The organism is Salmonella sp. SAL04214 (genome assembly GCF_046550615.1).
GTDB lineage: Bacteria > Pseudomonadota > Gammaproteobacteria > Enterobacterales > Enterobacteriaceae > Salmonella > Salmonella enterica.
Genome location: NZ_JBGDXT010000003.1, coordinates 55,559 through 144,635 on the forward strand (window position 1 = coordinate 55,559; position 89,077 = coordinate 144,635).

Annotated in this window: 87 protein-coding genes, 1 tRNA gene, 1 other RNA gene, 1 pseudogene and 1 riboswitch (1 of these 91 only partly in view); of the genes and pseudogenes, 42 read left to right on the forward strand and 48 right to left on the reverse strand. The window is 52.6% G+C overall.

All coding sequences use genetic code 11. The features are described from left to right. A protein-coding gene (gene prc / locus ACLJQD_RS06015; RefSeq protein WP_001091237.1) for a carboxy terminal-processing peptidase crosses the window boundary here: on the forward strand, positions 1 to 328 show its 3' portion. It extends 1,721 nt beyond the left edge of the window; 328 of the gene's 2,049 nt are visible here — the last part of the coding sequence; its start codon lies off the left edge, out of view; the stop codon is at positions 326 to 328. A gap of 193 nt (positions 329 to 521) precedes the next feature. Continuing rightward, positions 522 to 1,403 (forward strand): protease HtpX, encoded by an 882-nt coding sequence (htpX, locus tag ACLJQD_RS06020; protein WP_017441969.1) that lies wholly within the window; start codon positions 522 to 524, stop codon positions 1,401 to 1,403. A 47-nt stretch (positions 1,404 to 1,450) separates the two neighbouring features. Here the strand turns inward: htpX and ACLJQD_RS06025 are convergent, their stop codons facing one another. Next, complete coding sequence (locus tag ACLJQD_RS06025; RefSeq protein ID WP_017441970.1) at positions 1,451 to 2,824, reverse strand: MFS transporter; 1,374 nt, start codon at positions 2,822 to 2,824, stop codon at positions 1,451 to 1,453. 175 nt (positions 2,825 to 2,999) lie between these two features. Here ACLJQD_RS06025 and kdgR point away from each other — a divergent pair, with 175 nt between their 5' ends. Continuing rightward, positions 3,000 to 3,791 carry a DNA-binding transcriptional regulator KdgR gene (gene kdgR, locus ACLJQD_RS06030; RefSeq protein ID WP_001262195.1) on the forward strand — a complete coding sequence of 264 codons (792 nt, stop codon included), beginning with the start codon at positions 3,000 to 3,002 and terminating at the stop codon, positions 3,789 to 3,791. A gap of 210 nt (positions 3,792 to 4,001) precedes the next feature. On the opposite strand, the gene yobH is transcribed toward kdgR, so the two are convergent. Continuing rightward, positions 4,002 to 4,241, reverse strand: coding sequence for an invasion protein YobH (gene yobH / locus ACLJQD_RS06035; RefSeq protein WP_001236777.1), 240 nt, complete (start codon positions 4,239 to 4,241; stop codon positions 4,002 to 4,004). A 157-nt stretch (positions 4,242 to 4,398) separates the two neighbouring features. Here yobH and mgrB point away from each other — a divergent pair, with 157 nt between their 5' ends. The 6 genes from mgrB to rlmA all read left to right on the forward strand — a co-directional run bounded on the left by mgrB (position 4,399) and on the right by rlmA (position 8,754). Beyond that, positions 4,399 to 4,542, forward strand: a complete 144-nt coding sequence (gene mgrB / locus ACLJQD_RS06040) for a PhoP/PhoQ regulator MgrB (protein WP_000714547.1) — start codon at positions 4,399 to 4,401, stop codon at positions 4,540 to 4,542. Positions 4,543 to 4,612: 70 nt separating this feature from the next. Continuing rightward, positions 4,613 to 4,900: a YebO family protein gene (locus tag ACLJQD_RS06045; RefSeq protein WP_001000660.1), complete on the forward strand. Its 288-nt coding sequence runs from the start codon at positions 4,613 to 4,615 to the stop codon at positions 4,898 to 4,900. A 648-nt stretch (positions 4,901 to 5,548) separates the two neighbouring features. Continuing rightward, positions 5,549 to 5,692 (forward strand): DUF2627 domain-containing protein, encoded by a 144-nt coding sequence (locus tag ACLJQD_RS06050; RefSeq protein ID WP_001537930.1) that lies wholly within the window; start codon positions 5,549 to 5,551, stop codon positions 5,690 to 5,692. A gap of 12 nt (positions 5,693 to 5,704) precedes the next feature. Continuing rightward, on the forward strand, positions 5,705 to 5,914 hold the full coding sequence (gene cspE / locus ACLJQD_RS06055) for a transcription antiterminator/RNA stability regulator CspE (protein WP_001062678.1): 210 nt from the start codon (positions 5,705 to 5,707) through the stop codon (positions 5,912 to 5,914). Between the two features lie 219 nt (positions 5,915 to 6,133). After that, positions 6,134 to 7,879: a peptidoglycan glycosyltransferase FtsI gene (gene ftsI / locus ACLJQD_RS06060; protein ID WP_000730317.1), complete on the forward strand. Its 1,746-nt coding sequence runs from the start codon at positions 6,134 to 6,136 to the stop codon at positions 7,877 to 7,879. A gap of 65 nt (positions 7,880 to 7,944) precedes the next feature. Beyond that, entirely contained in the window at positions 7,945 to 8,754 is an 810-nt protein-coding gene (rlmA, locus tag ACLJQD_RS06065; RefSeq protein WP_000010924.1) for a 23S rRNA (guanine(745)-N(1))-methyltransferase, read from the forward strand. Here rlmA and mntP read toward each other — a convergent pair. The 5 genes from mntP to manX all read right to left on the reverse strand — a co-directional run bounded on the left by mntP (position 8,751) and on the right by manX (position 12,929). Then, positions 8,751 to 9,317 (reverse strand): manganese efflux pump MntP, encoded by a 567-nt coding sequence (gene mntP / locus ACLJQD_RS06070; protein WP_001518359.1) that lies wholly within the window; start codon positions 9,315 to 9,317, stop codon positions 8,751 to 8,753. The genes rlmA and mntP overlap by 4 nt on opposite strands. Positions 9,318 to 9,428: 111 nt before the next feature. Beyond that, a riboswitch (yybP-ykoY riboswitch) is annotated at positions 9,429 to 9,530 on the reverse strand. A 196-nt stretch (positions 9,531 to 9,726) separates the two neighbouring features. Next, positions 9,727 to 10,185 (reverse strand): DUF986 family protein, encoded by a 459-nt coding sequence (locus ACLJQD_RS06075; protein ID WP_000156280.1) that lies wholly within the window; start codon positions 10,183 to 10,185, stop codon positions 9,727 to 9,729. Positions 10,186 to 10,243: 58 nt separating this feature from the next. Further along, the gene (locus tag ACLJQD_RS06080) at positions 10,244 to 11,095 is read right to left on the reverse strand and encodes a PTS mannose transporter subunit IID (protein ID WP_001518647.1); all 852 of its coding nucleotides are present in this window, start codon (positions 11,093 to 11,095) and stop codon (positions 10,244 to 10,246) included. A gap of 12 nt (positions 11,096 to 11,107) precedes the next feature. Then, positions 11,108 to 11,908 (reverse strand): PTS mannose transporter subunit IIC, encoded by an 801-nt coding sequence (manY, locus tag ACLJQD_RS06085; RefSeq protein WP_000406918.1) that lies wholly within the window; start codon positions 11,906 to 11,908, stop codon positions 11,108 to 11,110. A 52-nt stretch (positions 11,909 to 11,960) separates the two neighbouring features. Next, on the reverse strand, positions 11,961 to 12,929 hold the full coding sequence (gene manX / locus ACLJQD_RS06090; protein WP_017441971.1) for a PTS mannose transporter subunit IIAB: 969 nt from the start codon (positions 12,927 to 12,929) through the stop codon (positions 11,961 to 11,963). A gap of 317 nt (positions 12,930 to 13,246) precedes the next feature. Between manX and ACLJQD_RS06095 the strand changes: the two genes are divergently transcribed. Beyond that, positions 13,247 to 13,414, forward strand: a complete 168-nt coding sequence (locus tag ACLJQD_RS06095; protein WP_370739650.1) for a protein YoaL — start codon at positions 13,247 to 13,249, stop codon at positions 13,412 to 13,414. Next, complete coding sequence (gene yoaE / locus ACLJQD_RS06100; RefSeq protein WP_000421815.1) at positions 13,402 to 14,961, forward strand: CNNM family cation transport protein YoaE; 1,560 nt, start codon at positions 13,402 to 13,404, stop codon at positions 14,959 to 14,961. Before ACLJQD_RS06095 ends, yoaE begins: the two co-directional genes overlap by 13 nt. A gap of 21 nt (positions 14,962 to 14,982) precedes the next feature. Here the strand turns inward: yoaE and ACLJQD_RS06105 are convergent, their stop codons facing one another. The 4 genes from ACLJQD_RS06105 to pabB all read right to left on the reverse strand — a co-directional run bounded on the left by ACLJQD_RS06105 (position 14,983) and on the right by pabB (position 20,296). Further along, a complete protein-coding gene (locus ACLJQD_RS06105) occupies positions 14,983 to 16,584 on the reverse strand; it encodes an EAL domain-containing protein (RefSeq protein WP_017441972.1) in 1,602 nt (533 codons plus the stop codon). A gap of 137 nt (positions 16,585 to 16,721) precedes the next feature. Next, complete coding sequence (sdaA, locus tag ACLJQD_RS06110; protein ID WP_000624277.1) at positions 16,722 to 18,086, reverse strand: L-serine ammonia-lyase; 1,365 nt, start codon at positions 18,084 to 18,086, stop codon at positions 16,722 to 16,724. Positions 18,087 to 18,349: 263 nt separating this feature from the next. Further along, on the reverse strand, positions 18,350 to 18,928 hold the full coding sequence (locus ACLJQD_RS06115; protein ID WP_017441973.1) for a CoA pyrophosphatase: 579 nt from the start codon (positions 18,926 to 18,928) through the stop codon (positions 18,350 to 18,352). A 3-nt stretch (positions 18,929 to 18,931) separates the two neighbouring features. Next, on the reverse strand, positions 18,932 to 20,296 hold the full coding sequence (pabB, locus tag ACLJQD_RS06120; protein WP_017441974.1) for an aminodeoxychorismate synthase component 1: 1,365 nt from the start codon (positions 20,294 to 20,296) through the stop codon (positions 18,932 to 18,934). An 80-nt stretch (positions 20,297 to 20,376) separates the two neighbouring features. Between pabB and ACLJQD_RS06125 the strand changes: the two genes are divergently transcribed. Beyond that, a complete protein-coding gene (locus ACLJQD_RS06125) occupies positions 20,377 to 20,556 on the forward strand; it encodes a YoaH family protein (RefSeq protein WP_000457328.1) in 180 nt (59 codons plus the stop codon). Positions 20,557 to 20,561: 5 nt separating this feature from the next. Here the strand turns inward: ACLJQD_RS06125 and ACLJQD_RS06130 are convergent, their stop codons facing one another. After that, positions 20,562 to 20,906 carry a RidA family protein gene (locus tag ACLJQD_RS06130; protein WP_000029548.1) on the reverse strand — a complete coding sequence of 115 codons (345 nt, stop codon included), beginning with the start codon at positions 20,904 to 20,906 and terminating at the stop codon, positions 20,562 to 20,564. 131 nt (positions 20,907 to 21,037) lie between these two features. Here ACLJQD_RS06130 and ACLJQD_RS06135 point away from each other — a divergent pair, with 131 nt between their 5' ends. The 5 genes from ACLJQD_RS06135 to rnd all read left to right on the forward strand — a co-directional run bounded on the left by ACLJQD_RS06135 (position 21,038) and on the right by rnd (position 27,444). Beyond that, on the forward strand, positions 21,038 to 22,948 hold the full coding sequence (locus tag ACLJQD_RS06135) for an ATP-dependent DNA helicase (protein WP_000128807.1): 1,911 nt from the start codon (positions 21,038 to 21,040) through the stop codon (positions 22,946 to 22,948). Positions 22,949 to 23,005: 57 nt separating this feature from the next. Beyond that, the gene (gene tsaB, locus ACLJQD_RS06140; protein WP_001221008.1) at positions 23,006 to 23,701 is read left to right on the forward strand and encodes a tRNA (adenosine(37)-N6)-threonylcarbamoyltransferase complex dimerization subunit type 1 TsaB; all 696 of its coding nucleotides are present in this window, start codon (positions 23,006 to 23,008) and stop codon (positions 23,699 to 23,701) included. Positions 23,702 to 23,772: 71 nt separating this feature from the next. Further along, positions 23,773 to 24,354 (forward strand): Slp family lipoprotein, encoded by a 582-nt coding sequence (locus ACLJQD_RS06145; protein WP_000290594.1) that lies wholly within the window; start codon positions 23,773 to 23,775, stop codon positions 24,352 to 24,354. 204 nt (positions 24,355 to 24,558) lie between these two features. Beyond that, a complete protein-coding gene (fadD, locus tag ACLJQD_RS06150) occupies positions 24,559 to 26,244 on the forward strand; it encodes a long-chain-fatty-acid--CoA ligase FadD (protein WP_000758418.1) in 1,686 nt (561 codons plus the stop codon). A 72-nt stretch (positions 26,245 to 26,316) separates the two neighbouring features. Continuing rightward, a complete protein-coding gene (gene rnd / locus ACLJQD_RS06155) occupies positions 26,317 to 27,444 on the forward strand; it encodes a ribonuclease D (protein ID WP_017441975.1) in 1,128 nt (375 codons plus the stop codon). A gap of 121 nt (positions 27,445 to 27,565) precedes the next feature. Here rnd and minE read toward each other — a convergent pair whose 3' ends face one another. The 3 genes from minE to minC are packed head-to-tail and all read right to left on the reverse strand — an operon-like array spanning position 27,566 to position 29,379. Then, positions 27,566 to 27,832 (reverse strand): cell division topological specificity factor MinE, encoded by a 267-nt coding sequence (minE, locus tag ACLJQD_RS06160; RefSeq protein ID WP_001185666.1) that lies wholly within the window; start codon positions 27,830 to 27,832, stop codon positions 27,566 to 27,568. A gap of 3 nt (positions 27,833 to 27,835) precedes the next feature. Then, positions 27,836 to 28,648 (reverse strand): septum site-determining protein MinD, encoded by an 813-nt coding sequence (gene minD, locus ACLJQD_RS06165; protein WP_000101047.1) that lies wholly within the window; start codon positions 28,646 to 28,648, stop codon positions 27,836 to 27,838. Between the two features lie 23 nt (positions 28,649 to 28,671). Then, the gene (gene minC / locus ACLJQD_RS06170) at positions 28,672 to 29,379 is read right to left on the reverse strand and encodes a septum site-determining protein MinC (RefSeq protein WP_000072527.1); all 708 of its coding nucleotides are present in this window, start codon (positions 29,377 to 29,379) and stop codon (positions 28,672 to 28,674) included. 125 nt (positions 29,380 to 29,504) lie between these two features. Here minC and ACLJQD_RS06175 point away from each other — a divergent pair, with 125 nt between their 5' ends. From ACLJQD_RS06175 to ACLJQD_RS06195, 5 genes are all read left to right on the forward strand, one after another. Next, positions 29,505 to 29,798, forward strand: coding sequence for a YcgL domain-containing protein (locus ACLJQD_RS06175; protein WP_001525604.1), 294 nt, complete (start codon positions 29,505 to 29,507; stop codon positions 29,796 to 29,798). Between the two features lie 49 nt (positions 29,799 to 29,847). Next, entirely contained in the window at positions 29,848 to 30,507 is a 660-nt protein-coding gene (locus tag ACLJQD_RS06180) for a fumarylacetoacetate hydrolase family protein (protein ID WP_001519895.1), read from the forward strand. Positions 30,508 to 30,599: 92 nt separating this feature from the next. Next, positions 30,600 to 31,046, forward strand: coding sequence for a YcgN family cysteine cluster protein (locus tag ACLJQD_RS06185; protein ID WP_001285703.1), 447 nt, complete (start codon positions 30,600 to 30,602; stop codon positions 31,044 to 31,046). A 351-nt stretch (positions 31,047 to 31,397) separates the two neighbouring features. Then, a complete protein-coding gene (locus ACLJQD_RS06190) occupies positions 31,398 to 31,535 on the forward strand; it encodes a hypothetical protein (protein WP_001519337.1) in 138 nt (45 codons plus the stop codon). A 191-nt stretch (positions 31,536 to 31,726) separates the two neighbouring features. Then, the gene (locus ACLJQD_RS06195; protein ID WP_001083583.1) at positions 31,727 to 31,900 is read left to right on the forward strand and encodes a GnsA/GnsB family addiction module toxin; all 174 of its coding nucleotides are present in this window, start codon (positions 31,727 to 31,729) and stop codon (positions 31,898 to 31,900) included. 70 nt (positions 31,901 to 31,970) lie between these two features. Here ACLJQD_RS06195 and ACLJQD_RS06200 read toward each other — a convergent pair whose 3' ends face one another. From ACLJQD_RS06200 to nhaB, 3 genes are all read right to left on the reverse strand, one after another. After that, the gene (locus tag ACLJQD_RS06200) at positions 31,971 to 32,312 is read right to left on the reverse strand and encodes a DUF1971 domain-containing protein (protein ID WP_000018967.1); all 342 of its coding nucleotides are present in this window, start codon (positions 32,310 to 32,312) and stop codon (positions 31,971 to 31,973) included. A gap of 107 nt (positions 32,313 to 32,419) precedes the next feature. Continuing rightward, on the reverse strand, positions 32,420 to 32,950 hold the full coding sequence (gene dsbB, locus ACLJQD_RS06205; protein WP_000943475.1) for a disulfide bond formation protein DsbB: 531 nt from the start codon (positions 32,948 to 32,950) through the stop codon (positions 32,420 to 32,422). A 141-nt stretch (positions 32,951 to 33,091) separates the two neighbouring features. Beyond that, on the reverse strand, positions 33,092 to 34,636 hold the full coding sequence (gene nhaB, locus ACLJQD_RS06210) for a Na(+)/H(+) antiporter NhaB (RefSeq protein WP_017441976.1): 1,545 nt from the start codon (positions 34,634 to 34,636) through the stop codon (positions 33,092 to 33,094). 219 nt (positions 34,637 to 34,855) lie between these two features. On the opposite strand from nhaB, the gene fadR reads away from it, so the two are divergent. Next, the gene (gene fadR / locus ACLJQD_RS06215; RefSeq protein WP_000234826.1) at positions 34,856 to 35,575 is read left to right on the forward strand and encodes a fatty acid metabolism transcriptional regulator FadR; all 720 of its coding nucleotides are present in this window, start codon (positions 34,856 to 34,858) and stop codon (positions 35,573 to 35,575) included. 46 nt (positions 35,576 to 35,621) lie between these two features. Here the strand turns inward: fadR and ACLJQD_RS06220 are convergent, their stop codons facing one another. Next, positions 35,622 to 37,154, reverse strand: a complete 1,533-nt coding sequence (locus ACLJQD_RS06220; RefSeq protein WP_000190832.1) for a SpoVR family protein — start codon at positions 37,152 to 37,154, stop codon at positions 35,622 to 35,624. Between the two features lie 322 nt (positions 37,155 to 37,476). On the opposite strand from ACLJQD_RS06220, the gene ACLJQD_RS06225 reads away from it, so the two are divergent. Next, on the forward strand, positions 37,477 to 38,775 hold the full coding sequence (locus ACLJQD_RS06225) for a D-amino acid dehydrogenase (protein WP_017441977.1): 1,299 nt from the start codon (positions 37,477 to 37,479) through the stop codon (positions 38,773 to 38,775). Positions 38,776 to 38,788: 13 nt separating this feature from the next. Further along, positions 38,789 to 39,859, forward strand: a complete 1,071-nt coding sequence (dadX, locus tag ACLJQD_RS06230) for a catabolic alanine racemase DadX (protein ID WP_000197909.1) — start codon at positions 38,789 to 38,791, stop codon at positions 39,857 to 39,859. Positions 39,860 to 39,921: 62 nt separating this feature from the next. Here dadX and ACLJQD_RS06235 read toward each other — a convergent pair whose 3' ends face one another. Both ACLJQD_RS06235 and ldcA read right to left on the reverse strand, forming a co-directional pair. Beyond that, positions 39,922 to 41,655, reverse strand: a complete 1,734-nt coding sequence (locus ACLJQD_RS06235) for a potassium/proton antiporter (protein ID WP_000338376.1) — start codon at positions 41,653 to 41,655, stop codon at positions 39,922 to 39,924. 96 nt (positions 41,656 to 41,751) lie between these two features. Next, positions 41,752 to 42,666 carry a muramoyltetrapeptide carboxypeptidase gene (ldcA, locus tag ACLJQD_RS06240; protein ID WP_017441978.1) on the reverse strand — a complete coding sequence of 305 codons (915 nt, stop codon included), beginning with the start codon at positions 42,664 to 42,666 and terminating at the stop codon, positions 41,752 to 41,754. A gap of 170 nt (positions 42,667 to 42,836) precedes the next feature. Here ldcA and emtA point away from each other — a divergent pair, with 170 nt between their 5' ends. Next, entirely contained in the window at positions 42,837 to 43,448 is a 612-nt protein-coding gene (gene emtA, locus ACLJQD_RS06245; RefSeq protein ID WP_000776974.1) for a membrane-bound lytic murein transglycosylase EmtA, read from the forward strand. Positions 43,449 to 43,461: 13 nt separating this feature from the next. Here emtA and ycgR read toward each other — a convergent pair whose 3' ends face one another. Then, complete coding sequence (gene ycgR / locus ACLJQD_RS06250) at positions 43,462 to 44,196, reverse strand: flagellar brake protein YcgR (RefSeq protein WP_000017418.1); 735 nt, start codon at positions 44,194 to 44,196, stop codon at positions 43,462 to 43,464. Positions 44,197 to 44,364: 168 nt separating this feature from the next. On the opposite strand from ycgR, the gene ACLJQD_RS06255 reads away from it, so the two are divergent. Beyond that, positions 44,365 to 44,619 (forward strand): GlsB/YeaQ/YmgE family stress response membrane protein, encoded by a 255-nt coding sequence (locus tag ACLJQD_RS06255; RefSeq protein ID WP_000511320.1) that lies wholly within the window; start codon positions 44,365 to 44,367, stop codon positions 44,617 to 44,619. 62 nt (positions 44,620 to 44,681) lie between these two features. On the opposite strand, the gene ACLJQD_RS06260 is transcribed toward ACLJQD_RS06255, so the two are convergent. From ACLJQD_RS06260 to pth, 16 genes and pseudogenes are all read right to left on the reverse strand, one after another. Further along, entirely contained in the window at positions 44,682 to 46,394 is a 1,713-nt protein-coding gene (locus ACLJQD_RS06260; protein WP_017441979.1) for an alpha,alpha-trehalase, read from the reverse strand. Between the two features lie 213 nt (positions 46,395 to 46,607). After that, on the reverse strand, positions 46,608 to 47,882 hold the full coding sequence (locus ACLJQD_RS06265) for a Glu/Leu/Phe/Val family dehydrogenase (RefSeq protein ID WP_001526439.1): 1,275 nt from the start codon (positions 47,880 to 47,882) through the stop codon (positions 46,608 to 46,610). 394 nt (positions 47,883 to 48,276) lie between these two features. Further along, positions 48,277 to 48,366, reverse strand: coding sequence for a cytochrome bd-II oxidase subunit CbdX (cbdX, locus tag ACLJQD_RS06270; RefSeq protein WP_000270301.1), 90 nt, complete (start codon positions 48,364 to 48,366; stop codon positions 48,277 to 48,279). Positions 48,367 to 48,378: 12 nt separating this feature from the next. Beyond that, positions 48,379 to 49,515 (reverse strand): cytochrome d ubiquinol oxidase subunit II, encoded by a 1,137-nt coding sequence (gene appB / locus ACLJQD_RS06275; RefSeq protein ID WP_000888110.1) that lies wholly within the window; start codon positions 49,513 to 49,515, stop codon positions 48,379 to 48,381. A gap of 11 nt (positions 49,516 to 49,526) precedes the next feature. Beyond that, entirely contained in the window at positions 49,527 to 51,071 is a 1,545-nt protein-coding gene (appC, locus tag ACLJQD_RS06280; RefSeq protein ID WP_017441980.1) for a cytochrome bd-II oxidase subunit 1, read from the reverse strand. Between the two features lie 74 nt (positions 51,072 to 51,145). Further along, on the reverse strand, positions 51,146 to 51,994 hold the full coding sequence (locus tag ACLJQD_RS06285) for a hydrogenase expression/formation protein (protein WP_001604952.1): 849 nt from the start codon (positions 51,992 to 51,994) through the stop codon (positions 51,146 to 51,148). Beyond that, complete coding sequence (hyaE, locus tag ACLJQD_RS06290; RefSeq protein WP_001262570.1) at positions 51,991 to 52,395, reverse strand: hydrogenase-1 operon protein HyaE; 405 nt, start codon at positions 52,393 to 52,395, stop codon at positions 51,991 to 51,993. The genes ACLJQD_RS06285 and hyaE overlap by 4 nt, the downstream gene beginning before the upstream one ends. Next, positions 52,385 to 52,981, reverse strand: a complete 597-nt coding sequence (gene hyaD / locus ACLJQD_RS06295) for a hydrogenase 1 maturation protease (RefSeq protein ID WP_017441981.1) — start codon at positions 52,979 to 52,981, stop codon at positions 52,385 to 52,387. Before hyaD ends, hyaE begins: the two co-directional genes overlap by 11 nt. Next, entirely contained in the window at positions 52,978 to 53,709 is a 732-nt protein-coding gene (gene hyaC / locus ACLJQD_RS06300) for a Ni/Fe-hydrogenase b-type cytochrome subunit (protein ID WP_000147031.1), read from the reverse strand. The genes hyaD and hyaC overlap by 4 nt, the downstream gene beginning before the upstream one ends. Positions 53,710 to 53,727: 18 nt before the next feature. Then, the gene (hyaB, locus tag ACLJQD_RS06305; protein WP_000070982.1) at positions 53,728 to 55,521 is read right to left on the reverse strand and encodes a Ni/Fe-hydrogenase large subunit; all 1,794 of its coding nucleotides are present in this window, start codon (positions 55,519 to 55,521) and stop codon (positions 53,728 to 53,730) included. Beyond that, positions 55,518 to 56,636, reverse strand: coding sequence for a hydrogenase 1 small subunit (gene hyaA, locus ACLJQD_RS06310; protein WP_001058311.1), 1,119 nt, complete (start codon positions 56,634 to 56,636; stop codon positions 55,518 to 55,520). Before hyaA ends, hyaB begins: the two co-directional genes overlap by 4 nt. A 348-nt stretch (positions 56,637 to 56,984) precedes the next feature. Beyond that, positions 56,985 to 57,056, reverse strand: a pseudogene (locus ACLJQD_RS06315) (hypothetical protein); the annotation flags it as partial. A 494-nt stretch (positions 57,057 to 57,550) separates the two neighbouring features. Beyond that, complete coding sequence (locus ACLJQD_RS06320) at positions 57,551 to 58,006, reverse strand: hypothetical protein (protein WP_017441982.1); 456 nt, start codon at positions 58,004 to 58,006, stop codon at positions 57,551 to 57,553. A gap of 38 nt (positions 58,007 to 58,044) precedes the next feature. Then, the gene (locus ACLJQD_RS06325) at positions 58,045 to 58,665 is read right to left on the reverse strand and encodes a hypothetical protein (protein WP_024149296.1); all 621 of its coding nucleotides are present in this window, start codon (positions 58,663 to 58,665) and stop codon (positions 58,045 to 58,047) included. 749 nt (positions 58,666 to 59,414) lie between these two features. Beyond that, entirely contained in the window at positions 59,415 to 60,506 is a 1,092-nt protein-coding gene (gene ychF / locus ACLJQD_RS06330; protein WP_000505850.1) for a redox-regulated ATPase YchF, read from the reverse strand. A 116-nt stretch (positions 60,507 to 60,622) separates the two neighbouring features. Continuing rightward, positions 60,623 to 61,207, reverse strand: a complete 585-nt coding sequence (pth, locus tag ACLJQD_RS06335; protein ID WP_000985595.1) for an aminoacyl-tRNA hydrolase — start codon at positions 61,205 to 61,207, stop codon at positions 60,623 to 60,625. 275 nt (positions 61,208 to 61,482) lie between these two features. Between pth and ychH the strand changes: the two genes are divergently transcribed. Continuing rightward, positions 61,483 to 61,761 (forward strand): stress-induced protein YchH, encoded by a 279-nt coding sequence (gene ychH / locus ACLJQD_RS06340; protein ID WP_000823878.1) that lies wholly within the window; start codon positions 61,483 to 61,485, stop codon positions 61,759 to 61,761. Between the two features lie 44 nt (positions 61,762 to 61,805). Here ychH and dauA read toward each other — a convergent pair whose 3' ends face one another. From dauA to lolB, 4 genes are all read right to left on the reverse strand, one after another. Further along, positions 61,806 to 63,491 (reverse strand): C4-dicarboxylic acid transporter DauA, encoded by a 1,686-nt coding sequence (gene dauA / locus ACLJQD_RS06345; RefSeq protein ID WP_001037188.1) that lies wholly within the window; start codon positions 63,489 to 63,491, stop codon positions 61,806 to 61,808. Positions 63,492 to 63,615: 124 nt separating this feature from the next. Continuing rightward, positions 63,616 to 64,563, reverse strand: coding sequence for a ribose-phosphate diphosphokinase (prs, locus tag ACLJQD_RS06350; protein WP_001518537.1), 948 nt, complete (start codon positions 64,561 to 64,563; stop codon positions 63,616 to 63,618). Positions 64,564 to 64,828: 265 nt separating this feature from the next. After that, positions 64,829 to 65,680 carry a 4-(cytidine 5'-diphospho)-2-C-methyl-D-erythritol kinase gene (gene ispE / locus ACLJQD_RS06355; protein WP_000988253.1) on the reverse strand — a complete coding sequence of 284 codons (852 nt, stop codon included), beginning with the start codon at positions 65,678 to 65,680 and terminating at the stop codon, positions 64,829 to 64,831. Beyond that, complete coding sequence (gene lolB, locus ACLJQD_RS06360; protein ID WP_000174484.1) at positions 65,677 to 66,300, reverse strand: lipoprotein insertase outer membrane protein LolB; 624 nt, start codon at positions 66,298 to 66,300, stop codon at positions 65,677 to 65,679. The genes ispE and lolB overlap by 4 nt, the downstream gene beginning before the upstream one ends. A 313-nt stretch (positions 66,301 to 66,613) precedes the next feature. Between lolB and hemA the strand changes: the two genes are divergently transcribed. Genes hemA through kdsA form a run of 6 tightly spaced genes read left to right on the forward strand, consistent with a single transcriptional unit; the run spans position 66,614 to position 71,917 of the window. Further along, positions 66,614 to 67,870: a glutamyl-tRNA reductase gene (gene hemA / locus ACLJQD_RS06365; protein WP_000173208.1), complete on the forward strand. Its 1,257-nt coding sequence runs from the start codon at positions 66,614 to 66,616 to the stop codon at positions 67,868 to 67,870. 40 nt (positions 67,871 to 67,910) lie between these two features. Beyond that, positions 67,911 to 68,993 (forward strand): peptide chain release factor 1, encoded by a 1,083-nt coding sequence (prfA, locus tag ACLJQD_RS06370; protein WP_000804703.1) that lies wholly within the window; start codon positions 67,911 to 67,913, stop codon positions 68,991 to 68,993. Beyond that, on the forward strand, positions 68,993 to 69,826 hold the full coding sequence (gene prmC / locus ACLJQD_RS06375) for a peptide chain release factor N(5)-glutamine methyltransferase (protein ID WP_017441274.1): 834 nt from the start codon (positions 68,993 to 68,995) through the stop codon (positions 69,824 to 69,826). Before prfA ends, prmC begins: the two co-directional genes overlap by 1 nt. Next, entirely contained in the window at positions 69,823 to 70,212 is a 390-nt protein-coding gene (gene sirB2, locus ACLJQD_RS06380; RefSeq protein ID WP_000150667.1) for an invasion regulator SirB2, read from the forward strand. Before prmC ends, sirB2 begins: the two co-directional genes overlap by 4 nt. A 3-nt stretch (positions 70,213 to 70,215) precedes the next feature. Continuing rightward, a complete protein-coding gene (gene sirB1 / locus ACLJQD_RS06385; protein WP_001257065.1) occupies positions 70,216 to 71,025 on the forward strand; it encodes an invasion regulator SirB1 in 810 nt (269 codons plus the stop codon). A gap of 37 nt (positions 71,026 to 71,062) precedes the next feature. Next, complete coding sequence (gene kdsA / locus ACLJQD_RS06390) at positions 71,063 to 71,917, forward strand: 3-deoxy-8-phosphooctulonate synthase (RefSeq protein ID WP_000811046.1); 855 nt, start codon at positions 71,063 to 71,065, stop codon at positions 71,915 to 71,917. 53 nt (positions 71,918 to 71,970) lie between these two features. Here the strand turns inward: kdsA and chaA are convergent, their stop codons facing one another. Continuing rightward, positions 71,971 to 73,071 (reverse strand): sodium-potassium/proton antiporter ChaA, encoded by a 1,101-nt coding sequence (gene chaA, locus ACLJQD_RS06395; RefSeq protein ID WP_000148418.1) that lies wholly within the window; start codon positions 73,069 to 73,071, stop codon positions 71,971 to 71,973. A gap of 266 nt (positions 73,072 to 73,337) precedes the next feature. Between chaA and chaB the strand changes: the two genes are divergently transcribed. Further along, positions 73,338 to 73,568: a putative cation transport regulator ChaB gene (gene chaB / locus ACLJQD_RS06400; protein ID WP_001146392.1), complete on the forward strand. Its 231-nt coding sequence runs from the start codon at positions 73,338 to 73,340 to the stop codon at positions 73,566 to 73,568. A gap of 79 nt (positions 73,569 to 73,647) precedes the next feature. On the opposite strand, the gene ACLJQD_RS06405 is transcribed toward chaB, so the two are convergent. Then, positions 73,648 to 74,001 carry a DsrE/DsrF/TusD sulfur relay family protein gene (locus ACLJQD_RS06405; protein WP_001179794.1) on the reverse strand — a complete coding sequence of 118 codons (354 nt, stop codon included), beginning with the start codon at positions 73,999 to 74,001 and terminating at the stop codon, positions 73,648 to 73,650. Between the two features lie 176 nt (positions 74,002 to 74,177). Between ACLJQD_RS06405 and ACLJQD_RS06410 the strand changes: the two genes are divergently transcribed. After that, positions 74,178 to 75,602: a YchO/YchP family invasin gene (locus ACLJQD_RS06410; RefSeq protein WP_001116350.1), complete on the forward strand. Its 1,425-nt coding sequence runs from the start codon at positions 74,178 to 74,180 to the stop codon at positions 75,600 to 75,602. On the opposite strand, the gene narL is transcribed toward ACLJQD_RS06410, so the two are convergent. Together narL and narX are read right to left on the reverse strand one after the other, a co-directional pair. Next, the gene (gene narL, locus ACLJQD_RS06415) at positions 75,603 to 76,253 is read right to left on the reverse strand and encodes a two-component system response regulator NarL (RefSeq protein ID WP_001064598.1); all 651 of its coding nucleotides are present in this window, start codon (positions 76,251 to 76,253) and stop codon (positions 75,603 to 75,605) included. After that, positions 76,246 to 78,042 (reverse strand): nitrate/nitrite two-component system sensor histidine kinase NarX, encoded by a 1,797-nt coding sequence (gene narX / locus ACLJQD_RS06420; protein ID WP_000476244.1) that lies wholly within the window; start codon positions 78,040 to 78,042, stop codon positions 76,246 to 76,248. The genes narL and narX overlap by 8 nt, the downstream gene beginning before the upstream one ends. Positions 78,043 to 78,382: 340 nt before the next feature. On the opposite strand from narX, the gene narK reads away from it, so the two are divergent. The 6 genes from narK (at position 78,383) to ACLJQD_RS06450 (ending at position 88,597) form a co-directional block, all read left to right on the forward strand. Further along, positions 78,383 to 79,780: a nitrate transporter NarK gene (narK, locus tag ACLJQD_RS06425; RefSeq protein ID WP_000019848.1), complete on the forward strand. Its 1,398-nt coding sequence runs from the start codon at positions 78,383 to 78,385 to the stop codon at positions 79,778 to 79,780. Between the two features lie 386 nt (positions 79,781 to 80,166). Further along, positions 80,167 to 83,910 carry a nitrate reductase subunit alpha gene (locus ACLJQD_RS06430; protein WP_017441277.1) on the forward strand — a complete coding sequence of 1,248 codons (3,744 nt, stop codon included), beginning with the start codon at positions 80,167 to 80,169 and terminating at the stop codon, positions 83,908 to 83,910. Further along, the gene (gene narH, locus ACLJQD_RS06435; protein WP_000702629.1) at positions 83,907 to 85,442 is read left to right on the forward strand and encodes a nitrate reductase subunit beta; all 1,536 of its coding nucleotides are present in this window, start codon (positions 83,907 to 83,909) and stop codon (positions 85,440 to 85,442) included. The genes ACLJQD_RS06430 and narH overlap by 4 nt, the downstream gene beginning before the upstream one ends. Next, entirely contained in the window at positions 85,439 to 86,149 is a 711-nt protein-coding gene (gene narJ, locus ACLJQD_RS06440) for a nitrate reductase molybdenum cofactor assembly chaperone (protein WP_000571668.1), read from the forward strand. Before narH ends, narJ begins: the two co-directional genes overlap by 4 nt. Then, a complete protein-coding gene (gene narI / locus ACLJQD_RS06445; protein ID WP_000545594.1) occupies positions 86,149 to 86,826 on the forward strand; it encodes a respiratory nitrate reductase subunit gamma in 678 nt (225 codons plus the stop codon). The genes narJ and narI overlap by 1 nt, the downstream gene beginning before the upstream one ends. Positions 86,827 to 87,067: 241 nt before the next feature. Continuing rightward, positions 87,068 to 88,597 carry a tetratricopeptide repeat protein gene (locus tag ACLJQD_RS06450; RefSeq protein WP_017441278.1) on the forward strand — a complete coding sequence of 510 codons (1,530 nt, stop codon included), beginning with the start codon at positions 87,068 to 87,070 and terminating at the stop codon, positions 88,595 to 88,597. A gap of 102 nt (positions 88,598 to 88,699) precedes the next feature. Here the strand turns inward: ACLJQD_RS06450 and ACLJQD_RS06455 are convergent. Together ACLJQD_RS06455 and ACLJQD_RS06460 are read right to left on the reverse strand one after the other, a co-directional pair. Beyond that, positions 88,700 to 88,831, reverse strand: a non-coding RNA gene (locus tag ACLJQD_RS06455) — RtT sRNA. Between the two features lie 50 nt (positions 88,832 to 88,881). Then, positions 88,882 to 88,966, reverse strand: a tRNA-Tyr gene (locus ACLJQD_RS06460). Between the last annotated feature and the right edge of the window lie 111 nt (positions 88,967 to 89,077).

Here is an 89,077-nt window from a genome sequence, read left to right on the forward strand (position 1 = left end):
ACACAACGCGCGTATCGCCAAAGATCCTGAGTTTCAGTACATCATGAAGGATATCGCACGTTTCAATGCCATGAAGGATAAGCGCAACATCGTCTCTCTGAATTATGCGCAGCGTGAGAAAGAGAACAATGAAGAAGACGCTCTGCGTCTGGCGCGTATTAACGATCGGTTTAAACGTGAGGGTAAACCGTTGCTGAAGAAACTGGACGATCTGCCAAAGGATTACCAGGAGCCGGACCCGTACCTTGATGAAACGGTGAAGATTGCTCTGGACCTGGCGCATCTTGAAAAAGAAAAACCAGCGGAGCAGGCGGCAGCCAATAAGTAACGCTAAACAGGCACAAAAAATTGTGCCTGTTTTTTTTTAACAAGCGCAGAAGTCGTCAGGATAATGCTACAAAATGTAAAGTTGTGTTTTTCTCGTGACTTACCGCCTGGTGATGCTTGAAAATAGCCATAAGACCCATACGATGTGGGTAATCGCATAGTGCGCTTTGTTAAATTGAGGTTAAAAGAAAATTATGATGCGAATCGCGCTCTTCCTGCTGACGAACCTGGCCGTGATGGTCGTTTTCGGGCTGGTTCTGAGCCTGACAGGGATACAGTCGAGCAGCGTGCAAGGCTTGCTGATCATGGCGCTGCTGTTTGGTTTTGGCGGTTCTTTTATTTCATTGCTGATGTCCAAATGGATGGCGTTAAAATCCGTAGGAGGGGAAGTTATTGAACAGCCTCGCAATGAAAGAGAACGCTGGTTGATGAACACCGTAGCAACGCAAGCGCGCCAGTCCGGTATCGCCATGCCGCAGGTTGCTATCTACCATGCGCCGGACATTAACGCGTTTGCGACGGGCGCACGCCGTGACGCCTCACTGGTCGCTGTGAGCACCGGTTTGTTGCAAAACATGAGCCCTGACGAAGCGGAAGCCGTCATTGCGCATGAAATCAGCCATATTGCCAATGGCGATATGGTGACGATGACGTTGATTCAGGGGGTGGTTAACACCTTCGTTATCTTTATTTCGCGCATTATCGCGCAAATTGCCGCTGGTTTTCTGGGCGGCAACCGCGATGAAGGCGAAGGAAGTAACGGTAATCCGCTAATCTATTTCGCCGTTGCGACGGTGCTGGAACTGGTCTTCGGTATTCTGGCGAGCATCATCACCATGTGGTTCTCCCGTTACCGTGAGTTTCATGCCGATGCGGGATCGGCGAAGCTGGTTGGCCGTGAAAAAATGATTGCCGCGCTGCAGCGCCTGAAAACCAGCTACGAGCCGCAAGAAGCGACCAGCATGATGGCGTTTTGTATTAACGGTAAATCGAAATCGTTAAGCGAGCTGTTTATGACGCACCCACCGCTGGATAAACGCATTGAAGCGCTACGTAGCGGTGAGTACCTGAAATAATCAGCCCACTGGCAAGTATGAAAAGCGCGTCGAATGACGCGCTTTTTTTACTCCTGAACGCGTGGTTGCGTAATACGTAAACCGCTCACCACCGCCGCGAGAGTCGCCAGGATCGCCGCTGCGAGCAGAGAAAGATGCGTACCGCTATCGCCAAACTGGTTCAACATCAGCGCTACCAGCGCGGCGCCAGTACTTTGGCCTAACAGTCGCGCCGTGCCCAGCATCCCGCTGGCGCCACCGCTGCGCTCACGCGGCGCGGAAGTGATAATGGTGTGATTATTCGGCGACTGGAACAGGCCAAACCCTGCGCCGCAAAGGATCATCGGCCAGATAATATTCAGATCGGAGGGGGAGGCTGGCAACATGACCAGCGCAAACAACCCGGCTGCCATTATCACCATTCCCAGCGCCCCCAGCAAACCGGCATGAAGACGTTCTATCAGGTACCCCGCCAGCGGCGCCATCACCATCGTTGCCAGTGGCCAGGGCGTCAATAACAGGCCGGTTTCTACTTCGCTACGGCCCAGCACGGTTTGCAGATAAAAAGGTAGCGAGACCATGGCTAACATTTGCGCGCAGAACGAGCAAATTGACGTGCCGATCGAGAGTGAAAAAAGCGGAATGCGTAACAAGTCGATGGGTAACAAAGGGACGGGCAAAGAAAGCTGGCGGCGCACGAAGAAAAACCCGACCACGACCAGAACGAGCAGCTCTGCGCCAATCAACGTTAGCGACTGTCCCTGGGCAAAGCCGCTCAATGCGGTAATCAGCAGGCCAAATGTGAGCGCATTCATTACCGCGCTCGGTAAGTCAAAGCGCGGCTTAGTGTCATGGGCGATGTTTGCTGGTAAAAAGCGTATGGCCAGAATTAACGCGATGATACCTAACGGGACATTAATCAGAAACAGCCATTTCCATGATGAGATGGACAAAATCGCTGCGGCGATCGTCGGACCCGCGGCGGAAGAGACTGCGACGATAAAAGAGTTAATTCCCATGCCTCGTCCCAGATGACGCTGGGGGTAGATAAGACGAATCAGCGCCGTGTTTACGCTCATTAGCGCCGCGCCGCCAAATCCCTGCGCGATGCGCGCCAGCGTCAGCATCTGCAGCGAGTCTGAAAGCGCGCAAAACAATGATGAAAGCAGAAATACCACTAAACCACATTTGTAGATCCGGTGATAACCAAACATGTCGCCTAAAAAAGACAGGGAAAGTAGTGAGACGACAATGGCGATTTGGTACGCATTGACAATCCAGATAGAGCTGGCAGGGGAGGCATGTAAATCAGTCGCAATGGTTGGCAGCGCGACATTAGCGATTGCGCCATCCAGAACCGCCATCGAAATACCGATAATAATCGTCAGGATAGCGCCGTATCTCTGCGGGAGGGGCAGGCCATCGGCCCGTGTTTTTTCCATAAGTATTTTGTAATAAGGGGAATTATGAGCTGAATAATAATGTTAGCATTAATACTGAGTTGTTATGTCGCAGATTTGTAACGAAGTAAGCAAAGATGGATTGCGGGCGACCTGGCGTGAAATTATAATAAAAACTCGTTCTGAATTTTATAAAACGCTCGTAATGAGGTGATAAATGGCAAACGCAGATCTGGATAAGCAGCCTGATTCTGTATCTTCTGTGCTGAAAGTTTTCGGCATTCTGCAGGCGCTGGGTGAAGAGCGTGAAATAGGGATTACCGAGCTATCGCAGCGCGTCATGATGTCGAAAAGCACCGTTTATCGCTTTTTGCAAACCATGAAAACGCTGGGCTACGTGGCTCAGGAAGGGGAGTCTGAAAAATACTCTCTGACGCTAAAGCTGTTTGAGCTGGGCGCGCGAGCGTTGCAAAATGTTGATCTCATCCGCAGTGCGGACATTCAGATGCGCGAACTGTCTCGTCTGACAAAAGAAACTATCCATCTTGGCGCGCTGGATGAAGACAGCATTGTCTATATCCATAAAATTGACTCTATGTACAATCTGCGGATGTACTCACGTATTGGGCGTCGTAATCCGCTGTACAGTACGGCCATCGGTAAAGTGCTTCTGGCCTGGCGCGACCGTGATGAGGTTAAGCAGATTCTCGACGGCGTAGAGTATAAGCAAAGCACGGGACGCACGATTACCAGCACTGAAGCGTTGCTGCCGCTGTTGGATGAAGTGCGTGCGCAAGGCTACGGTGAAGATAACGAAGAACAGGAAGAAGGGTTACGTTGTATCGGCGTACCGGTATTTGACCGTTTTGGCGTAGTCATCGCAGGGTTAAGCATTTCGTTCCCGACGCTGCGTTTTTCAGAAGAACGCCTACAGGAATATGTGGCTATGTTACACGCCGCCGCGCGTAAAATTTCTGAACAAATGGGTTACAACGATTATCCCTTCTAAGCAACGTTATTTGCATGACGTTAAAAAAAGCAGCTACGAAAAATGTAGCTGCTTTTTTTATAACATCGGGTGGGATGAAATCGTAAAAGTAGATAATATCTGTCGGCTTATTTAACGGTTATTAAAATATTATTTAACAGTACTTATGAATAACAGCCAATATAGGGGAATTATTGGTGATAGTTTCACTGTGAAATTATTTATTGCCGCTTAGCCATTATCCACCACGGTGGCGATTTTTCTGAAAATGGGACAGTCGGAAAAGCCGATAATGCCGCTGTTGGTATGGAGATATTGCGCCGTGCTGGTGCCGCGTGCGGTCAGGTAATGGCACTGTAAACCCAGCCCCGCAGCGTTCACTTTACTTCCCACCAGGATGCCATAGCCGCTCATCAGCAGGCCTATCCACACCAGGGCAAACAATACAATTGCGCGAATGATCAAACGCATTACTACCTCTTTTCTTTTTTAGTTAGAATAAGAGTAGCGTGTACATTGATTGAAACAAGTGAATCATTCCTAAAAACATATAATGCCGCTACAGTTACTCCTGGTTTAAGTAACTCATGATAATTTAGCGACATAAGATGTAAGATCGGAGAGTGGAGTGAAAAAATTTCGATGGGTCGTTCTCGGCATCGTGGTGGTAGTATGCCTGTTGCTGTGGGCGCAGGTGTTTAATATCATGTGCGATCAGGATGTACAATTTTTCAGCGGTATTTGCGCCATCAATAAATTTATTCCCTGGTAAACGTTTTACACCAGAGATTTCCTTCCCGTGTAGCAGTGGTAGAATGACGTCTCTACATTGAGGTGGTGAAATGAACGACGTTTTAAACTCTGGTGCGTTTTCTCTTGCATCTTTAATAGTATCAATGGTGGTTCTGGTGGTGGGGCTGGCGCTCTGGTTCTTTGTCAACCGGGCAAGTTCCCGTGCCAACGAGCAGATAGAACTGCTCGAAGCGTTATTGGATCAACAGAAGCGGCAAAACGCGTTGTTACGTCGCCTTTGCGAAGCAAACGAACCAGAAAAAGAAGCGGAACCCGCAACAGCGGCAAGCGAACCAAAAGAGGATGAGGACATCATTCGTCTGGTTGCAGAACGATAATGCTTACCGGGGCGCAAATGGCGCCAGTGCCATACGCCCCATTTCCCCGTCGGATCTCTCCGCGTTGCCGTTTGCAACTGATACTACGGCATCAACGCCTTACATAATATATGGCTTTATATGCAACATAGTTTTATATGTATAACAAATGGACATATGGCATTTTTGTGATACTGCTCATTCTCTATTAAAAGCGAAACGTTTCTCTCTCTTTATGGATTGTCATTGTTTGTTCATTATTTTAAGGCATTCTGTAAAGACGCAGAACATCACAAAAAGCGGTGTCGAAAATCGCTTTTCTTTTCTATTATTTTGATTAAAAGGTGTTTTTTATCATTGTGACAATTTATGCATAACTCAGCATAAAAAGTGATATGAAAAATACAGCTTTTAAATGTGATTTGATGCACTGGAAGAAGCGAAGTTATTGAGCTATGGTAGAAAAATGGCTTTTCAGCAGTGACGTTGTCAGGAGTCCGTCAGCGCGTGAGGATATATCTTTCGCAATTTTGTTGCATAAACGTGCTGTCAATTTGTGAAGGTTCTCGTAATTTGTGCGACGGATCGAGACACGTTTAAAAATGGCTTGCCATAATTAACGTTGTATGTGATAACAGGCTTTGGGTTAAACGAGGTACAGTTCTGTTTATGTGTGGCATTTTCAGTAAAGAAGTCCTGAGTAAACACGTTGACGTTGAATACCGCTTCTCTGCCGAACCTTATATTAGTGCCTCAAGCAGTAATGTCTCAGTTTTATCTATGTTATGCCTACGGGCAAAGAAAACACTCTAAGGAATTTTGCAAATGGCAAAGATTAAAGGTCAAGTTAAGTGGTTCAACGAATCCAAAGGTTTTGGCTTCATTACTCCGGCTGACGGCAGCAAAGATGTGTTCGTACACTTCTCCGCTATCCAGGGCAATGGTTTCAAAACTCTGGCTGAAGGCCAGAACGTTGAGTTCGAAATTCAGGACGGCCAGAAAGGTCCGGCTGCTGTTAACGTAACAGCTATCTGATCGACACCACTGATTTGATGCGTTTGTCGCGTCAGCCTCAGATATAAAGCCTCGCTAAAAGCGGGGCTTTTTAATTCAATATCCTTCAAAATGTGTCTGGATGCGCTCTCGTTAGCGATTTGTTGCAAAGGCGCGAGGTTATTAGCATTGTTTTTTCTGGTTTTTCCGTCCGTTTCCCGTTAAATCAATCACCTGAAAAATGATTCGGCTGGAGATCAGGTGAAAAAGAAAAGCGACGGCGATACCCGTAATTTTACGCCCATACGTTTTGCACTACTTTGCACTGCCATTCTGCTCAGCATGGCATTGTTGTTAGGGCGGGTGGCATGGTTGCAAATTGTTACGCCGTCGAAACTGGTGAAACAAGAAGATATGCGCTCGCTTCGTGAAGTGACCACGGCCTCTCCACGCGGCATGATCACCGACAGAGAAGGGCGACCCTTAGCGGTGAGCGTTCCGGTTAATGCTGTCTGGGCCGATCCGAAGACTATCATAAGCAAAGGCGGCGTTGGCTACAATGAGCGCTGGCAGGCGCTGGCCAGCGCCTTACATCTGTCTCTCAGTACGCTTGCGGAACGGGTAAACAGTAACCCGGCAGGCCGTTTTATCTACCTTGCGCGCCAGGTTTCACCCCAGCAAGCCGAATGGATAGATAAACTGAATCTACCGGGTATTAACCTGCGGGAAGAGTCGCGCCGTTTTTACCCTGCCGGACACGTAGCGGCCAATTTGATCGGCTTTACCAATATCGACGGGCAGGGAATAGAAGGTATTGAAAAGAGCTTTAACGCGCAACTGACGGGAAAACCGGGCTCCCGACTGGTGCGTAAAGATAAATTTGGTCACGTTATTGAGAACATTACGGAAGTGAATCCGGTTCCTGCTCATGAACTTCAGCTTAGCATTGATGAACGTCTGCAAACGGTTACCGAAGATGCGCTGGATAACGCCGTCATCTGGAACAAAGCGGAATCCGGCGCTGCCGTATTGATTAACATCCCAACGGGTGAAATTCTCTCGATGGCGAGCTACCCGGATTTCAACCCGAACAACCGTGAAGGCGCGCAGTTGGACGATTTTCGTAACCGCGCGATTAGCGATACTTTCGAACCCGGTTCTACTGTGAAGCCGTTGGTCATTATGACTGCGTTACAGCAGGGTATCGTGCAACCGGACAGCGTTATCGATACTCATCCTTTTATTCTTGATGGACACCGTATCCGCGACGTCGGTTACTATCCGGAACTGACATTAACCGGCATTTTGCAAAAATCCAGCGATACCGGCGTTTCTCACCTTTCTCTGGCGATGCCGGTGCAGAAATTAATGGATACTTATAAAAGCTTTGGTTTCGGCGTGCCTACCGGACTGGGTCTCACCGGAGAGAGCAGCGGGTTATTACCGAAACGCCGTTACTGGAGTGATTTAGATCGCGCTACCTTCGCTTTTGGCTATGGATTAATGGTGACGCCGCTGCAACTGGCGCATGTTTATGCCACGATTGGCAGCTTTGGTATCTACCGTCCGTTATCGATCACCAAAGTTGATCCGCCCGTGATCGGCACGCGGGTAATGCCGGAAGAACTGGTGCACGAGGTGGAACATATGATGGAGAGCGTCGCGTTGCCTGGCGGCGGCGGAACAAAAGCCGCAGTAAGAGACTACCGTATTGCGGTCAAAACCGGGACGGCGAAAAAAATTGGCGATGATGGTAAATACGTCGATAAGTATGTGGCATATACCGCAGGCGTCGCGCCGGCAAGTAATCCCAGATTTGCGCTGGTGGTGGTGATTAATAATCCGCAAAATGGGGCTTATTATGGTGGCGCGGTATCTGCGCCCGTATTCAGCCAGATCATGGGCGATGTGCTGCGGCTGGAAAATGTTGAGCCAGACGGTATGCCAGCCGATTCAGATCACCTTCTGGTGATGCATGGCAGCCACGTTGCGGTTCCGGGCTCGTAAAGGATTTTCCCGGGGCGCAATTCGCGTTACACTTGCGCCCTTTAGCGCCCCAGTCCGGAGTTGTCATGTCGTTTACCTGTCCGCTTTGCCATCAGCCGCTTACGCAGATTAATAACAGCGTTATATGTCCACAGCGCCATCAGTTTGATGTGGCGAAAGAGGGCTACATCAATCTGCTGCCGGTACAGCATAAACGTTCGCGCGATCCGGGCGACAGCGCCGAAATGATGCAGGCGAGGAGAGCGTTTCTTGATGCGGGCCATTATCAGCCGCTGCGCGATGCCGTGATTAACCTGTTGCGCGAGCGGCTGGATCAGTCGGCCACGGCGATTCTGGATATCGGCTGCGGCGAGGGGTATTACACTCATGCTTTTGCCGAGGCGTTGCCGGGAGTCACCACGTTTGGACTGGACGTTGCTAAAACGGCGATCAAAGCGGCGGCGAAGCGCTATTCGCAGGTGAAGTTTTGTGTGGCGTCAAGCCATCGACTGCCCTTTGCCGATGCGTCAATGGATGCGGTGATCAGAATCTACGCCCCGTGTAAGGCGCAGGAATTAGCGCGCGTGGTGAAACCTGGTGGTTGGGTCGTTACCGCCACGCCGGGACCGCATCATCTGATGGAACTAAAAGGGCTCATTTATGATGAGGTGCGTTTACATGCGCCGTATACCGAGCAGCTCGACGGATTCACATTGCAGCAGAGTACCCGCCTTGCTTATCACATGCAGCTCACCGCCGAAGCGGCTGTAGCACTGTTGCAAATGACGCCATTTGCCTGGCGCGCCAGACCAGAAGTGTGGGAACAACTGGCTGCCAGCGCCGGACTTAGCTGCCAGACGGATTTCAACCTTCATCTCTGGCAGCGTAACCGTTAACCGTGAAAATGCGTCCAGAGGATCTGGACGCCAATTCCTATCAGTACGACCCCGCCGAGAATTTCAGCACGCTTACCCAGCATTGGACCGATAAAGCGACCGATCATCATTCCGAGGGTGGACATGATAAGCGTGGCGCAACCGATAGCTAATGCGGTAGCGATGATGTTTACCTGCAAAAACGCCAGACCGACGCCAACCGCCATCGCATCGAGGCTGGTCGCGATAGCCGTCGTGACTAATAGCCAAAAGCTGTGGCGACGTAACGGTGTTTCATCTTCATCACTACCGCCGCGGATACCTTCGATGATCATGCGTCCGCCCAGAAAGATCAGCAGAACAAAGGCTATCCAGTGGTTCCATTCCAGAACGAATTTACTCGCCAATATCCCCAGCCCCCAGCCGATTAACGGGGTCAGCGTTTCAACCGCGCCAAAGATAAGGCCGGTACGCAACGCTTCTGAGAATTTGGGTTTATGTAGGGTGGCGCCTTTGCCAATTGATGCCGCGAAAGCATCCATCGACATGCCGAAAGCGAGAAGAACAGTAGCAGTAAAGTGCATGACAACGTCCTGACCGGGGTATCCATTAAACACATCACTGCCCCCAGCAAACATGCATGTCGCCATTCTGTGACGAAATACACAGCAGTTGATGCGCCTATGGTCTCGCCTGACCAGCGGCGGCTGGTCCGTACGCGCCACGTTTTGCAACGAGTATGTTGACGCGTACATTTCCGGAGTCTGGAAATCGGCTACTCCCCAATTGACGGCGCAACATTAACATATTTTTAGAATATAAAACAACAGCGATAAAATATTATTTGTCTTCTAATTGAAAACGATTTTCATTTAGATTTATTCATCAATAAAACGTTAAATTAAATAACAATTGGTCAATAGAAAATATAGCCTTAGCTATATTATGATTCGAAATAAAATTCGAAAAACATAGTTGAGGCTATATCTTAGGTTATTGATTTTCAATAAGAAGCTTATATATTTTTTCCAGATCGTCGATATTGCGTACACGGATAAGCAAGCGTCGTTGTTCTAATTGCATCACCAGTACGCCGTCCTCCGATAAATTCATCTCTTTAATACGGTTATATTCTATCCAGACATTGGCGAAGAAAAAGCCACGTTGTTTAAAGATGATCCGTGGCGTGCGGATCCAGAATATATAAAACCCCATTAACGCCAGCGCACTTAATAACCATGTGGTCATCTGCGCTCCGTGGCTGGTTACGTTGTTATAAATAAGGATGGCGACCAGCCCAACGAAGATAACGCTGTCTACGCGACCACGGCGAAGCAGGGCTATAGAAAGCAGAGTGGGGCCATTGCGACGGGGCATGATGAACTGATCGTAGAGAGCGTAAGCCAATAATGCGGCAATAAAGAGAATCAGCACCAGGTCCGTGATAGTCATTTATCCTCCAGAGAAATAAAAAAACGGGGCCGTTTGGCCCCGGTAGTGTACAACAGCCTTATTGGCCCAGCAGTCCTACGGAGTAGCCGGCGATACCGATGACGAAGAAGCCCACGATAATCCACAGCGGGTTAACTTTCTTACGCAGCAGCCACATACAGGCAAAGGTCAACAGTAGCGGAACCAGCCCCGGCATCAGCTGGTCGAGAATGGTTTGCACGGTGGTAACGCGTGTCTGACCATCCTGACCGGTGATGGTGGAGACCACCAGCGGGATATTCACATGCGTCCACTTGTTAACCAATGCCCCCATGACAAACAGGCCGAGGATTGACGCCCCCTCAGTCAGTTTTTGCAGGAAGCCGCCGCCCATATCTTTAACGATATCGACGCCTTTGCGGTAGCCATAAGCCACGCCATAATAACGGGTCGCCAGACGCACCAGGTTAAACAGGATGAAAAACAGCAGCGGACCAAGCAGGCTGCCGCTCATCGCAATACCTGCGCCCAGCGCCGCGAATACCGGACGGACGGTACCCCAGAAGATAGGGTCGCCGACGCCTGCCAGCGGTCCCATCAGACCGACTTTGATACCGTTGATAGCGCCATCGTCAATCTCTGCGCCGTTCGCACGCTTTTCTTCCATTGCCAGGGTCACGCCCAGTACCGGCGCCGCAACGTAAGGATGAGTGTTAAAGAACTCCAGGTGACGTTTAATCGCCTGTTTACGCGCGTCATTATTCTCCGGATACAGGCGACGAATCGCCGGCACCATAGAGAAGCAGAAGCCCAGCGCTTGCATACGTTCGAAGTTCCATGACCCCTGGAACAGGTTAGAACGAAGAAATACGCCGCGAATATCGCTCGGAGTGAGTTTTTTCTCGGTGGTAGTTTTAGTCATATCAACCATTTCGCTCACCTGTTAGTCCAGTTCGTTGTCGAGATCGTTATTGCCAGCAGCCGCTGCAGGCGCGCCTGCTACACGGTTGTATTTCGGGCTCAGCTGGATGTAAAGAATAGCCATCACTGCGCCGATGACACCCAGTGCGACCAGGTTGAAGTTTGTGAAAGCCGCGGTGACGAAACCGAGGTAGAAGAACGGCATCAGGTAGCCTGCGCGCATCATGTTGATAACCATCGCATAACCAACCACGACGATCATGCCGCCAGCGATGTTCAGACCGCCTGTGACGACTTCAGGAATCGCATTCAGCATTCCCTGTACTTCGCTGGTGCCTACGGAGATGGCAACGATAACCGCCGGGATGGCGATACGCATTGCCTGCAGGAACAGAGAAGAAACGTGCAGCCAGGAGAGCGCCGTCAGGTTGCCGTTTTCAGCCGCCTTGTCCGCCGCGTGCTGGAATGCCACGGTGATGGTACGAACGATAATGGTCAGTACCTGGCCTGCCGCCGCCAGCGGTATCGCCAGCGCGATACCGGCGCCAATGCTTTGATGCCCGGCGATGACCAGAACGGTAGAGATGATGGACGCCAGTGCGGCATCAGGCGCAACGGCAGCACCGATGTTCATCCAGCCCAGAGCGATCATTTCCAGAGTACCGCCGATGATAATACCGGTTTTCATGTCCCCCAAAACGGCGCCGATTAAGGTACAGGCGATCAGCGGACGGTGGAACTGAAATTCATCAAGTACCGACTCCATACCCGCGATACATGCGACGATGAACACCAGCACAATCTGAAGAGTGGTAATCTCCATTGTACTTCTCCTATTGCTATCTTAAGTGTGAAAGCTAATTAAATGCCGGCGGTTATTTCGCCACTTTGGCAATTAAATCCATCATTTTCAGTTTCGGATCGGTGGAAACTTTACGCACCTCAAGCTCGATGCCGCGCTCGTTGAGCTTTTTAAAGGCTTCGATATCCTTTTCATCGACGGAAACGGCGTTGTTCACCTGCGTTTTACCTTGACGATAGGCCATACCGCCAATGTTCACGGAAGTGACTTTCACGCCGCCCTCAACGATGCGCTCGACGTCGGTAGGATTGGTAAACAGAAGCATCACGCGTTCACCGGCGTATTTCGGGTTATTGTAGACGCGAATCATCTTCGCGACGTCAACCACATGCGCCGTAACGCCCGGCGGCGCAACTTGCGTCAGCAGCGTTTTACGAACGGTATCCGCCGCCACTTCATCGCTCACAACAATAATACGGCTGACATTGGTCTCTTTGGTCCAGCGGGTAGCGACCTGACCGTGAATGAGGCGGTCATCAATACGGGCAAGCCCGATAACCATATAATCATTCGGGCCCATCGGTTTTGCCGGTGCGGCCGCTTTTGGCGCGGCGGCGACTGGCGCTGGCGCGGCTTTTTCTACCAGTTTCGCTTTCAGCGCTTTTACGCCTTCACGACCGGTTTCTACCGCCAGTGCGACCAGCTCGTCAAAGCTCGGATCGTCGTCACGAGCCATAAACGTTTCGACCAGCATCGGGATGTTGACGCCGGCAATAACTTCATAGCGCTCTTTATCGACGACAATGCGGCTGGCAGCATTAAACGGACTGCCTCCCCATGTATCAACGAGAAATAGCACGCCTTTACTGGTATCGAGTTTAGCCAACTGAGCGTTGTACTTTTCGATCAGCGTTTCGGCATTTTCGCCTGGAACGAAATCGATCCAGCCGACGTTTTCCTGCTCGCCTAACAGCATTTCGGCTGTTTTAAGTAACTGCTCTGCAGCCCAACCATGTGTGCCTATAACAATAGCAATGGTCACTTGCTACCTCCTTTATTATTGTCAACACATCAACTTGACAGATGTATTTTTTGAATCGCCGTCCGCAAGCGAATCGATTCAGATGAGGGTTACAACGAAAAACGCATGATTTTCGTGAATTATTTTAGATATCGAAAAAAATATTTTGTGTGATGGAGATCCGTAATTTTGTTTTCGATAATGAGAAATTTCGAAGTGTAAAATATCCCGGTTACATCTCTTTGCAAAGGAAGGTAAATCTTTGCCAAAAACCAGTTGTCTCTGTTATGTTTAGCTTCCGTTTAATTAGAATGGGGTATAGGGCAGCAGCCCGTTGTATGGATCGTCACCGACGTCATTTCACTCTTTGGCCGTTTTGCGCCTGTCAATCTGGCATATCTTGCCATAGCCTTACTTTGTTTATTGCGTTACCGCCTGCATCCTTTGAGATGTTGTGGGCGCCGTTTAGTCATTCCTTAAGCAGGAGCTTGTCATGGAATTATTAATGGATCCCTCAATTTGGGTGGGTTTACTCACGCTCGTCGTCCTGGAAATTGTCCTGGGTATCGATAACCTGGTCTTTATCGCGATCCTCGCCGATAAATTGCCGCCAAAGCAGCGTGACAAAGCGCGTCTTATCGGGCTCTCGCTGGCGCTGATTATGCGTCTGGCGCTGCTGTCCATTATTTCGTGGCTGGTGACCTTAACAAAGCCGCTCTTTACCGTCTGGGATTTTACCTTCTCCGGCCGCGATTTAATTATGCTGCTGGGCGGTATATTCCTGCTGTTTAAAGCGACCACCGAGCTGCATGAACGTCTGGAAAACCGCGAGCATGACACCGGACACGGTAAAGGCTATGCGAGCTTCTGGGTGGTAGTCACGCAGATTGTCATCCTGGATGCGGTCTTCTCGCTGGACGCCGTGATTACGGCGGTAGGTATGGTAAACCATCTGCCGGTTATGATGGCGGCGGTGGTGATTGCGATGGCGGTGATGCTACTGGCGTCAAAACCGCTGACCCGTTTTGTCAACCAGCATCCGACGGTGGTGGTGCTCTGTCTGAGTTTCCTGCTGATGATCGGCTTGAGCCTGGTGGCGGAAGGGTTTGGTTTCCATATTCCGAAAGGCTACCTGTACGCGGCAATTGGTTTCTCGATCGTTATCGAGGTGTTTAACCAGATTGCGCGCCGCAACTTTATTCGTCATCAGTCCACGTTGCCGCTGCGCGCGCGTACTGCGGACGCTATCCTGCGTCTGATGGGCGGTAAACGTCAGGCAAGTACGCAACATGAGACGGATAGCCCGGCCGCGATATCGGTGTCGGAAGGCGCCTTCGCCGAAGAAGAACGCTACATGATTAACGGCGTACTGACTCTGGCGTCGCGCTCCCTGCGCGGCATTATGACGCCGCGAGGCGAAATTAGTTGGGTGGATGCGAATCTCAGCGTAGCTGAAATCCGTCAGCAGTTACTCTCTTCTCCGCATAGCCTGTTCCCGGTATGTCGGGGCGAGCTGGATGAAATTATCGGTATCGTTCGCGCGAAAGAGTTGCTGGTGGCGCTGGAAGAGGGCGCGGACGTTGCGGCTATCGCCGCGTCTTCCCCGGCGATAGTGGTGCCGGAAACGCTTGATCCTATCAATCTGTTAGGCGTTTTGCGCCGCGCGCGCGGCAGTTTCGTTATCGTCACGAACGAGTTCGGCGTGGTGCAGGGGCTGGTTACGCCGCTGGATGTGCTGGAAGCGATTGCCGGTGAGTTCCCGGATGCCGATGAAACGCCGGAAATCGTTGCCGATGCCGAGGGCTGGATAGTGAAGGGCGGCACCGATCTCCATGCGCTACAGCAGGCGCTGGAAGTTGACCATCTGGTGAACGAAGAGGGCGATATTGCGACGGTCGCGGGGTTAGTGATCGCCGCTAATGGCCATATTCCTCGTGTAGGCGATGTCATTGATGTTCCGCCACTGCGGATCACCATTGTCGAGGCCAACGACTACCGTGTCGATCTGGTTCGGATTGTTAAAGAACAGCCTGCCCACGACGAAGAGGAATAACGTCACACGCAGGAATCAAGTCTATAGATGCGGCATCGCGGACATAATCTGTCCGTTATGTCGGGCGGGCGGCGGCGCGCTGCCCGCCAGCCACTGTGGAAATTCGCTAATGGGCATCGGCTTCGCATAGAGATAGCCCTGTAACATTTGCACGCCATGCTGGCGCAAATGCTGTGCCTGCGTCTGGTTTTCGACCCCTTCCGCCACCAGTTCAATATTCAGTCTTTGCCCCAGCGCGATAATAATATCGGTCACCGTTGAATTGACCGCATCGGTACCGATGGCGGCGGTGAAGGATTTATCGATTTTCAAAATATCCGGCCGCAGTTTTTCCAGCCAGGAGAGCGAGCTGTTTCCTGTGCCAAAATCATCGATGGCTAACTTGACGCCTTTACGATGCAACTCGCGCATCAGGCGGTAATCAACGTCAAGCAACGCGTCGCGTTCCGTGAGCTCCAGCACCAGTTGCTGAACAGGTTCCGCACTAAACCAGTACTGATTAAGATCCTTGAGAAGCACGCCGTGTCGGAAATGGCTTGCCGCCACATTGATGCCGATATGAAACTGATGGTTGACGGGGAAATAGTGCCGTTGCCGAATGGTTTCCGCAATCACATAGCGGGTCAGCGGCGCTATCAGGTTATGCTCCTCGGCGATAGGAATAAAAACATCCGGTGAGATCCAGCCCTGGCGCGGGTTATTCCAGCGTAACAGGATCTCAACGCCGGTACACTGCTGCGTGCGGGCATTAAGCAACGGCTGGCAAAATAGCTCAAACTCCCGTTCGGCAAGGGCCAAATTAATCTCCCAGGAAAAGCTCATTCTGCTGGCCGTTGCCAGCCAGGCGATATAACCGATCAACAGGCTAAGCAATACGGCCAGCGGTAACTGTGTCGGGAGATGTTTGAACGCCAGTACGCCTGCCGACGGCCCGCTGACGCTGATAGTAAAAGGGAAATGCCGCGATGAAAGCTGGTAACGCTCTTCATCTTTTTTTAATTCCGGAAGAGTATCGACCACGCCCCGACCATATAACAGGTGCCGTTTGCCGACCGTCAGGCTGGCGCTGGTAATTTGCGGCTGCTGCGGCTCAAGTAGCATAGTCGCCAGCAAGTCAATATTCACAATTTCCATCACGCCATCCTGTCCATCGGCAGAGGCGGGATACCACTGAATGAGGATCGGGCTTCCCTTGAGTAACGATTGGTCCGTGGAAAGTAGCAGCAGATCGCCAGCTGCGGGAAGATCGGGCTGAAGCTGGCGTATGGGAGTATTGCGGGCGCCAAAAATGCTTGAGCAGTAGAGAATTCCCTCTTTTACCAGCCCGATAGAACGAATGGTTTGCAGGCGGGCGGCTTGCTTACGCAACGGCAAATGCGCGGTCGCGCACGGAAGCTCAAGCAAGGGTAGCAGTATGTTTCGTCCGACCAGGAGAGGATGCAGCACATTATCCAGCGCATCAACGGCATGATTCGCGAATGCAACCGTGCGATGGTGATTTAAGTTCCGCTCCGAAATAAATCGGATGCTCAGCGTAAGAATGAGCGTGACCAGTGCACAAATCGTGCAAACAATGAAACGATTACGGCGATAATGATTGATGATCCGTTGTGCTGTTTGCATGCGGGCCGCCCAATAAGCGTTGGCGACAAAAGCCAACCGCGACACAGCAAGTGTAGTGGGGAAACGTGGAGTCGACGAGGAAGAGATAAAAATTTCGCCCATCCGTAGCAGATGGGCGAAGGGAGGGGAAACGGCGTTTAATCACACTGGACTTTAATAGCCAACCCGCCGCGCGACGTTTCGCGGTATTTGGCGTTCATGTCTTTTCCGGTCTCGTACATCGTTTCGATGACTTTATCCAGCGAGACGCGCGGCGCGCTGGTTCGACGCATGGCCATACGCGCAGCGTTGATCGCTTTAACCGAAGCAATGGCGTTACGCTCGATACACGGCACCTGCACCTGACCGGCAACCGGGTCGCAGGTCAGCCCCAGGTTATGCTCCATGCCGATTTCAGCGGCAACGCAAACCTGTTCCGGGCTGGCGCCCAACAGTTCAGCAAGGCCTGCCGCCGCCATCGAACAGGCGACCCCGACTTCGCCCTGACAGCCGACTTCCGCGCCGGAAATAGACGCGTTCATCTTATACAGCGCGCCAATAGCGCCTGCCGCCAGGAAGTAGCGGGTGTAAATATCCGGGCTGACAGACTCAATAAAATGGTCGTAGTAAGCCAGTACCGCAGGAACGATACCGCACGCGCCGTTGGTTGGCGCCGTCACGACGCGGCCGCCTGCGGCGTTCTCTTCGTTCACCGCCAGAGCAAACATATTCACCCAGTCAATGACGTTCATCGGATCGCTGGAAAGCTTATCGCTGGAAACCAGCATACGACGCAGCGCGGAGGCGCGACGCGGTACGCGCAGCGGCCCCGGCAGCACGCCTTCGGTATTCATACCGCGATCAATACAGGCCTGCATGGTCTGCCAGACGTGACCGAAATACTCTTCAATCTCTTTCTTGCTATGCAGCGCCAGTTCGTTTTGCATCACCATGCCGGAGAGTGAAAGGCCGGTACTGTTGCAATACTCCAGCATTTCTTTCGCCGATTTAAACGGATAAGGTACAGTAACCTCATTCGTCGCTTCCTGGCCGAAATGCTCTTCATCAACGATAAAGCCGCCGCCGATGGAATAGTACGTCTTGCTATAAATGACCGTGTCGTCATGCCAGGCGTGGATCTGCATCCCGTTTTCATGCAGCGGCAAATTGCCGTTGTGAAAACGCATTCCGTCATCTTTCGGGAAGTCGACTTCGTGACGTCCCTGGGCCAGTAACAGACGCTCGCGCGTTTCGACGTCGCGAATAAAACCGGGGATACTATCAATATCCACGGTAGCGGGTTCATTACCCGCCAGACCCATAATAATGGCGATATCGGTATGGTGACCTTTCCCCGTCAGCGACAGCGAGCCGTAGACATCGACAGCGACGCGGGTAACGTTATCCAGTAATCCTTTTTCGACCAGGTCATCGACGAACTGTTTACCGGCCTTCATCGGGCCAACAGTGTGGGAAGAGGAGGGACCAATCCCTACCTTAAACATGTCGAATAGGCTAATCACGATAATACTCCTGACAGGGCAACCGGGGCTTCCGGTTACGATGTTATAACTGCGCATAGTGTAAGAGGGAACGCTGGCATCAGCTTAACTATTCACATGAATTAAACTAATGAATAACCGCGTTTTTACTAATATTGCGACAGTAATCTCAAGTCGTGTCTTGCGCGCGTAAAGTTAAGTATATACACGTTGCCCTTCAGGCTGCCTCTTTGGGGGAGGCGATTGTTACCGCCTTGAGGCAACGTGAATGGCGTTGTGTACAGTCAGGGCTTTACGCCGATTTGCAGCGCCAGCTCACGAAGAATGTTTGCGGTCATGCCCCAAACGAAATAATGCTCATACCAGGAGAGCCATACGCGGTGCGAATTGCCGCGACGGTAAACATCAAGCGGATGATATCGACCCAGTTGCAACGCTTGCGCCAGCGGCATTTCAAACACCGCAGACACTTCGTCTTCACTGGCGCGCCAGGGGAGATTTGGCGGAATAATGCCGACCACCGGGGTGACCTGAAAACCGGTCACGCTGTCTACTGGCGGTAAAACGCCAATCACTTCCACGGCTTGCGGCGGGATGGCGACTTCCTCCTGCGCTTCGCGAAGCGCTGCGGCGATAAGCGAAGCATCGGTATTGTCCACGGCCCCGCCGGGAAAGGCGACCTGTCCGGCGTGTTTGCGCAAATGAATAGCCCGCTGGGTCAACAGCAGCCCCGGCTGGGGGCGGCGAACCACAGGGATCAGTACGGCTGCCTGACGTTGGTTCAACGTTTCATGAGTCATCTGCGGGCGCAAAAGCTGAAAGCGCGATAAGAAATGATCGAGCGTCAGACGGCTGGTATCCACGTATTAGTTCTCCAGTGGGTGCAGGATACGATTAACTTTATCAAAAGTTTCCTGATATTCCGCTTCTTCGTTGCTATCGGCCACGATACCGCCGCCGGCTGAGCAATAGAGTTGGCCCTGCGTTGCCGTGACGGTGCGGATAGTAATACTGGTATCCATCTTGCCGCAGAAACTCAGATAACCGATGCTACCGCACCAGGCGTTGCGTCGCTGCGGCTCCAGTTCGTCGATAATTTCCATCGCCCGCACTTTAGGCGCGCCGGTAATGGAGCCGCCGGGGAAAGCCGCGCGCAGCAGGTCGGTAGCATGAAGCGAGTCCGGTAAACGGGCGGTAATGGTGCTAACCAGATGGTGAACGGCAGGAAATGGTTCGACGACGAACAGTTCCGGCACTTTCACCGAACCCGGCACGGCGACCCGGCCAATATCGTTACGCATTAAATCGACGATCATCAAATTTTCAGCGCGATCTTTCATTGAGTTGGCCAGTTTCTGCGCCTGCTGACGATCCGCCTGCGGATCGTTAAGCCGTGGAAGCGTACCTTTGATCGGGCGCGTCTGAATATGACTGTTCTCCAGTTGGATAAAACGCTCGGGAGAAAGGCTCAATATGGCGCCGTCATGTAAACGAAGAAAGGCGCTGAACGGGGCGCGATTTGCGCGGTTAAGGCGTTCGAAAGCCTGCCATTCATCACCCTCGTAGCTCGCCTGAAAACGCTGGGAAAGATTGACCTGATAGCAGTCCCCGCTGTGCAGCCAGGCCTGCACCTGACGAAACTTCTCGCCATACTCGCAACGCGTCATATTGGATTGCCAGGCCGAGGTAAGCCTGAAGGGCGTGCGGGTCGGCGCGCGCTGGCCAGTGAGCCAGCGATATCGGGCGTCTGCATCGTGATAGCTTATCAGCGACACTACCTGTTTATGGTGATCGACAATCAGCGCCCAGTCGTAAAGGCCAATCGCCATATCGGGTAAAGCGATATCGCGCGCGGCAGTATCGGGCAGAATTTCGAAACGCCGCCCTAAATCATAACCAAACAGACCCAGCGCGCCGCCCTGAAAGGGTAAGTCAGGGTCAGGCTGAGGATGAAAAGGCAGCGCCTCCAGTTGAGTCTGCAAAACGTGTAACGGATCGTCGAGAGTGACGGTAGTCGTGCGCGCAGTACATACCGTGGTTTCCTGCGCGCGCGTGGTCAGTGTGGTGACAGGATCGGCGACCAGAATATCAAAGCGGTTATAGGGATGAATAGCATCACCTGAATGCAGCAGCATCGCCCAGGGCAAATGGTTTACGGGCGCAAAATAGTGTTCAGCGGCGTCCGGACGCCAGGGTAAGGTGATAACAGTGGGAGATAACGTCTTCATCATTCCTGACTCGTTACAACACTACTGGCTTACCGCCGGGTAGCGTGAAATAATTAGCGCTAACAATTTAGCAGGAGTTAATCATGTTTGCAGGTTTACCTTCACTCAGTCATGAACAACAGCAAAAAGCCGTAGAACGTATCCAGGAATTGATGTCGCAAGGTATGAGTAGCGGAGAAGCGATTGCCCAGGTGGCGGGCGAACTTCGCGCCAACCATACCGGCGAACGGATAGTGGCGCGTTTTGAGGATGAAGACGAATAACCGGCTTATACCGCCGCGACAATCTTAATCTCAACTTTATATTTCGGATTCATCAACCCGGCCTGTACGGTACAGCGTACCGGCGCATGGCCTGCGACGACCCACGCATCCCACGCCTTATTCATGGCGGCAAAATCCGCTTTATCGCTCAGGAAAATAGTGGCATCCAGAATACGTGACTTACTGGAGCCCTGTTTTTCCAGCACCGCATCAATTTGCGCCAGAGTATTCGCCGTTTGCTCAAAAGCATCGGCGTCCAGGTTTTCCGGCACGCCGGTATACCACAGCGTATTATTGTGGATCACCACGTCTGACCAACGATCTTCGGCATCAATACGCACGATAGACATCACTTATTCCTCATTTGCTTTCCATTTGAATGGCTCAAGACTGCCACAATGTGGCGCCGCCGTCACCTCTGTAACTGGCGTAAGCCTTTCTACCCTGACATAATCCCCTGTGCAAATTAACAGGGGGCAGTGTGACGGACGATTTTGCAGCAGATGGCCAACTGGCCAAAGCGATAACCGGCTTTAAACCGCGCGAACCACAGCGACAAATGGCGGTTGCCGTAACACAAGCGATTGAAAATGCGCAGCCTCTGGTTGTTGAAGCCGGCACCGGAACCGGGAAGACCTATGCTTACCTCGCTCCGGCGTTGCGCGCCGGGAAAAAAGTCATTATTTCGACCGGGTCGAAAGCGTTGCAGGATCAACTCTACAGCCGCGATCTGCCAACGGTAGCAAAAGCGTTGGCGTTTACCGGTAAGACGGCCCTGTTGAAAGGACGTTCAAACTACCTCTGCCTGGAGCGGCTGGAACAACAAGCGCTGGCGGGCGGCGATTTACCGGTACAAACGTTAAGCGACGTGATATTGCTGCGCTCCTGGTCAAATCAGACGCGGGATGGCGATATCAGCACCTGCGTCAGCGTGGCGGAGGATTCCCAGGCCTGGCCGCTGGTCACCAGTACCAACGACAACTGCCTTGGCAGCGATTGCCCGCTCTACAAAGAGTGCTTTGTGGTGAAAGCGCGTAAAAAGGCGATGGACGCGGATGTGGTGATTGTAAACCACCACCTTTTTCTTGCGGATATGGTAGTTAAAGAGAGCGGATTTGGCGAACTTATCCCTCAGGCTGAAGTAATGATCTTCGATGAAGCCCACCAACTGCCTGACATCGCCAGCCAGTATTTCGGACAATCGCTCTCCAGCCGTCAGTTGCTGGATTTAGCAAAAGACATCACCATCGCCTACCGGACGGAACTGAAAGACACTCAACAGTTGCAAAAATGCGCCGATCGCCTTGCCCAGAGCGCCCAGGATTTTCGTCTGCAACTGGGGGAGCCCGGCTACCGGGGAAATTTGCGTGAACTGTTAGCCGACTCACGTATCCAACGGGCATTTTTACTGCTGGATGATACGCTGGAGCTTTGTTACGACGTGGCGAAGCTGTCGCTGGGCCGTTCAGCGCTGCTGGATGCGGCTTTTGAACGCGCCACGCTATACCGTTCACGGCTGAAACGCTTAAAAGAGATCAATCAGCCGGGATACAGCTACTGGTATGAGTGCACCTCGCGCCATTTCACCCTGGCGCTGACGCCGCTCACCGTGGCGGATAAATTCAAAGAGGTGATGGAACAGAAGCCCGGTAGCTGGATTTTTACCTCGGCCACGTTGTCGGTAAATGATGATCTTCACCACTTTACCGCCCGTCTGGGAATTGAACAGGCAGAATCCATGCTGCTGCCCAGCCCATTCGACTATACGCGCCAGGCGTTACTCTGCGTACCGCGCAACCTACCGCAAACCAACCAGCCCGGCGCGGCGCGACAGTTGGCGGCTATGCTCAGGCCGATTATCGAAGCCAATAACGGGCGATGTTTTATGCTGTGCACCTCGCACGCCATGATGCGCGATCTGGCGGAGCAGTTTCGCGCCACCATGACGCTGCCAGTATTATTGCAAGGGGAAACCAGTAAAGGCCAACTGTTACAGCAATTTGTTAGCGCCGGCAACGCGCTGCTCGTCGCCACCAGCAGCTTCTGGGAAGGGGTGGACGTGCGCGGCGATACGTTATCGTTGGTGATTATCGACAAATTGCCGTTTACCTCCCCGGACGACCCGCTGTTAAAAGCGCGAATGGAAGACTGTCGTTTGCGCGGCGGCGATCCGTTTGATGAGGTTCAACTGCCCGACGCGGTGATTACGCTGAAGCAGGGAGTAGGGCGGCTGATTCGCGATGCGGACGATCGCGGGGTGTTAGTGATTTGTGATAACCGGCTGGTGATGCGGCCCTATGGCGCCACGTTTCTCGCCAGCCTGCCTCCTGCGCCGCGCACGCGTGATATCGCCCGTGCCGTTCGCTTTCTTGCGATTCCATCCGCCGAGTAATTTGTTACGGAGTATGGTAAGATGCGCGCTATTTTATTGATCTAAGCACGAAACCTCATGCGAATTCTGGCTATCGATACCGCCACAGAGGCCTGTTCTGTCGCCCTGTGGAACAACGGTACTATCAATGCTCACTTTGAGCTTTGTCCACGAGAACACACTCAACGTATCCTGCCCATGGTGCAGGAGATTCTGGCCGCCGGCGGCGTCTCGCTCAATGAGATAGATGCGCTGGCGTTTGGGCGCGGTCCGGGCAGCTTTACCGGCGTGCGTATCGGCATTGGGATTGCGCAAGGGCTGGCGTTAGGGGCAAATCTGCCGATGATCGGTGTTTCGACGCTTGCCACGATGGCGCAGGGCGCGTGGCGTAAAACCGGCGCGACCCGCGTACTCGCCGCGATTGACGCGCGGATGGGCGAAGTGTACTGGGCGGAATACCAGCGTGATGCGCAGGGCGTCTGGCAGGGCGAAGAGACGGAAGCGGTGCTGAAACCGGAACGGGTCGGCGAGCGGTTGAAACAGCTTTCCGGCGAGTGGGCGACGGTAGGAACGGGTTGGTCCGCGTGGCCCGATCTGGCGAAGGAGTGCGGTCTGACGCTTCATGATGGGGAGGTGTCGCTCCCGGCAGCGGAAGATATGTTGCCCATCGCCAGTCAAAAGCTGGCGGCAGGAGAGACCGTTGCCGTGGAACATGCCGAGCCGGTTTATTTGCGTAACGAAGTGGCGTGGAAGAAACTTCCCGGCAAAGAATGACTCTCACTACTATTACCCCCCATACTTTATGCTGTGGGGTGGAATAGAGGTCGAGAAAAAGGAGTCGCATCATGGCGGTTCAAAAAAGGTTAATAAAAGGGGCGCTGGCGTGCGCTTTCGCGCTTATGCTGAGCGGTTGCGTGACTATTCCGGATGCCATTAAAGGTTCGAGTCCGACGCCGCAGCAGGATTTGGTGCGGGTGATGAATGCGCCACAGCTCTATATCGGGCAAGAGGCGCGTTTCGGCGGTAAAGTTGTGGCGGTACAAAATCAGCAGGGAAAAACCCGGCTTGAAATCGCGACCGTACCGCTCGACAGCGGCGCGCGTCCTGTTCTGGGCGAAGCCTCGCGCGGCAGAATTTTTGCCGATGTGAACGGTTTTCTGGACCCGGTGGACTTCCGTGGCCAGTTAGTTACCGTTGTCGGCCCGATAACCGGCACGGTTGACGGTAAAATCGGCAATACGCCGTATAAATTTATGCTGATGCAGGCTACCGGCTATAAACGCTGGCATCTTGTTCAGCAGGTCGTCATGCCTCCACAGCCGATCGATCCGTGGTTTTACGGCGGACGCGCCTGGCCTTATGGCTATGGCGGTTGGGGATGGTATAACCCTGGACCCGCAGAGGTTCAGACGATAGTAACAGAGTAACCCTTTGTTTTATCAATAAAAGAAACAGCGGCTGGTCCGCTGTTTCTGCATTCATAGAGACATAATAAAAATAAATAGTGACGCGCTTCGCAACCTTTCAGTTGCGTAATTAATAAACTGGTACGCTGAGTTAATATAATGTTAACGGCTTGTTTATTAACTGGGGTTGTGATGACGACGAACACTCATTTTAGAGGTGATGCATTGAAGAAGGTTTGGCTTAACCGTTATCCTGCTGATGTTCCGGCGGAGATCAACCCTGACCGTTATCAATCCCTGGTTGAACTGTTTGAACATGCGGCGACGCGCTATGCCGATCAGCCTGCGTTCGTCAATATGGGGGAGGTAATGACCTTCCGCAAATTAGAAGAACGTAGTCGGGCATTTGCGGCTTATTTACAACAAGGGCTGGGACTCAAAAAAGGCGACCGTGTGGCGCTGATGATGCCAAACCTGTTGCAGTATCCCGTCGCGCTATTTGGTATTTTACGCGCCGGCATGATTGTGGTGAACGTTAACCCGCTGTACACGCCGCGCGAACTTGAGCATCAGCTTAACGATAGCGGCGCGGCGGCAATCATTATTGTTTCTAACTTTGCCCATACGCTGGAAAAAGTGGTCGAGAAAACGTCAGTACAGCACGTTATTCTGACGCGGATGGGCGACCAGCTTTCTACCGCCAAAGGTACGGTTGTTAACTTTGTCGTGAAATACATCAAGCGTCTGGTGCCAAAATACCACTTGCCAGATGCGATCTCGTTTCGCAGCGCGCTACAGCATGGCTACCGTATGCAGTATGTCAAACCCGAGGTTGTCGCTGAAGATCTGGCTTTCCTGCAATATACCGGCGGTACGACGGGCGTGGCGAAAGGCGCGATGTTGACCCACCGCAATATGCTGGCGAACCTGGAGCAGGTGAAAGCGACCTATGGGCCGCTGCTGCACCCGGGGAAAGAGCTGGTAGTGACCGCGCTGCCGCTGTATCACATTTTTGCCTTAACCATGAACTGTCTGCTTTTTATCGAGCTGGGTGGGCAAAACCTGCTGATTACCAATCCGCGTGATATCCCCGGCCTGGTCAAGGAGCTGGCGAAATATCCATTTACGGCGATGACTGGCGTTAATACGCTATTCAACGCCCTGCTCAATAATAAAGAGTTTCAACAGCTGGATTTTTCTTCGCTGCATCTGTCAGCCGGCGGCGGGATGCCGGTGCAAAACGTCGTTGCGGAACGTTGGGTAAAGCTGACCGGGCAATACCTGCTGGAAGGCTACGGGCTGACCGAGTGCGCCCCGCTGGTGAGCGTCAACCCGCATGATATTGATTATCACAGCGGCAGTATCGGCCTGCCAGTACCGTCAACAGAAGCCAAACTGGTGGATGACGATGACAATGAAGTCGCGCCGGGTGAGGCCGGAGAGCTTTGCGTGAAAGGCCCGCAGGTTATGCTGGGATACTGGCAGCGTCCTGACGCGACGGATGAAATCATTAAAGATGGCTGGCTGCATACGGGCGATATTGCGGTTATGGATGAAGACGGCTTTCTGCGGATTGTCGATCGTAAGAAAGATATGATTCTGGTTTCTGGTTTCAACGTTTATCCAAACGAAATTGAAGATGTGGTGATGCAGCATTCTGGCGTGCAGGAAGTCGCGGCGGTTGGCGTGCCTTCCGGTAGTAGCGGCGAAGCGGTGAAGCTTTTTGTGGTTAAGAAAGATCCGGCATTGACTGACGATGCGTTGATCACCTTCTGCCGTCGCCATCTGACCGGATATAAGGTGCCCAAACAGGTCGAGTTTCGCGAGGAATTACCAAAATCTAACGTTGGGAAAATTTTACGACGAGAACTGCGTGACGAAGCCCGTGGCAAAGTAGACAATAAAGCCTGAGCGTTAAGTCAGCTAACGAGAGACGCCGGTTAAGCCGGCGTTTTTTTTGGCGCGAACCAAAGAGAACACGATTTGAATTACCAAATGATTGAAACGGACGATGCGCTGGCGAGCCTGTGTGAAGATGTCCGCGCATGTCCGGCTATTGCTTTAGATACGGAATTTGTCCGTACCCGCACCTATTACCCGCAGTTAGGATTGATCCAGTTATTTGACGGGGCAAATGTCGCCCTGATCGATCCGCTCGGCATCAGCGACTGGTCGCCGTTAAAAGCGGTGTTGCGCGATACGGGAATCACCAAATTTCTGCACGCGGGTAGCGAAGATCTGGAAGTATTTCTGAATGCGTTTGGCGAACTGCCGGAACCCCTGATTGATACGCAAATTCTGGCGGCGTTTTGCGGGCGTCCGCTGTCGTGGGGGTTTGCGTCGATGGTAGAAGAGTATACGGGCGTGGCGCTGGATAAAAGCGAGTCTCGTACCGACTGGTTAGCCCGGCCTTTAAGCGAGCGTCAGTGTGAATACGCGGCGGCGGATGTCTGGTATCTGTTACCGATCGCCAAAAAGCTGATGATTGAAACTGAAGCCGCAGGATGGCTGCCTGCCGCGCTTGATGAGTGTCGGTTGATGCAGCAGCGTCGTCAGGAGATTCAGGCGCCGGAAGAGGCATGGCGGGATATCACTAATGCCTGGCAACTGCGTACCCGCCAGTTAGCCTGTCTGCAACTTTTAGCTGACTGGCGGCTGCGTAAGGCGCGTGAGCGCGATATGGCGGTGAACTTTGTTGTGCGTGAAGAAAACCTGTGGGCGGTCGCGCGTTATATGCCGGGCAGCCTCGGTGAGCTGGATAGCCTGGGGCTTTCCGGCAGCGAGATTCGTTTTCACGGCAAGACGTTGATATCGCTGGTGGCGAAAGCACAGGCATTACCGGAAGAGGCATTGCCGGAACCCCTGTTGAATCTGATGGACATGCCGGGCTATCGCAAAGCGTTTAAGGCCATCAAAGCGCTGGTGGCGGAGGTGAGCGCGTCGCATCACGTCAGCGGCGAGCTACTGGCATCGCGTCGGCAGATTAATCAGTTGCTTAACTGGCACTGGAAATTAAAACCGCAAAATGGGCAACCGGAATTGATTTCCGGCTGGCGCGCCGAACTGATGGCGGAGAAGTTAACTCTTCTGTTGCAGGAGTATCCGCGTTAACGACGGTAATTGCCGGGAAAACGGCCAGTGAAATAAATGTCCGTATTCGGAATAATGTAAAAAAATAAAAAAGGCAGATTCTTCTGCCTTTTTTAATCCAGGAATTTTCCCATAAAAGAGCTTATTTTGACTCTTCGGCTTCCGGCAACGTTACGTTAAGTTCAAGGATGGAGATATCACCATCTTTTTGCTCAAGCTGGACGGTAACCATTTCCGGATCGATTTGTACGTATTTACAAATGACCTCAAGAATATCTTTACGTAACTGCGGTAAATAATGCGGTTCGGCATCGCTACGGCGACGTTCCGCGACAATGATTTGCAACCGCTCTTTTGCAATATTAGCGGTACTCTTTTTCCGCGAGAGAAAAAAATCCAGTAATGCCATAATTTATCCTCCGAACAGGCGTTTGAGGAAACCTTTCTTCTCTTCTTCAATGAAGCGGAAAGGACGTTCTTCTCCCAACAGACGATCTACGGTATCTGCATAGGCTTTACCCGCATCCGCAGTGGCGTCAAGAATCACCGGTTCGCCCTGGTTAGATGCGCGCAGTACGGATTGATCTTCCGGGATCACCCCGACGAGTTTAATACGCAGAATCTCCAGTACATCTTCCATGCTGAGCATGTCGCCTTTATTGACGCGGCCTGGATTGTAGCGCGTCAACAGGAGATGTTCTTTAATCGGTTCTTCGCCATTTTCTGCGCGACGAGATTTCGATGCCAGAATACCCAGAATACGGTCCGAGTCACGGACAGAAGAGACTTCCGGGTTGGTCGTAATGATCGCTTCATCGGCAAAATAGAGCGCCATCAGCGCCCCGGTTTCGATACCCGCCGGCGAGTCGCAAACGATGAACTCAAAGTCCATCGCTTTCAGTGAGTCCAGTACCTTAGCGACGCCTTCGCGCGTTAGCGCGTCTTTATCCCGGGTCTGCGACGCCGGAAGAATGAAGAGATTTTCAGTACGCTTATCTTTGATCAGCGCCTGATTCAGTGTCGCATCGCCCTGAATGACGTTTACAAAATCGTAAACGACACGACGTTCGCACCCCATAATCAGATCGAGGTTACGCAGTCCGATATCAAAATCAATGACGACAGTTTTCTTTCCCTTCTGGGCCAAACCTGTAGCGATGGCCGCGCTGGAGGTGGTCTTGCCAACGCCCCCTTTACCCGAAGTAACAACAATAATGCGTGCCATAAAAATTCCTTGTTAAAAAGGGATCAATTCAACGGTTGAACTGTCAAAGCGTTGTCTGCTAAACGCAGGCGCGCCGCTTTGCCATAAAATTCTGCCGGGATTTTATCACTCAGCCAGTAAACACCTGCGATAGAGACCAGTTCTGCCGTCAGATGGGTACAAAAAATTTGCGCTTCCCGATCGCCGCTCGCCCCTGCCAGCGCGCGACCTCTCATCATGCCATAGACATGGATATTGCCGTCAGCGATAAGCTCTGCGCCAGCGCTGACGTGACTTGTAACAATCAGATCACATTGTGGAGCATAAATGCGCTGACCGGAACGAACCGGAACATCAATTAATCGCGTTTTTGTGATGGGATTAGCGTTTTGCGGCGGTTCGCTGGGCGTTGCCGGCTCAACGGGCGCAGGCCGAACCGCTTTCTCTTTACCTTCAGTCAGTAAAGGAAGCCCCATCCGATCGATTTCTACTTTCAGGCTGGCGTCTTTACAGCCGCTCACGCCGATAATGCGTAAGCCGGTTGAGGTCACGATCTTATGCAGTTCCGGCCAGTTTACCGGGCTTTCAAGACCGCTAACGTTAATAACGACAGGGGCGTGTTTTAAAAACGCAGGAGCCTGCGCTATTTTGTCTTCTAACGCCTGACGAATAACCTCTGGTTCCGCTTCATGCAAATGAACCACTGATAAGGTGAAGCTACTGCCTTTAAGCTCGATTGGCGTGTTTGACATCCTGGCCTTACTCAATTTGCTATTTATCATCTCCGATACGGAGTGATATTCCGAAGTCCAGAAGGCATGTTATAGTCAGTATTATATTGAGGCAAGTCACCATCCCGTTAATTCAGAGTAAAAGTATGTTTTGTGTGATCTATAGAAGTAGCAAGCGCGATCAAACCTATTTGTATGTCGAAAAAAAAGACGATTTTTCGCGGGTGCCTGAAGCGTTGATGAAAGGATTCGGTCAGCCGCAGTTAGCGATGATGCTGCCGCTTGATGGACGTAAAAAATTAGTCAATGCCGAGCTCGAAAAAGTAAAACAGGCGTTAAGCGAGCAGGGCTATTATTTACAATTGCCGCCGCCGCCGGAAGATTTGCTGAAACAACATCTTTCTTCGGTGGGACAAAATACGTCGCCCGCTGACCGTTAAACGGTATTCGGCGCCGCGCCTGAATTCCATCATGATCTTAGGGGAAAATATGTATCAACATCGTAACTGGCAAGGTGCCTTGCTTGATTACCCGGTAAGTAAAGTGGTCTGCGTGGGCAGTAATTACGCAAATCACATTAAGGAGATGGGCAGCGCGACGCCGGAAGAACCCGTGCTTTTTATCAAGCCGGAAACCGCATTGTGTGATATTCGCCAGCCGCTGGCGATTCCGGCGGATATGGGCGCTGTTCATCATGAAGTTGAGCTTGCCGTGCTGATTGGCGCAACGCTCCGCCAGGCGACCGAAGATCATGTACGTAAAGCGATAGCCGGTTATGGCGTGGCGCTTGATTTAACCCTGCGCGATATTCAAGGGAAAATGAAAAAGGCCGGACAGCCCTGGGAAAAAGCCAAAGGTTTTGATAACGCATGTCCGATTTCAGGCTTCATCCCTGTCGCGGCCTTCTGCGGCGATCCGCAAAATACGGTTATCGGGCTTAACGTTAATGGCGAGGTTCGCCAGCAAGGGTCGACCGCGGATATGATTCATCCTATTGTGCCTCTTATCGCCTATATGAGCCGCTATTTTACGCTCAAAGCCGGGGACGTGGTGCTAACCGGCACGCCGGCAGGCGTGGGGCCATTATTAAGCGGCGATGAGCTGGACATTCGTTTTAATGGCGAAACGTTGTCTACCCGCGTTCTGTAAAATCTGCTTGCCGCCTTCAGCGGCGGTAAAACTTGCATCTGCAGGCCAGACTGGTTATAAGGTGCAGCTTTAGTGCAATGGCGGATACTTTAATGAGCGATACACCTTTCTGGCAACGTAAAACCCTGGATGAAATGACCGATGCCGAGTGGGAGTCGCTGTGCGATGGCTGCGGTCAATGCTGCCTGCATAAGCTGATGGATGAAGATACAGATGAAATCTACTTCACCAACGTGGCGTGCAGGCAATTAAATATCAAAACGTGCCAGTGCCGCCATTATGAGCGCCGTTTTGAATTTGAACCCGACTGTATCAAACTCACTCGCGAAAATTTGCCAGACTTTGAATGGTTGCCGATGACCTGCGCCTACCGTTTGTTAGCGGAAGGTAAGCCCTTGCCGACGTGGCATCCGCTGCTGACTGGATCGAAAGCCGCTATGCATGGCGAGCGAATTTCTGTCCGTCATATCGCGGTTAAAGAATCTGAAGTACGGGACTGGCAGGATCATATTTTAAATAAACCGTCGTGGGCAGAATAAGTCTTCGGCAAAACGGCTGATTGTTTACAATTCTTTAATTTACGCCGGGCGGCCCCTGAAACCAGGAATTGCGTGCAAATTCCGTCACCTGGCGTTATCACCGCTTTCTATTCTTACCTGACGCGCCTTGTCGCTGCGCTCGCGCACGTATGGCGGCGACTCTATACTTTCAAAGCAGTATATCGCTGCCTATCCTGAGGAGTTACCCCATGAATAACCAACCGTTGCGCGTTTCAAAGGATCAGCCCAGGAAGCCTGATAAGACACCCGAAGACGAAGGAAAAAATCCAAAGAAAAACCAAAAGTAGTGCTGTAGGGTATCTTTAATAACTATGGTTCGTTGGAGGCTTTATGTCTGAACGTCCTGATTTAGTCGATCCATTACCAGAGGATGAGCCGCTTCCTGGTGAAAATATTCCGGATACGCCAGAGGGAGACGATCCTCTCGACCCGGATACCCAGAATGAGGTTGAAGATCCTCGTAGATAGCGTCTTGTGCTATTAACCAACCGCCTGATGCACCGTCTGTGCCAGGCGGTTTTTTACATCTTCTAAAGCGAAACATCCTGATAATCCTCAGAAAGATAGCCTATAATTTTTTGTACGTTAAAATAGTAGCGCGTCCATGACGACACTGTCTTATTGCGCTTAGCCGTTTGCGAGTTCAAAGGAGGAAATCAATGAACAGCGAAGAGTTGACACATAAAGCAGAAGAGGAAATCGCGGCACTCATTAGCAAAAAGGTCGCCGAACTACGGAAGAAAACCGGGCAAGAGGTTTCCGAAATAGAGTTCGTGCCGCGAGAAACGATGAAAGGGCTTGAGGGATACCACGTTAAAATTAAACTACTCTAGCGTTTAATTAGCGCCATTAATCACCTGGCTACTGGGCGGGACCCGCCCAGTGGTGACTGGTTTACCGATGTCAGGCTTTTTTCTGTTGATACATTTCCTCGCCCTGATGGTCTTCCTCTACCCAAAAATGAATGTTGAACCGCGCATCATCGCTCAGCTCTACCCGATGCCAGTATTGCGGCGGACTGGTGGCGAATTGCCCGGCATTAATCACCACTTTCACTTCTGGTTCTGTCGCGGTTTCATTCGCAAAGCCATAGTAGGTCACGGTGCCTTCCATCACGCAGAGTTGTCCGAAAACGCCTGCCGCTGTGTTGTGATGAGAGAGCAGTGCCGCCGGAACATTCTCTTTGGTGAAAAAGGGGGTAGAGCGTTTAACTTTCCAGTTTGCCGGGATGCGTAAGTGGGACATAAGACATCTCCCTGATGTGGTGATTAAAAGATGTATTTAATATACACCTTTTAATCACTGACAAACAACGCTTCGGGCAAAAAAACGCTCCCGAAGGAGCGTGTGTATCAACGACCGAACAGGTCGCGTTTTTTAGGCTTAAATGCCTGGGCTATGACGACGGCTATCGCCACCACAAGGTAAGCGGCAAAGATCCCCAACAGCCATTGCGGCATCTCCAGCGTTAAAAACGACCACTGGCGTTCGGCGCAATCACCGGATGCCACAAACACCTGCGGCAGCCATTTACCCAACGGCAACCAGTCTGGAAAGCGCGCCATAAAGTCACAGGTCATGAACGGCGAGGGATGCAACTGAATCATCGTATGTTCATACGCCAGTTGTAGACCCCGCCAGGCGCTGTAAATCCAGATAACCATCGCCACGTATCGCAGCGGCGTTTTCGGCGCTATTGCGCCGACCAGACCCGCGCCCATCACGCCAAACAGGGCGCAACGTTCGTAAATACATAGCACGCAAGGTTTAAGTAACATGACGTGCTGGAACCACAGCGCCACCATTTCCAGCGCCAGGGCGGTAAACGCCATCAGTAACCATGCGCCCCGACCCCGTGAGCACTGGTTTAAAAATCGCAACATAATAATTTCCCTGCAACATGCGTAGAGACCGCAGTGTAAACCAATTCAATTCGTGCGCCACTAGCGGGAAATGAAATAATGTGTAATTGGATAATTATCAGGCAAAAATCGGAGCCGGGCGGTGTATTGCCCGGCCAAACGTTACGAAAGCGTTGCTAACCATCCTGCCTGAGTCATCCATTCGGTGGCCGGCGCAAGAGTGAATTCGACGCACAGTAGCCCTATCAGGGTCAGTACGATAGTGTACGGTAACGCCATCCAGACCATACGGCCATAGGAGAGACGGATTAACGGCGCCAGCGCGGAGGTCAGCAGGAATAAGAATGCCGCCTGACCATTTGGCGTCGCTACCGATGGCAGGTTAGTACCGGTATTGATGGCCACGGCTAGCATCTCAAACTGTTTTAAGCTGATTGCGCCGTTTTCCATTGCCGCCTTCGCTTCGTTGATATAAATGGTGCCGACAAAGACGTTATCTGAGATGGAAGACAACAGGCCGTTAAAGAGATAGAACAGCGTTAGCTGCGCGTGTTCAGAGGCTTGCAAGACGAACTGAATAATCGGCGCGAAAAGATGTTGATCGATAATAACCGCCACAATGGAGAAGAAAACGGTTAACAGCGCAGTAAACGGCAGCGACTCGGTAAACGCTTTGCCGATGGCGTGTTCATCGGTTACACCCGTTAACGCGGTGGCCAGAATAATAACCGACAGACCAATCAGCCCCACCTCCGCGAGATGGAGGGCGAGGGCGGTAACCAGCCAGACGCCAATAATTGCCTGGACTATTAGTTTAATTTTATCCTGTCGGGTGCGCTTCTTACGGCTTTGATCGTCGAATTGCTGCAAGACGTCGCGGACTTTTTCGGGCAACGTTTCGCCATAGCCAAACCAGCGCATTTTCTCGACCAGCATACAGGTTAACAGTCCACATATCAGTACCGGGACGGTGACAGGCGACATCCGTAAAAAGAAGTCGCCGAAATGCCAGCCAGCCGCTTTAGCGATGATCAGGTTTTGCGGCTCCCCGACCATGGTCATGACGCCGCCCAGCGCCGTCCCCACGCCCGCATGCATCATCAGGCTACGCAAGAATCCGCGGAATTGCTCCAGCACCGTTTTGTAATGCGGATCGATATGGCTATCGTCCAGCATATCGTTCTCTTCGCCGCGCGATGAGGCCACACGATGGTAAATCCCGTAAAAACCGACGGCGACGCTGATCACCACCGCAACGACGGTAAGCGCGTCAAGAAAAGCCGACAAGAACGCGGCGGCGACGCAAAAGGCCAGCGACAGAACCATCTTCGAGCGGATACTGAGTAACAGACGGGTAAAAATAAATAGCAATAACTGCTTCATAAAGTAGATGCCTGCCACCATAAACATCAGCAGCAGCAAGACTTCCAGGTTGGCGGCAACCTCTTCACGTACATGGGCGGCGCTGGTCATGCCGATGATGACGGCTTCAATGGCCAGTAACCCGCCGGGCAGCAGGGGGTAACACTTTAACGCCATCGCCAGGGTGAAGATAAACTCTGCCACCAGCAGCCAACCGGCAATAAAGGGATTAGCTAAGAAAATGAATGGGTTAATAATTAAAAAGACAAGTAGTGCCAGTTTGTACCAGTCGGGCGACTGGCCTAAAAAGTTGCGCCACATGGCGCGACCCCATGAGATCTCCATGAAATTTTTCCTTACCTAGAAAAATGAAATAGCGTTTTTATGTTTAAACACAGAGAGTAGCGAGCGCGACGAATGCAAGCAAGTCCTTAACGATATTGGCAGGCGATATCAGAAATGGTGCCTTGATCCCCTTTTTCTTCATTGCGTCCGCTATCAGGTGTTACGCCCGTCTGGTATGATGAGTGCAACTATGTTTTGCTGTGTAATGGAAATCTCACTATGGTCATTAAGGCGCAGAGCCCGGCGGGTTTCGCGGAAGAGTATATTATTGAAAGTATCTGGAATAACCGCTTTCCTCCTGGCACGATCTTACCGGCAGAACGAGAACTCTCCGAACTGATCGGCGTGACGCGCACGACATTACGCGAGGTGTTACAGCGGCTGGCGCGAGATGGCTGGCTGACCATTCAGCATGGCAAACCGACAAAGGTTAATAATTTTTGGGAAACGTCAGGGCTGAATATCCTTGAAACGCTGGCCCGCCTTGATCATGAAAGCGTTCCGCAACTGATCGACAATTTGTTGTCGGTGCGTACCAATATTTCTACTATCTTTATTCGTACCGCGTTGCGTCAACACCCGGATAAGGCGCAGGAAGTGCTGGCCACTGCCCACGAAGTGGCCGACCATGCCGATGCATTCGCCGATCTGGACTATAACATCTTTCGTGGTCTGGCATTTGCCTCCGGCAATCCTATTTACGGCTTGATCCTGAACGGCATGAAAGGGTTATACACCCGCATTGGTCGCCACTATTTCGCCAATCCGGAAGCGCGCAGTCTGGCACTGGGTTTCTATCATAAATTATCGTCGTTATGCGAGCAGGGCGCGCACGACCAGGTGTATGAAACGGTGCGGCGTTACGGGCATGACAGCGGCGAGATTTGGCATCGGATGCAGAAAAATCTTCCCGGCGATTTAGCGATTCAGGGACGATAATCCCGCGATGCCCGGTAAGCGCAAACACTACCGGGCAGCATCTCGATTACAGCGTGTTCATGCGCGGCGGACAACGCTCCAGCAGTTCTACGCTGCCATCCTCATTTTGTTGCTCCAGCATCACATCAAAGCCCCATAACCGATGCACATGTTTCAGTACCTCTTTGCGGCCTTTATCCAGCGGCGCGCGGTTATGCGGGATATAACGCAACGTCAGCGATCTGTCGCCGCGTAAATCCACATTCCAGACCTGAATATTCGGCTCCAGGTTGCTCAGGTTATACTGTGACGACAGTTTTGATCGAATCTCCCGATAACCTTCTTCGTTATGAATGGCGGAGATCTCCAGATAATTATGCCTGTCATCATCAAGTACCGTGAAGAAACGGAAATCACGCATCACTTTTGGCGACAGGAACTGGCTGATAAAGCTTTCATCTTTAAAATCGCGCATGGCGAAGTGCAGCGTTTCCAGCCAGTCGGAACCGGCAATATCCGGAAACCAGTATTTATCTTCATCCGTGGGCGACTGACAAATACGTTTGATATCCTGGAACATGGCAAAGCCGAGCGCATAGGGGTTAATTCCGCTATACCAGGGGCTATTATAGGGCGGCTGAAATACGACATTGGTATGGCTGTGTAAAAACTCCAGCATAAAGCGTTCCGTCACTTTGCCTTCATCATACAGATGGTTCAGGATGGTGTAGTGCCAGAAGGTCGCCCAGCCCTCGTTCATGACCTGCGTCTGTTTCTGCGGATAAAAATACTGGCTGACTTTACGCACGATGCGCAGAATTTCGCGCTGCCACGGCTCGAGCAACGGGGCGTTTTTCTCCATAAAATAGAGCAGGTTTTCCTGCGGTTCAGCAGGAAAGCGGCGTGCTTCGGCGACAGTTTTTTCTTCCTCGCGTTTTGGCAGCGTGCGCCACAGCATATTCACCTGGCTTTGTAGATACTCTTCCCGGCTTTTTTGTCGCGCTTTCTCTTCCTGCAACGAGATTTTCTGCGGGCGCTTATAGCGATCGACGCCGTAATTCATCAGCGCGTGGCAGGAGTCGAGCAGTTTTTCTACTTCATCCACTCCGTAGCGTTCTTCACAGCGGGTAATGTAATTCCGGGCGAAAATCAGGTAATCGACGATAGAACTGGCATCCGTCCAGCTCCGGAAGAGATAATTATTTTTAAAAAAGGAGTTGTGGCCGTAACAGGCGTGCGCCATGACCAGCGCCTGCATGGTGATGGTGTTTTCTTCCATCAGGTAGGCAATGCAGGGATTAGAGTTGATCACAATTTCATAAGCCAGTCCTTGTTGACCATGCTTATACAGACGTTCCGTCTCAATGAACTTTTTGCCAAACGACCAGTGCGGATAGTTGATCGGCATCCCGACGCTGGAGTAGGCGTCCATCATCTGTTCGGAAGTGATGACTTCAATTTGGTGCGGGTAAGTATCCAGTTGGTAGAGTTTCGCCACGCGGTCTATCTCTGCCAGATAGACATCCAGCAGATCAAATGTCCAGTCGGGTCCATCGCTCAAACGTGTGGTGTCCTTGTTCATGGAATCAATCGTTGCCATTCGCGCACCCTCATTGTTGGCGACGCTCTCTGTATGGAGCGCCTCCTTTCAAGCATAGAACACCATGTTAAAAAACGACTTGATCGTGAAAACTTTTCTTTGCGATTTCCTCCACATTGAACGGCAAAAAAACGGGTATTGGCATCATTTTATGCTGTATAGCCATGCCGCGTAGCAGGAGATCCCAAACCAGTGGGATCGCTTGTCTTTAGGGTATATGTGAAGCACGTCACCATAAAAAAGTCATATGTTGAATAATATTTTCATCTGGGTTATCAAGATGTAATCAGAAGATTGTTCTTTTACTATTAACGGAGTGGCTATGCGAGTTGTCATCCTGGGGAGTGGCGTAGTTGGCGTGACCAGCGCCTGGTATTTGAGTCAGGCGGGGCATGATGTCACCGTTATCGATCGCGAATCCGGCCCGGCGCAAGAAACCAGCGCGGCGAATGCCGGACAAATTTCACCGGGATATGCGGCGCCCTGGGCGGCCCCTGGCGTACCGCTGAAGGCGATAAAATGGATGTTCCAGCGCCATGCGCCGCTGGCGGTGCGTCTGGATGGCACCCCGTTTCAACTGAAGTGGATGTGGCAAATGCTGCGTAACTGCGATACCCGGCATTATATGGAAAATAAAAGCCGCATGGTGCGTCTGGCGGAATATAGTCGCGACTGTCTGAAAACGCTACGCGCCGCGACCGGTATCGAATATGAAGGCCGCCAGGGGGGAACGCTGCAACTCTTTCGCACCGCGCAACAGTATGAGAACGCCACCCGTGATATCGCCGTGCTGGAAGATGCCGGGGTGCCGTATCAGCTCCTGGAATCCAGCCGACTGGCGGAAGTTGAACCCGCTCTGGCTGAGGTTGCGCATAAATTAACCGGCGGGCTGCGCTTACCGAATGATGAAACCGGGGACTGTCAGCTCTTTACCCAGCGTCTGGCGCGCATGGCGGAGCAGGCGGGCGTAACCTTTCGCTTTAATACTCCCGTGGAAAAATTACTGTACGAAAATGATCAGATTTACGGCGTGAAATGCGCCGATGAGATCATTAAAGCAGATGCGTATGTCATGGCGTTTGGATCGTATTCGACGGCGATGCTTAAAGGCATTGTTGATATCCCGGTGTATCCGCTGAAAGGCTATTCATTAACCATCCCAATCGTCGAGCCAGACGGCGCGCCGGTATCAACGATTCTTGATGAAACCTACAAAATCGCTATTACGCGTTTTGATAAGCGTATTCGCGTGGGGGGAATGGCGGAAATCGTGGGCTTTAATACCGACTTACTGCAACCGCGCCGCGAGACGCTGGAGATGGTTGTGCGCGATCTCTTTCCGCGCGGCGGTCATATTGAGCAGGCCACATTCTGGACCGGCCTGCGCCCCATGACGCCGGACGGCACGCCGGTAGTCGGACGTACCCGTTATAAAAATCTGTGGCTTAATACTGGACACGGCACCTTAGGCTGGACGATGGCCTGCGGTTCAGGCCAGTTGTTAAGCGATATCTTGTCGGGTCGTACGCCAGCGATACCCTACGACGATCTGAGCGTGGCGCGATACCGTTCCGATTTTACGCCCACCCGCCCGCAACGTTTGCATAGCGCGCATAACTGATAAAGGAAGTGAAATGACCCGCCCTATACAGGCCAGCCTTGATTTACAGGTAATGAAACAAAATTTGGCTATTGTGCGCCGGGCGGCCCCGGAGGCGCGCGTCTGGTCGGTAGTGAAAGCCAACGCCTACGGCCACGGTATTGAACGCGTCTGGAGCGCGCTGGGCGCCACAGATGGTTTCGCTATGCTCAACCTTGAAGAGGCGATTACCCTGCGTGAGCGCGGGTGGAAAGGGCCGATATTGATGCTGGAGGGGTTTTTCCATGCGCAAGACCTGGAGGCGTATGACACTTATCGGCTGACCACCTGCATCCACAGTAACTGGCAGTTGAAAGCGCTGCAAAATGCGCGGCTTAACGCGCCGCTGGATATCTATGTCAAAGTCAACAGCGGCATGAACCGACTCGGTTTTCAGCCTGAGCGGGCGCAGACCGTCTGGCAGCAATTGCGGGCAATGCGCAATGTCGGTGAAATGACCCTGATGTCACATTTCGCTCAGGCCGATCATCCGGAAGGTATCGGGGAGGCGATGAGGCGTATTGCGCTGGCGACGGAAGGCCTTCAATGTTCATACTCGTTATCAAATTCGGCAGCGACGCTGTGGCATCCCCAGGCGCATTATGACTGGGTCAGGCCGGGCATTATTTTGTACGGCGCGTCGCCGTCAGGACAGTGGCGGGATATTGCCGATACCGGACTAAAACCTGTGATGACGCTGAGTAGCGAAATTATTGGCGTGCAGACGCTGAGCGCGGGTGAAAGGGTAGGCTATGGCGGAGGGTATTCTGTGACTCAGGAACAACGCATTGGCATCGTCGCGGCGGGTTATGCCGATGGCTATCCACGCCATGCGCCGACCGGGACGCCTGTGCTGGTGGACGGTATCCGTACCAGAACAGTAGGCACCGTTTCAATGGATATGCTGGCGGTGGATTTGACGCCGTGTCCGCAGGCGGGAATCGGCACGCCGGTTGAATTATGGGGCAAAGAAATTAAGGTCGATGATGTCGCTTCTGCGGCAGGCACGCTGGGCTATGAGCTACTGTGCGCCGTAGCGCCGCGCGTGCCGTTTGTGACAACGTAACCTAACTCAGGCTAAGGCGTCGACCGGTCCACCTGGGGGCGGGTCGACGTTGTCCGGCGACCTTATTCTGCTTCATCTTCGGCGACGCGCACCCCAATCTTGCGTACCACGTTATCTTCTTTTTCAGCTACCGTCCAAATCATGCCGCCAAACTCCACCTGATCGCCGACGACCGGCGCAGCGCCCAGCAGTTGCTGTATGATTTCACCCAGGGTTTGTTGTTTATCCCGGTATTCCGTTCCTTCTTCCAGCCCGTAGATAAGCGCCACGTCGGCGAATTTCGCATTCGCTTCGAGGATAAAATCGCCAAAGAAACGCTGATCTAACGAAACCGGCGGCGACTGGCTAAACAATTTGCCCAGCGCTGGCAGATCGCGCTCCCGGCCAATCACGCAGAGTACGTCGCCTTCCTGCAGGCGAGTGCTACCCGTGGGGTGAAACAGTTCATTATTGCGAAATAGCGCGGCAATGCGGGTTTCGTTCGGCATATGCAGGTCGCGCAACGCCGCGCCGACGCACCATTTGTCGGCGCTCAACTGATAGATGAATTGCTCCCACGGATTATCAGGATGGATGTCAAGCCCCACGCGCGATACTGGCCAGCCAACCGGAGGCACGACCACTTTGGCTCTCTTCGCCGCCCATGACAGCGATGTTCCCTGCAGGAGCAGCGACACCAGTACCACAAAGAAAGCGACATTAAAGAACAGGCGAGCGTTTTCAAGCCCGGCCATCATCGGGAAAACGGCGAGAATAATCGGCACCGCGCCGCGCAGTCCGACCCAACTGATGAAAATGCGCTCCCGAAGATTGAAGCCGCGAAATGGCAGCAGGCCGGTAAACACCGACAGTGGGCGGGCGAAGAAAATCATCCAGATAGAGAGAATAAGCGCAGGGACGGCAATCGGCCACAGATCGGAAGGCGTCACCAGCAGTCCCAGGACCAGGAACATCGCGATCTGCGCCAGCCAGGCCAGTCCGTCAAAGTTTTGCAGGATGCCGTAACGGTTGCGAATCGGACGGTTTCCTAACAGGAATCCGCACAGATAGACCGCGAGAATGCCGCTGCCTTCAAGCGCGGTCGTCAAAGCAAAAATCAGAATACCGCCGCTGAGCGCCAGCATCGGATACAGGCCGCTGGGCAGAGAAATACGGTTGATCATCTGCTGTAGCAGGTAACCGCCGCCGAGGCCAAAAACAATACCGAGACCGAACTGTTGGATAATATGGACGGCAAACATCCAGTCCAGGCCGGTTTCATGCTTCTGGATCATCTCAATTAATGTAATGGTCAGAAAAACGGCCATCGGGTCGTTACTTCCCGATTCGATCTCCAGCGTGGAGCCTACACGTTCGTTTAGCCCTTTGCCGCCAAGCAGAGAAAAGACCGCTGCGGCGTCAGTTGAACCGACTATCGCGCCGATAAGCAGACCTTCGATAAGATCCAGATGAAACAGCCAGGCGGCCATCATACCTGTTAACCCCGACGTGATCAGCACGCCGAGCGTCGCCAGCGACAGCGCGGGGCCCAGCGCTACCCGGAAAGAGCTGGCCTGGGTGCGCATGCCGCCATCGAGTAAAATAATCGCCAGCGCCAGGTTACTGACCATATAAGCGAAAGGATAATTATCGAAAGGAATACCGCCAATGCCATCCACACCCGCTAACATCCCAATGGCGAGGAAAATGACCAGAATCGGGATACCCAGTCGCGATGAGAATGAACTTAACAGGATACTGCTGGTTACAAGGATGGAACCTAAAATAAATAGACTAATAATTGTTGCAGCATCCAACGTTTTATATCTCCTGACTCACACGACTTCGTATTATTTAACATTAACATAATAACGGCCAGGGCAGCGTTTTACTTAGCCTGTCGGGGACTTTTTTTACAATTGCAGCGTAGGATGTCCAGATAAAGTGAGTTGAGTCCCCTGGCGCGTATTTTTAAGCGTCGCGTTTGCCCCGATAGGGAGCGTCACCGTACGCTGTTCATGCCCGAAGTCGAGACCGGTAATCAGCGGAACGGACAGACGAGAACGTAAAAACGCGTAGACGCTTTCCAGAGAATAGCCGGCGTCATACTCGTTGGGCGCCGCGCCGCTAAAGCTGCCGAGAACGATGGCGCTCTGACGGTTTAGAATTCCGGCGTACTCCAGTTGCAAAAGCATACGCTCCACCCGGAAAGGATGCTCATTGACATCTTCCAGCACTAAAATTCCTTTATCGATAGTCGGCATCCAGGCCGTACCGATAAGGGAAATCAACATCGCCAGATTTCCGCCCCATAAGGTGCCCTGTACGTCGCACTGAGGGCCGTCGCCTTGCCACTCTACGGTAAATTGCGCCTTGCGTAGCGCCAGCCAGAAATGTTGCTCGGTGAACGTATTCAGCGTTTCGGCGCCAAAATTTGCCGCCAGCATAGGACCGCTAAAGGTGATGACATTGGCCTGCGCCAGGAGTCCAGCCTGAATCGCCGTAAAATCGCTATGACCGCAAATCAGTAAGGGATTGCGCTGTTGCCGGGAGGCGAGCGCCTGCCAGTCGATACGATCCAGCAAGCGGCTGGCGCCATAGCCGCCGCGAACCGGCATGACGATCGTATCCGGCGAAGTTAGCGAGGCCAGCGAATTAACATCGGCCAGTCGTTCCGCGTCCGTACCGGCAAAACGCTGATAGCGGCGACGAATCACCTCGTCATTCTCCACCTGATGACCCGCGTCAGTCAGGCGCTGAACGCCGCGGAACGCGGCCTGTTGGTTAATACAGTAGCCCGAGGGGGCGATTAAATGAAACAAAGACATGGTAATTCCTTGCTGACAATAGAATGCAAATGTATATCATGCCGCATATATTAGGCGATGTCCCTCGTTGTGCGACGTTTCTGGATGCGCACCAGGGAGGCAACCTAAGTGCCTGGCCGGGGCGGTATGACCTCTTCGGCAGATAAGTTACGGCTATAAGGATAGATGACGTGAAATTAAGATGGTTTGCTTTTTTGGTAGTAATACTGGCTGGCTGTAGCTCAAAACAGGATTACAGGAATCCGCCGTGGAATGCCGAAGTGCCTGTAAAGCGTGCGATGCAGTGGATGCCCATCAGTGAAAAAGCCGGGGCGGCATGGGGGGTTGATCCACATTTAATCACCGCGATTATCGCCATTGAATCCGGCGGCAACCCTAACGCGGTCAGTAAGTCCAATGCGATTGGCCTGATGCAGTTAAAGGCGTCGACCTCCGGGCGCGACGTTTACCGTCGTATGGGTTGGCGTGGCGAACCGACCACCAGTGAGCTGAAAAACCCTGAGCGTAACATCTCAATGGGCGCGGCGTATCTGAGCATTCTGGAAAATGGGCCGCTGGCCGGCATCAAAGATCCGCAGGTGATGCAATATGCGCTGGTCGTCTCTTATGCTAACGGCGCAGGCGCGTTATTGCGTACTTTTTCATCCGACAGGAAGAAGGCGATAGAAAAAATTAACGATCTGGATGCGGACGAGTTTTTTGAGCATGTTGTTGATAATCATCCCGCGCCGCAGGCGCCGCGCTATATCTGGAAGCTTCAGCAGGCGCTGGACGCCATGTAGTTTAGCGTGAAGATTATTCTCGCACTTTATTCGCTCTTTCTCGGGCCTCGCGCTCAAGCGAAAAAATAATCCGCTGCAACTCTCGCTCCACCGCCGGGCTAACGTTAAGGAAACGAAAGCTCAGGCGGGGAGTGGTGATCGTTTCATTTTTCCCATCAATCACCTTACGCTCGCTGATGGCGATAAGCTGGGCGTCAACGTGAAGAATCCCCCATGGCCCCATGTTCAGTTCAACCTGCGAAAAGCGTGCGCCTTCGATTAGTCCGTCGGGGATGGCGGATTCCAGTAGCGCGCCCATGCCGCCCAGGGAAAGATCAAACAGGCGAAAACGTAACGTACGGGTGTCCGGTAGCGTGGTGACGCCGTAATAAGGCGGATACAGCGGCGCGCCAATGCGAAAATACTCCCGGCGCTGGACAAACCACAGTGACGACGGCAGGGGCGTGATAAAGGCCGGCAGCCGCTGATATTCGCCTGTAACGAGTTGCGGCAACGTGAACTCGACTTTTGCGCCCTGCGTTTCTGCGATAATGGCTACCTGCCCGGCACGTAATACGGCGCTATTTTCGTATTCCTGGCTGCCGTAATCCACGATGAGTTTTTCCGGGTCTACCGCCAAAATTTTACTGATGAATTGACCATGCGCCCATGAAATACGCAGTGGAACCTGATTTTTATTTAAATCCCGTAGCACGCCTAATATCGCTAATGGATTTTTTTTCAGGAACTGCTCATTGTAACCACTCACACGAAATAACCCCTGATACGCAGACTATCGTTGGGTTATCGGCATCAGTAGAAAGAACTTAATAGCGATAAATAAATTTTTATGTCCGCGAGATAAATCAGTGTTCAGAAATGCGACGCTCGACTTTGCCTATACTTAAAACGTTTTTACTGGAAAGAGGGTTTGCAAATGGGAATTATCGCCTGGATTATTTTTGGTTTGATTGCCGGCGTTATCGCCAAATTGCTTATGCCGGGGCGCGATGGCGGGGGATTTATCCTGACCTGTATTCTCGGTATCGTCGGGGCGGTCGTTGGCGGATGGCTGGCGACGATGTTTGGTATTGGCGGCAGTATCAGCGGCTTTAATCTGCACAGTTTCCTGGTCGCCGTGGTGGGCGCGATTGTGGTGCTGGTGATTTTCCGCCTTCTGCGACGCGGCTAACCGCTGCAAAACGTGTAAGCGTTGACCCGGTCAGCGCCGGGTCAACCTACTATAAACACGCGTTACTGCGTCGCTGCAGACGGCGTTTTTGTCGGCGTTGCGCTTAACGATGCCGGACGAGTAGACGGTACGCTATCACACGGTTTTTCCTGCGGACAAATCAGATCGAGCATTTTCAGCGTCACGCCGTTGGTCCAGCCAAAGCCGTCCTGAAGTGGATATTCGCCGCCGCCACCGCCGGTTCCGGTGCTGCTGACATCATATTTTTCGACCAGTTTTTTCTCGCGATCGTAGGTGTGCTGCACATTGGTTAAAAAGCGCCAGGTGACTTCCATTGCCACGTCATCCTGCCCATAATTTTGCAATCCTTCGGCAGCGACCCATTGTAACGGCGCCCAGCCGTTTGGCGCATCCCACTGCTGTCCGCTTTTAACCGAGGTGGTAGCCAGCCCGCCAGGCTGTAGCAGATGCGCCTGGGCCGCCGCCGCCACTTTCGCGGCGCGATCTTTCGCGGCGGCGTTTACATAGAGCGGGAACAGTGCGGCAGCGGTGAGTTGGTCACGGATTTTATTGTTCTGCAGATCGTAGTCGGCATACCAACCCTCTTTGTTATTCCACAGATGCATTTCAATGGCTTTTTGCCGCGCGTTGGCCAGCGTATCATATTGCGAGGCTTTGGCCCGATCGCCCGCCGCAGCGCTGGCGCGGGCGAGGGTTTTCTCCAGCTGATACAGCAGAGCGTTAAGATCGACAGGGACAATCGTGGTGGTACGGATGGTACTGAGCTGCTGCGGATTATCCATCCAGCGGGAGCTGAAATCCCAGCCGGAGGCGGCGGCAGAGCGGAGGTCTCGATAGATCTCCGTTGCCGGGCGGTTGGGGTTGCTTTTGGCGGTAGCGATATCTTCAACCCAGGATTCAGGGCGGGGGGTATCCCGATCGTCCCAGTAGCGGTTGAGAACGCTGCCGTCTTCCAGTTTGACGACGCGTTGGTTTTGTTGCCCTGGCTGCAATGTCTCAACGCCCTCCATCCAGTAGGCGTACTCTTTTTGCAGTTGCGGCAGGTATTCTTTCAGCGCATCGTCACCTTCATGTTGCGCCAGTAACTCAACCATAAACGCAAAGAAAGGCGGCTGCGAACGACTCAGGTAGTAGGTACGGTTGCCGTTAGGAATATGCCCCCAAGCGTCAATTTCGTAACCAAAGTTCGCCACCATATCCGCCACCTTATCCCAGTGCCCGCTTTCCGCCAGCCCCAGCATCGTAAAGTAGCTGTCCCAGTAGTAAATCTCTCTGAATCGCCCACCCGGTACGACATAGGATTCAGGCAACGGCAAGAGCGAGTCCCACTTTTCGACGTTTTTAGTTGAACGTGTCAGCACCGGCCACAGGCCATCAATATGTTCACGCAATGACTGCCCGGCAGGCGGGACATATTTTTCACCCGCTTTCGGCAGGGTGAAGTTAACATCAACAAAATGACGTAAATCGAAGCCGGACTGGTTCCGCTGCATACGATAATCCGCAAGAATCATGAGCGGATCGCTATTAGGTATGGCGTCAGCAAAGGTTTTCTGATCGGGGAAGAGTTTTGCATTCTGGACATCATTAAAGAGCGGGCCAAGCAAAATATCCGGCGGCTGCGGAGTTTCAGTGTCGGAAGACGGGTCTGCGGCAGTCGCCGAAAACGATGCAAACGTCAGCAGCGTCCCTGCCAGCGCCAGTTTTATGGCTTTCTGCAGTAGAACAGAACGGCGAATCTCTGGGGGTATCATCAAGTTATCTCCTTAGCGGTGAGCCAAAGCCAACGGCATTTACCATGACAAAACCTTAGTCTACGATGACCAGATACGCGTGATTGAACCGCTATTTTGCGAACAAACAGACATTTTATTGAGACAGAATTTATCGGCGCGCGCGTGGAAAACGGGGGATACAGACAAAAAATCCACGCCGGGACGTGGATTTTAGCGCAATAACTTGTAGCCTTAACCCGGATAGATACCGCGATCTTTACGGGCCAACAGAATGCGCTCACAGGCGACAATATAGGCTGCGGTGCGCAGAGAACAGGATTTCTCAGCCGCTTTCTCCCAGACATGGACAATCGCGTCGGTCATGATTTTGTCCATGCGCGCGTTGATCTCTTCTTCGCTCCAGAAGAAGCTGGCCATATCTTGTACCCATTCGAAGTAGCTGACGGTTACGCCGCCTGCGTTACAGACCACGTCAGGCACCACAAGGATACCACGGCTGGCCAGAACATCATCAGCATCCGGATAGGTCGGGCCGTTAGCCCCTTCCAGCACCAGCTTACACGTCAGGGCTTCCGCGCGCTGACGAGTTATCTGACCTTCAAGCGCCGCCGGGATCAGAATATCCATCTCCAGACGCCAGAACGCATCGCTGGCGATAGTTTCCGCGCCCGGGAAACCGGCTATCTGTTTGTGTTCTGTCTGCCATGCCGTGAGCGCCTTCATGTCAATACCGGTGGCGTTAAACAGGGTCGCGGTATGATCCTGAATCGCCACGACACGGGCGCCAGCGCCTGCAAACAGACGCGCGGCTTCGCTGCCGACGTTACCAAAACCCTGAACCGCAACGCGAGCGCCTTCAACAGCAATATTCGCCCGACGTGCGGCTTCCAGCCCGCTGACGAAAACGCCGCGCCCCGTCGCTTTTTCACGGCCCAGCGAACCGCCAAGATGGATAGGCTTACCGGTGACGACGCCAGTGACCGTCGTGCCATGATTCATGGAATACGTATCCATCATCCAGGCCATCACTTTACCGTTGGTGCCGACATCCGGCGCAGGAATATCTTTCTGCGGCCCGATGATAATGCCGATCTCGCTGGTATAGCGGCGGGTCAAACGCTCCAGTTCACCTTCCGACAGCGAGAACGGATCGACGCGGATGCCGCCTTTGGCGCCGCCGTATGGCAGATTCAGCGCGGCACATTTGATGGTCATCCATGCTGACAGGGCCATCACTTCATTGAGATCAACGTCAGGATGGTAGCGAACACCGCCTTTACCCGGACCTCGGGAGAGGTTGTGCTGCACGCGATATCCTTCGAAATGACGAATAGTGCCATCATCCATTTGTACCGGAATATCGACGATCAGAGCGCGTTTTGGGTGGCGCAGAGTATCCACCCAGGGGGATAACTCGCCCAGATAAGGGGCCACACGCTCGATTTGTTGCAGGTAGGTATTCCAGGCAGATGTGCTGCTATCTGAAGCGTAAGATAACTTATCCATGATAAACCTTAGTGATAAAAGTAATATGTTCTTTAATTGACCGTGGTACATAGTAGATCACACCATGTAGCGATAAATTTAACACTTTTTTAAACAATTAACTCAGATCAAAAATGGCAGGCAGTTGGATTTTCGTTATGATTTTGGATGGGAAGTGGTTAACTATCCGCTATAAGAGGTGATATGTCGCTAATTATGCGATTAATTGCTTAAATATGCGTGATATGTGCAAGGCGGCTATTTGTCATAATTATGACGCACCTCTAAAAGTAAAAATTATGATAACGACATGTATCAATGTTATGTCGTCCTGTCGGTGGGGAAACGTCTTCGCCAGGCGCGTAAAAAGATAAAAATAACCGGAGTCAGACGGCGCTGACCCCGGTTTACCTCTTTATTGTTGACGCGACTCAAGCCACACCAGCGCCAGCGTCGACAGTGAGCACATCAGCAGAATGCCGACAAACCACAGTAAATACCACATCGCTCTCGCTCCCTAATAAAGTTCATGATCGTTGCGGCGGAGGGTCTCCAGGTTGATACGCCCCAACATTTTGTAATAGCTCCACAGCGTATAGAGCAGTACGATCGGCAGAAAAATCAGCACAATCACCAGCATGATTTCGAGCGTCATCTGGCTGGAGGTGCTGTCCCACACCGTCAGGCTGGAGAGAGGACTAACACTCGACGGCATCACAAAAGGAAATAGCGTTATGCCGGCGGTAAAGATGACGCAGGCCTGGGTCAGGGAAGCGAACAGAAATCCACGAATAGTCTGACCGCGAAGGCAGGCATAGAAAGCCAGAATCGGCAGGATCATACCGAGCAACGGGATGATGAGCAGTAGCGGCGAGCGTATAAAGTGGTTCATCCATGCGCCAGGGAGTATCGCCACGCCTTTTAAGAGCGGATTGGAAGGGCCGTTGGCATCTTGCGTGAGTAAGACAAAGCCATCAACGCCGGCCCACAGCCAGTAACCGGCCAGCAGGAAGCAGATCACGATCAGCAGCGCGCTGTGGCGGGTGGCCGACAGAGCCCGTTGACGAATAACGCCCTCCGTTTTCAACTGTAACCAGACGCCTCCTTGCATAATCACCAACGACAGACTCAATAATCCACACAGTAGGGCAAAGGGCGAGAGTAACTGCCAGAAGGTGCCAAAATAGTCAACATGAAGCTGCGGCGTGAAGGCAAACGGCACGCCTAAAAACAGGTTGCCGAACGCGATACCGAATACGACTGGGGGAACCAGGCTGCCGATAACCAGACCGGTATCCCACAGCGCGCGCCAGCGGGCATTGGCGATTTTTCCCCGATAATCAAAGGCCAGCGGGCGAAAGAAGAGGGCACACAGCACCAGGATCATCGCCACATAAAAACCGGAAAACGCGGCGGCATAGACCCGTGGCCAGGCGGCGAATAATGCCCCGCCCGCGAGAATCAACCATACCTGGTTTCCTTCCCAGTGGGCGCCGACGCTATTGATCAACACCCGGCGTTCGTCATCGTTGCGCGCTATCAGCGGGAGCAGGCAACCGACACCCATATCGAACCCGTCAGTTACCATAAATGCTACCAGGATGACGCCGATCAGCAGCCACCAAATGAACCGCAACGTTTCATAATCCAACATGATTGTCTCCTTTATCCCTGTTGTTGCGCCTGTTGTTGATGCTGCATGGCGCTTGGCCCAAGACGCGCGTACTTCTGCATCAGATAGACTTCCGCGATTAAAAACAGGGTGTAAAGTCCGAGGATAAGTCCCATTGAGAAGGCCAACTGGCCCGGCGTCAGCGCGGAGTGAGCGTACCAGGTCGGCAGAATGTCCTGAATCGCCCAGGGCTGACGGCCAAACTCCGTCATAAACCAACCGGCTTCAATGGCAATCCACGGTAACGGCAGGCTCCAGAGCGTCATACGCAATACCCAGCGGTGCTGGTCGATACGCATTCGCAGCGTCTGTATCAACGCAATCAACATCACCACTAACAGCAGCGAACCGCAGCCGACCATAATACGGAAACTCCAGAACACCGGCGCCACCTGAGGAATAGCGCCACGCTGGGCCGCACGATACTGCTCCGGCGTCACATGGTTCATATCCGGGGCATATTTCGCCAGCAGAATGCCGTACCCCAGATCGCCCTCAACGGCGTGAAACGCATTCAGTACCTGCGGCGAGCGATTGCCTTGCGCTATCTCCTGCATGAGTAGCCAGGCCTCCCGGCCACGCTTCAGGCGCGGCAGAGTGTCGTCCATCAGGTTTTTTAACCCCGGAACCGGCGTATCCAGCGAATGGGTGGCCAGAATACCCAGCAGAGCGGGGATCTTCACGGCAAACGCATTACGCTCCTGTTCCTGCTGCGGCCAGGCAATCAGATGAAACGGCGCGGGCGCGGGTTCGGTTTGCCATTCGCCTTCCATCGCCGCCAGTTTCACCGGCTGAATTTGGGCGACCTCGTAGGCCGAACTGTCCCCCAGTTGCAGGGTTCCCAGAATGGCCAGGGTGCCGAATACTGAGCCGATAGCAAACGAGCGCAAGGCCACTTCACGCTCGCGGCCACGTAGCAGATACCAGGCGCTGATGGACATAATAAACATGGCGCCGGTGACATAACCGGACATGACGGTATGGACGAATTTCACCTGGCTCACCGGGTTAAAGACCAGATCGCTGAAGCTGCTCATTTCCATCCGTAATGTATCGATGTTGAAATGAGCGCCGGTAGGATGCTGCATCCAGCCATTGGCATTCAGAATCCATAATGCTGAAATATTGGAGCCGAAGGCCACCAGCCAGGTGACCAGCAGGTGTTGGTATTTATTCAGCCGCTGCCAGCCGAAAAAGAACAGGCCGACAAAAGTGGATTCGAGAAAGAAGGCCAGTAACGCTTCCATCGCCAGCGGCGCGCCGAAAATATCGCCCACATAGTTTGAATAGAGCGACCAGTTAGTCCCGAACTGAAACTCCATGGTCAGGCCGGTAGCCACACCGAGAGCAAAATTGATCCCGAAGAGCTTGCCCCAGAAACGCGTCATATCGCGGTAGGCGGTTTTCCCCGTCACCACATAGATCGTCTCCATGACGGCCAGCAAAAAAATCAGTCCAAGCGTAAGAGGAACAAATAAAAAGTGATACAGCGCGGTCAGCGCAAACTGCCAGCGCGATAAGTCAATGACATCCCACATGCTAACTCCTGTAGGCAGAAAGAGAGTAAAAAGCTAATCAGTACCGGATACCGGTTACGTTCCTGTTGAGAGCGTTAGCGCGTCTCCAGCCATCGGCAGACTTCATCCAGGCGCTGGCGCGAATCGGCCAGATCTTCCGGGGCCGCCAGTACCAGCTCCGGCAAAGGACAAATCTCATAGCTATCGAGCAACGGCCCTTTAAGGGCGTCCAGACAGCGCACATGCCAGAGATGGCGCAATGCTGTAGCGTTGATTTGGCTTTCGCCATACCCGGAGATGCGAATCTGGATGTTCCCGTGTCCGCATAAACGCGCCAGAAAAAGACGATCGGCCTCGCTGAGCGGCAGTTGGGTCAAATTGATGCTGTGAGGTTGCAACGCCGGATCGCGTACGTGCGCCAATAACTCATGGGCCAGCGGCAGTCCATTCATCAGGCCAGCGACAGGCGGAGGCAGCAGAGAGTCGTCAGGCAGCGTATCGGCAGTCGCCGCTTGCCACAATGTCAGGGGCGCGCTACCCGCTTCCAGACGATCCGTCAGCAGACGTCGGTTATGCAGATGGCGTACCCGCCACAGGCCGCAGAAGATGGTCTCCTGGATCTCGCTTTCACTCCCGTCCGGATGCTGAATGCGTACCGAGACTTCTCCTTCGCCCAATAGCGTATTGAGGAATGAGAGATCATCGGCATTCAGGGGAGATAACTCCCATCCCAGCACGTCGCCGACTTCCGGAATGCGCCGGGCAAGCTGACCTCGCAGATCGGTCAACAATGCCATCACCGCCGGGCTGTGAGCGCAGTGCTCCAGCGCCGCCATACTTGGGTCGCCATTGACCTGACAGGTGAGCGGTAAGGGATTCATCGAGAAACTGGCGTCATCAGGCTGCGTACCTGGCCCCAGCAGATGAAAAAAGGCGTTGCTCATTGTGCTGTCTCCTGCGCTGCGGGAGTGTCAACCATCGAACGCATCAGCGTGAGCAGTTCAGCCCAGGGATGAATGCCGCTGAGCGCGCCGCGTAACTCGCCGTCTGTAAAAACCAACGTCGCCGGAAACCGACGAACATTAAAGCGATCGCCGATAGCTTCGCTTTGTTCAAGGTCGGCCACCGCCACCTGCCAGTCAAACTGCGGGAACTCACGCAGGAGTTCGGCAATCATCACCGGGTTATCGCTGACTTCCGGCGTACGCCGCGGATCGCTACTTAACAGGATGACGCCATCTCCAACCAGTTTGATCCAGTCGTCTACCGTGGAAGCCTCTACCGGTTGCCATCCCCGGGTTAACAGGCGTTGCCATAGCGCAGAGAACGGGGTGTCATTCGCCACTTCTTTTGCCCTCCAGACGTGTCTGATACTGACGTATGCGCACTCCCTCATAATTTTCCATCGACAGGCATTTATAGTTCAGGCAGCGTGCGACCTCGTTTGCCTGCGGTACGATCCCCCAGGCGGCCAGTTGCTCCAGGGCGGCCTGTTCCGCCGCCGGTAGCTGGCTGCGAGCTATTTCGCTCAGGCTACCGCCGTAGTCGTCCAGTAGCGCCGGTTGCAGGCCGACCAGCGCAATGTGACAGGGCAGATGCCCGCGGATGTCGGCCAGCGCCAGAACTTCGGAAAAACTGTTTTGATGCAGGCTCATTTTTTTGGCGCTGAGATACGCGGGGATTTTCTCGCCGGCATAGGTTCGCAGGCTGCCCGGCGCCAGGCCGTAATCGATCGCGTCAAGGAGCAGGAGATGGCTGGCTTGCTCAACATAACCTAACAGGTTTAGCCCTTGCGTACCGCCGTCCACAATTTCTACCTCTTCAGGCCAGTGATATCGGGCATACAAACGCTCCGCGACCCGGATACCGAATCCTTCATCGGCCCACAGCAGGTTTCCTAACCCCATCACCACTATGCGTTGCGCATTCATGAGGGCTCCTTGTCGTGCGGTTTGGGGAATTTATGGCTGCGATAGCCATTGATCATGGTGGAGATCACCGTATCGTCGGACATAATGTCTTCCCGGATAGCGAGGTAAACGTGCCCGACGATGAAGGCGGCGATCAGCCACATGCCCAGTCGGTGCCAGCTGTGAATATCGATGGAGTTGCCGCCGGTCCAGTAGAAAAATTCAACCACATAGCGGAACGGCGCAAAGATCGCGTACTGGCTATGCTCGCCAAACAGAGCGAAACCGGTGAGGATCATAAATACCGATAACAGGAAATAGCCGAACATCGCGGCCTGTGCGACAGGGTTATGTCCGATGTCGCTCCCCGGTTTTTTCTCCAGAAACAGATACCAGCGGACCACGGAGAAAGCGCCTTGCCACCAACTGCGACGCCAGACCGGGACGATAAACAGCTCTCGCGAATAGCGGTTGCCGACACAGGCCCAATAAATCCGCCCCAGCAGTAACACAGTAAAGATCATCGCGGCGGCAAAGTGGATCAGCCGGATATAGCCCATATAAAACAGATAGGTCGCCTCGCCACTCACCGACGGCAGCGGTCGGCCAATGAAGTAGCCTGTTACCATCAGTACCAACATGCAGGCCACCGTTAGCCAGTGCCACAGGCGTACCGGCGCTTCAAACACATAGTGGCTGACGGCAGTATCACGCGCCTCCCCGACGCGTGGAGATAGCTTTCCAGTCATCGTTCTTTTCCTTAACGCTTAGCGTACCTGGACGGCAATCAGTTCGCTGCCGTCGTCGCCGAGCACGTGGGTTGAACAGGCGAGGCAGGGGTCGAAGCTGTGCAGCGTCCTCAGGATTTCTAACGGTTGGTCGGGAATCGCCATTTGTGTTCCCATCAATGCCGCTTCATAGGCGCCGATCTGTTTTTTAGGATCGCGCGGGCTGGCGTTCCAGGTGGTGGGGACCACGCACTGATAGAGTTCAATCTTCTGATCGCGTATTGACGCCCAGTGTCCCAACGCTCCGCGAGGCGCTTCGGTAAAACCGATGCCGCGGCAGTGCTGCGGCCAACTGGCCGGTTCCCATTTCTCGGTATTGGCGGTGGCCAGGTCGCCGTTTTTCAGGTTGGTCATAAGCCTGTCGAAAAAATACTGCAGCTTACCGACGGCCCATTGCGCTTCGTGCGCGCGGCATAAAATACGGCCAAGCGTAGACTGGATACCGGAGAGCGGCAGTTTAAGGGCGGACATCATGCGATCTACCGACTCTATGGTGGCGGCATCCCCTTTGTGGTACGCGATAAGCGTTCGGGCAAGTGGGCCGACTTCCATGGCATGACCCCGCCAGCGCGGCGCTTTAATCCAGGAGTAACGTTCCTGCTCGTTGAGCTGCTGGATATGCGTATCGCTGCCTTTGACATCACCCGGGTTGTACCAGGGATCGGTAATGCCGTCAAAAGGATGACGACCCAGCCGATCGTCCGGATAGCGGTACCAGGCGTGATCCACAAACTCCTGTATCTGCTGCGGATCGGCCAAATCTACCGGCATGACATTTTTAAAATCGCCATTGACCACCGCGCCGCCCGGCATTAACAGGCTTTGCTGGCTGAAGTCGTTGGCAATGTCCGGAAATGCGCCGTAGCTCAGCACGCATTTATCCGACAGACCGGTGCCAATTTGACTCCATGCTTTATTGAACTGGCCGATAGCCAGCGCGTCCGGAACCATCACGTTGTTAATGAAGTCGGCGGTGCGGGTGATGATCGACTGCACCAGGTTGAGGCGCTCCATATTGATAGCCCCAACCGCGCCGCTTTGATCGAGATTGATCGCGCACGGCATTCCGCCGACGATCCAGTTAGGATGGGGGTTCTTACCGCCAAATATGGTATGGATTTTGACGATCTCGCGCTGGAAGTCGAGGGCTTCAAGATAGTGGGCAAACCCCATCAGATTAGCCTCTGGCGACAGTTTGTACTGTGGATGTCCCCAATAGCCGTTACGGAATATCCCAAGCTGGCCGCCATCGACAAATTTCTTTAATCGATTTTGTACGTCAAAGAAGTAGCCCGGCGATGACATCGGCCAGGCGGAAAGGCTTTGCGCCAACTGCGAGGTGGCGCGCGGATCGGCTTTCAGCGCATTCAGAACATCAATCCAGTCCATACCGGCTAACTGATAAAAATGGACCAGATGATCGTGACACCACAACGTAGCCAGCATGATGTTACGTATAATATTGGCGTTATCCGGCACCTGGATACCAATCGCATCTTCGATAGCGTACACCGATGCCAGAGCATGTACCCCGGTACATACACCACAAATACGTTCAACAAACGCCCAGGCGTCACGCGGGTCACGGCCTTGCAGAATGATCTCCAGCCCGCGGAACATTGTGCCGCAGGAAACGGCATTGGTAATGACGTTTTGCTCATCAATGTTCACTTCGCAGCGCATATGCCCTTCGATGCGGGTAATCGGGTCCACGATCAGACGACGGCCGGCGTCGTTAACGGTATAACCCTGGGTTTGATACTGGTTACTCATGCCTGTTTATCCTCATTGTCCGGCTGTTGTTCGGCTTGCGCTAACTGTTGTTTGTGGCGTTTACGTTGGTTGAGCGCGCTGGCGATAGCGTGACCGCCAACGCCCGCCGCGACCACGCCCAGCGCGGTCAGCCCCACCGTATCGGCGGTTGAATGGGTACCCATCTGGGGAATATCCACCACGCGGCTATAAAACGAGCCGCGATCCCAGAAACCATTTTCTGAGCATCCCAGACATCCGTGACCGGACTGGATAGGAAAGGAGACGCCGTCATTCCAGCGTGTGGAGGAGCAGGCGTTATAGGTGGTTGGCCCTTTACAGCCCATCTTGTACAGGCAGTATCCCTTGCGGGCGGCGTCATCATCCCAGCTCTCGACAAATTCACCGGCGTCAAAATGGGCGCGGCGGTAGCATTTATCGTGGATACGCTGACCGTAGAACATCAGTGGACGGCCCATGCGATCGAGTTCCGGCAGACGATCAAACGTCACCATATAGGTGATAATGGCGCTCATGACATCCGGGATTGGCGGACATCCAGGGACTTTCACGATCGGCTTGTCGGTGATCACTTTATCGATAGGCGTTGCCTGGGTTGGATTGGGGCGGGCGGCCTGGACGCAACCCCAGGAAGCGCAGTTTCCCCAGGCAATAATAGCGCTGGCGCCCGCGGCGGCTTTCTTCAGTTTTTCAATAAACGGGCGGCCGCCGCTGATACAGAACATTCCTTGCTCTCCTAGCGGCGGATTGCCTTCCACCGCCAGAATGTATTTCCCGGCGTAGCGAGTGGTAATATCGTCAAAGACTTCTTCGGCCTGTGCGCCGGCGGCGGCCATCAGGGTGTCGTCATAATCGAGGGAAATCAGCGAGAGGATCACATCTTTGGCTAGCGGGTGCGAGGAACGGATAAAGGATTCGGTACAGCAGGTGCATTCCAGTCCATGAATCCAGACCACCGGAATCCGCGGTTTATTCTCCAGCGCCCAGGCGATCTTTGGCGTCATTCCGGCGCCCAGTCCCAGCGATGTGGCGGCAAGGCTACAGAATTTGAGAAAGCTGCGTCGGGTCACTCCCTTACGACGCATGGCTTGATAAAAGGTCTCCTCGTTATTCATAACGCGTATTTTTTCTCCTTTTTGCACCACGCTCCGCCAGGGGCATAAGGCGCTTTTGCGGGTCCGTTGACGTTCCGCCAGCAAGGTAAATCATTGTGTTACGCGCGAGCGCGGAAACGAGCCCGATTCACTTTGCACCGGCGTATACCGCCAGAAATAATGTGAAAAAAGCGTATCGGATTAACGATAAGAAACAATGTGAAGTGTGTGGGTATGGCTTATAGCGGTATATTTATACCCATTATCGGTTTTTCGGCGAAAGGGCCGTGGCGGGGAAGGACGGTTGAGCTTGTTCCAGGATGAGGTTTTCAGCGAGTGACCCTGGCCTAATATCAGAGCCAGGCTTAAGAGTTTGCGGGTATGTTGCGTGATCACGATGCAGTCACGCATCCCCCGGATCTTGACGGGCGTAAAGTCAATAAACCTGGCCTGTTGTCAGTTTTACGTTCTTCGTGGTGTGCTCTGACGATAATGTAGTCCACCGACCATATAAATTCTCCTCGCTCACCGCCTGGCCCGATCTCTGACGAAAACTCTGAATCTTCGATGTTTCCAATTGTGAATTTCTACACCAGTCTTTAAGTATCAATGCATTGTACCTGGTGTGCTGCTATAACTGTGTAAGAGGGATTGACGCTTAGAGCCTATCCCATTAGGGCTATTTTACTTGCCATTTTGGACCTGGGCAGTGCTCGCCAAAACGCGTTAGCGTTTTGAACGCCGCTAGCGGCGGCCCGAAGGGCGAGCGTAGCGAGTCAAACCTCACGTACTACGTGTACGCTCCGGTTTTTGCGCGCTGTCCGTGTCCAAACTGGCTGCGCCAATAACGCCTGGTGGGATAGGCTCTTAGTGTTAATGTACACCAAAGGTCGATGTGTTTACCGCACTTGTGGCTTGGTATGCAGTATGTATAATTATTGTGTGAATATTTTCATAAATTGATTTGTCTCTTCTTTGGCCTTTTCTATTGATTTATATTTATATATTTTTGATTGGTATGTGTATTTTTCTAACGCAGGTAAGTATTTAGAGACGTCGTTACCTTTTTTGAAATCTATAGGCATATGAATACTCGCATATAATATATTTATCCTCTGCGATGGCGTTAGCTCAGAATAATTTATACCTTGTTCATAATAAGAAAGCATCACATCATTGCAGATCCTGTCTTTATACGACTGTCCTATGTATGCGATGATAAGTCCATATATAAGTAGCAATCCAAAAGAGACACCTGCTTTGTGGCTATGAAGGAAATTATATTGTAGCCCCACAAAAAAAAGCACTTTTCTGATTAAAACAAGGATGAATGGTAAGGAAAATAAAAAACAACCGAAGTACATAATCACTTCGCCTGAATTCTGAAACATTTTATACCTTCCTGATAAATAATGGGTTAATTATCTGGTTAATATTCGTTGCCTATTATTTCTTTTATAAAAATAGACGATTCATTGAAATTTTTTTTGAAGCTGGAGTAATTGCTAAGTGTTTTCGGTATGCAAAAGATGACTCGCCCATTTTTTACTATGGCATAATATCTTGGATACATTAGCGCTTCTTCTTTTGTGTTTGGAACACCGTCATAGTCTATTTTTTCATCAATAGAGTCAAGTTGGCTAAATAAAAAGACTCTTTTCCTTAGCAACGTATTATGAACAATAGCATTTTCATATATATCAAGTGACATTGTAAGACTCAATGCAGCAAATGAAAGTAATGCAATGATAGAAATTGTTAATATTGCTAATGACAAGCCTTCCAGACAATATAAAACAAGACAAAAGAGTGGGATTGCAGGGAGGTAAGTGACCAACGGGTAAAAACGATCGATTTTTAAATGTGATATGATATTCTGAGGAGATGTGACATGGTCCTGAACGCCCTTGTTAAAGATAATGCTGTAAAGCGTCAAACTATTGTCAATTTTATTTATTGCTTTAGCTTTTATTCTTTGTGTGAATATAAAAAACGTTATCAAAAAGGCAATAAATAAGAAAATGATTAAATTAGAAATAAAACTATCCACGGCATCATCCTGTATATCTACCGAAATTTCTATGGTCACTATTCTACTATTATTAATGAATGTCAATATAAATTTGATGATGGTGCGTCCAGCCGGTTGGATTTGATCTAAAATAAAAATTTCGGTATTTCTCTATAGTCACAGAGCAAACAGAGTTGATTCTTTGTTAAAAAATCATCTCAATATTTTAATATGAATTCCTTCACGCGATTCTGGAGTATTACAGTCTACGATTTTAATGATTTTTTATTCATTCATTATGCGTATTAAATTAATGGCAGTGCAATCGCAAATTATATTTAGTTTCAGAATTGCAAAATGATTATAATTTTGTAGTTCATGCAGTTGGCCTAAGATCCTCGGTGGTGAGTGTAGGGGGAGCGCCTGAACAAGATCTGAGGCTATGTACGATACTGTGATATGAGTTAACCCAAACAGGCTATACGGTATCTATACCTTTCTAAAAAGCTTTTAGTTGGTATAGAGTCTAAACCTTAGACGAAACAACATTCACACTATGGCCCTGGCAGTGCGTATCGGTGAGCATAACGGGGCCTTGTTTATTTATTATACCGTTCTTGTACTTACTTAAAATGAAGATGGAAGAATGTTGTACTCATTTTTGACAGCGTTGTTACGAGATGAGTTGAGACATTGTGAAATGAAAAATCCACGCCATTGCGTGGATTTTATAGGGTTTTACCATTGTCATGAGATTCAGCAAAACCTCATGAGACAACAAATGTTATTTAGACGTTGAACAGGAAGTTCATTATATCGCCATCTTTAACGATGTAATCTTTGCCTTCCGCTCGCATCTTACCGGCTTCTTTCGCGCCTTGTTCACCTTTATAGGTAATAAAGTCGTCAAAGGCGATAGTTTGGGCGCGGATAAAGCCTTTTTCGAAGTCGGTATGGATTTTACCTGCTGCTTGCGGCGCGGTTGCGCCAACTGGAATGGTCCATGCGCGAACTTCTTTCACCCCGGCGGTGAAGTAGGTCTGGAGGTTCAGCAGGCGATAACCCGCGCGAATAACGCGGTTCAGCCCCGGCTCTTCCAGACCCAGTTCAGCCATAAATTCGTCGCGCTCGTCATCATCCAGCTCAGCAATATCAGCTTCGACGGCGGCACACACCGGAACCACGACCGAACCTTCTTTGGCGGCGATTTCGCGAACCTGGTCCAGATACGGGTTATTTTCAAAACCGTCTTCATTGACGTTAGCGATATACATCGTCGGCTTCAGCGTCAGGAAGCTTAAATAACGGATAGCCGCTTTATCTTCGTCCGTCAGGTCCAGCGAACGCAGCATCCCCGCTTCGGCCAGGTGCGGCAGGCATTTTTCCAGTGCGGCCAGTTCCGCTTTGGCGTCTTTATCGCCGCCTTTGGCTTTCTTCTGTACGCGATGGATAGCGCGCTCGCAGGTATCGAGGTCAGCCAGCGCCAGTTCGGTATTGATAACATCAATATCTTCTGCCGGATTTACTTTACCCGCCACGTGGATGATATTGTCGTTCTCAAAGCAGCGAACCACGTGACCGATAGCTTCGGTTTCACGGATATTGGTCAGGAACTGGTTACCCAACCCTTCGCCTTTGGATGCGCCTTTTACCAGACCGGCGATATCCACGAACTCCATCGTGGTTGGTAGAATGCGTTGCGGTTTAACAATCTCAGCCAACTGGTCCAGACGCGGATCGGGCATCGGAACGACACCGGTATTCGGTTCGATAGTGCAGAACGGAAAGTTTGCCGCTTCAATACCGGCTTTTGTCAGCGCGTTGAACAGGGTGGATTTCCCGACGTTGGGCAGACCGACGATACCGCATTTGAATCCCATGATTTAACTCACCTTAATATCTTAATAATCAACCTGTTATAGAAAACAGATTGCAGAAATGGAAATAACTTCGCCTATTATACACGGCGTGCGGCAAAAATGCCGCACATCACTGGTTATTGCGCCTTAAAGGTATGCAAACGGCTTGTTGCTTTGGCCAGACCCTCTTTGAACCACAATTCCGTACAGCGTGCCGCTTCGTCAATGGCCTCATCAATTAATTTTTGTTCAGAAACAGGGGGTTTACCCAGCACGAAACCAACAACTTTATTTTTATCGCCTGGATGACCAATTCCAACGCGTAAGCGGTGAAAGTTGGGATTATTGCCCAGCTTGCTGATGATGTCTTTCAGGCCATTGTGGCCGCCGTGGCCGCCGCCAAGTTTAAATTTCGCCACGCCCGGAGGGAGATCCAGCTCGTCGTGAGCGACCAGAATTTCGTCCGGCTGAATACGGTAAAAACTGGCCATTGCGCCAACTGCTTTACCACTGAGGTTCATGAACGTGGTGGGTACCAGCAGGCGAACATCTTCCCCTTCCAGCGTGATGCGTGAGGTATAACCAAAGAATTTAGGCTCTTCACGCAACGGCGCGCGCAGGCGCTCCGCCAGTAAATCGACGTACCATGCGCCTGCATTGTGTCGCGTCGCGGCATATTCCGCGCCGGGATTCGCCAGACCAACAATCAATTTAATTGCCACGTTTTTTGTCCTGAGTAGATCCATAACTGGCGCGTAGTTTACTGTCTGTCTGCCCGCTTGACAAAACACAGCGACACTCTGAAGTAAATTAAATAATTGCCAGCATTGATTATTAAAAATGTCAACTGTTCAGAGTGTTATTTGTAAAGTTTTGTTAAATGAAACTTTACATTTGTGATCGCACCCGCACTTACAAATGGAAGTGTTGTCTATACTTTACACATAAAGTTTAGGGGGATTTCCTAAAAACAACCCAAAAGTTCCGGAGGTGACATATGAAACGCAAAAACGCTTCGTTATTCGGTAACGTGCTGATGGGGTTGGGGCTGGTCGTGATGGTTGTCGGCGTGGGTTACTCTATTTTAAACCAACTGCCGCAGTTTAATTTGCCGCAATTTTTTGCGCATGGCGCAATACTGAGCATTTTTGTCGGGGCAGTTCTTTGGCTGGCAGGGGCTCGTGTAGGGGGGCATGAGCAGGTGAGCGACAAATATTGGTGGGTACGTCACTATGACAAACGTTGCCGCCGTAACGACAATCGTCGTCATAGCTAACCGGTTCAGGCCCGGTAAGCGTTATCGCCACCGGGCATTGTCCATTAACTGAGTAAATCCGCTAACGCCTCCGTCCTGTTCGGGAAGAAGGTCAGACGCCCAGGAATAGGTTTGATACCGGCACGCGCCATTGTGCGCAGCGGTTGGAACTCCAGATTACTGATACGCAATTCGCAACCCTCCGGCAGACGCTTCACAAAACGCTGAAAAGCATCAAGCCCGCCTGCATCCAGCACTGGTACTGCGTCCCATTTCAGAACGACGATACGTTTGCCCTTAATACGTGACTCAAGGTCGGTAAACAGCCCTTCCGCCGCGGCGAAAAAGAGCGGACCGATAACACGCAGCACCAGCACATCTTCAGGCACATCAACATTGACCGGCGCAAGTCGAGTCATTCGCGCAATACGGCGCATAAACAGCAGGGAAGCAAGGACAATCCCCACGCTGATGGCGATGACCATATCAAACAGAACCGTTAATGACATGCACAGCAGCATAACGATGATGTCGTCTTTCGGCGCATGGCGTAACAGATCCACCACTTTATGGGCTTCACTCATATTCCATGCCACCATCAGCAGTAGCGCCGCCATCGCGGAAAGCGGCAGCCAGGAGAGTAGCGGGGCTAAGACCAGTAGCGCCAGAATAACCAGGATAGCGTGAATTACCGCTGAGACGGGAGAGGTCGCGCCAGCGCGGACGTTGGCGGCAGAGCGGGCAATCGCGGCGGTGGCGGTGATGCCGCCAAAGAACGGCGCGACCATATTCCCCAGCCCCTGGCCGATAAGTTCGCTGTTAGCTTTATGTTTGGTGCCGGTCATGCCGTCCAGCACGACGGCGCAGAGCAATGATTCGATTGCCCCCAGCATTGCCATCGAGAAGGCCGCTGGCAGCAGCGCGCGCAGTGAATCCCAACTTAGCGTGAAATCGGAGCCAGGAAGACTCCACGGCAGCATCAGTTGCGGCAGGAGCTGCGGGATGCCGTTGCCCTGAGTGCCGTCAGCCAGAACGTAATGGAACTGTGAGCCGATAGTCGCCACATTGCCGCCCAGCAGATTAACGATCCCCATCACGGCGCAACCAGCCAGCAGCGCGGGAAGGTGTCCCGGCAGACGAATACCGAGACGCGGCCAGAAAATCAACGTTCCCAGCGTTACCACGCCAATGGCGGCATCGCCAATATTGACGGTGGGCAACGCCATAAACAGCGCGCCGACTTTCTGCAAATAGTGCTCTGGCACATGGGCCATCTGCAGACCAAGAAAATCTTTAATCTGCATGGTACCGATGGTAATACCAATCCCTGAGGTAAAACCCAACGTGACCGACACCGGGATATATTCAATCAATCGCCCCAGTCTCGCCAGGCCGAAAAGGATCAGGAAGAAGCCCGACATCAGCGTGGCGACCAGTAGGCCCGCCAGACCAAACTGTTGCGATACCGGATACAAAATCACCACAAACGCGGCGGTAGGGCCGGAAACGCTAAAGCGCGAGCCGCCGGTTAGCGCGATCACGATCCCGGCGACAGCGGAGGTATAGAGGCCATACTGCGGCGCAACGCCACTGCCAATTGCCAGCGCCATCGCCAGCGGGATAGCAATAATCCCGACGGTGATCCCGGCTATCACATCGCGGGTGAACCGGGAGGCGGTATATTTTTCTTTCCAGCAAGCATCGATGAGAGCGCGGAAAGGCATCACATGTGAGGAAAATAATTTGTTCACAATAATGTTTCATCCATGAGCGCATCATCTGTCAACTAAATGGCAGGTGAAGGAGGCATAAGTCATACAAAAGGGTGTTACAGACAAAAAAACCCGCCGCAGCGGGTTTCAGATCCGGGTTCGATCAATGCTCGAACATGGCGGAAATCGATTCTTCGTTGCTGATACGGCGAATCGCTTCGGCCAGCATACCTGACAGGGTCAAGGTACGCACGTTCGGCAGCGCTTTGATTTCGTCGGTCAGCGGAATGGTGTCGCAGACAACGACTTCATCAATGACGGAGTTGCGCAGGTTGTTTGCCGCATTGCCTGAGAAGATCGGGTGCGTCGCGTAGGCAAACACGCGTTTAGCGCCACGTTCTTTCAATGCTTCTGCTGCTTTGCACAGAGTACCGCCGGTATCGATCATATCATCAACCAGCACGCAGTCACGGCCAGCGACGTCGCCGATGATGTGCATCACCTGAGAAACGTTCGCGCGCGGACGACGTTTATCAATGATAGCCATATCGGTATCGTTCAGCAGCTTAGCGATAGCGCGGGCACGAACCACGCCGCCAATATCCGGGGAAACCACGATCGGGTTATCCAGATTCAGTTGCAGCATATCTTCGAGCAGGATTGGGCTACCGAACACGTTATCAACCGGAACGTCAAAGAAGCCCTGGATCTGTTCAGCATGCAGATCTACGGTGAGAACGCGGTCAACGCCGACGCTGGACAGGAAGTCAGCGACAACTTTTGCGGTAATCGGCACACGGGCGGAACGTACGCGACGGTCCTGACGTGCATAGCCAAAGTAGGGGATAACGGCGGTGATACGACCTGCGGAAGCACGACGCAGGGCATCAACCATAACGACCAATTCCATCAGGTTGTCGTTGGTTGGGGCACAAGTGGACTGGATGATGAAAATATCACCACCGCGTACATTTTCGTTGATTTGTACGCTGACTTCGCCGTCGCTAAAGCGACCTACGGCGGCGTCGCCGAGAGAAGTGTACAGGCGGTTGGCAATACGTTGTGCTAGTTCCGGGGTGGCGTTACCAGCAAAAAGCTTCATATCAGGCACGAGAAGAACCTCAGGCATGCGTCCATTGGTGGAAAGAATCTGCCGAAAACTGTGCGGGCCAGGCAAAATCCTATCCAGGCGGTGTATTAAAGAGCGCGATGCAACGTCTGGAACAAGGTGACGTTGTCACCGAAGCTCAGCTTGCCCGGCTTACTCGTCTTCATTCACGTTTCATGTGCGCTGGTATCGATGCCTCACACCGGTCAAATACGGCATATATGACCGGCGATTCGTCATTTCGCCATCTTCCTGAAACCCGAATGCGTTAGAGTAACTCTCGATGCAATGGGGAGAGGTTGACACCCTTCGCCACAAAAGCATTGAGCCATTCCGGGGCTTGCTCAAGCACCTGGCGAGCACAAGACTCTGTATCGAATTCAGCAAAGACACAGGCCCCTGTCCCAGTCAGGCGCGACGGCGCGTATTCTAACAGCCAGGAAAGCGCCGCATCAACCTCGCGAAAACGTTTTCTTGCGATAACCTCGCAATCATTGCTGAATTCACATTTTAGTAACGTATCTATTGACCTTTTTGGCGTATTACGCGGCAATTGAGGATCTTTAAAGATAACCGGCGTCGGAATGCTTACGCCAGGGTGCGCGACCAGATACCATTTTTCCGGCGGATTCACCGGCGTTAATATTTCGCCTACGCCTTCGGCAAACGCGGCGTGGCCACGAACAAAGACCGGGACGTCGGCGCCGAGCGTCAGGCCGAGCGTCGCCAGTTCATCAATGGAAAGCCCGCATTGCCAAAGATGATTGAGCGCCACCAGAACGGTCGCGGCGTTAGACGAGCCGCCACCCAGACCGCCGCCCATGGGAAGGCGCTTCTCAATGCTGATATCCGCGCCGCTTCCGGCGGGCAGGCGTCCACTCTCCGAGGCGACTTTCATCAACAGCCGCGCGGCGCGGACGATCAGATTGTCTTCATTTTCAACGCCGGTAACCGGCGTTAATAAATGGATTTCGCCATCGTGACGCGGTTCGATGTGGAGTGTGTCGCCATAATCCAGAAACTGAAACAGCGTCTGCAGCGTGTGGTAGCCGTCTGCACGCTGTCCGGTGATATATAAAAACAGATTTAATTTTGCCGGAGAAGGCCAATGGGTCATCATTTCACAATCCAGTTATCCATTTTCAGCTTAATGCGCTGACTGCCGTCTGAAAGCTCCATATTGGCAGGCATGGCAGGCTGCGTTTTGCTGTCATAGCCACCGTAAACCACTTTCCAGTTTTTACCATCCTGGCGGTAGTTCACTTCGCTCAGGCGGTACTGGTCGTCCAGTTTGTAGTCGGTGGCATCGCCAGGCAGACCGAGGATCCACTGCCGCAGGCTGTTTAACGGAATCGGCATCCCGGTGAGTTTGCCGATCATCTCTTCGGCGTCATCGGCGGTATAACGCTGGCCTTTGTTATCCACCAACTGGACGTTGCCCGGCTGGGCGTTAAGCTCCAGCTCGGTGCTGCCCAGCGGATTGGTGAGCAGCAGGCGATAGCGATCCTGTCCGGTCTGTTGCCAGAAGAAGCGCGCATAGACTTTCTGATCATCTGAGATGTAAGCAAAGGCGCCGCGCGTCTGGTATTGATTCAGATGACGCACCTCTTGCTGATGCTGGCGCCACTGAGGGGAATCCGGGCTCTTGCCCGGGCCTTTATGCCCAGGAAGCGTACAGGCGGTGAGAACCAGGCTTGCTAACGGCAGTAGACGAATCAGGCGAAAATCGGGCAGGGTCATAGTGATGACGAATCCTTGTGATACGGTGCAATAATTGCCTGATGGCGTTACGCTTATCAGGCCTGAAAACTGAACCTGCAGGCTGTAAAAACGTTCGCGCCGCGATTCGGCAAATTTTTGCTATCGGTTACAGTTATAGCCTTTAATGCTAGCGCCGCCTGGTGACATCGTCTACTTTCAAGTTGTCTTAAATCATCAAATTAGTGAGCGCTGCCAATTACTCCAAAAGGGGGCTCTCTCTTTTATTGACCACGCGCATCCTGTATGATGCAAGCAGACTAACCATATCAACGCTGGTACTACTCCCGCAGACATGACCCTTTTAGCGCTCGGTATTAACCATAAAACGGCACCTGTATCGCTGCGAGAACGCGTAACGTTTTCGCCGGACACGCTTGATCAGGCGCTGGACAGCCTGCTTGCGCAGCCAATGGTGCAGGGCGGGGTCGTGCTGTCAACCTGTAACCGTACAGAGCTGTATCTGAGCGTGGAAGAGCAGGATAACCTGCAAGAAGCGCTGATCCGCTGGTTATGCGATTACCATAACCTGAACGAGGACGATCTGCGCAACAGTCTGTACTGGCATCAGGATAATGACGCCGTCAGCCACCTGATGCGCGTCGCCAGCGGTCTGGATTCACTGGTGCTGGGCGAACCGCAAATCCTCGGTCAGGTGAAAAAAGCGTTTGCGGATTCGCAAAAAGGCCACCTTAACGCCAGCGCGCTGGAGCGAATGTTTCAGAAGTCTTTTTCCGTCGCTAAGCGAGTGCGGACTGAAACCGATATCGGCGCCAGCGCCGTCTCCGTCGCGTTTGCCGCCTGTACGCTCGCCCGCCAAATCTTTGAATCGCTGTCGACGGTCACCGTACTGTTAGTTGGCGCGGGCGAAACCATTGAACTGGTGGCGCGTCACCTGCGCGAGCATAAAGTACAAAAGATGATTATCGCCAACCGAACGCGCGAGCGCGCGCAAGCCTTGGCGGATGAAGTAGGCGCTGAGGTTATCTCGCTCAGCGATATCGACGCCCGCTTGCAGGATGCCGATATTATCATCAGTTCGACCGCCAGCCCGCTGCCGATTATCGGTAAAGGCATGGTGGAGCGCGCATTAAAAAGCCGTCGCAACCAGCCGATGCTGCTGGTGGATATCGCCGTACCGCGCGACGTTGAGCCGGAAGTCGGCAAACTGGCGAACGCTTATCTTTATAGCGTCGATGATTTACAGAGCATCATTTCGCATAATCTGGCGCAGCGTCAGGCTGCGGCGGTAGAAGCGGAAACGATTGTTGAGCAGGAAGCCAGCGAGTTTATGGCCTGGCTACGCGCCCAGGGGGCCAGCGAGACCATTCGGGAATACCGTAGTCAGTCGGAGCAGATTCGTGACGAACTGACCACCAAAGCGCTGTCGGCCCTTCAACAGGGCGGCGATGCGCAAGCCATCTTGCAGGATCTGGCATGGAAACTGACCAACCGCCTGATTCATGCGCCAACGAAATCACTTCAACAGGCTGCCCGTGACGGGGATGACGAACGCCTGAATATTCTGCGCGACAGCCTCGGGCTGGAGTAGCAGCACACACCACACTTTTTTACAGGGTGAATTTACGCCTATGAAGCCTTCTATCGTTGCCAAACTGGAAGCCCTGCACGAACGCCATGAGGAAGTTCAGGCGTTGCTGGGCGATGCGGGAATTATCGCCGACCAGGACCGCTTTCGCGCATTGTCGCGCGAATATGCGCAATTAAGCGACGTTTCTCGCTGTTTTACGGACTGGCAACAGGTTCAGGACGATATCGAGACGGCTCAGATGATGCTCGACGATCCTGAAATGCGAGAAATGGCGCAGGAAGAACTGCGCGAAGCGAAAGAAAAAAGCGAACAACTGGAGCAACAGTTACAGGTACTGCTGCTGCCGAAAGATCCGGACGATGAACGAAACGCGTTCCTTGAGGTTCGCGCCGGTACCGGCGGCGACGAAGCCGCGCTGTTTGCCGGCGATCTGTTCCGCATGTACAGCCGTTATGCCGAAGCGCGCCGCTGGCGCGTGGAGATCATGAGCATGAGCGAAGGCGAGCATGGCGGTTATAAAGAGATCATTGCCAAAATCAGCGGCGACGGCGTGTATGGCCGGCTGAAATTTGAGTCCGGCGGACACCGCGTACAGCGTGTTCCGGCGACCGAGTCGCAGGGGCGTATCCATACCTCCGCCTGTACCGTCGCCGTGATGCCGGAGCTGCCGGAAGCCGAGCTGCCGGATATTAACCCGGCGGATCTGCGCATTGATACGTTTCGTTCTTCCGGCGCGGGCGGTCAGCACGTTAACACCACCGACTCCGCTATCCGTATTACCCACTTGCCGACCGGCATCGTGGTGGAATGCCAGGACGAGCGTTCGCAGCATAAAAACAAAGCGAAAGCGCTCTCGGTGCTCGGGGCGCGCATTCACGCCGCCGAAACGGCAAAACGCCAGCAGGCCGAGGCGTCAACGCGACGCAATCTGCTTGGCAGCGGCGATCGCAGCGATCGTAACCGGACCTATAATTTCCCGCAGGGGCGCGTGACCGATCATCGTATTAATCTGACGTTATATCGCCTTGATGAAACGATGGAAGGTAAGCTGGATATGCTGATTGAGCCGATTGTTCAGGAACACCAGGCTGACCTGCTGGCCGCCTTATCCGAGCAGGAATAATGGATTTTCAGCACTGGCTGCATGAGGCGGTAAACCAGCTCCGGGACAGCGACAGCCCCCGGCGCGACGCCGAGATCCTGCTTGAGTACGTTACGGGCAAGGGGCGGACGTATATCATGGCCTTTGGCGAAACGCCGCTTACCGACGTCCAGCAACAACAGCTCGCGGACCTGCTGCAGCGGCGTAAACTGGGCGAACCTATTGCGTACCTGACGGGCTTACGCGAATTTTGGTCGCTGCCGCTCTTCGTTTCACCCGCCACGCTAATCCCGCGCCCGGATACCGAATGTCTGGTTGAACAGGCGTTGGCGCGATTGCCGGTCAAAACCTGTCGTATTCTGGATTTAGGCACCGGAACCGGCGCGATTGCGCTGGCGCTGGCCTGCGAGCGACCGGATTGCGAGGTGACTGCGGTCGATCGTATGCCTGATGCGGTTGCGCTGGCGATACGCAACGCGGAACATTTGGCTATCCGGAATGTGCGTATACTGCAAAGTTGTTGGTTCAGCGCGCTATCGGGGCAGCAGTTCGACATGATTGTCAGCAATCCGCCCTACATTGATGCGCAGGACCCGCACCTTGGCGAAGGCGATGTACGCTTTGAACCGCGCTCGGCGTTGGTGGCGGACGAAAACGGTATGGCGGATCTTACGCATATTATCGATAACGCCCGCCAGATGTTAACGCCCGGCGGCTTCCTGCTGTTGGAACACGGTTGGCAGCAAGGCGAAGCGGTAAGAGCGGTTTTCAGGCGGTCTGGTTACTCGGATGTAGAAACGTGTCGTGATTATGGTGGTAATGAACGCGTGACCTGCGGACGTTTTACGCCATGACAATTGCAATGTTGCTCACGCTTCATCTTATCTGTGTTGCGCTCTCCGTCAGTTTGTTTGTCGCTCGTTACTGGTGGCGCTATTGCGGCCATGCGTTGGCCGCCGCGCGCTGGACACGAATCGTGCCTCCCGTCATAGATACCCTGTTACTGCTTAGCGGTATTGGGTTAATCGTTAAAACGCACATCCTGCCATTCACGGAGTCGGGCTCATGGCTGACTGAAAAACTGTTTGGCGTTATCATCTACATCGTTTTGGGTTTTATTGCGCTTGATTATCGTCAGGCGCGCAGCCAGCAGGCGCGTTTTATCGCTTTCCCGCTGGCGCTGGTGGTGCTGTACATCATCATTAAACTCGCCACCACAAAAATACCGTTACTGGGGTAAGTCATGAGGTCGTTAGCTGATTTCGAATTTAACAATGCGCCGCTGTGTGATGGCATGATCCTGGCATCAGAGATGATTCGCCTGGATTTTCCCACGCAGTTTGTCTACGACGAACTGGAACGTCTGGTCAGTCTGGCGCAGGAAGAAATTAGCCAGCTCCTGTCTCAGGATGAGCAACTGGAAAAATTGCTGGCACTTTTTTACGGCGAGTGGGGGTTCACGGACTCCCGCGGCGTCTACCGTCTTTCTGATGCTTTATGGCTCGATAAAGTCCTGAAAAAACGCCAGGGTAGCGCGGTATCGTTGGGCGCTATTTTATTATGGATAGCAAACCGTCTTGATTTGCCGTTGGTGCCCGTTATCTTCCCAACGCAGTTGATTTTGCGTATTGAATCGCTGGAAGGGGAAATGTGGCTGATTAACCCATTCAACGGTGAAACGCTTGATGAACATACTCTGGAAGTCTGGTTAAAAGGCAATATTAGTCCGGTCGCCGAGTTGTTTAACGAAGATTTGGACGAGGCGGATAACGCCGAAGTGATTCGTAAGCTACTGGATACGCTGAAATCCTCGCTGATGGAGGAACGGCAAATGGAGCTGGCGCTGCGCGTTAGCGAAGCATTGTTGCAATTTAACCCGGAAGATCCTTACGAAATCCGTGACCGCGGGTTGATCTACGCGCAGCTTGAGTGTGAACACGTTGCGCTGACTGATTTAAGCTACTTCGTTGAACAGTGTCCGGAAGACCCGATCAGCGAAATGATTCGTGCGCAGATCAACACCATTGCGCACAAGCAAATTGTTCTACATTAATTAACCGACATTTTACCTATAAGTGTAAGGCGATCCTATGAAACAAAAAGTGGTTAACATTGGCGACATTAAGGTGGCAAATGACCTGCCGTTTGTGCTGTTTGGCGGTATGAACGTGCTGGAGTCACGCGATCTGGCAATGCGCATTTGTGAGCACTACGTAACCGTTACCCAGAAGCTGGGTATTCCTTACGTGTTCAAGGCCTCTTTTGATAAAGCCAACCGTTCCTCTATTCACTCTTACCGCGGGCCGGGTCTGGAAGAAGGGATGAAAATCTTCCAGGAGCTCAAACAGACATTTGGCGTAAAAGTGATCACTGACGTCCATGAAGCCAGCCAGGCGCAGCCTGTTGCTGATGTGGTTGACGTGATTCAGCTCCCGGCGTTTCTGGCGCGCCAGACCGACCTGGTGGAAGCGATGGCGAAAACCGGCGCTGTGATTAACGTGAAAAAGCCGCAGTTCGTAAGCCCGGGTCAGATGGGCAATATCGTGGACAAGTTCCATGAGGGCGGTAACGATAAGGTGATTCTGTGCGACCGCGGCGCGAACTTCGGTTATGACAACCTGGTGGTGGATATGCTGGGCTTTAGCGTGATGAAAAAGGTCTCCGGCAACTCGCCGGTGATTTTCGACGTTACCCATGCGCTGCAATGCCGCGACCCATTTGGCGCCGCCTCTGGCGGTCGTCGTGGTCAGGTGACCGAGCTGGCGCGCGCCGGTATGGCTGTCGGTCTGGCGGGCCTGTTCCTGGAGTCGCATCCGGACCCGGCTAACGCGAAGTGCGACGGTCCTTCCGCGCTGCCGCTGGCGAAACTGGAGCAGTTCCTGACCCAGATAAAAGCGATTGATGATTTGGTGAAAAGCTTCGACGAGCTGGATACCGAGAACTGATTGCGGTTTTTAGCTTGTGTAGGCCGGATAAGATACTATCCGGCTTTTTTATATCAGGCAAAAATCGTCATCAGATAGGCGGCAAATAAAGCCAGATGCGCCGCGCCGTTTAGCACGTTGGTGCGTCCGGTAGAGAACGAAATATGGCACAGCACTAACGAGGCTACCATCACTACCATTTCCGGCGCGCCTAAACCAAACACCAGATCATTACCTGTCGCCCAGGCGATGAGCGTGACGACCGGCACGGTTAATGAAATCGTCGCCAACACCGATCCGAAGAACAGATTCATTGCCCGCTGAACCTGATTATTCAGTACCGCCTTCAGCGCGCCCAGTCCTTCCGGCGAGAGAATTAACAGCGCGACCAGGAAACCGGTAAAGGCGACCGGGGCGTTCATGCTGGTCAACAACGCCTCCAGCGGGCTGGCATTCATTTTGGTAACGGCAATGACCGCAATTAAATGAATGAGTAACCAGACCGTATGCCAGCCGCTACTGTGCGCGGAGGGTTTACCGTGGTGTGGATTGTCATCATCGCCTTCATCTTCATGTTCATAGATAAATAAGCTCTGGTGCGTTTTGGTTTGAATCAACAAAAATACGCCGTACATCGCGGCGGAAATTAACGCGACCAATAATGCCTGACCGGTAGAGAAATTGGCTTGCGGCAATGCCATTGGAAAAACCAGCACAATAATCGCCAGCGGAAACAGCGCGATAAGATACTGCTTAATCCCAAATAAATTCATATATTGCGTTGCGAATTTACGCCCGCCCAACAACAACGAGAAACCGACCAGTCCCCCGGTGACAATCATAATAATAGAGTAGAGCGTATCGCGCATAAGCGTTGGCGCAGCATCGCCGGTAGCCATCAGCGCGGAAATTAAACTCACCTCAAGAATAACGACGGACAGGCTTAAAATAAGCGATCCATAGGGTTCGCCGAGTCGATGCGCTAATACATCGGCATGACGGACCACGCTAAATGCGCTGCTTAAAATACCAATAAGTGCAAGGATATTGATGCCAATAACCACTGGTAGTGACTGGCTGCTTCCCCAAAGGAACAGCACTACCAGCGCAAGAACCGGGAAAATAAGCGAAGTCTCCTTATGGCGGGTTTTCACCGCCTCACAAGCATGTGTCATGAGGGTCTCCCTTGTGCAGGTGTTAATATTTTGGAAAGAGTAAAGAAGGTAAAAATAGCAGAAATTTGTATTTTTTTAGTGGTTTTTTACGTAGTTTTACGGCGTAGACGATTTTTTTCTTTCAAGGTCAGTAAAACAACGATCTTGTTTTAACAGTGTTTAAATAACAAAAAGTTAATTTCCGTAAAAAGCAAAAATCCTCCTCGACTGGCGTAATAACGCATTGTTTACCACACTTAATGTTTTCCCTGAAGTCGGAGGCGCTGATGCCGTATAAAGCCAAAAGTGATTTACCCGATAATGTGCGGAATGTTCTTCCAGCCCATGCCCAGGACATTTACAAAGAAGCCTTTAATAGCGCCTGGGAGCAATATAAAGATAAAGCCGATCGTCGTGATGACGCCAGCCGCGAGGAAACCGCACACAAAGTCGCCTGGGCGGCGGTTAAAAACGATTATGAAAAAGGCGAGGATGATAAATGGCATAAGAAAAAATAAACGCGGTATTACTCACGTGTTAGCCTGATTTTCTTGCCGGAAGTCTATCCTGACGCGGGAGCTTTTCCCGCGTACAGATTCAAAATGTCAGCACTTTGTCCGCTGCCAGCGTCCATTGCGCCAGCTCGACCAGCGTTCCGATTTCCACACCGTCAATCAGCGGCAGGGGAGTGATACCACGTCCGTCCGCACAGGTTTTGCATAATTTTACCGGTACGTTTTGCGCGGTCAGAATTTCCAGCATTTGCTGAATATTGTAGCCTTCGGCTGGTTTTTGACCGCGTAACCCTGCGGTTACGGCATCTGACATCAAAAACAGGCGTAAATCGAGATGGCTTTCCTGCTCGCGCAGCGCAATGGCCAGACGCAGGCTATTAAATAATGATTCGCTGCCGTAGGCGGCGCCGTTAGCGATAATGACGATATTTTGCATGGATAACCCTTCTCCTTGAGAAATTTTGTCGGCAATGGCGTTATGTTACCTCGGGAACCGGGTGCCGCCAAATGCGTGGAGAAAATCCCGGGACGCTCTGCGGAAAAAATAAGGATATTCCTGGAAGCACGAGAAAAGGCTGCAAAACCTGTCCGGACACGTTATGGTTTACTCTGATGCCATTCCTCTTATCTTTTGTTGTAGAAGTTGCCGACACGTTGAGCCGTATTGTTTTTCGTTCATTCTCACTCTCGCTTCTCTTGCTGGCTGCCAGCGGTACGATCCGTGCGCAGGCGCAAGACCCTTTCACGCAAAACCGTCTGCCGGATTTAGGCATGATGCCGGAATCCCACGAAGGGGAAAAGCATTTTGCCGAGATGGCCAAAGCGTTTGGCGAAGCCAGCATGAAAAATAACGATCTGGATACCGGTGAACAGGCGCGGCAATTTGCTTTCGGACAGGTACGCGATGTGGTCAGCGAGCAGGTTAACCAGCAGCTTGAAAGCTGGCTATCAGCCTGGGGCAGCGCCAGCGTGGATATTAACGTCGATAACGAAGGTCATTTTAACGGCAGTCGCGGAAGCTGGTTTATCCCTTTACAGGATAAACAGCGCTATCTGACCTGGAGCCAGCTTGGTCTTACGCAACAGACTGACGGACTGGTAAGCAACATTGGCGTAGGACAGCGCTGGGCGCAGGATGGCTGGCTTCTTGGCTATAATACCTTTTACGATAATCTGCTGGATGAAAATCTACAGCGCGCCGGTTTTGGCGCGGAGGCGTGGGGAGAATATTTGCGTTTATCCGCCAACTATTATCAGCCTTTTGCCGACTGGCAGACGCATACGGCGACCTTAGAACAGCGAATGGCGCGCGGGTATGATATCAACGCGCAAATGCGGCTGCCGTTTTACCAGCATATCAATACCAGCGTTAGTCTGGAGCAGTACTTTGGCGATAGCGTGGATCTGTTTGACTCCGGAACGGGGTATCACAATCCTGTCGCGTTAAAACTGGGTCTCAACTATACGCCAGTACCTTTGCTTACCATGACCGCCCAGCACAAACAGGGCGAGAGCGGGGTCAGTCAGAATAACCTGGGGCTGACGCTTAACTACCGCTTCGGCGTGCCGCTCAAAAAGCAGCTTGCCGCCAGTGAAGTGGCGCAAAGCCAGTCATTACGCGGTAGCCGCTATGATACGCCGCAACGTAACTCGCTGCCGACAATGGAGTATCGGCAGCGTAAAACGTTAACGGTTTTTCTGGCGACGCCGCCCTGGGATCTTACGCCTGGTGAGACGGTTGCGTTAAAATTGCAGGTGCGCAGCGTGCACGGTATTCGTCATTTGAGCTGGCAGGGCGATACACAGGCATTAAGTTTGACGGCAGGAACGGACACCCGCAGTACCGAGGGCTGGACAATCATTATGCCGGCCTGGGATCACCGCGAAGGCGCGGCAAATCGCTGGCGTTTATCGGTGGTAGTTGAGGATGAAAAAGGTCAGCGTGTCTCTTCCAATGAGATCACGCTCGCGCTGACTGAACCGTTTATCACGATGCCGGACGATAATCCGCATTGGCAACCGTTCCAGGAGCAATAATTAAAAGATGCGTTCCTGATGCACCCAGACGGCGGCCTCCACGCGCGATTTCAGCTTCATTTTCTTGAGCATATGTTTCACGTGCACTTTGACCGTACTTTCGGTGATATCCAGACGTCGGGCAATCATCTTATTCGGCAATCCCTGCGCGATGAGCTTCAGAATATCGCGCTCACGCGGGGTGAGTTGCGTTACATCGCGATCGGTGGTGGCGCGGTTGGCCCGCAGGCTGGCCGCCAGTACCGGCGTTAACGCTTCACTTAATACCATTTCGCCGGCGGCGGCCTGTTGTAACGCTTTGAGCAAGTCCTCCGGCTCCATGTCTTTCAACAGATAACCATCCGCGCCGCGCTTTAGCGCCGTGACGACATCTTCTTCATGGTTGGATACGCTGAAAACGACAATACGTCCTGACAGCGCTTTTTCGCGTAATTTATCCAGCGTTTCGAGACCATTCATTCCCGGCATATTCAAATCAAGGAGGATCAGATCGGGATCGAGCGATTCCGCCAGGTCAATACCCTGCTCACCGTTGCTGGCTTCTCCGACCACGCTGATATCGGGCGCCATACTCACAAGCTGCTTTACACCCGTCCGTAGCATCGGATGGTCGTCGATTAACAGGATGGTTGCCGGTTCCTGATTATTCATGGGTATCTCCCTGGGTTTCTGTGAAGTTTGTTTCTGGAATAAAAGTAACAGTGACCTCTGTTCCGCCAGTCTCGCGTCGGCGTACCTGGCAATCGCCGCGCAAACTTTGCGCCCGATCGCGCATGATGATCATGCCGTAGTGATTACTGCGTTCGGCGTTTTCCGGGACGCCGCAGCCATTATCCTGCACTTTTAGTTTGACCTGTTTGCCACATTGCGTCACTGTCACCACCACATCGTCGGCATGAGAGTGTTTAAGGGCGTTGCTGAGGGCTTCCCTGGCAATTTGCAACAGGTGTATCGCCTGGTGTGAAGGCACCAGGCGGGGGGGAAGCTGATAATCCAGTTTTACCGTAAAGCCAAACCGGGCGCTGAACTCCTGGCAGCTTGCCTCCAGCGCCGGACGTAGCCCGGGTTCCGTCAACTGTAACCGGAAAGTGGTTAACAGTTCGCGCAGTTGCGCCCAGGAGCAGTTTAGCTCATTGCGAATTTGGCTGAGTAACTCACGGCTGCTTTCCGGTAACACGTCGCCCTGCATTTGCAGGCAGCTCACCTGCATCTTCATACAAGAGAGCGACTGGGCAATAGAATCATGCAGTTCGCGGGCAATGGTGGCACGCTCTTCCATGACAATCAACTGCTGCTGGCGCTCCTGATGCCTGTCGAGCGCCAGAGTCGCGGTAAGCTGTTCAACCAGCGTGTCCACCAACTGTTGCTGATCGTGGCTGAGATGGCGTCCATAGGGCAGCGTCGCCAGCAAAATACCGTATTGGGTGTGAGAGTCGGTGAGCCGCCATTTTAAGGTGGTGCCGCCGTTAATCATCGGCAGGGCGCTACGTGGGCAAAGGTGGCAGCCTTTATCATCGCAACTGATGTCCGACTGACAGGTAAATTCCTGGTGATTATCTTCATCTTCCAGGTCATAGACTCGCAGCTCAATATCATGCAACTGGGTTAAATTTTGCAGGCCATTCAGTACCGGTGAAAGACGCTCACATAGCGGAGCCTGTGAATGCAGTCGGCGGTTGGCTTGCCACAAAAACGAGAGAATCTGGTTTTTATGTTCCAGACCGGCTGTTTTTTCCTGTACGCGCTGTTCCAGTACCGCATAACTTTCGGCCAGTTCTTCAGACATATTATTGAGCGCAGAACCCAACGCGGCCATCTCATTGCGTCCACTGATATTGGCACGTTGGGTAAAGTCGCGCTGACTGACGGCGCGCGCCATTGATAATAACTGTTTCCAGGGCTGCAAAAGGCGAACACGTAGCCAGATAATCGTAAATACCAGCAATAGCGCCATAAAGATCGCCATTACCCGGTGAACTAATACCACGCGTTCGATACGCAATTCAGTAGTATGGTCGAACGACGTCACCAGGCGATCCAGGCCCGCCACAAAGCGTGTGACATCTTCTGCGACCGCGTGCGCGTTTTGCGCGTGCTGTAGTCCTGGCGAGAGTTCGTTATGCCAGTAATCCTGCAACGCTTTAAGCTGCTTCTGCTGCCCGTCTCGCTCAGCGGCGCGGGTCAGTTCCGGGCTGAATGCCGTTTGCTCCATCTCATCCAGCAGCTTTTGATCTTTAGCATCCAGCGGGACAGCGGCCAGTAGTCGATAGCTTTGCATACGCAATGAGCCCGCTTTATTAATCGCATGAGCGCTACCCTGCACGCCCTGAACCAGCCAGCCGGAAACCGCCATCCCCGCCACGCCGATAGCGGTAGAGAGCATGACAATCAGCGCCAGTTGGTTAACCAGCGTAAGAGGAGAGAAACACCGTTTAAACATGTTACCTTCTTTCTTCGGGGTAATGTCGCCGAAAAAACGTAGCAAAAAAGAGGGGCGTCAATCGGCTGTGCCGCTATTCTCAACGATACAGCGGAGTATACCCATACCTATAACGAGTTACTCCTTAATTGCCGCCGTAAAGAGGTATCTGCGACGGGAAGGAGTAGACAGACACAGCATGGTGAAAAACCACAGCTTTTTTACCAAAATAGCCTACTCATTAAGGGTAATAACGCTTTTTAGTCGCCGGTGATGACGACTTTTCCTTTGATTTATATCAACTTACCTTCGGCAGTAAACCCTAATGTGGCAGACATCAAATCAAGAATCAGAGGTGTCTATGAGTCACTCATCCGCCCCGGAAAGGGCAACTGGCGCTGTTATCACGGAATGGCGTCCGGAAGATCCGGCGTTCTGGCAGCAGCGCGGCCATCGTGTCGCTAGCCGTAATTTGTGGATTTCTGTCCCGTGTTTACTGCTGGCGTTTTGCGTCTGGATGCTATTCAGCGCAGTGGCGGTGAACCTGCCGAAAGTGGGATTTAATTTTACGACCGATCAGCTCTTTATGTTGACTGCGCTGCCATCTGTTTCCGGCGCGCTGCTACGGGTGCCTTACTCCTTTATGGTGCCGCTATTTGGCGGACGTCGCTGGACAGCGTTCAGCACCGGTATCCTCATCGTGCCTTGCGTATGGTTAGGCTTTGCCGTTCAGGATACCAGTACGCCCTTTAGCACTTTCATTATTATTTCCTTGCTGTGTGGTTTTGCCGGCGCGAACTTTGCCTCCAGTATGGCGAACATCAGCTTTTTCTTTCCTAAACAAAAGCAGGGCGGCGCGCTGGGTCTGAACGGCGGTCTGGGCAATATGGGCGTGAGCGTGATGCAGCTGGTTGCGCCGCTGGTGGTTTCGCTCTCTATCTTTGCCGCCTTTGGCAGCCACGGTGTAGAGCAGCCGGACGGTTCTCAGCTCTATCTGGCGAACGCGGCCTGGATTTGGGTGCCTTTCCTGGCCATTTTTACGCTGGCGGCGTGGTTCGGCATGAACGAACTGGCGACGTCTAAGGCCTCGCTAAAAGAGCAACTGCCGGTGCTCAAACGTGGTCATCTGTGGATCATGAGTCTGCTGTATCTGGCGACCTTCGGATCGTTTATCGGTTTCTCCGCGGGGTTCGCGATGCTGTCTAAAACGCAATTCCCGGATGTGCAGATCCTGCATTATGCGTTTTTCGGTCCGTTTATCGGCGCGCTGGCGCGTTCGGCAGGCGGCGCAATTTCTGACCGTCTGGGGGGGACCCGCGTCACGCTTATCAACTTTGTCCTGATGGCGATTTTCAGCGGTCTGCTGTTCCTGACATTACCTACTGGCGGCGTTGGCGGTAGCTTTATCGCGTTCTACGGGGTATTTCTGGCGCTGTTCCTGACGGCTGGGCTGGGGAGTGGTTCTACCTTCCAGATGATCTCCGTTATCTTCCGTAAACTGACGATGGACCGGGTAAAAGCGGAAGGCGGGTCGGACGAAAGAGCCATGCGTGAAGCGGCGACCGATACGGCGGCGGCGCTGGGCTTTATTTCCGCGATTGGCGCGATTGGCGGCTTTTTTATTCCGAAAGCGTTTGGTTCATCTTTAGCCTTAACCGGTTCGCCAGTCGGCGCGATGAAGGTCTTTCTTATTTTCTATATCGCCTGCGTCGTTATTACCTGGGCGGTATATGGACGTCATTCTAAAAATAAAAAGTAACTTTTGATTATCCTTTGCGCGGCGTTAGACCGCGCTTTTTTTACCTGCATTTAGTTACAACATACTTATAGCCAAAAAGAGAGGCTCGACAGGGCTGACCACGCACATCTTTATCGGTCATCCAGGGGGATACCCCTTAATACCCACTTGTTGAAAATTTAACATTCATGTCGTGCGTAAATTTAATTTTATGCAATTAAATCAGTAATATATATAAATAAAACTCCTCCTCCAAAAGGAGTATGCAGGAGGTTTGCGCGCCATTTGCATCCCTGTCCGCCTTGATCGTTATCAATTCTCACGCCCATTCAGCGCGTTACCTTCGCCCTTAGTTAAGCAATGTCGATTTATCAGAGAGCCGTAAGGTTCCATACAGGAGAAACCCGATGAGTAAATTCCTGGACCGGTTTCGCTACTTCAAGCAGAAGGGCGAAACCTTTGCCGATGGGCACGGCCAGCTTCTCGAAACAAACCGGGACTGGGAGGACGGATACCGCCAACGTTGGCAGCATGACAAAATTGTGCGCTCAACCCATGGGGTGAACTGCACCGGTTCTTGTAGCTGGAAAATTTATGTCAAAAATGGTCTGGTGACCTGGGAAACACAGCAAACCGATTACCCGCGCACCCGTCCTGATATGCCAAACCATGAACCTCGCGGCTGCCCGCGCGGGGCAAGTTACTCCTGGTATCTCTACAGCGCTAACCGACTGAAATATCCGCTAATGCGCAAACGTCTGATGAAGATGTGGCGCGAGGCGAAAAAACTGCATCGCGATCCGGTAGAGGCATGGGCCTCCATCATTGAAGATGCCGATAAAGCCAAAAGCTTCAAACAGGCGCGTGGTCGTGGCGGCTTTGTTCGCTCCTCATGGCAGGAAGTGAACGAGCTGATCGCCGCTTCCAACGTGTACACCGTGAAAACCTATGGCCCTGACCGCGTCGCGGGCTTCTCACCCATTCCGGCGATGTCGATGGTTTCCTACGCTTCCGGCGCACGTTATCTTTCGCTGATTGGCGGTACCTGCCTGAGCTTCTACGACTGGTACTGCGACCTGCCGCCAGCCTCCCCGCAAACCTGGGGCGAGCAGACCGACGTGCCGGAATCCGCTGACTGGTACAACTCCAGCTATATTATCGCCTGGGGCTCTAACGTGCCGCAAACCCGTACGCCGGACGCCCACTTCTTTACCGAAGTACGTTACAAAGGCACTAAAACCGTCGCGGTGACGCCGGACTATGCTGAAATCGCCAAACTGTGCGATCTGTGGCTGGCGCCGAAGCAGGGGACCGATGCGGCGATGGCGCTGGCGATGGGCCACGTCATGCTGCGCGAATTCCACCTCGACAACCCGCGCCAGTACTTCACCGATTATGTCCGCCGCTATACCGACATGCCAATGCTGGTGATGCTTGAAGAGCGTGATGGTTATTATGCCGCAGGTCGTATGCTGCGCGCTGCCGATCTCGTTGATTCGCTGGGGCAGGAAAATAACCCGGAATGGAAAACCGTCGCTATCAACAGCAACGGTGAAATGGTGGCGCCAAACGGTTCAATTGGTTTCCGTTGGGGTGAAAAAGGCAAATGGAACCTCGAACAGCGCGACGGGACTACCGGTGCAGAAACTGAATTGCAGCTCAGCTTGCTGGGCAGCCAGGATGAGATTGCTGACGTGGGCTTCCCGTATTTCGGCGGCGAAGGTTCAGAGTACTTTAATCATGTGGCGCTGGATAACGTCCTGCTGCATAAACTGCCGGCAAAACGTCTGCAACTGGCCGATGGTTCTTCAGCGTTAGTCACTACCGTTTACGATCTGACCATGGCTAACTATGGTCTGGAACGCGGCCTGAACGATGAAAATTGTGCCGCCAGTTATGACGATACCAAAGCGTATACGCCAGCATGGGCCGAGCAGATCACCGGCGTGCCGCGGGCGCAGATCATCCGTGTCGCACGGGAATTCGCCGATAACGCGGACAAAACGCACGGGCGTTCAATGATTATCGTTGGCGCCGGTCTGAACCACTGGTATCACCTCGATATGAACTATCGCGGGCTGATCAATATGTTGGTGTTCTGTGGTTGCGTTGGTCAGAGCGGTGGCGGTTGGGCGCACTACGTCGGCCAGGAAAAACTGCGTCCGCAGACCGGCTGGCAGCCGCTGGCGTTTGCCCTTGACTGGCAGCGTCCGGCGCGTCACATGAACAGCACCTCTTACTTCTATAACCACTCCAGCCAGTGGCGCTACGAGACGGTGACCGCCGAGGAGTTACTGTCGCCGATGGCGGACAAATCCCGCTATAGCGGTCATCTGATTGACTTCAATGTGCGCGCCGAGCGTATGGGCTGGTTGCCGTCAGCGCCGCAGTTAGGCACCAACCCGCTGTACATTGCGCGTGAAGCGGAAAAAGCCGGTATGACGCCGGTAGACTATACCGTCAAATCCCTGAAAGAGGGTTCGATTCGCTTTGCCGCCGAGCAGCCGGAAAACGGTAAAAACCACCCGCGTAACCTGTTCATCTGGCGTTCTAACCTGCTTGGCTCTTCCGGTAAGGGCCATGAGTACATGCTGAAATATCTGCTGGGTACTGAGCATGGTATTCAGGGGCTGGATCTCGGCAAGCAGGGCGGTGTGAAGCCGGAAGAAGTGGAGTGGCGTGACAATGGCCTGGACGGCAAACTGGATCTGGTGGTGACGCTGGACTTCCGCCTGTCGAGCACCTGCCTGTACTCCGATATCGTACTGCCGACCGCCACCTGGTATGAAAAAGACGATATGAATACCTCGGATATGCATCCGTTTATTCATCCGCTGTCTGCCGCCGTAGATCCGGCCTGGGAATCGAAAAGCGACTGGGAAATCTACAAAGGCATTGCGAAGAAATTCTCCGAAGTCTGTGTAGGCCACCTGGGTAAAGAGACTGACGTCGTGACGCTGCCGATCCAGCACGACTCTGCCGCTGAACTGGCGCAGCCGCTGGACGTGAAAGACTGGAAAAAAGGCGAATGCGATCTGATCCCAGGGAAAACCGCGCCGCACATCATGACCGTCGAGCGCGATTACCCGGCGACTTACGAACGCTTTACCTCTATCGGCCCGCTGATGGAGAAAATCGGCAACGGCGGGAAAGGGATTGCCTGGAACACGCAAAGCGAAATGGACTTGCTGCGTAAGCTCAATTACACCAAAGCGGACGGTCCGGCGAAAGGTCAGCCGATGCTCAACACGGCGATTGACGCGGCAGAGATGATCCTGACGTTAGCGCCGGAAACCAACGGTCAGGTGGCGGTGAAAGCCTGGGCGGCGCTGAGCGAGTTTACCGGTCGCGACCATACGCATCTGGCAACCAATAAAGAAGAAGAGAAAATCCGCTTCCGCGATATTCAGGCCCAGCCGCGCAAAATTATCTCCAGCCCGACCTGGTCTGGTCTGGAAGATGAGCACGTTTCTTATAACGCCGGTTATACCAACGTTCACGAGCTGATCCCATGGCGTACGCTGTCTGGTCGCCAACAGTTGTATCAGGATCATCAGTGGATGCGCGACTTTGGCGAAAGTCTGCTGGTGTATCGCCCACCGATCGACACCCGCTCGGTGAAAGCGGTGATGGGGCGTAAATCCAACGGTAATCCGGAGAAGGCGCTCAACTTCCTGACGCCGCACCAGAAATGGGGTATCCACTCGACCTACAGCGATAACCTGTTGATGCTGACCTTGTCGCGTGGCGGCCCGATTGTATGGATGAGCGAAACCGACGCCAAAGATCTGGGCATTGAAGATAACGACTGGATCGAAGTCTTCAACAGCAACGGCGCATTGACCGCACGCGCAGTGGTCAGCCAGCGTGTACCGGCGGGCATGACCATGATGTACCACGCGCAGGAACGTATCGTAAACCTGCCGGGGTCGGAAATTACCCAGCAGCGCGGCGGTATTCATAACTCGGTGACGCGCATTACGCCGAAACCGACCCATATGATCGGCGGCTATGCGCAGTTAGCCTACGGCTTTAACTACTACGGTACCGTCGGCTCCAACCGCGATGAGTTTGTGGTGGTACGTAAGATGAAGAACATTAACTGGTTGGATGGCGAAGGCAATGACCAGGTACAGGAGAGCGTAAAATGAAAATTCGTTCACAAGTCGGCATGGTGCTGAATCTCGATAAGTGCATCGGCTGTCATACCTGTTCAGTCACCTGTAAAAACGTCTGGACCAGTCGCGAAGGTATGGAATACGCGTGGTTCAACAACGTAGAAAGTAAGCCTGGCGTTGGTTTTCCGAATGACTGGGAAAATCAGGAAAAATGGAAAGGCGGCTGGATCCGCAAAATCAACGGCAAACTACAGCCGCGCATGGGCAACCGGGCGCTGCTGCTGGGTAAAATCTTCGCTAACCCGCATCTGCCGGGCATCGACGACTACTACGAGCCGTTTGATTACGACTACCAGAACCTGCATACCGCGCCGGAAAGCAAACATCAGCCGATCGCGCGTCCGCGCTCGCTGATTACCGGCCAGCGGATGGACAAAATTACCAGCGGGCCAAACTGGGAAGAGATTCTGGGCGGTGAGTTCGAAAAACGCGCCAAAGACCAGAACTTCGAAAACATGCAGAAGGCGATGTACGGCCAGTTCGAAAACACCTTCATGATGTACTTGCCGCGCCTGTGCGAGCACTGTCTCAACCCGGCGTGCGTGGCGACCTGCCCGAGCGGTGCTATCTACAAGCGTGAAGAAGATGGCATCGTGCTGATCGACCAGGACAAGTGCCGCGGCTGGCGGATGTGTATCACCGGTTGCCCGTACAAGAAAATTTACTTCAACTGGAAGAGCGGCAAGTCCGAGAAGTGCATCTTCTGCTACCCGCGTATCGAAGCCGGTCAGCCGACCGTTTGCTCCGAAACCTGCGTGGGCCGTATCCGCTACCTTGGCGTACTGCTGTATGACGCAGATGCCATTGAAAGCGCCGCCAGTACGGAAAACGAAAAAGATCTGTACCAGCGTCAACTGGACGTGTTCCTCGATCCAAACGATCCGGCTGTCATTGAGCAGGCGCTGAAGGACGGCGTGCCGCAGAGCGTGATCGATGCGGCGCAGCAATCGCCAGTGTACAAAATGGCGATGGACTGGAAGCTGGCGCTCCCGCTGCATCCGGAATACCGCACGCTGCCGATGGTCTGGTACGTGCCGCCTTTGTCACCGATTCAGTCTGCCGCCGACGCGGGTGAACTGGGCAGCAACGGTATTCTGCCGGATGTAGACAGTCTGCGTATCCCGGTGCAGTACCTGGCGAACCTGTTGACCGCTGGCGACACCCAGCCGGTACTGTTGGCGCTGAAACGGATGCTGGCGATGCGTCACTACAAACGTGCGGAAACCGTAGACGGTAAAGTGGATACCCGCGCGCTGGAAGAGGTGGGTTTAAGCGAAGCCCAGGCGCAGGAAATGTATCGTTACCTGGCGATTGCTAATTATGAAGATCGCTTTGTGGTACCGAGCAGCCATCGTGAACTGGCGCGTGACGCATTCCCGGAGAAAAGCGGTTGTGGCTTTACCTTCGGCGATGGTTGCCACGGGTCTGATACCAAATTCAATCTGTTCAACAGCCGCCGCATCGACGCTGTTGATGTGACCAGCAAAACGGAGCCGCACGCATGATTGAACTCGTCATTGTTTCGCGTCTGCTCGAGTACCCGGATGCTGCCCTGTGGCAGCATCAGCAGGAGTTGTTCGATGCGCTCGCGTCATCTGAGAACCTGGATAAAGAGGATGCCCAGACTCTGGGCGTTTTCCTGCGCGATTTAACCGCGCAGGACATGCTGGATGTACAGGCCGCCTACAGTGAACTGTTTGACCGTGGTCGCGCTACATCGCTGCTGCTGTTTGAACATGTACACGGGGAATCCCGCGATCGCGGTCAGGCGATGGTTGACCTGATGGCACAGTATGAGCAGCACGGTTTGCAGCTCGACAGCCGCGAACTGCCCGATCATCTGCCGCTGTATCTGGAATACCTTGCGCAATTGCCGAAAAGCGAAGCGTTAGGGGGGTTACAGGATATCGCGCCGATTCTGGCGCTGCTCAGCGCACGTTTGCAACAGCGTGACAGCCGTTATGCGGTGCTGTTCGATCTGCTGTTAAAACTGGCGAATACCGTTATCGACAGCGATAAAGTGGCTGAAAAAATTGCGAATGAAGCACGTGATGATACCCCACAGGCGTTGGATGCGGTCTGGGAAGAAGAGCAGGTGAAATTCTTCGCCGATCAAGGGTGTGGCGAGTCGGAAATCTCCGCTCACCAGCGTCGTTTTGCCGGGGCCGTGGCGCCGCAATATCTGAATATCACCACCGGAGGACAGCACTAATGCACTTCCTGAATATGTTCTTCTTTGATATCTACCCGTACATTGCCGGATCGGTATTTCTGATCGGTAGCTGGTTACGTTACGACTACGGCCAGTACACCTGGCGGGCGGCTTCCAGTCAGATGCTGGATCGCAAAGGAATGAACCTGGCGTCAAACCTGTTCCACATTGGGATTCTGGGTATTTTCGCCGGTCACTTCCTGGGCATGTTAACGCCGCACTGGATGTATGAAGCTTTTCTGCCGGTCGACGTGAAACAGAAGATGGCGATGATTGCCGGTGGCGCCTGCGGCGTGCTGACGCTGGTTGGCGGTATTTTACTGCTCAAGCGTCGCCTGTTTAGCCCACGTGTCCGCGCCACCACTACCGGCGCAGATATTTTGATTCTCTCGCTGCTGGTGATTCAGTGCGCGCTGGGGCTGCTGACCATTCCGTTTTCCGCCCAGCATATGGACGGGAGTGAAATGATGAAGCTGGTCGGGTGGGCGCAGTCAGTTGTGACCTTCCACGGTGGCGCATCCGCACATCTGGACGGTGTAGCTTTTATCTTCCGTATGCACCTGGTACTGGGGATGACGCTGTTCCTGTTATTCCCATTCTCGCGCCTGGTGCATATCTGGAGCGTGCCGGTCGAGTATCTGACCCGCAAATACCAGATTGTACGTGCGCGTCACTGATTTTCTCTCGATGCCCTAAACTCCGCTTCGGCGGAGTTTTTTTATGGCTGTTTGCCGGAGTGCGGCATAAATGCCTTATCGACCGCCGCCTTGTTTCGTTTACAGCGGATCTGCCATGTCTGGCATCTGAATCCGGACTCTTTGTTTTTGGGTTTATTCAGCATCTGTGCGAGTTTTTTGTAAGCAGAAAAAGGATGATGCAGCATATTATCACGCCATAAACGACAATAAGGATAGTTGTATGCGTTTTTCATCAATTTTCAAAATAATAATATTAAATATATTTATTTCAAAAATGGCTCACGCTGCTGTCTGCGAGGATCGCTATCCCCCCGACTCAGAAGAATGCCAGTACGTTCAGGAATTAGAGCAAAAAGCGGAACAAGGAGATGAAAGCGCGCAGTTCTCGCTTGGAAGCTGGTATGCGGAGGGGCGATACGTTAAGCCTGATTATAAACTAGCCATAAAATGGCTGGAGAAAGCGGGTAAACAAGGTTCTGATTTTTCCTATTTCATCCTTGGCTATCATTACAACTATGGTGAAAATTTTCCACTTAGTCGACAAAAAGCGCTGGAGTGGTATCGCAAGGCGGCAGAGCTAGGGGATAGTAGTACGCAAGAAATCCTCGGTGACGCCTATATGTATGGCGATGGGTTTCCCCAAAATACCCAGCTAGCGCTGGAGTGGTATCGAAAAGCCGCCTCTCCAACCAATGATGCGGGTGTTGTCCGCGGACAGGGTTCAGCTTCGTCAGCACAATTTAAGCTTGGAGTAATGTACGCCCACGGTCAGGGCGTTCCTCAGGATTATCAGCAAACGGCGATCTTGATGCGTAAAGCGGCGGAAAATATGTACTACCCCGCGCAACTTTATCTCGGTGTTGCCTATTTTTATGGTGAAGGCGTGCCTCAGGATTATCGTCAGGCAGTTTACTGGCTTAATAAAGGTATACCAAGCAGCTATACGCCAGGCCACATTCCGCTGGATGCGCTCTATGATAAAGCGCATCCCGCTGACCGGGTTCACTCTCAGACGTGGTATCGAAAAACAGCGCAACGCGTGATGGCAAAGGTACAGTACAATTTTGGCGTATGGTATTACAACGGTTATCACTTATTGAAAGATCACAACCTGGCGCTGGAGTGGTATCGCAGAGCCGCAGCGCAAGGATTGGCCGAGGCGCAGGATGCGATCGGCGTGATGTTTATGCAGGGTGAGGGCGTTTCTCAGGACTACCAACAGGCGCTGGCGTGGTATCGCAAAGCCGCTCGCCAGGGGCTGCCTGCTGCGCAAACGCATCTGGGCATCATGTCTGCTTTTGGTCGCGGCGTCGCGCAAAGCGACAGACAGGCTATCGCATGGTATCGAAAAGCAGCAAAACAGGATTTTGCGAAAGCGCAATATCAGCTTGGCGTAGCATATAGCACGGGAAGAGGCGTGCCTGAAAATAGCCGGAATGCGCTGAAGTGGTACCTCAAAGCGGCAGAGCAGGGGTTTACTCCGGCACAATCAGCGCTTGGGGAAATTTATGCTCATGGGCGCCAGGGTGTGCCTAAAGATAATAAGCAGGCCTATATTTGGTATTACATGGCAAGTATGTATACGGAAAAATCTAAGGATGATTGTTCAGCGCTCATTGCCGAAAGAAACCGACTCAAGGGAACGCTTACCCCAGATCAACTTAGCGAGACATATGCCGCCTTTAATCTCATCTGGCGAAAAATTGACCAGTCAAAGGAGGCGAAAAAGATTGCCAGGAAGAAGTATTGATAAGATAACCAATAAGCTATGGCACCATGGTGTGAAGTCTGCCTGTGGGGTAAGGATACGGGGCAGTGCTGATTGATTTGAAATTGGTGCCTTATGAAGTAATGGTGGTGGGGGAAGGATGACTCAGCGCTGCGCGCTTCGCCCTTCGGGTCGTTGCCTGCGGCAACGCTTTCTCGCTTTCGCTCGAATCGAACCTTAGTCGAAGCTTCTCATCCTTCCCCATATGGATAGAATTATGACAAACCGATGTCGAATGAAGGTTAGATGCTTTCTGAAGATCATGATGGTGGTGGGGGAAGGATTCGAACCTTCGAAGTCGATGACGGCAGATTTACAGTCTGCTCCCTTTGGCCGCTCGGGAACCCCACCAGGGGTAATTCAAATTGTAGGTAAAGCTTGAAGATGGTGGTGGGGGAAGGATTATTCGTCGCTTCGCTCCTCACCCTACGGGCCGTTGCCGTTGGCAACGTTCTCTCGCTT

Coding starts and splice junctions, on each gene's coding strand:
- htpX (WP_017441969.1), top strand. CDS start 522: ATGATGCGAATCGCGCTCTTCCTGCTGACGAACCTGGCCGTGATGGTC.
- ACLJQD_RS06025 (WP_017441970.1), bottom strand. CDS start 2,824: ATGGAAAAAACACGGGCCGATGGCCTGCCCCTCCCGCAGAGATACGGC.
- kdgR (WP_001262195.1), top strand. CDS start 3,000: ATGGCAAACGCAGATCTGGATAAGCAGCCTGATTCTGTATCTTCTGTG.
- yobH (WP_001236777.1), bottom strand. CDS start 4,241: ATGCGTTTGATCATTCGCGCAATTGTATTGTTTGCCCTGGTGTGGATA.
- ACLJQD_RS06045 (WP_001000660.1), top strand. CDS start 4,613: ATGAACGACGTTTTAAACTCTGGTGCGTTTTCTCTTGCATCTTTAATA.
- ACLJQD_RS06050 (WP_001537930.1), top strand. CDS start 5,549: ATGTGTGGCATTTTCAGTAAAGAAGTCCTGAGTAAACACGTTGACGTT.
- cspE (WP_001062678.1), top strand. CDS start 5,705: ATGGCAAAGATTAAAGGTCAAGTTAAGTGGTTCAACGAATCCAAAGGT.
- rlmA (WP_000010924.1), top strand. CDS start 7,945: ATGTCGTTTACCTGTCCGCTTTGCCATCAGCCGCTTACGCAGATTAAT.
- mntP (WP_001518359.1), bottom strand. CDS start 9,317: ATGCACTTTACTGCTACTGTTCTTCTCGCTTTCGGCATGTCGATGGAT.
- ACLJQD_RS06075 (WP_000156280.1), bottom strand. CDS start 10,185: ATGACTATCACGGACCTGGTGCTGATTCTCTTTATTGCCGCATTATTG.
- ACLJQD_RS06080 (WP_001518647.1), bottom strand. CDS start 11,095: ATGGTTGATATGACTAAAACTACCACCGAGAAAAAACTCACTCCGAGC.
- manY (WP_000406918.1), bottom strand. CDS start 11,908: ATGGAGATTACCACTCTTCAGATTGTGCTGGTGTTCATCGTCGCATGT.
- ACLJQD_RS06095 (WP_370739650.1), top strand. CDS start 13,247: ATGGATCGTCACCGACGTCATTTCACTCTTTGGCCGTTTTGCGCCTGT.
- yoaE (WP_000421815.1), top strand. CDS start 13,402: ATGGAATTATTAATGGATCCCTCAATTTGGGTGGGTTTACTCACGCTC.
- ACLJQD_RS06105 (WP_017441972.1), bottom strand. CDS start 16,584: ATGCAAACAGCACAACGGATCATCAATCATTATCGCCGTAATCGTTTC.
- pabB (WP_017441974.1), bottom strand. CDS start 20,296: ATGATGAAGACGTTATCTCCCACTGTTATCACCTTACCCTGGCGTCCG.
- ACLJQD_RS06125 (WP_000457328.1), top strand. CDS start 20,377: ATGTTTGCAGGTTTACCTTCACTCAGTCATGAACAACAGCAAAAAGCC.
- ACLJQD_RS06130 (WP_000029548.1), bottom strand. CDS start 20,906: ATGTCTATCGTGCGTATTGATGCCGAAGATCGTTGGTCAGACGTGGTG.
- tsaB (WP_001221008.1), top strand. CDS start 23,006: ATGCGAATTCTGGCTATCGATACCGCCACAGAGGCCTGTTCTGTCGCC.
- ACLJQD_RS06145 (WP_000290594.1), top strand. CDS start 23,773: ATGGCGGTTCAAAAAAGGTTAATAAAAGGGGCGCTGGCGTGCGCTTTC.
- minE (WP_001185666.1), bottom strand. CDS start 27,832: ATGGCATTACTGGATTTTTTTCTCTCGCGGAAAAAGAGTACCGCTAAT.
- minD (WP_000101047.1), bottom strand. CDS start 28,648: ATGGCACGCATTATTGTTGTTACTTCGGGTAAAGGGGGCGTTGGCAAG.
- minC (WP_000072527.1), bottom strand. CDS start 29,379: ATGTCAAACACGCCAATCGAGCTTAAAGGCAGTAGCTTCACCTTATCA.
- ACLJQD_RS06175 (WP_001525604.1), top strand. CDS start 29,505: ATGTTTTGTGTGATCTATAGAAGTAGCAAGCGCGATCAAACCTATTTG.
- ACLJQD_RS06180 (WP_001519895.1), top strand. CDS start 29,848: ATGTATCAACATCGTAACTGGCAAGGTGCCTTGCTTGATTACCCGGTA.
- ACLJQD_RS06185 (WP_001285703.1), top strand. CDS start 30,600: ATGAGCGATACACCTTTCTGGCAACGTAAAACCCTGGATGAAATGACC.
- ACLJQD_RS06190 (WP_001519337.1), top strand. CDS start 31,398: ATGTCTGAACGTCCTGATTTAGTCGATCCATTACCAGAGGATGAGCCG.
- ACLJQD_RS06195 (WP_001083583.1), top strand. CDS start 31,727: ATGAACAGCGAAGAGTTGACACATAAAGCAGAAGAGGAAATCGCGGCA.
- ACLJQD_RS06200 (WP_000018967.1), bottom strand. CDS start 32,312: ATGTCCCACTTACGCATCCCGGCAAACTGGAAAGTTAAACGCTCTACC.
- dsbB (WP_000943475.1), bottom strand. CDS start 32,950: ATGTTGCGATTTTTAAACCAGTGCTCACGGGGTCGGGGCGCATGGTTA.
- nhaB (WP_017441976.1), bottom strand. CDS start 34,636: ATGGAGATCTCATGGGGTCGCGCCATGTGGCGCAACTTTTTAGGCCAG.
- fadR (WP_000234826.1), top strand. CDS start 34,856: ATGGTCATTAAGGCGCAGAGCCCGGCGGGTTTCGCGGAAGAGTATATT.
- ACLJQD_RS06220 (WP_000190832.1), bottom strand. CDS start 37,154: ATGGCAACGATTGATTCCATGAACAAGGACACCACACGTTTGAGCGAT.
- ACLJQD_RS06225 (WP_017441977.1), top strand. CDS start 37,477: ATGCGAGTTGTCATCCTGGGGAGTGGCGTAGTTGGCGTGACCAGCGCC.
- dadX (WP_000197909.1), top strand. CDS start 38,789: ATGACCCGCCCTATACAGGCCAGCCTTGATTTACAGGTAATGAAACAA.
- ldcA (WP_017441978.1), bottom strand. CDS start 42,666: ATGTCTTTGTTTCATTTAATCGCCCCCTCGGGCTACTGTATTAACCAA.
- ACLJQD_RS06255 (WP_000511320.1), top strand. CDS start 44,365: ATGGGAATTATCGCCTGGATTATTTTTGGTTTGATTGCCGGCGTTATC.
- ACLJQD_RS06260 (WP_017441979.1), bottom strand. CDS start 46,394: ATGATACCCCCAGAGATTCGCCGTTCTGTTCTACTGCAGAAAGCCATA.
- ACLJQD_RS06265 (WP_001526439.1), bottom strand. CDS start 47,882: ATGGATAAGTTATCTTACGCTTCAGATAGCAGCACATCTGCCTGGAAT.
- cbdX (WP_000270301.1), bottom strand. CDS start 48,366: ATGTGGTATTTACTGTGGTTTGTCGGCATTCTGCTGATGTGCTCACTG.
- appB (WP_000888110.1), bottom strand. CDS start 49,515: ATGTTGGATTATGAAACGTTGCGGTTCATTTGGTGGCTGCTGATCGGC.
- appC (WP_017441980.1), bottom strand. CDS start 51,071: ATGTGGGATGTCATTGACTTATCGCGCTGGCAGTTTGCGCTGACCGCG.
- ACLJQD_RS06285 (WP_001604952.1), bottom strand. CDS start 51,994: ATGAGCAACGCCTTTTTTCATCTGCTGGGGCCAGGTACGCAGCCTGAT.
- hyaD (WP_017441981.1), bottom strand. CDS start 52,981: ATGAATGCGCAACGCATAGTGGTGATGGGGTTAGGAAACCTGCTGTGG.
- hyaC (WP_000147031.1), bottom strand. CDS start 53,709: ATGACTGGAAAGCTATCTCCACGCGTCGGGGAGGCGCGTGATACTGCC.
- hyaB (WP_000070982.1), bottom strand. CDS start 55,521: ATGAGTAACCAGTATCAAACCCAGGGTTATACCGTTAACGACGCCGGC.
- hyaA (WP_001058311.1), bottom strand. CDS start 56,636: ATGAATAACGAGGAGACCTTTTATCAAGCCATGCGTCGTAAGGGAGTG.
- ACLJQD_RS06320 (WP_017441982.1), bottom strand. CDS start 58,006: ATGTTTCAGAATTCAGGCGAAGTGATTATGTACTTCGGTTGTTTTTTA.
- ychF (WP_000505850.1), bottom strand. CDS start 60,506: ATGGGATTCAAATGCGGTATCGTCGGTCTGCCCAACGTCGGGAAATCC.
- ychH (WP_000823878.1), top strand. CDS start 61,483: ATGAAACGCAAAAACGCTTCGTTATTCGGTAACGTGCTGATGGGGTTG.
- ispE (WP_000988253.1), bottom strand. CDS start 65,680: ATGATGACCCATTGGCCTTCTCCGGCAAAATTAAATCTGTTTTTATAT.
- lolB (WP_000174484.1), bottom strand. CDS start 66,300: ATGACCCTGCCCGATTTTCGCCTGATTCGTCTACTGCCGTTAGCAAGC.
- hemA (WP_000173208.1), top strand. CDS start 66,614: ATGACCCTTTTAGCGCTCGGTATTAACCATAAAACGGCACCTGTATCG.
- prfA (WP_000804703.1), top strand. CDS start 67,911: ATGAAGCCTTCTATCGTTGCCAAACTGGAAGCCCTGCACGAACGCCAT.
- prmC (WP_017441274.1), top strand. CDS start 68,993: ATGGATTTTCAGCACTGGCTGCATGAGGCGGTAAACCAGCTCCGGGAC.
- sirB2 (WP_000150667.1), top strand. CDS start 69,823: ATGACAATTGCAATGTTGCTCACGCTTCATCTTATCTGTGTTGCGCTC.
- sirB1 (WP_001257065.1), top strand. CDS start 70,216: ATGAGGTCGTTAGCTGATTTCGAATTTAACAATGCGCCGCTGTGTGAT.
- kdsA (WP_000811046.1), top strand. CDS start 71,063: ATGAAACAAAAAGTGGTTAACATTGGCGACATTAAGGTGGCAAATGAC.
- chaA (WP_000148418.1), bottom strand. CDS start 73,071: ATGACACATGCTTGTGAGGCGGTGAAAACCCGCCATAAGGAGACTTCG.
- chaB (WP_001146392.1), top strand. CDS start 73,338: ATGCCGTATAAAGCCAAAAGTGATTTACCCGATAATGTGCGGAATGTT.
- ACLJQD_RS06405 (WP_001179794.1), bottom strand. CDS start 74,001: ATGCAAAATATCGTCATTATCGCTAACGGCGCCGCCTACGGCAGCGAA.
- ACLJQD_RS06410 (WP_001116350.1), top strand. CDS start 74,178: ATGCCATTCCTCTTATCTTTTGTTGTAGAAGTTGCCGACACGTTGAGC.
- narL (WP_001064598.1), bottom strand. CDS start 76,253: ATGAATAATCAGGAACCGGCAACCATCCTGTTAATCGACGACCATCCG.
- narX (WP_000476244.1), bottom strand. CDS start 78,042: ATGTTTAAACGGTGTTTCTCTCCTCTTACGCTGGTTAACCAACTGGCG.
- narK (WP_000019848.1), top strand. CDS start 78,383: ATGAGTCACTCATCCGCCCCGGAAAGGGCAACTGGCGCTGTTATCACG.
- ACLJQD_RS06430 (WP_017441277.1), top strand. CDS start 80,167: ATGAGTAAATTCCTGGACCGGTTTCGCTACTTCAAGCAGAAGGGCGAA.
- narH (WP_000702629.1), top strand. CDS start 83,907: ATGAAAATTCGTTCACAAGTCGGCATGGTGCTGAATCTCGATAAGTGC.
- narJ (WP_000571668.1), top strand. CDS start 85,439: ATGATTGAACTCGTCATTGTTTCGCGTCTGCTCGAGTACCCGGATGCT.
- narI (WP_000545594.1), top strand. CDS start 86,149: ATGCACTTCCTGAATATGTTCTTCTTTGATATCTACCCGTACATTGCC.
- ACLJQD_RS06450 (WP_017441278.1), top strand. CDS start 87,068: ATGCGTTTTTCATCAATTTTCAAAATAATAATATTAAATATATTTATT.